This window comes from Lentzea sp. NPDC058436, assembly GCF_042721515.1.
Classification (GTDB): domain Bacteria; phylum Actinomycetota; class Actinomycetes; order Mycobacteriales; family Pseudonocardiaceae; genus Lentzea.
In genome coordinates, this window is sequence record NZ_JBHXLF010000003.1 from 562,892 (window position 1) to 674,964 (window position 112,073).

Genomic DNA, 112,073 nt, shown 5'->3' on the forward strand with positions numbered 1-112,073 from the left:
TCCTCCTCGGACGTGCGCCACCGCGGCGCCATCAGCATGCCCTGCACGGGCTCGGTCAGCGCCTTCTCAACGATGGGCCGTTCGGCGCCCCTGACCTGCGGCGCGATGTGCAGGACCACCCGCATGCCGGCCTCTTCGAGCGTCTTGCGCGCGCCGTTCATCGTCTCGTACAGGTACGTGTGGCGCTCCGGCACGACCAGCGCGATCGACCCGTTGGTGGCCTGTCTCGGCTCCGGCTGCTCGACCGGGGTGAGCGACCGCGCGACCCCGTGCCCGCGGCGCAGCCTGCCGAGCCGCGCGAGCTCCTCGACGTCGCGGCGGATCGTGACGATCGAAACGTCCAGTTCCTCGGCCAGATCGCTCACCTTGACCGTGCCCCGCGACGCCGTGACGGCCAGGATCCGCTGCCGCCGTGCCTCGCTGGACTCCCGCATGACCGACCGCCTGTTCGTTTGAGCGTTTTGGCGCGAGCATAGCTGACACGACTCTCAGCGACCGGGGACTAGCTTCGGCCGCGAGGGGGACACCGACATGAAGATCGTGATTCCAGGCGGGACCGGGCAGGTCGGCGGCGTGCTGGCCCGTGCGCTCAGGGCGGCGGGCCACGACGTGGTGATCATCAGCCGCAGCGCGGGCGTCCGCTGGGACGGCCACACGCTCGGTGCGTGGGCCGACGAGATCAACGGCGCCGACGTCGTCATCAACCTGGCCGGACGCAGCGTCAGCTGCCGCTACAACGCCGAGAACCTCCAGCAGATGATGCGGTCGCGGGTCGACTCTGCACGCGTCGTCGGCGAGGCCATCGCGAAGGCGGACGACCCGCCCGCCGTCTGGCTGCAGATGAGCACGGCGACGATCTACGCGCACCGGTTCGACGCGCCGAACGACGAGGCGACCGGCGTGATCGGCGGTCGCGAACCGGACGTGCCCGGCTACTGGGCGTACAGCGTCGAGATCGCCAAGCGCTGGGAGGCCGAGCTGGAGGAGGCCGACACACCGGCGACCCGCAAGGTCGCGCTGCGGTCGGCGATGGTGATGAGCCCGGACCGCGGCGGCGTGTTCGACTACCTGTCGTGGATGGCGCGGCTCGGCCTGGGCGGCCCGGTGGCGGGCGGCGGGCAGTACGTCTCGTGGATCCACGACGACGACTTCGTGCGAGCGGTCGCGCTGCTGATCAGGGAACCGATCGCCGGCGCGGTCAACCTCGCCGCGCCGGACCCGTTGCCGCAGAGGAAGTTCATGCGCGAGCTCCGGAAGGCCTGGAAGATGCCCGTCGGCCTGCCCGCGACGAGCTGGATGGCCGAGATCGGGGCGTTCGCGCTGCGCACCGACACCGAGCTGCTGCTCAAGAGCCGCCGGGTCATGCCGGGCAGGCTCCTGGAGGCGGGATTCGAGTTCCACTTCCCGAAGTGGCGGGAGGCGGCGCAGAATCTTGCCGAGCGCAGGAGGTGAGATGCCGAGGACCAACGACGTCGGCGGCCTGGACGGCTTCGGCCCGGTCGTGGAGGAGCTGGACGAACCGCCCTTCCACCACGACTGGGAGGCGCACGTGATGGCGATGAACCGCGGGCTGATCGTGCGGAAGGTCTACAACCTCGACGAGTTCCGCGACGCCGTCGAACGGACCATGTCGCACGAGTCCAGCTACTACGAGAACTGGTTCCGCGCCATCCGGACGCTCCTGAAGGAGAAGGGCGTTGTCTGAGCGCTACCACGCGGGCGACCGGGTGCGGACGTCCACAGTGGACCCGGACCACCACACGCGGCTGCCGCACTACGCGCGCGGCCACGTCGGCACGGTCGTCGGCAGCGACGGCGTCCACCCGTTCGCGGACCTGAGCGCACAGGGAATCCAGCAGCGCCAACAGGTCTACCTGGTGCGGTTCTCCGCCCGCGAGCTCTTCGGCCACGGCGACCACAGCGTGACGCTGTCCCTCTGGGAGGACTACCTCAGCGATGAGTGACGACCACGACGACTCCGCGATCGCCGCGCAGGTCCGCGACCTGGAAGCCGTGCTGGAGGAGAAGGGCCTGCTGGACGCCCAGGAGCTCGACCAGGTGCTGGAGGTGTTCGCGCACAAGGCCCTGCCCGCCAACGGTTTCCGCGTGGTCGCACGTGCCTGGACCGACCCCGGCTTCCGGACGCGCCTGCTGGACGACGCGAACGAGGCGTTGCCCGAGCTCGGCCTGTCGATGGGCGGCGGCCTGCAACCGCAGGTGCTGCACGTCGTCGAGAACACCGCGGAGGTGCACAACGTCATCGTGTGCACGCTCTGCAGCTGCTACCCGCTGTCCCTGCTCGGCGCCTCCCCCACCTGGTACAAGAGCCCGGCCTACCGCTCGAAGGTGGTCAGCCACCCGCGCGAGGTGCTGGAGCAGTTCGGCCTCGTGCTGCCCGAGTCCACGAGGATCGAGGTGTGGGACGCGAACGCCGAGTCGCGGTACATGGTGCTGCCGCGCCGGCCCGACGGCACGCAGGACCTCGCCGAGGCCGAACTGGCGGCACTGGTGACGCGCAACGGGTTGATCGGCACGGCGGCCGTGTAGGTCACCTCACCGGCACGGGGTCGTTCGTCAACGTCCGCACGGACGGGGAGGCGAGCATGCCCGCGGTCGCCAGCAGGCAGAGCGCGGCACACCCGAGCAATGCGGCGGACGTGCCGAACGCGTGTGTCACCGGCCCGACCGCGAGCTGGGCCAGCGGGATCGCCACGAACGACCCGAGCATGTCGTAGGAGTAGACCCTGGCGAGCCGGTCGGCAGGAACGTGCTGCTGCAGCGCCGTCTCCCACGCCACCGCGAACTGCTCCAGGCCCACCCCGGACACGAACGCGGTGACGAGCAGCAGCCACGGCGCCGGGTGCGCGACCATGACCACCGGCAACACCGCGAAACCCGCCACGAGCGCTACGCCGAGCAGCATCGGCCTGCGCACCTTGAGCCGCAGCACGACGAACGCGCCGACGACCATGCCCGCGGTCTGCGCGGCCAGGATCAGGCCCCACGTCTCACGCCCGAACGTCGTGTCCGCGAGCGCCGGTCCGAGCACCATGACGCCGCCGACGAAGGCCGCGTTGACGAACATGAACCCCACGACGATGACCCAGACCCACTGCCGTGACACGACCTCCGACCAGCCGATCTTCAGCTCGGACAGCACCGACGGCTTGCGTTCGGCGGTCAGGCGGGCGGCGGGTACGCGCACGAACGCGAAGAACACCCCGGCCAGCCCGAACGAGAGCGCGTCCACCGCGAGTCCCCAGCCGGGACCGGTGAACGCGATCAGCAGGCCTCCCAGCGCCGCACCGCCGATGCGCGCGCCGTTCACCCCGAGGCGCAGCAAAGCGTTGGCCTGCAGTCGCTCCTCGACCGGCACGGTCTGCGGCACCAGCGCCATGGAGGCCGGGAGCGAGAACGCGCTCGACATCCCGTTGACCACAGACAGCACCACGAACCACGTCACCGACGCCGTCCCGGTCAGCACGAGCGCCGCGATCAGGGCCTGGCTGGCGAAGCTGACCGCGCACGACCCGGCGAGCACGAGCTGACGCGGCAGCCGGTCCGCGACCACACCGCCCCACAACAGGAACACCGCGTTCGCCACCGACCGCGCGGCGACGACGATGCCCAGTGACGTGATCGACGAGGTCAGGTCGAGGACGGCGAAGGCCAGTGCGATCGGTGCCAGCGAGTTGCCGGCGATGGTCGTGACCCTGCCCGCGAGCAGCCATCGGAAAGCCGGATGCGCCAAAGGCGCGAGTGAATCCCCCATGCGAACAACCTAGTGCGGTGACCACAATCCTCACCGGGTTGTGGTCACCGCACTAGGGGTGCGCGGGAGCCGCCCGACCCTCGTGGATCGAGCGGCTCCCGGTCATCGCACCCTCGGGTGCGATGAGGCGATGACCACCGCGGCGGCGACGGTCACCAGGTTCTTCAGGATGTACTGGGCCTCGAACGACGCCCGCAGCGGACCGGCCCACATCTCACCGGGGAACAACACCAGCGGTGTCGACACCAGCACGACGTGGCCGACCAGCAGCACCGCGCACAGGCGTGGCGCGCGGAAGCTCAGCAGAACCAGTGCGATCCCGATCTCGGTGATCGCGGCACTCAATCGGGCCAAATCCCCGTGGACGATCCCGAACGTCAGCGCGGACACCGTGCGTTCGACGAGATCTTCGGCAGGGCTGCCACCGGGAAAGAGCTTCAACACGCCGAACCAGAGGTACACGACCCCCAGGCCGATGCGCAGCAACGGAATTCCCGACTCCCGCGCAAAACGAGTCAGGCGTTCCCGCGCGTTTTCGCGGCGTGTGGTTTCTGGACTCGGCATCTGATCTCCCTCTCCTGTCTGACTGCCACCATCCGGTCAGACAGGAGGAGCGAGGGAGATCAGTCGCCCAGCGGGTTCAGCAGGTCCGCCTTGCCCTCGAAGGCGAACAGCAGCAGGTCGACCATGCGGAACGTGCTGGAGTCCGGTCCGAGCGTCGGCCGCCAGTACGGCGAGCGCACGATCGAGATCCGGCTGCCCTCCATCGCGCGGTGGAAGACCTCCGCGGTGATCCGGCCGCCGACCGGGCCCAGCAGGCCGCCCCCGACCTCCGCCTCGCGCAGGACGTAGAACCACAGCGGGGTCGCCTCGACCAGTCGCGCCCGCTGCTCCTCCGACAGGCCCTCGACGACCGCGCCGCCGTCGCCCACCAGGATCTGCTCGGCGGTGAGCGGTTCGGCGCAGAACAGCTCGGCGATCTGCTGACCGGTGGCGAGCTCCATCATCGAGGCCCTGGTCAGGTTCCGGAACGCGAGGTTGCGCTCGATCTCCCGGAACTGGGTGCCGCGCCCGCCGAACGTGCCGGCCGGGAGCCGCGTCAGCGGGTCGACCAGCAGCGTGTCGATCCGCTTGGTGACGTTGCCGCCGGTCTCCGCGGGCGGCACCAGGTCGTCCCGCTCGGCCTCGGTGAAGTCGTACAGCCGCCGGAAGTCCGCGATCCAGTTGCTGGGCAACGTGAAGAGCGGGCCGCGGTTCACGTCGTCGAGGTCACCCGGCGTGCGGGAGCCAGGATCGAAGTTGCCGGCCACGCCGGTGAAGGTGAACAGCGCGAACAACGTCGCGATGCCACCCGGTCCCGCCGCGTTGAACACGCGGTTCCACTGGTACTCGTCGCGGACCTGGCTGTGCCCGAAGCGGTACGAGGCGACCGAGAACTCGACGGGCATGGTCGGCGAGTCGTCCCGGTACCGGCCCGGCACCTCGAAGAACCTGCGGCCGTGGGTGAAGACGTCGTCCACGATCGCCTGGTCGATGATCCGCGGCAGGAAGTCGGTCCTGAGCATCCACTGGTAGTGCCGCACCACGAGTTCCTTGGCGGCGCGGAACAACCGCGTGCCCGTGAGGCCGGTGAGCGCGAGCTCGTCGACCACGCGGTTGTGGAAGCGGATGAACGCGAGGTGCGTCTGCGCCACCACGAGGTTCTCGTCGTTGCGGGCGTCCGGGATCAGCGGCAGCCGCCGGTCCGCCGCCGTGCCTGCCGTACCGCCGCGGCGCGGCAGGTCGAAGCCCTCGAACGGGACGTTGGTGCCCTCGTCCGGGAACGGCACCGGCGTCGTGGTGCCGACCTTGAGCTTCACGCCGTCCTGGGCGTAGAAGACCTGGTCGTCCTTGTCGCGCGGGCCGCGGCCGTAGACCGAGTCGAGGTCCAGCGCCGGCGAGCGGCCCTGCACCAGCTCGTCGAGGTTGACGTCCTGCCCCAGCTGCGACTCGGTGCGGTCCATCGTCAGGTCGTGGTCGACGAACTGGCCGAGGTAGGTGAACCCCGCCGGAACGGCCGGTTCCACCGAGTCGGGCTGCGGGACGTTCGCGGTGATCGCGGTCGCGAGGGCGGTCCGCGTCTCCTCGTCCGTGCGCGGCCCCTTCGGCCCCAGTCGCGAGAACCGGAACCTGCGCAACTCCTCCGCCGTGGAGGGCTGACGCGTGGTGGCCTCACCTTTGTCGTCGAATTCCAGCACACCTTCGCCCACGACGAAGAAACTGTCGCGCACGTGCCTCTTCATGTTTCCCCCTGTGTCCCCTCTGCCAGGCAACCTGTTCTCCCCAACAAGCACCTGCCCCACCGCCAGTCTCCGTACGGACGAAAATACCGTCGAAGCTTTTGCTCAAAACCAAAATGTGGTCGCACACCGGATACGAGGCCCCCGAGAATATTCCTGAGAATCAACGAATCGTCGATCTTGCGAATTCGGATCTTGGATTCATTCGCCGCCGCCGCGAACCACCGCACGGGCGACGAGCCTCGGGGTGGTTTCGGCCGGCCGCGCAGCGGGTACAGCTGCGAAATGCTCGAAGTCACGGTGACCGAGTCGTCGCCTGCCTCCACCCTCATCACCGTCTCCGGTGAACTCGCCGGTCACGGCGCGGAACGGCTTCTCTCCCGCCTCGACCGGCTCCTCGACAACGGCCACCGCTACGTGGTGCTCGACCTGTCGGGCGTGCGGTTCTGCGACTCCAGCGGCGTGAGCGCCCTGGTCCGCGGACACGCCCGCGCGTCGGCCGCGGCGGGCGGCCTGAAGGTCTCGGCGGCGTCCGACCAGGTGACACGGGTGCTCGACCTGACAGGCCTCGCGCGGATGCTGGGCCTGCAGTCCACAGTGGAGGCTTAGGGGCGGACCGCCTCACGATCTCCGGAAGTGCCATGATGGCGGGGTGGAGTCCACGCGCATCGACCGCTGGCTGTGGGCGGTCAGGCTGACGAAGACCCGCCCGGACGCCGCTCAGGCGTGCAGGGGCGGCCACGTGCGCATCAACGACAAGCCCGCCAAGCCCTCCGCGACCGTCGTGCCCGGCGACCAGGTCCGCGCCCGCGTCGGCGACAAGACCAAGGTCGTCGAGGTCGTCCGCGTGATCCAGAAGCGGGTCGGCGCGGAGGCCGCGGCGACGTGCTTCATCGACCGCACTCCCAAGCCGCCGCCCGAGATCCCGATCGCACGGCGTGACCGGGGCGCCGGCCGTCCGACGAAGCGCGAACGCCGGGTGCTGGACCAGTTCCGGTCACAGAACTAGTTCTGCGAGCTCCGTCAGCGACGCACCGAGCGGCAGGTCGACGCGGTGCGACGCGTGCGGGTCGCCGCGCGTCTCACCCCGGTTGATGATCACGACGGGAATCCCGGCCGCGGACGCGCGGCGCACGAACCGCAGCCCGGACATGACCGTCAGCGAGGAGCCGAGGACGAGCAGGGACCGCGCGCCGTCGACAAGCGAGTAGCACTGCTCGACGCGTGGGCGCGGCACGTTCTCGCCGAAGAACACGACGTCCGGCTTGAGCACGCCGCCGCACTCCGCGCACGGCACGACCTCGAAGCCGCGCACCTGCTCCTCCGGCAGGAACACGTCGCCGTCCGGGTTGATCTCGTCCGTCGTCGCGTGGAAGTCCGGGTTGGCCTCTCGCAGGCGGCGGTCGAGGTCGAGACGCGGCGAGAGCAGCCTGCAGTCGAGGCAGATCACGCGGTCGAGGCCGCCGTGCAGTTCGACGACGTCCGACGAGCCCGCGGCCTGGTGCAGGCCGTCGACGTTCTGGGTGATGACGCCGGCGAGCTTGCCCGAGAGCCTGCTGACGGCGTGGTGGCCCGCGTTCGGGTGCGCGCGGGCGATGGTGCGCCAGCCGACGTGGCTGCGCGCCCAGTACCGCTGCCGGCCGGCCTGGCTGGAGGTGAACTCCTCGTAGGTCATCGGGGTGTGCTTGCGCAGCGACCCGCCCTCGCCGCGGTAGTCCGGGATGCCGGACTCCGTCGAGAGGCCCGCGCCGCTGAGCACCAGCACCCCGCCCCGCGCGACGATCGGCACGACGTCGGCGAGGGTGGAGGTGCGCGGCAGCGACGGGCCGGGGTTCGACCAGGTCAGAGTGGGCCTCGTTCGCACTTCACCAGCTTACGTACCACTGTCGAATCTCTGCCTCCGCTGCGGCGACGTTGCCGTTCGACGGGGCCGTGACCAGCGCGAACTGGCGTCCGGGACCTCCGTTGAGCAGGAGCTTGTCGCCCTGGACGCTGGACGCCGCCGAGCTGATCACCAACGGCGAGCGCAGCGACCCCGGGAGGTGGAGTTCGGTCGGCGCGGAGCCTCCGTCCGAGTCCCAGACGATCACCGCGAACGGCGCCGAGCCCACCAGCGCGCGGACGTTCGGCAGCGGGATCTGCTGCCAGGTCTGGTAGGCGCGGTCCTCGTAGGTGAACGCGAGCGTGGAACCCGCGACGGCCTGCGGGTAGACGCGGTCGACCAGGGCGCGGTCGACGTTGAGCACCGCGTTGCCGGCCGCGTCGAGCTTGACGGCCGAGAAGTGCTCGTCGTTCATCGCGTCGCCGTCGGTCTTGACCTTGTCCGGGTTGTCGTTCATCAGCTCGCGGTGCCGGCCGTAGTTGGTGTCCCAGTGCCACTGGCTGCCCGAGAGCACGCTGCCGCGCGGCGCCGACCACCAGCGCGCGCCCGGTGCCGTCGAGTCGAGGCCCTGGTAGATCGCCTTGAGCACGGACGGCGTCTTGTCGGAGGTGAAGCCGGAGACCGGGTGGCCGAACTCGGAGACGATCGCGGTGGTGCCGAGCGCCCTCGCGCGGTCGCGGATCGTGCCGAACGCCTGGGTGTACTGGCCGTCGCCCGCCTTGCCCGGCATGAGGATCCCCGACTGCGCCTTGCCGTCGTAGAAGTGCGCGTTGAACACGAACCTCTCGCCGAGCGACGGGACCAGGGTCAGCCCGCCGGGTTCGGCGAAGAAGTCCACGTTCTGATTCCAGAACACGAGCGGCTCCACGAACGCGGGCTTGTGCGTCCACCCCGCCTGGTCCATCTTCGCGCGGAACCGCTGGTAGAACGGCATCAGGAGGTCGCGCTCCCACGTCTGCGAGGTCTGGCCGGCGTCGTACTTGCCGGCGTACGGCTCGTTCAGCGGGTCGACGCCGACGACGAGCTTGAACTCGTTGGCGGGCAACGCTTCCCTGACGTGCGTGAGCGCCGCGCCGGCCGCGTTGACGAACGAGTCCTGCACACCGTTGCGGTTGTGCCAGAAGTCGTAGGTGGCGGCGGTGACGGCGTTGTTGTTCTTCATGTTCTGGCCCCAGTGCACGCAGATCCCGCACGACTCCTTGGGGTACCCGCTCGCCGCCCACGCCGGCGCGCCGTCGCCGGTGTACCAGCTGTCCTTGTTGAACAGGTGGCGCGAGTACAGGTCCTGGTGGAAGTCGAGGTAGACGCGGATCCCCTCGCCAGTGAAGGCGCGGAGCTGCGCCGTCACGCCGTCGAGGTAGGTGTGGTCGATCTGACCGCGCTGCGGCTCGATCCACGCCCACGTCAGCAGGAACCGCACGGCGTTCGCGCCGGTCAGCTGCTTCATCGCCAGCGCGGACCTGCGCGCGTCGGCCGTGTTCGCGAACGGGAGCCCGCGGTACTCCGCGAGTTTCGCCGTGCCGGAGACGTTGAAGCCGCGCAACACCACCTCACGGCCGTGTTCGTCGCGGAAGACCCCGCCGGACACGCGCAGCTCCGAGCCGTCGAAGTCGGCGCGTGCCGGGGTGACCACCAGGGAGAGGAGGAAGAGGACTACCAGGAGAACCGCTCGCCGCATCGCCGCCGCCTTTGGGAACGTGAACGAGATTCGCATTGCACCGTAGCGGGTGGAACGGCGTGACGGCTAGTGTCGCGGCGGTGCGCAACGACGTGATCAGTCGCGACGACGTGCCCGTGCTGGAGCACACGGTCGCCGACGAGCTCACCGCGATGGCCGAGGCGTGGGACTGGTTCGAGAACCTCGTGGGTCTCCAGGGGCGCAGGATGTTCGCCCGCGTGGACGAGTCCGCGGGCACCTACACCGTCTGCACGCCGCTCAAGCCCGGCGACTCCTTCGACCTGGCGGTCGGCGTGCTGCCGGGCGGGCGGTACCGGCGCGCGGTGCTGGAAGGCGAGCCGCCCGAGTTGTACGGGCGGATCGGCGCGGCCATGGAGGAGCTCAAGGCCCTGGGGCCCTGGGACTCCTCCCGGCCGCTCGTCGAGTTCTACCGGCGGCACACCGCGATCGAGCTGTGGGTGCCGGTCAGCTGAACGACGCCGCCACCAGTTCGGCGGTCTTGGCCAGCAGCGGTTCGTCGGCGCCGCCGGTCGGCTCGTCCTTGCGCGTCGAGAGCACGGCGATCACGATCGGCGCGCGGCCGACCGGGAACGCGATGCCGACGTCGTTGGTGGTGCCGTAGCTGCCGGTGCCGGTCTTGTCGCCCCAGCGCCACGCGGCCGGCAGGCCGGCGCGGATGCGGTTGCCGCCGGTCGTGTTGGCCAGCAACCACTTCGTGAGCTGCTCGGAGTCGTTGGAGTTGAGGGCGTGGCCCAGCGTCAGGCGGGCGTAGCTCTGGCCGATGGCGCGCGGCGACGTCGTGTCGGTGACGCGACCCGGTTCCGCGGAGTTCAGCTCCGGCTCCCAGCGGTCGAGGCGCGTGACGGGGTCGCCGATCGAACGGCTGAAGCGGCTGATCGCCGTGGGGCCGCCGAGTTCCCTGAGCAGCAGGTTCGCCGCGCAGTTGTCGCTGAAGGTGATGGTCGCCTCGCACAGGGCCGAGACGGTCATGCCATTGGCGAGGTTCTCGGGCTTCCCCGTGACCGGTCCGTAGCCCGACTTGTCCACATCGGACTGGGTGTAGGTGATCACCTTGCCCAGCAACGTCCCGTCGCGGTCCTTGCGCAGGATCGCCGCCGCCGCGATGGTCTTGAAGGTCGAGCACATCGGAAAGAGCTCGTCGGCCCGGTGCAGCACCGTGCGACCGGTGCCGGTGTCCGTCGCGAACACGCCGAGCCGCGCGTTGTGCTGCTTCTCGAGCTCGCGCAGCCTGCCGGTGATCGTGGAGGCCTGCGCCTGGGCCGGAACCGCCACGGCCAGCGCCGCTCCCGCACCCAAGGTCAGCACCGCACGTCGGTTGAAGCTCAACGTCCTGTCCCCTTCTCCCGAAACCTCTCCACAGGACAGGACGCGCGGGAGATCAACTGGTTGTCACCCGATCCGGCGCCAGCACGCGAGGTAGGTGAGCGCGGCGATCAGCGACCCGGCCGACGCGAACGTCCCGGCGCCCAGGTAGATCACCCACTCGTCGGCGTTCAACCCCTCGTTGGCCAGCGAGAACCCCCACAGGATCCCGCCGAGCGCGAGCGTGGCGACTGCGACGAGGGACCAGAACACGACCAGCACGACCCTGCCGACGCGCCGCGGTCCGGTGTAGGGCTGGAGGGATCCCTTGCGCTGCAACCACCACGCGGCGAGCGCCGCGATCGCGAGCGCGATGCCGTCGGCGGCGAGGGTGTCGCTGAGGCGGTGCCACTTCGCGGTCAGCGTGTACTGGCCGATCGCCGTCGCCCACGGCAGCACGAAGAACAACAGGACACCGCGCCACTTCCACGGCACCACGATGATCGCCGCGAACAGCACCGTCATCGCGATCGTCGTGTGTCCACTCGGGAGGCTGTTGTGCGCGTAGTCGCCGGTGACCTCGACCAGCGCCGGACGCGGCAGGATGAACCGCTTGAGCGCCTGCACCACGACCTGCCCGGCGACGATCACGCCGACCGCCGCGATCGTGAGGTCCCAGCGCTTTCTCAGCACGCCGACGAGCGCCACAGCCACGACCGCGGCGGCCAGCGAGTAGACGGTGATCTGACCGAGCGCCTGCCAGGCGGCGTCCGTCTCGGACACGTTGTCCTGGTCGGCGCCGCGCAGGGCCGCGTTCTCGATGGTCTGGCCGGCGCGCGTCAGCACCGCGAGCACGTACACGACCGCCGCGAAGACGAATCCCGCCGCCGCGACCACGGGCCACCGTCGAAGGTTCACGCTTGCCCACTCTGCCGCCGTTCGGCCCAGCGCGCCGGATGAAGATCACCGGCCGGGCGGCCTCGACGGCTGACCGATCCTGTCGAGCACGGCCGTGATCGCGAGGTCCACGGTGTGCTCGAACTCGGCGTCGCGGTCGAACTCCGCCAGGTGCGGCGCCGTCCTGACCACCGCCGGCAGCCCGGAGGTCTCCAGCGCCCGGCGGCGTTCCCCGTCGTCGCCCCCGAACGCCGGCGCGGCCGACAGTTCGCGCAGCAACGTGCCGATCAGCGTGGCCAGCAACATCCGCAGCAGGTGCACGGACTGCTCCGGTGTGGCGCCCGCGGCCAGCAAGACGGCGAGCACCGCGTCGACCGGCGCGAGCCCCTCCAGCGACGACAGCTGGCGGGTGAGCACGAGCGGCGCGGCACCGGGGTGGGCCAGTGCGCGCGAGCGGAACGCGGTCGCGATGGCGTGGAGGTCGTGACGCGCGTCGCCGGTCGGTTCGGGCAGCACCAGACCACCCAGCAACTGCTCGGCGACGGCGTCGAGCAACCCGTCCTTGCCGTCGACGTGGTTGTAGAGGCTCTTCGCGTCGACCCCGAGCGCCCGCGCGACCGAGCGCATGCCCACGCCCGCCACGCCCTCGGCGTCGATGACCTGCAGCGTCGCCGCGACGATCGACTCGCGGGACAGCAGCGGCGTCCGCGGACGGCCTCGGCGGGTTCCAGTCATCCGGCCATTGTGCCTTGCGAATGCCCACACCGTGGGTTTAACCTTCGAATTAACCCACGGTGTGGGTATTGGAGGGGTGATGGGTTTCAGCAGGATCGACACGCTCGACGGCATGGACGTCGACGGCGGCCCCGGCGCGCGCCTGCGTGTCGTGCGCGAGCGCGGCGAGGCGTTCCGGCGGGAGTTCGCCACCACCGGCACACCTGCCAGCATCGTCACGCGCGACCTGGTGACGCTGCCGTACCCGACGCGGTTCGGGCTGTTCAGGGCGTCGCGGGCGATCGCGCCGTTCCTGTCGATCACGAACCGCATGCTGGTGATCCGCTGGGACGACGGCGGCCGTGAGCGGATCCTGCTGTTCGAGCCGAGCGACCACGAGTACGGCCGCTACACGCCGTACTTCGAGGACCTGTCGGAGCGCACGCCCGACGTGGTGGAACGGCGCGTGGTCAAGGTCCACGGCACCGTGCCCGGCCACCTCGACCAGCTGGGCATCAGGCCTGAGGACGTCGACTACCTGATGTTCGACCACCTGCACACCCAGGACCTGCGGCGCTGGATCGGCGCCACGCCGTACTTCCCGAACGCCAAGGTGATCGTGCAGCGCGACGAGCTGGCGGCACTGACCGACCTGCACCCGTTGCAGAAGCCCTGGTACCAGCCAGCGACCTACCGCGACCTGCCGCAGGACGCGTTCCTGCCGATCGACGGCTCGGTCGTGCTGGGTCCGGGCGTCGCGGTGATCAAGACCCCCGGCCACGTCTTCGGCAACCAGAGCCTCGTCGTCAACACGTCGACCGGCATCTGGGTGAGCAGCGAGAACGTCATCGCCGCCGAGGCCCTGACGCCCGAGCACTCGAAGCTGCCGGGCCTCGCGGCCTGGTCACGGCGGTGGCAGCAGGAGGTCGTGCTCAACGCCAACAGCATCGAGAGCACCGCCGACCAGTACAACTCCATCGTCCTGGAGAAGACGCTCGCCGACCGCAGCCAGTCCGACCCGCGGTTCCTGCAGTTCTTCCCCTCCAGCGAACTCACCGGCGCCTGGACGAACCCCGGCACCAAGCCGACGTTCAGCCACGGCCAGATCGTCCACTGAGGAGCTTCCGACATGTCCGACCGCTTCACCTTCCCGTCCAAGGAAGTACTGCAGGCACGCGAAAAGCTCGTGCTCGACCACTTCCGCGACGAGGTGGCGCACGACTGGGACGCCACGCTCTCGACGTTCCCGCACCCCCACTACGAGGTCATCGCCCAGATGGTCGTCCACGACGGCGACGACGCGGTGCGGCAGTACTACACCGACACGCGCGTGGCGTTCCCCGACCAGCACCACGAGCTGATCTCGTTCCGGCACAGCGTCGACGCCGTGATCGTCGAGTTCTGGCTGCTGGGCACACACCTGGGGCCGCTGGGCAAGATCCCGGCGACCGGCGGCAAGCACCGCACGCGGATGAACGCGTACTTCATCTTCGACGAGAACGAGAACCTGGTCACCGAGCGGATCTACTTCGACCAGCTCTCGGTGCTGAAGCAGGTGATCGGCGGGATCGACCGGCGCAAGCCCAGCGGTCTGGGCAAGTTGTTGCAGGTGTTGCGCGGAATGCTCGCGATGTCGGGCAGCCAGCCGGACGAGCGGCTCACCCGGACGACGCCGCCGTCGCTCGACTAGATCCGGATCAGCTTGCGCTCCACGGCGGTCGTCACGGCCGCCGTCCGCGTCTCCACCCCGAGTTTCGTGAAGATCCGCACCAGGTGGGTCTTCACGGTGGCCTGACTGATGAACAGCTCCTTCGCTATGTCCTTGTTGGCGAGGCCCCTGGCGAGGCACTCGAGGATCTGGATCTCGCGCTTGCTGACCTTCGGCGCGGGATCGCGGACCTGACCCAGCAGCCGTTGCGCGATGTCCGGGGAGAGCACGGTCTGGCCGGTCGACGCCGTGTGCACGGCCTGCTTCAGGTCCTGGGGGTCGCAGCCCTTGAGCAGGTAGCCGATCGCGCCCGCCTCGACCGCGCGCACGATGTCGGCGTCCGAGTCGTAGGTCGTCAGGATCACGACCTGCGGACCGTTCTCCATCGCGCGGATCCGCCTGGTGGCCTCCACGCCGTCGATCCCCTTGCCCAGCTGGAGATCCATCAGCACGACGTCCACCGTGGGCGCCTTGGTCAGCGACTCCTCGCCGGTGGCGGCCTCGATCACCTCGAAGTCGCGCGACAGCAGCCCCGACAGCCCGAACCGGACCACCGGGTGGTCGTCGACCACCAGCACCCTCACGGCGTCGGCACCGTCACGGCCACCGCGGTTCCCTCCCCCGGCGCGCTCTCCACCGACACCGTGCCGCCGAGCTCGGTGATGCGGCCGCGGATGGACGCCAGCCCGTAACCGCGGCCCTCCTCCGGTTCCACCTCCTCCGGGTCGAAGCCGCGGCCGTCGTCGACGACGTCCATCGACACCGCGTCGCCCAGGTACGACAGCGTGATCGCCACCCTGCCGGCCCCCGAGTGCTCGAAGACGTTGGCCACGGCGCCCTGCGCGACCCGCAGCAACGCCACCTCCGTCTGCACGCTCAGCGCGTACGGATCGCCGTCGATCTCCACGTGCGGGACCAGCCGGTGCAGCGCTTCGACCAGCGTGCCGTGGATCGGCGTGAGGTCACGCACGAACCGGCGTGCCTCGCCCAGGTTCTCCCGCGCGACCTCGGCCGCCTTCTCCGTCTCCCCTAACGAGAGCATCAGGTCGATGCTGGAGAAGCCCTGCGCGAGGGTGTCGTGGATCTCGCGCGCGAGGCGTTGGCGTTCCTGCAGCACACCGGCCTCGTGCAACAGACGCGCGCGATCGAAGAACACCGCCGCCGTCAGCACCGCCACCCCGACCGGGCCGAGCACCAGCGACCAGTCGAACGTCGCCGCCAGCCTGACCTGGGCCAGCACCACGGCGGCCGTCAGCACACCCGCGACCGGCAACGCCACCCGCGGCCTGAGCTGGCGCAGGCACTGGAAGAACAGGGGGATCGCGCACCAGCCGAAGCTCGGCGCGAGCCACACGAGCACCAGCCACACGGCCAGCACGACCGGCAACGTCCGCGGCCACCGCACGCTCGCGGGGTAGGCCAGCCCCAGCGCGGCGGCCAGCCCGAGCACGACGAGACCGGCGCCGTGGTACGCGACGTACCGCGCCGCCGACGCCGTCAGCAGCACGTAGAAACCCGCGTGCATCGCCCTGTGCAGCCACACACCGGCGACACTAGGCGACCCGGAGGGCACCACGGGTCAACCGATGGGTTGAACCCCGGTTCAACCATCACCACCATGGCAACCGCCCCAGCCCAGGCCAGTGTTGTGGCCATGGACCTCAAGAAGATCGCGATCGCCACCCTCGTCGTGCTGAGCATCGGCGGCGGCTACGCGGCGGCAGACCAGCGCACCACCACCCGCACCGAGAAGGTGCTGACCATCGACGCGGCCGTCAAGGCGGCCCAGGCCACGCTCGACGCGGCGGAGAAGGAGAACCAGCGCGTCACGGTCGCCGTCGTCGACCGCAGCGGCGACCTCGTGGTGCTCCTCGCCGGAGACGGCGCGGGCCCGCAGACCGAGGAGTCGGCCCGCCGCAAGGCGTTCACCGCGGTGTCGTTCAACGCCCCGACCTCGGAACTCGCCGGCCGCGTCACGGGCCAGGGCGCGACGCTGCGGGACATCCCCGGCACGTTGTTCCTGGCCGGCGGGGTGCCGGTGGCGGTCGACGGCACGTCCGTCGCGGGCATCGGCGTCGGCGGGGCGCCGAGCGGCGACCTGGACGAGAAGTTCGCCAAGGCGGGCCTCGCGACCCTGCGGTGAGGCGGAGGCCTGCGGTGCGGCAGAGGTCTGCCGTGCCGGTCAACGGCCCTGGCGCGTCGCGCTGGTCGGGCAGGGGTGCGGGGGTGCGGCGAAGGCCTGCCGCGCTACAAAACGGGCCCCAATGCGTCGTGCCGGTCATGCGGCGGTGCGGCGGCGAGGCGGAGTCCTGCCGCGCCGGTCAGCGGCCCCGATGCGTCGTGCCGGTCATGCGGCGGTGCGGCGGCGAGGCGGAGTCCTGCCGCGCCGGTCAACGACCCCGGTGCGTCGTACCGGTCAACAGCCCCGGTACGACGGTGCGGCAGCCAGCCGCACCGGTCAACAGCTCCGGCGAGGCGCGCCGGTCAACGGCGCCGGTCGGTCGTCCCCCACCCGGGGTGCGCGATCCGGTCGGTCGCCTCGGGGTCGATCGCGTGCCGCGCCACGTGCCGGCCGGGCTTCGGCTTCTTGCCCATCAGCATGAGCCCGACGGCCACGAGCAGGCCGATCGTGGCGAGACCGGCGGCGACGGCGCGGGCCGCCGGGTGTTCCAGGACCAGCGTGCTGACGGTCAGGGCGAGCACGACGGCGGCGATCGGGCCGATGACGGCGATGTCGGAGCGGTCCTCCTGCTCCTCGGCGGACTGCGGCACCGGCTGCGATACCGGCTGCTGGAACGACTGCGAGAACGACTGTGAGACGGGCTGCGGGACGGGCGGCACCTGCGTGACCGGCGCGTAGACCTCGATCGTCTCGAAGTTCCCGCGCGGCTGTTCGTAGGGCGGCTGCCGTAAGCCGGGAGGGACCGTCACCTGAGCCATGCTGCCCGAGGAAGGCGCGCCGCCGCAAACCTCCCATTCCGGTCTGCTACGTGTTCCCATGTAGCGCTGGGTATTAGGAGGTCCGTCATGTGCCGGTGGCTCGCGTATTCCGGTTCGCCGGTGTTGCTGGAGGAGTTGCTCTACGCGCCGGAGAACTCGCTCGTCATGCAGTCGAAGCACGCCCGGCTGGGTGCGACGGCGGTGAACGGTGACGGGTTCGGCATCGGCTGGTACGGCAGCACGAGCACTCCGGGGCTCTTCCTGAGCACCGAGCCGGCGTGGAACGACCGCAACCTGCGGGAACTGTCCGCGCAGATCACGGCCGACCGGGTGTTCGCGCACGTGCGGGCGTCCACGGGCGGCGCGGTGCAGCGGTCGAACTGCCACCCGTTCCGGCACGGCAGCTGGTTGTGGATGCACAACGGGCTGATCGCGAAGTTCCCGCTGGTGCGGCGCGAGCTGATGCTGGCGATCGACCCCGTGCTGTTCCCGCTGATCGAGGGGTCGACGGACTCGGAGATCATGTTCTACCTGGCCGTCAGCTTCGGCCTGGAGCAGGACCCGCCGGCCGGGGTGGCGCGCATGGTCGAGTTCGTCGAGGACGTCGGGCGGCGCGCGGGGGTCGAGTACCCGGTCCAGATGACGGTCGCCGTCACGGACGGCTCCACGACCTGGGCGTTCCGGTACTCGAGCCGCGGCAAGTCGCGGTCGTTGTTCCACAGCACCGACGTGTCGACGCTGCGCCGCCAGTACCCCGACAACCCGGCGCTGCACCACCTCAACGACGACTCGCGGCTCATCGTGTCCGAGCCGCTGGCCGACCTGGTCGGGGCCTGGCAGGAGGTGCCGGAGTCGACGTGCGTGGTGGTGCGGACCGGCGTCGAGGAGGAACTGCTCCCCTTCAAGCCCTGACCCTCCGCAGGGCCAGCACCAGCAAGGCGCCGATCGCGATCCACGTGTAGGCGTCGCCGTAGACGTGCTGCCATCCGGTCCACAGCATCTCCCTGTCGCCGGTGCTCGGCAGCCACGAGAAGGGGTGGACCAGGAAGACCAGCACCGCCCCGAGCGCCCAGAACCGGAACGCGAACCCCAGCGCCAGGAACGCCGGAACGCACCACACCCAGTGGTGCGACCACGAGACGGGCGACACGAGCAGGCCCGCCGTCGCGATCGCGGTCAGCGCCACCACGTCGGTGCGCGCCTTGGACGCCGCCACGACCGCGAGCGTCACGACCACCAGCGACAACCCCAGCCACAGCAACGACTCCGCCTGCTCGCCGGGGTTGATCCGGTGCAGCACACCGCGCAGCGACTGGTTCGTCGCGTACGCGAGGCCGCCCGCGCGGCTCGTGTCGAAGATCGCGTGGAACCAGAACTCGGCGGAGTCCTTGGCGGCGAACAGGAATCCCGGCACCGCCATGCCCGCGAAGGCCAGCACCGACATCGCCGCCGCACGCCATTCCCTGCGCACCAGGAAGTACAGGAGGAAGATCAACGGAGTCAGCTTGATCGCGGCGGCCACGCCGACCAGCACGCCCCGCAACCGCGGGTCGCGCACGGTCAGGCAGTCCACCACCACGAGCGCCATCAGCACCAGGTTGATCTGTCCGAAGAGGAACGTCGAGATCACCGGTTCCAGCGCCACAGCCCCCAGGGCGACGGCGGGCCCGACGGTCCACACGACCTCCGGACGACGGGTGAGCCGCGCGGTGACCAGGACGCTGACCACCGAGAGGCACAGGAAGTTCAGGACCACCACGAGTGCGTTCGCCGCCCAGGCGGGCACGAACGTGAGCCCGCTGAACAGCACGGCCGCGATCGGCGGGTAGGTGAACGGCAGCTCGGGGCCGTCCAGCGCGCCGGGGAAGCCCACGTAGAGCGCGTGGCCCTGCAGCCAGGCCGTTCCGCCCGTGCGGTAGACCTGCAGGTCGAGGTAGTAGGCGCCCATCGCGGCAAGGGCGAGGGGCAGCACGGCCAGCACCACGAACCACAGCACGCCGGCGTCCCTGCGCGCGGCCACCCAGCGCAGCCGGGTCAGCAGTCGTCTCCGGCCCGCGTCGAACGCGTCGGCGGACATCGGCGGGACCTCACCGGCGAGCCGGTCGATCAGCAGCATCTCGTTCACGTCGGATAGTTGGCCGATTCGCACGCCGCCGTTTCGCCCGCGGCGCTGTGACCGTCCTCATGGGAATGCGGGAGCACCCATCGGCCAATAAGTTGCGTGAGCACCGAGACAGCGCCACCGGCGCGAACAGGAGGGCCGGGGGTGACGAAGTCTCTGGACAGGAACGCCTGGGTCGACCTGTACGACCGGCACGCCCGTGATCTGCACCGCTACCTGGCGCTCCGCGTGGACGCCGCGATCGCGGACGACCTGGTGTCCGAGGCGTTCCTCATCGCCTGGGAACGCCGCGACACCTTCGACCCGGCCCGCGCGAGCGTGAAGGCGTGGCTGTTCGGGATCGGGACGAACCTGCTGCGCCAGCACGTGCGCTCCGAGGGCCGGCGCCTGCGGGCGTGGGCACGTGATCACGGGAGGCGTGCGGTGGCTGACGGCGTCGACGACCGCACGGCGTCGGTGGTGGACGCGAAGTCGCTGGTGAGCGACCTGAGCGAGGCGCTGGCGGACCTGCGTCCTGAGGAACGTGACGTGCTGCTGATGGTGGCGTGGGCCGGTCTGAGCGCGGCCGAGGTCGCCGAGGTGACCGAGACGCCGGTGGCGACGGTGCGGACCCGGTTGTTCCGGGCACGGGCCAGGTTGCGGGCGAGGATCAACGGGCAGGAGGGTGACGGCGATGCGTGACGAGACGCGCCAGGTCGAGGACGAGACGGTCAGGTGGGCGATGTCGGACGTCGCCCCGATGAGCGACGAGGCGTTCGAACGGGGCCGCGCGGCGCTCCTGGCCCGCATCGACGCCGAGGAGTCCGGCGCGGTGGTTCCGCTGGCACGACGCCGGCGGAACCAAGGTGCCGCAGGTCGACGGCGGCGCCGCGTTCCGCTGGCGGCCGCGGCCGCCGCGATGGTCGTCCTCGCGGGCGTCGCCCTCGTCGCGCCGTCGCTGGTGGCACGGGACAGGGGTGCGGGCAGCGCCGCCGCGGCCGAGCTGCTCAACCAGGCTGCCGGCGTCGTCGGTGACGCCTTCCTGCAGCCCGGCCAGTACCTCTACGTGCGGCAGGACGGGCGCTGGTCGACCAAGGACTACCACTACGCGTGGATGTTCCTGGCGGACGAGACCTCGGAGACCTGGATCCCGGCGGACCGGCGCGGCACATGGCTGCACCGGCAGCGCAACGTCGGCGAGAAGCAGTGGCTGATCGGCTCGGCGAAGGACCTCCCCGACGATTTGGAGGACCGCGGCGAGGGCGAGTGGAGGGTCGAGGGCGGCCGCTGGCTCGGCGACAAGATCCCGGTGAGCTTCACGGACCCGACCACCGACTACATCGCCTCGCTCCCCCGCGATCCACGCGATCTCTACGACGTGCTGCGCAAGGAGGCCGGCACCAGGAACCTGCTGCTGATGGTCACCAGCGGCCTCGACACCGGCATGTACCCGGCTGACGTGCGGGCGGCGGTCTTCCAGGCCTTGACGCACCTGCCCGGTCTGGAGGTCGTCGACCGTGCCGCGGTGCTGGACGACCGCACGGGCACCGCGCTCGGCCTGACCGAGCACGGCATCACCGAGCAGATCGTGATCAGGCCGGACACCGGCGAGTACCTGGGGTCCCGGTCGGTGCAGGCCGAGGCCGCGCACGGGATCAAGGCGGGCACGGTCATCGGCACCTCCTCGCTCACCGCGAAGGTCGTGTCCGGCATGGGCCAGACCTCCTAGCTAGGCGAAGGCCCGGTGCAGGACCACCCAGACCTCACCGGGCCGTTCGACCGCGCCGGGGAACCACCTCGGCGCGATGGCCTCGGTCAGTTCGTCCACGCGGTCGAGCAGCGTGCTGACCGCCGGTTCGCCGACGACGACCACGGCGGACCAGTCGACGTGCGCCAGCAGGAAGTCCTGTGTGACACCGAAGCGCTGCTCCAGCACCACCATCAGCTCGTGGCCGGTGTCCGGTCCCGCCTCCACCTCGCTGACGTCCGGCACCTCGGCCTCGCGCTGCGGCTGTTCCTCGTGCTGCTCGGACCAGACGTGCTTGCTGAGCGAGTGGATGCTCGACGTGAGGTCGTTCGACTGGTCCTCGGTGAGGATCAACGTCACCGACCGGCCGTCCGTGAGCGTGAATTTCAGCTCGGCCTCCGGCACCCCGCCTGAACCGGGCATCGCGTCCACGGACCCCGCCACCTCACCGGTCAGCACGTGGTCCGCGTGCGTCTCGGCGCCCATCCGGAACGACGGCAGGTTCGCGGACATGTCGACGACGAGCCGCGCGGCGGTGAAGAACGCCTCCTTGTCGTGGAACTCCTTGCGGCTGCTGGTGAGCGTGCGTCCGATGCCGGCGGGCTCGACGTACGCCTCGACCGTGCCGGTGCCGTCCCATCTCGCGTGGACCGTGACACCGTTGGCCAAGCGCTTGCGGTAGTGCTCCTGGTCGCCGTGGCGGGACAGCTCCCAGCCGGCGATCTCCTCTGGCAACGGTCTTCCTCTCGGCGGGGAAACCTGGACGCTGTCACAAATCGGCGGGCCGCATGGTCTTTTCGGTATGAGCCACGAACACACGCACCAGCTGGACAACCCGGACAAGAGCGGTCCACCGCCGAAGATCGACGTCATCGGCACCGTGCCGGGAGCGCCGCAGATCCCGGACGGCGCCGAGGCCATGACGATCCTCGTGACGCTGCCGCCGTCGAGCCCGGGAGCGCCGCCCCACCGGCACTCCGGGCCCGCGTACGGCTACGTCGTGAAGGGCGCCATCGTCTTCGAGCTCGAAGGCGAGCCGGAACGGGTCGTGCGCGCGGGTGAGACGTTCTGGGAGCCGGGTGGCGACGTCATCCACTACCAGGACGGCAACCACCTGGCGGACGAGGAGTCCGCGTTCGTCGTCACGATGTTCTGCGCGCCCGGACAGCCGATGCTGACGATCGTGGAACCGGACGAGCTGGAGGCGCGCAGGCACCTCAGGGCACCGCGGCCGTGACGAGCGCGAGGGGCGGGATCGCTCCCGCCCCTCGCTCTTCTCACTCGACCAGCTTGCCGGCCGTGTCGACGTCCCTCATCAGGGCCGTGATCTCGGCGGGCACCGGAGGGATCTCTTCCCTGTCAACCTGTCCCGGCCCCGCCCAGACGAGGTTCACCTGCTGCGCGGGGTCCAGTTCCGGGTAGTCCGACCGGTTGTGGCAGCCGCGGGTCTCACGGCGTTCGAGGGCGCACTCCAGGGTGGCGCGGGCGGAGAGCGCCGAGGACAGCAGGTCGAACGCGTGCGCGAGGTCCTGGAACCCGGCCAGGTCGGGGTGCACGCCGACGTTGCGGATGCGCTCCTCCAGCTGGTCCAGCTCCGCGAGTCCCTTGCGCAGCCCGGCTTCGTCGCGGACGACGCCCGCGTGCTCGGTCATCGTGTTGCGCAGCGCGCGTTGCAGGGCGCGGACGTTCTCCGGTCCGTCCGCGGCCAGCAGTCCGTCCACTTCGGACCTCGCCTCGTCGAGCGCCTCGCGCGAACGTCGTTGCGCGTCCAGTGAAGCCGAGTACTCCGCCGCCGCCTCACCGACGATCCGCCCGTACACCAGCAGCTCGATGAGAGAGTTGCCGCCGAGCCGGTTCGCGCCGTGCAGGCCGCTGGAGGCCTCCCCGATCGCGTAGAGGCCGTCCACGCCCGTCGAGTGGTCGGCGGGCGACACCCACACGCCGCCCATGGAGTAGTGCGCGGTGGGAGCGATCTCCACGGGCTCCTGCGTGATGTCCTTCATCTGCAGTTCGAGCAGCGTCTGGTACACCCTGGGCAGGCGCTGCATGATCTGCTCGCGCGGCAGGTGCGACACGTCGAGCCACACGCCGCCGTTCGGCGTGCCGCGGCCTTCCTTGATCTCGGTGTACGCGGCCAGCGCCACCCTGTCGCGAGTGGACAGTTCCCTGCGCTGCGGGTCGTAGCGGTCCATGAACCGCTCACCCGAGGCGTTCGTCAGGATGCCGCCCTCACCGCGCGCGGCCTCCGAGACGAGCGTGCCGGCGGCGTTCTCCGGTTCGATCAGGCCGGACGGGTGGAACTGCACGAGCTCGGGGTCGCGGATCCGGCCGCCCGCGAGCACGGCCAGGCGGAACGAGTCGCCGGTGTTCTCGTCGCGGCGGCTCGACGTGCGGCGCCAGATCCGGGTGTGCCCGCCCGCGGCGAGGATCACGGCGTCGGCGTGGAACACGTACCGCGTGCCGGTGTTCAGGTCGAACCCGTACGCGCCGAAGACCACGTTGTCCCGCACCAGGATCCGCGTGATGTAACAGGAGTCGAGGATCGGGACGTCGAGCTGCGCGGCCCGGTTCACGAGCGTGCGCTGGATCTCCAGCCCGGTGTAGTCGCCGGCGAACGACGTGCGGCGGAACGTGTGCGCGCCGAAGAACCGCTGCGAGATGCGCCCGTCGGCCTCCCGCGCGAACGGCATGCCCCAGCGTTCGAGGTCCTCGATGCCGCGCGCGGCCTGCTCGGCCACAACCTGCACGATCTCGGGGTTGGCGAGGTGGTAGCTCTCCTTGATGGTGTCCGCCGCGTGCTGCTGCCACGTGTCGGCGGGGTCCATCGTCGCCAGCGCCGCGTTGATGCCGCCGGCGGCGAGCGCGGTGTGCGCGTCGGCCTTGGGGCGCTTGCCGACGACCGTCACGTCGACGCCGCGCTCGGCGAGTTCGATCGCGGCGCGCAGACCCGCGCCGCCGGTGCCGATCACCAGGACCGAAGTGGCTACTTGATGTTCAGAGTGGTTCATCGCGGCCTCCGTTGCCCGTGTCTTCCATTAAGTAGGACCGCGCAACGTCAGGAGGTGTGACTGTTAGCCGCGTGACAGTGCGTCCGTCGCCACATCACTAGGATCGGTCATGTGTTCGTGAAGCTGTGTGGCCTGCGCACCGAGTCCGATGTCGCCGTCGCCGTGGAGACCGGCGCCGACGCGGTGGGTTTCGTGCTGACCGCGAGCCCCCGCCAGATCGACATCGACCTGGCGAGCAGGCTCGTGGCGGAGGTGCCCGCGAACGTCCTCACCGTCGCCGTCGTGCGCGGCATCACGGCCGCCGAGGCCGGCGAACTGGCGTTGAAGACGGGCGTGCGCGCGTTGCAGCTGCACGGCGACTATCCGCGCGAAGCCTTCGACGAGCTGGCGGACCTGCCGTTCGGTCTGGTCAGGGCCACGGCGCTCGGGCAGGAGACCGACGTGCGCACCGGGGCGTTCGGCGAGGAGCTGTTGCTGATCGACTCCCCGGTCGCCGGGTCGGGCGAGCAGTGGGACATCACGCGGCTCGCCGAGAACCCGCCCACAGGCAGGTGGGTGCTGGCGGGCGGGCTGTCGCCGGAGACCGTGGCGGGCGCCATCGGCGTCGCGAAGCCTTGGGGCGTGGACGTGTCCAGCGGGATCGAGTCGAGCCGCGGCGTGAAGGACCACGGCCGCATGCGCGCGTTCGTCGCCGCCGCTCGCGGCTAGGCGGCGCGGTAGCCAGGGACGTCCTCCACCCGGTGGTACACCGGCAGGCCGCGTTCCCGCGCGATCCGCACGTCCTCGTCCGCGCCGGTCGACTCCCCCGGCAGGCGCAGCACGGCCTCGCAGTGCCGGAGCAGGCGTTCCGCGGTCGGGTAGAGGATCTCCGACGCGATCGGGTCGGCCGGCGAGCTCCCTCCCGCGCCGCGCAGCACCGGCAGTGCCACCCACTCGCCGATCATCGGCACGTGCCCGCTGCGGAAGAGCGGCCACGCGGCCTCCTCCAGCCGTTCGAGGTTGCGCGCCATCAGTTCGGGGTCGTCCCCGGTGCCCGAGCGGTAGGGACCTGCGATCAGAATCAGCATGCCCCCGACCATAATGTGCAAGAATCGGCAAAAACAAGGAGAAACGTGCATGCTGGCTGCCCAACGCCGTGACCTGCTGCTCGAACGACTGCGCACCGACGGCCGGATCGTCGCCAAGGACCTCGCCGCCGAGGTCGGCCTCTCGGAGGACACGATCCGCCGCGACCTGCGTGACATGGCGGCGGCGGGCCTCTGCCAACGCGTGTACGGCGGCGCACTGCCCGTATCTCCTGCTATCGCGGACTATGCAACGCGTCAGGGCGTGCAGGTCGATGGCAAGCAACGGGTCGCACGGGCGGCGGCCGCGTTGGTCGAACCGGGCAGCACCGTGATCCTCGACGGCGGCACGACCACCCTCGCCGTCGTGCGCGCCCTACCGCTCGATCTGCACGCCACGGTCGTCACGCACAGTCCGACGATCGCGAGCGCGTTGGAGGAGCATCGGGACGTGGAGGTCTACGTGATCGGAGGGCGGCTCTTCAAGCACTCGATGGTCGCATGCGGTGCCGCTGCCGTGGAGGCCGCACGAGGTGTGCACGCCGACCTCTTCTTCCTCGGCGTCACGGGCGTGCACCCCGATGCGGGCCTCACGACGGGCGACGCGGACGAGGCCGCCATGAAGCGCGCGCTCGCCCACCAGGCCGCGGACACCTACGTGCTGGCCAGTTCGGAGAAGATCGGCACGGCGTCGCGGTTCACCGTGCTGCCGTTCGGCGAGGTGGCGGGGGTGATCACGGACGCCGACAACGAGACCGTGCGCGCGCTTGAGGTGCCGGTGATCAGCTGCTGACCCGCAGGAAACCTTTGGGAGAGCCGTAGGTCCGGCCGCACTGGGTCAGCGCGAGCACGCCGTGGCCCTCGGTGTCGCCCTCGAAGTAGCGCGGGTTGACCGACAGCTCCTCGGCCACGTCGGTGGCGTAGATGTCGTCCAGGTCGTCGTTCTCGTCGCTGAGGTCGTGCGGCAGGCACCACCCGTCCTCGACGTCGAGCTCGCCGATCTGCTCGTCCTCCTTGAACGCGTCGTAGTAGCGGACGATCTCGCCGTCCTTCGCGACGCACCACGCCGTCCAGCCGTCACCACAGCTCTCGCCGTAGTAGTGCGTCTCGCCGAAGACCGCGCTGAGCACCGCGCAGATCTCCTGCACCGAACGGGTTCCGTGCTCGAACGGCTCGCCGAACACGAGCGTCCAGCCGTCCCACGCGCCCGTCACGTACACCCTGGCGCACCGGACGTGCTCGTCGTCCTTCGACCACGCGTGGTGGTCGTTGTTCCACGCGTCGGCGCCCAGGACCTTGGTCACCGGAACCGGGTCGTGCAGCCCGCAGACGCCGAGCACGGCCGCCTGGTCGTCGGTCTTGATCGCGTACCAGCCGCCGCACAGGTGCATCTCGTCGATGCTGTACATGTCGTCTTCGAGCTTGTACCGGATGAACCGGTCGACCACCGCTCGGTCCTCCGGCACGAAGGCGTCGGGTCCGCCCACCTCGACGATGCCGATCAGGGCACCCCTGCGCAGCGCGCCTTTGGCCGTGCGGCGGGTTTCCTGCAGCAGTGGCAGCACTTCGGGGCCCATGGTCCCGAACGCCCAAAGCGCTTCCCTTTGCGCGTAATGGTCTTCGTCGGCGAGAAGAGGCAGCAGCTCGCGGGAGTAGCGCAGCGCCGTCTCGCCGCGGAACATGCTCGCGGCCGCCCGGCGGATGCCGTGGTGCGGGTGGCCCAGCAGGCCGAGGTAGACCTCGTCGTCCGCGCTCACCAGGGAGAACACCCGGTACCCCTGCCGCAGGACGGCGCTGTCCTCGCTGCTGGTGAGCAGTTCCACCAACCGGCCGAACGTCGTGATCCCCTGCTCGCGCGCGAAGTCCTCGACCTCGGTCTTCCAGCCGTCGTGGTCCATGCGGTCGAGCAGCGCCCGGATCTCCATGGCGCGGCACCCTATCGCGTCGTCCCAAGTGGACTCTCACATCGCCCGGATGGACGAGGCCTTGACTCCCGGCGGCCCACTGGGCACGCTGCGAACCGTGACGAGCCTGGCTGAGCAGCACGTCAAACCGGCGGTGCGCTGGAGCATCGGCCACGCCCTGCCGCGTGCCGTGCTGCGCCTGGCCGCCCGCCGCGGCGACCTCCAGGGCCGCATCACCGTCGAGGCCTCCACCGGCGCCGACCTGACGGGCCTGTTCGACGAGATCCGCGCACGGGGACCGCTGGCCGCCACGCGCATCGGCCACACCACGACGCGACACGAGGTCGTCAAGGCGCTCCTGGCCGACGACGCGTTCGTGACGGCCCGCCCGCGCTTCGGCGCCGGCCTCCTCGGCAAGCTCGCCGCGTGGTCGTCCACCGAGGTCGTGCACCCGGTCCAGCCGCCGTCGCTGCTGGCCGTGGAACCACCCGCGCACACCCGCTACCGCAAGCTCGTCACCCGCGTCTTCACCGCCCGCGCCGTCGAACAGCTGCGCGTCCGCACGCAGGAGATCGCCGACGAACTGCTCGACGGCCTCGACCCCGCCGGCCCCGTGGACCTGATCGAGTCCTACTGCGGCCTGCTGCCGGTCACCGTGATCAGCGAGATCCTCGGTGTGCCACCGCAGGAGCGCTCGACCGTCCTGGCCCTCGGCGCGGCCGCGGCTCCGTCGCTGGACCTCGGCCTGTCCTGGCGCGTGTTCCGCGACGTCGAGACGGGCCTGAACTCGTTCGACGACTGGCTCACCCGCCATCTCAACGCCCTGCGCGCCAACCCGGGCGACAACCTCCTGAGTCGCCTGATCACCGCCCGCGAGGACGGCGAAGGCCTCACCGACCGCGAGCTGAAGGCCACCGCGGGCCTCGTGCTGGCCGCCGGTTTCGAGACCACCGTCAACCTGCTGGGCAACGGGATCTCTTTGCTCACCAGGCATCCCGCCCAACTCGACGTGCTCCGTTCGGACCCTTCGCTGTGGAGCAACGCCGTCGACGAGGTGCTCCGCCACGACCCGCCGGTCCTGCTGACGGGCCGCATGTGCGCCCGCGACACCACGGTCGCAGGGGTGCCGGTGCGGCGAGGCCAGCTCGTCACGACCGTGCTCGCCGGAGCGAACCGCGACCCGTCCGTCTTCGAGAACCCGTCGGCGTTCGACGTGACCCGCCCGAACTCCCGCGACCACGTCTCGTTCGGCGCGGGCCGCCACTACTGCCTCGGCGCCCAGCTCGCGCGGATGGAGGGCGAGATCGGCCTGCGCACGATCTTCGACCGCTTCCCGGACCTCGTGACGCTGCCGGGCGCGCGCCGCCGCCCGACTCGCATCCTGCGCGGCTTCGAACGCCTGCCCGCGGCCCTCACTAAGCTCGGCGGGTGAGCACAGACTCGGCCGGACGCATCCTCGACGCCGTCCTCACCCTGTTGTCCGAACACGGCATCGGCGGCGTCAGCATGCGCGCCGTCGCCAGGGAAGCCGGCGTCGCGCTCGGCCTCGTCAACTACCACTTCGACGACAAGACCAGCCTGATCTGCGCGGCCCTGCGCCGCATCGAGGACCAGGACATCGCCCTGGTGGAACCGGATCCCACCCTGTCACCCGAGGAACGGCTGCGCGCGGCGTTGCGGCGCGTGGCCGATCCGGAGTTCCTGACGACCGAGTACCTGTCGCTGCGGTTGCAGCTCTGGTCGTTCGCGCAGGCGGGCGAGGAGTTCGAGCGCATCAACACCGAGGCGCAGGGCCGGTACCGCGCGGGCCTGGCCCGGCTGATCCGCGCGGCACGGCCGGAGCTGTCCCGCTACGAGTGCGCGAAGCGTGCGGCGGACGTCGACGTGATCCAGAACGGCATGTGGCTCACCGCGTTGCTCGGTCTCGACCGCGCCTCGCTGCGCCGGGCCGTCAGGCTGTGCGAGGACATCGCGCTCTCTTGAACGATCGTTCAATCCGTTCTACCTTGGGACGTATGAAGGTCACGGCGGAGGACGTTCATCGCATCGCCACCGGCTACCACCCCGACCCCGCGCGGTCGATGTCCCTGCGCGCCGAGGCCTACGTCGAACCGCTCTGGTCCGCCTTCGAGGACCGCGCCGTCTTCTCCCGCACGTGGCAATGGGTCTGCCACGTCCCGCAACTGCGCGAACCGGGCAGCTACGTCGCGTCCGCGGTCGCCGGCATGCCGATCGTGGTCGTACGTGACCGTGCAGGTGCCCTCCGCGCGTTCTACAACGTCTGCAAGCACCGCGCGCACGAACTCCTCACGGGCTCTGGCGTCACCCGCAACATCGTCTGCCCGTACCACGCATGGACGTATGCGCTGGACGGCAAGCTGAAAGCCGCACGCCGCGCCGACCGCATGGAGACGTTCGACAAGTCGTCCGTCTGCCTGGACCAGGTGCGGGTCGAGGAGTTCGGCGGCTTCGTCTACGTCAACCTCGACCCCGCGTCCGAGAAGCTCTCCGTCCAGGCACCGGACCTGGCCGCGGAGATCGACCTCTGGGCACCGGACGTGGCGTCGCTCCGGCACGCGCGCAGGCTCACGTACACGATCGACTCCAACTGGAAGAACGTCGTCGACAACTTCCTGGAGTGCTACCACTGCCACATCGCGCATCCGGAGTTCGTCGACCTCGTCGACATGGGCACCTACGACGTGAAGACGCACGGCATCTGGTCGAGCCACTTCGCCGAGGCGGGCAAGCAGGCCAACAGCGCGTACGACGTCTCGGGCGCGACGGTCAACCAGCACGCCGTGTGGTGGCTCTGGCCCAACACGTGCCTGCTGCGCTACCCGGGCCGGTCCAACTTCATGGTGCTGCAGATCCTCCCGGACGGCCCGGAACGCACGCGCGAGACGTGGGACTTCTACTTCGAGACCACCGACCTGACCGCCGCCGAACTGGACGGCGTGCGGTACATCGACGAGGTGTTGCAGCAGCAGGACATCGGCATCGTGGAGAGCGTCCAGCGCGGGATGCGGACGCCGGCGTTCGACCAGGGGCGGATCGTCTACGACCCGGCGGGGACCGGGCTGTCCGAGCACGGCGTGCACCACTTCCACGGCCTGCTGCTGAAGGCCTACGAAGCCGCGCTGTGACGGACCGGCCAGGAATGGCCGGTCTCCTGGCCTGGCCCTCTCACCTGGCAGGACGTCAAGGTCGGAGCATGATTCGCACACTTGCCGCGATGACCCTCGTGATCGCGTCCAGCCCACAGGCCCAGGCCGCGGAGCCGCCACCGAGGTTCGCGGACGGCTTCGGCCTCACCGTCACGAGCCAGCCGAGGTGGGTCGACGACACCCACCGCACCTTCGTCTTCAGCGTGTCGACGAACGAGGTCCCCACGCCGACGCTGCTCGAAGGCCAGGAACCCGGCAGGCACGCCATCGTCGTCACCCTGCCCGAGACCTACGACGACACGTCCCGCCACCCGGTCCAGTACTACCTGCACGGCCACCCCGACCGCCCGGACGCCGTCTGGAACCAGCGGGTCGTCGAGAGGGCTACGGCCGGCACGGACCTGATCACCGTGCAGCCCAACGGGAGCGGGCGCGGCTGGTACTCGAACTGGGTCAACCCCGGCTCCGCGGGGCCGCAGAACTGGGAGACGTTCCACCTCGACCAGGTGATCCCGTTCGTGGACGCCAACCTGCGCACGAAGGCCACCAGGGCGGACCGGGCGATCGTCGGGCACTCGATGGGCGGGTTCGGGGCGTTGCACTACGCCGAGCACCGGCCCGACCTGTTCGGTCACGTCGGCAGCTTCTCCGGTGGCCTCGACCTGCGGAACTCCGAGGTGCGCGCGGCCGTGACCACCACCCTGGTCAACCCGGCGAGCGGCACGCCGACCGTCAACGCCGACGCCGTGTTCGGGTCGCCGTTCTGGCCGTTCGACGGCGTGTGGAACGCGCAGAGCCCCGCGCACAACGTGGAGAGGCTGCGCGGCATGGGCATCGCGCTGTACACGGGCAACGGCGGCGATCTGACGGTCAACCCGATCCAGGCCGTGCTGGAGAACCGGGCCAGGGAGACGGCGCTGGTGACGGCCGCGAACCTGAAAATTAACAACATCGGCTTCCACTTCTCCGACTACGGCGACGGCAGCGGGTGGGCGCCGGGCTGCACGGGCAAGCACGCCGAGGAGGCGTGCGTGCAGGCCGACATGAACCACTTCGTCGGACTGCTCACGCGGCACGCCTGACGTGCGACGTTCGTAGTGAGCCGAACGGGGCATTTCTGGAACCGGGCGTCCCGATTCCCGCCTGACCTCCTCTAATGACTCTGACGGGCCCCTGCACCCGCGCGACGTGCGCGGGCGACGCCCGCTTAGGAGTTGGAGGAATCGTGTTCCTGGGTTCACGATCACGCCTGCGCGCCGCGGTCATCGCCGCGGCCGTGGGCGCCGGTGTGCTGGCGGCGGCCATCCCTGCCGCCGCCGCGCCCGCCGCAGGTACGCGTAGTTATCTGGTCATCACGGCGCCCGGCGACACCGCCGGTGCCAAGACGGCCGTGAGCAGCAACGGCGGGACGGTGTGGTCGAGCTACGACGCCATCGGTGTCGTCGTCGCGCACTCGGGCGCGGCGGACTTCGCCACCAGGATGCGCACCGTCACCGGTGTGCAGAAGGTCGGCGCGACCCGCACGAGCGACGTTCCCGCCGAGGCGGCGAACCCGCCGGTGCCCACCTCGCCGTCGCAGGCCACTCCGGCGACCGGTGAGCCGGTGCGCACGGACATGAGCCAGATCGGCGCCGACAGAGCGTGGGCGGTCAACACCGGGTCGTCCAGCGTCACGGTCGGTGTGCTCGACACGGGTGTCGACGACCAGCACGCGGATCTCGCGCCGAACTTCGACTCCGCCAACTCCGCCTCCTGCGCCTACGGCAAACTCGACACGCGCACTGGTTCGTGGCGTGACACGGGCTCGCACGGCACGCACGTCGCGGGCACCATCGCGGCCGCCAAGAACGGCCGTGGCATGGTCGGTGTCGCTCCCGGCGTGAAGGTCGCGTCGGTGCGCATCGCCGAGAAGCCGAGCGGGCTGTTCTTCCCCGAGAACACCATCTGCGCCATGGTCTTCTCCGGTGACCGCGGCTTCGAGGTGACCAACAACAGCTACTACACGGACCCGTGGCTGTTCAACTGCCCGGACAACGCCGACCAGGACGCGATCCTCGAAGGTGTGAAGCGCGCGGTGGCCTACGCCGAGGGCAAGGGCGTGCTCAACGTCGCCGCGGCGGGCAACGAGAACTACAACCTCGCGAACAAGTCGAGCGACAGCAGCAGCCCCAACGACTCGACCCCGTCGAGCCGCACCGTCACCAACGCCTGCCTGAGCGTGCCGACCGAGGTCTCCGGCGTGGTGAGCGTGGCGTCGATCAACTCCAGCAACACCAAGTCGTCGTTCTCGAACTTCGGCACCGACAAGATCCACGTCGCGGCGCCCGGCGACAGCGTCTACTCGACGATCCCCGGCGGCCGCTACACCACCATGTCCGGCACCTCGATGGCCTCCCCGCACGTCGCGGGCGTCGCCGCGCTGCTCAAGTCGACCAACCCCACCGCCACCCCGGCGCAGCTGCGCGCGCTGCTCGCGAACCAGGCGGACGACCTGGGCTGCACCGACAGCCGGTGCAGCGGTACGTCGGCGAAGAACAACTTCTTCGGTGAGGGACGCGTCGACGCGTTCGCCGCGGTCGACACCGGCACGCCTCCCGGCGGCGGCGCGTTCGAGAACACCACCGACGTGGCCATCCCGGACGCGGGCGCGGCCGTGACCAGCTCCATCGCGGTCACCGGCGTCTCCGGCAACGCCCCGGCGACGTTGAAGGTCGACGTCAACATCGTGCACACCTACCGCGGTGACCTGGTCGTCGACCTGATCGCCCCGGACGGCACGGCGTACCGGCTGAAGGCCTCCAACAACGACTCCGCCGACAACGTCGTGGCGACCTACACGGTCAACGCGTCCAGCGAGGTCGCGAACGGCACGTGGAAGCTGCAGGTCCAGGACGTCGCGCGGCAGGACACCGGCTACATCAACTCCTGGAAGCTCACCTTCTGAAAAGCATTCGGAGGAACCTCGGCCGCCACGGCTAACTCTGGTCCCCACCCGCAGCGATAGCAGTGACGTGGAACCCGATCTGTGGTCGTCGGCCGCCGAGGCCCTCGACGAGCACGAACACGCCCTCGTGACGGCACGGCTCGCGGGCGCCATCCTCGGCCCCGGCCAGACCGAACGCCTCGCCCGCGGTGAGCGCGACGTCGTGTTCCTGCTGCCGGACCGCCTCCTGTTCGTGCGGCCAGAGCCGTTCTGGGCCGGGTCGTACGACCGGGAGCAGGTGGTCCGCATCATGCTGGCCGCCGGTCACGTCCAGTTCGACGTGACCGGCGGTGACAGCCTCGAGTTCTGGATCGACACCGACCTCTCCCCCGCCGAGCCGTTCGTGGAGGAGGCGGAGGCCTGGCTGGCGCCGCGCAAGAGCTCCAACAACGGCGCGGTCGTCGGGTTCGGGCTCGCGATCATCATCGCCCTGCTCTTCGTCCTGGGACCCGCGGACGGCTCGTCGCCGGACAGCGGGCTGACCGTCCGGTCGAGTTGCAGCGACTTTCTGCGGGCCGGTCTGGACGAGCAGATCGAGCTGCTCCGGCGGATCTTCGCGCAGGTGGGCATGGCCGACGAGGCGGAGAAGCCGACGACGCTCGAGACGACCCGGCGGCACTGCGAGAGCAACGGCGGCACGCTCGACTCGCTGCTGTCCGGGAAGTGAGCCTTACGCTGCGGGGATGTTCGACACCCGCCAGCTAGAGGTCTTCGCGACGGTGGCCAGGACCGGATCGTTCAGCGCCGCCGCACGGCTGCTGCACTGCACGCAGCCCGCCGTCAGCCAGCAGATGCGCGCGCTGGAACGGCAGGTCGGCGGGCCGCTGTTCGTGCGGACGGGCCGGGGGCTGCACCTCACGGAGGCCGGCCGGATCCTGGCGGAACGCGGGTCGGACCTGCTGGACCGGCTGGCGACGACGCACCAGCAGGTCAGCGCGATAGCGACGCACGACATCGGCACGATCCGGATCTGCGCGTTCCCCAGCGCCAACGTCTCGCTGGTGCCCGCGGCGGCGGCGATCCTGGCCGAGGAACGGCCTGCGTTGCGGCTCGAACTGGTCGAGGAGGAGCCGCCGGACTCGTTCGCGCTGCTCCGGCGCGGTGAGGTCGACCTGGTGCTGAGCTTCAGCTACCTCGACGAACCGCAGGACGAGGCCACCGTCAACGGCATGCTGAGCGTGCCGTTGCTGCGAGAGCCGCTCGCGTTGCTCGTGCCCGCGGGTCATCGGCTCGCCGGACGGGAGCGGGTGTCGTTGACCGAGGCGGCGGAGGAACGCTGGATCGCCGGTTGCGTGCGGTGCCAGCGCGCGTTGCACCAGGCGTGCGACAAGGCGGGGTTCGTCCCGGACATCACCTGCTCGACCGACGACAACCTGGCCATTCAGAGCCTCGTCACCGCAGGTCTGGGCGTCGCGCTGGTGCCGAGGCTGCTGCTGTCGTTCCTGCAGCACCCCGGTCTGGTGGCTGTGGAGGTGGAGTCGGCGGCGCAACGGCTGACCGCGCTGTACACGTGGCCGGACCTCATCAAGCTGCCGATCATGCGCGCCACGGTGGACGCGCTGATCTCCGCGTCGGCGCGGGCATAAGCGCGCCTTATAGGCCCCCAACAAATGGCCATCTACTGCGCATAGCCCGTGCTCGCCATCGTGGGTGGCATGGGCATCGTCAGGACGACTCCGCGCACGGCAGACTCGGTCCTGCCCGGCCTCGCCCTGGTCGCAGCCGGTGTCGCGGTCGCGATGGTCGTGTCCTGGCTCTTCCCCTCGGTCAGCGCGCTCACGGTCGCCGTGCTGCTCGGCGCGGTCGTCGCCAACGTCGTGACTCTACCGCAGTCGGTCACTCCGGGCATGAAGGTCGCCGGACGGCGTCTGCTGCGGCTCGGCGTGGTGTTGCTCGGCCTGAAGCTGGTCTTCCAGGACGTGCTGAAGCTCGGCTACGAGATCCTGGTCCTCGCGGTCGTCGCCGTGGTCGTGACGTTCGTCGTGACGCGGTGGCTCGGGCGGGTGCTCGGGGTGAGCGAGGGCCTATCGTTGCTGATCGCGACCGGGTTCTCGATCTGCGGCGCCTCCGCGGTGGCCGCGATGAACAGCGTGCGGCAGCAGGACGAGGAGGACGTGGCGAAAGCGCTCGGCCTGGTCACGCTCTTCGGCACCGTCGCGATGTTCGGCCTGCCCGCGCTCTTCCCCCTGACCGGCCTCACGTCCTCGCAGTACGGGGTGTGGGCGGGCGGCAGCGTGCACGAGGTCGCGCAGGTCGTGGCCGCCGCCGGACCGGTGAGCGGCGCACTGGCCATCGCCGTCGCGGTGAAGCTGACGCGGGTCGTGCTGCTCGCGCCGATGCTCGCCGCCGTGAGCTTCGCCGAACGTCTCAAGTACCCGACCTCGGGCCAGCGTCCGCCGATCGTGCCGTTGTTCGTGCTCGGTTTCCTCGCCATGGCGGCGATCCGGGCGACCGGTCTGCTGCCCGACGCCGTGCTGTCGGCGGCGACGTTCGTCGACAACGTGCTGCTGGCGGCGGGCATGTTCGCCCTCGGCACGGCGGTGCGCCTGCGCTCCCTGATCCGCTCCGGCCCTGCCGTGCTGCTGCTGGGCCTGCTCTCGACCACGGTGATCGTCGTGCTGGTGCTCACGGGCACGGTGTTGATCGGCTGATCTCCCCTTCCCGAAGGAGGACCCGCTCATGACGCACAGCCTGCTCTCCCCCACGGCCACGCTTCTGGTGGGCTCGCTCCGGGGCGCGGTCCAGGGCGGTGGTGACGACCGAACCGTTGCCGCACGGGTGTCCCGCACGCTGGAAGGTCACCTCACCGACCCGTTCCTGCTGAGCGCGGCGCAGCGCGAACCCGACCCGGACGCGTACCGCCAGCACGTCCTGCACGTCGAACCGGACGGCAGCTTCTCCGTCGTCGCGCTGGTCTGGTTACCAGGCCAGGAAACGTGCATCCACGACCACGTGTCGTGGTGCGTCGTCGGCACCTACGTCGGCGAGGAGGAGGAAACCACCTACCGGCTGCGCGGCGATCGGCTGATCCCGTTGCGCGTCAACAAGACCCCGGAGGGCGTGGCGGCCTACCTCGTGCCGCCGGGCGACATCCACAAGGTGTGCAACAACTCCAGCTCCGTCGCGATCTCGATCCACGTCTACGGGGCCGACGTCAGCATCCTCGGCACGAGCATCCGGCGCCGCTACGACCAGCCCGTCAGCGGGCGATGATCCCCCGCTCGATCGCACCGGTGGCGAACGCGACCAGCTGAGCCGGCCTGACCCGGTTGATCCGCGCGCCCTGCAGCAGGAGGTCGTCCGCGAGGCCGATCAACGAGTCCCAGACCCAGTGCGGCAGCGCGGGATCGTCGATCAGCTCCTGCCCACTCGCCTCGGCCGTCTCCTTCAACGCCTTGGCGAGGGCCTTGAGCGTCTTGCGGTAGTCCTGGGCCGAGCTCGTGACCTCCTTGCCCCGCCGGCCACCGGAGAGCACCTTGGCCTCCCACTGCGCGGCCGACCGCCCGAACCGCCGCCAGAACTCGGTTATCTGCGGCTCGATCTCCCTGAGCACACCCGAGATCCCGAGGCCGCGGTCGACGGACGCGAGGGTGCGTTGCAGCTCGTCCAGGCGGCGTTCCATCAACGCCGCGAAGACGTCCTCCTTGCCGGAGAAGTACTGGTAGACGGTGCCGGAGCTGACGCCGGCGCCGACCGCGATCGCGCGCATGGTCAGGCCCGCGTAGCCCTGCCCGTCGAGGATCAGCTCGGCGGACGCCAGGATGTCGCGCCGCCTGCCTTCGGCGTCTCCCCAGGCCGTCTGCTCGGTGCTCACGCCGTTCAGCCTAACTTGAACAACGTTCAGAACGCATATTGAACGTTGTTCGTTTTGCTCGCTACCCTCGGGTGCATGGCGGAGACCGATGGGGAGCTGGCCAGGAGACTGGCCGTCGAGACCGGCCGGTTGCTGGTCAGCGTGAGACCGGGCGACGGTGACCACGTCGCGCAGCTCTTCCTCGCGGCACAGCTGGAAGAGCACCGCCCGGACGACGCGGTGCTGTCCGAGGAGGCACCGGACGACCCGCGCAGGCTCACCGCCGACCGGGTGTGGATCATCGACCCGCTGGACGGCAGCCGCGAGTACGCCGAACCAGGCCGCACCGACTGGGCCGTGCACGTGGCGCTGTGGGAACGCGGCGACCTCGTCGCGGGAGCGGTCGCGGTGCCCGCGTTGCTCGCCACCCCGCGGACCTCGCACCGCCGGGTCCGGATCGTCGTCAGCCGCACGCGACCGCCCGCGTTCGCGCAGCGGGTCGCCGAGGCGCTGGGCGGCGTGCTGGTGCCGATGGGCAGCGCGGGCGCGAAGACGATGGCCGTGGTGCGCGGCGACGCCGACGCGTACCTGCACGAGGGCGGCATGTACGAGTGGGACTCGGCCGCACCCGTCTACGTCGCCCGGCGGGCCGGGCTGCACGCCTCGCGTGTCGACGGACGGCCGCTCGTCTACAACCAGCCCGACCCGTGGCTGCCCGACCTGCTGATCTGCCGTCCCGAACTCGCGGGGGTGCTCGTGTGAACCACCTCGACCAGCTGGAAGCCGACAGCATCGACATCTTCCGCGAGGCCGTGGCGGAGAGCGAACGGCCGGTGCTGCTGTACTCGATCGGCAAGGACAGCTCGGTGCTGCTCCACCTGGCGCGCAAGGCCTTCCACCCGTCGAAGCCGCCGTTCCCGCTGCTGCACGTGGACACCACGTGGAAGTTCCGGGAGATGATCGCGTTCCGGGACTCCACGGTCGCCTCCCTCGGCCTGGAACTGATCGTGCACCGCAACCCGGACTGCGTCGCGGCGGGCATCAACCCGTTCGACCACGGTTCCGCCGTGCACACCGACCTGTGGAAGACGCAGGGTCTGCGGCAGGCGCTGGACGAGCACCGCTTCGATGTCGCGTTCGGCGGCGCACGACGGGACGAGGAAGCTTCACGCGCCAAGGAAAGGGTGTTCTCGTTCCGCACCGCGCAGCACCAGTGGGACCCGAAGAACCAGCGCCCCGAACTGTGGCGGCTCTACAACACGCGGGTCGCGCCCGGCGAGAGCATCAGGGTGTTCCCGCTGTCGAACTGGACCGAGCTCGACGTGTGGCGCTACGTCGAACGCGAGCGGATTCCCGTGGTGCCGCTGTACTTCGCGGCCTCGCGCCCGGTGGTCGACCGCGACGGCGCGCTGATCATGGTCGACGACGACCGGATGCCGTTGCACTCCGAACCGCGCCACGAGCTGGTCCGGTTCCGCACGCTCGGCTGCTACCCGCTGACCGGCGCGGTGCGCAGCGAGGCCCGCACGGTCGCGGAGATCGTCGAGGAGATGCGCGCCGCGACGACGTCGGAGCGGCAGGGCCGGGTGATCGACCACGACCGGAGCGGGTCGATGGAGCGCAAGAAGCGGGAGGGCTACTTCTGATGGAGCTTCTGCGGTTCATCACCTGCGGCAGCGTCGACGACGGCAAGAGCACGCTGATCGGGCGCCTGCTCTACGAGTCGAAACTGCTGTACGCCGACCACCTCGCGGCGCTGGAGGCCGACTCACGGCGGGTCGGCACGCGCGGCGGCGACCTGGACTTCGCGCTTCTCGTGGACGGTCTGGCGGCGGAACGCGAGCAGGGCATCACGATCGACGTCGCCTACCGGTTCTTCGCCACGGAGGCGCGGCGGTTCATCGTCGCGGACACCCCGGGACACGAGCAGTACACGCGCAACATGGTCACCGGCGCTTCCACGGCCGATGCGGCTGTGCTGCTGCTCGACGCGCGCAAGGGCGTGCTCAGCCAGACGCGCCGGCACGCGCGCATCGTGTCGTTGCTGGGCATCCGGCACGTGGCCGTGGCGGTGAACAAGCTCGACCTGCTGGGGTACTCGCAGGACGCGTTCGAGCAGGTCAGGGCCGAGTTCCTGGAGTTCTCGGCGGGGCTGGACCTCGACGGGATCACCTGCGTGCCGATGTCGGCGACCGAGGGCGTCAACGTGGTCGGGCGCAGCGATCTGACCCCCTGGTACGACGGCCCGACCCTGCTGCGGTGGCTGGAGACGGTGGCACCTCCAACGAGACGAGACGGTCCGTCTCGTTTTCTCGTGCAGTGGGTGAACAGGCCGGACGCGACGTTCCGGGGGCTGTCGGGGCGCGTGCTGGACGGGACGCTGAAACGAGACGAGACGGTCCGTCTCGTTCCGGGTGGCGGGACCACCACCGTGGCGCGGATCGTCACGATGGACGGCGATCTGGAGGAGGCGCCGACCGGGTCGTCGGTCACCGTCGTGCTGGCGGACGACGTGGACGCGAGCCGCGGTGACGTGCTGGGCGCGGCCGGGGACCCGCCCGGCGCGGCCGACTCGTTCCAGGCGAGGCTGGTCTGGCTGCACGAGACAGGACTGCTGCCCGGCCGGCAGTACCTGGCCAAGATCGGCGCGCGCACGGTCGGGTTCACCGCGACCAAGGCGTTGGGGCTCAACGAGATCGGCGTCGACACCGTGCACTTCGACGCACCCGTGCCGTTCGAGGGCTACCGCGCCAACCGCGATCTCGGGTCGTTCATCGTGCTCGACCGGCTGTCGAACGCCACGGTCGGCGCCGGGATGATCGACTTCGCGCTGAGCCCGGTGAACGTGCGCTGGCAGGCGCTCACCGTCGACAAGCGGGCGCGGATCGCGCGCAACGGGCACCGGCCGTGCGTCGTGTGGCTGACCGGGCTGTCCGGCGCGGGCAAGTCCACGATCGCGGACCTGGTCGAGAGGACGCTGCACGCCGAGGGCAGGCACACGTTCCTGCTCGACGGCGACAACGTCCGGCACGGGCTCAACTCCGACCTCGGGTTCACCGACGCCGACCGGGTCGAGAACATCCGGCGCATCGCCGAGGTCGCCGCGCTGATGGTCGACGCGGGACTGGTCGTGCTCGTCTCGTTCATCTCGCCGTTCCGGGCCGAGCGGGCGCTCGCACGGGAGCTGGTCGACGAGAACGAGTTCTGCGAGGTCTTCGTCGACACCCCGCTCGAAGTCGCCGAGCAACGCGACCCGAAAGGCCTGTACCGCAAGGCGCGCAGGGGTGAGCTGGCGAACTTCACCGGCATCGACTCCCCCTACGAACCGCCGCTGCAACCCGAGGTGCGGCTCGACACGACGATGCTGAGCCCGCAGGCCGCGGCCGACGCCGTGGTGGCGCGGCTTCGCACGCTCGGCGCCTGTTGAACGTTGTCCAAAATCGTGTAGGTTCAGCTAGAACACGTTCTAACTTCGGGAGGCATCCTGTGCCGGACGAGGCGTGGTCGCAGTTCTGCCGGGCGCTGGAGAAGGCCGGTGACGTCGTGCTCTCCGACGGGGCGCCGGACACCCCGCTGGACCGCGCGGAGGGCTACCGGTACCTCGCCCGGCTGACGCGCGAGATGCTCTACTCCTGCCTGGACAACGCCGATCCGGACTTCCCGCGCTTCCACGAGCTCGACCTCGTGAAGATCGGCGCGGACAACCCGGACAACGTCTACCTGTCCGCGAACGTCCGCGGCGACCGCACGTACCGGATCACCGGGACCCGCGGCACCATCGCGTACTTCAGCATCGGCTCCAAGGCCAACCGGTACGCCAAGGACGGCACGATGGCGTCGACAGGCGAGCTGTCCGACGCCGACCTCACGATCGCGCCGGACGGCACGGTGGAGATCATCGCGAGCGCCACCGAACAGGCCGGCAACTGGCTCCCGCTCGCGCCGGACTCCACCGGTCTGGTGGTGCGCCAGACCTACCTCGACCGCACCACCGAGGTCCCCGGTCAGTGGCAGATCGAACAGATCGGTGGGCCCGCCGAACCCGCCGCACTGACGCCCGAGTTCCTGGCGAAGGCGTTGCAGCGGGCGGCTTTGTCGGTGCACGGCACCGCGGCGACGTTCGCGCACTGGACCCGCACGTTCATGGCGCGCCCCAACGAACTGCCCGACTTCGGCCAGGCGATGTTCCAGCGGGCTGGCGGCGATCCCGAGATCTTCTACCTGCACGGGTACTGGGTGCTGAAACCCGGTGAGGCGTGGGTGATCGAGACCGACGTGCCGGACTGCCCGTACTGGAACTTCCAGCTCGACAACTGGTGGATGGAGTCGCTCGACCACCGTCGCCGGATCACCGTCAACAAGCACACGGCGTCGCTCGCGAACGGCCGGCTGACGATCGTGGTGGCCGCCGAGGATCCGGGCGTGGGCAACTGGATCGACACCTGCGGCCACACGTCCGGCACCGCGTTGCTGCGCTGGCTCGGCGCGTCCGAGCACCCCGTCCCGAAGTGCCGCGTGGTGCCGCTGGAGGAGGTTCGATGACCGTCACGGCCGAGCTGAACGTGCCGGAGCTGCTGGAGAAGGCCTCAGCGAAGACCGGGCTCGCGGACTTCGGCGACGACTGGTTCCGCGAGCCGCTGGACGTGCTCGTGCACAGCCTCAACACCGAGGCCGCGTTGTCCCCGCTGGGTTTCGAGCTGACCAGGCACCGCCTCACCGCGCTGCTGTCCGACCGGCTGCGGTTGCGCGCGTTGCAGCGCTCGAACCCCGAGGTGCTGGACGTGGAAGTCCGCGTGGCCGCGGAGATCTGCGGCCTGCCGCGCACCGGATCGACGCTGCTGCACCGGCTTCTGTCCGCCTCACCTCAGGTGACGTCCACGCTGTCGTGGGAGGTCGCCTACCCGCTGCCGTTCCCCGGCGAGAGCCCCGACGCCGAGCAGCGCAAAGCCCGCGCACGGGAACGCATGCAGGTGTTCTCGCAGCTCTCCCCCGACTTCGGCGACCTGCACACCGTGGTGTGGGACGGGCCGGAGGAGGACGTGATCCTGCTGGACCGCACGTTCGTGTCGATGAGCTTCGACTCGTTCTACTGGGTACCCGCGTACGGCGACTGGCTGCGGTCCGCCGACCAGCGCCCCGCCTACCGCGAACTGCGCGAGTGGCTGCAGGTGTTGCAGTGGCAGAACACCTCCCGCTCCCTGCCGTGGGTGCTCAAGTCGCCACACCACCTGACCGCCGTCGACACGGTGCTGGACGAGTTCCCGGACTGCAGGATCGTGATGACGCACCGCTCCCCGGTCAACGCCGTACCGTCCTACGCGTCGATGGTGCGCGCGATGTCCTCGCAGTACAGCGACAGCGCCGATCCGGTCCACATCGGACGGTACTGGTCGCGCAGGTTCACGAGGACCCTGGAAGGCTTCGCCGCGGCCCGCTCGGCCCGCCCGGACCGCTTCGTGGACGTGCGGTTCGCCGACACCGTCAGCAAGCCGCTGGAGGTCGCGCGCGAGGTCCTGAACGCACTGGGCCTCCCGCCAGGACCGGCCGACGACGCCGCGTTCGAGGCCTACCTGGAGCAGAACCGCACCGAACGGCACGGCTCGCACTCCTACGCGCCAGAGGACTTCGGGCTCTCCGAAGACCAGCTGCGCCGCGACTTCGCCTTCTACTCGGAGGTCTACCTGTGATGCTGCAAGACGAGGTCGTGCTGATCACCGGCGTCGGCCCCGGCCTGGGCTCGAAGCTGGCCGTCCGTGCCGCCGCCGAGGGCGCCAAGGTCGTCATGGCCGCCCGCTCGGCCGACGTCATGAAGCAGGCGGAGAAGGACATCACCGCGGCTGGAGGCGAAGCGGTCAGCGTGCAGTGCGACGTCCGCCGCCCCGACGAGGTGGCGCACCTGGTCGAGACGGCCGTCTCGCGCTTCGGCGCCGTCACCGGCCTGGTGAACTCGGCCTTCGGCCACCCCGGCTGGTTCGACCTGCTGGACACGCCGGAGAAGGCGATCCGCCGCTCGATCGACATCATCCTCTTCGGCGCGCTGAACGTGACGCGCGCGGTCGTGCCGCACATGAAGGCCGCCGGACGGGGCTCGATCGTCAACGTGGGCACCATGACCACCCGCAAACCGATGCGCGGCGAAGGCGGCTACGCCGTGGCGAAGGCCGCGATGGCGACCGCGACCCAGTTCCTGGCGCTGGAACTCGGGGAACACGGCATCCGCGCCAACCAGGCCGTGATGGGCTGGCTCGACGGACCGGGTGTGCGCTTCTACCTCAAGTTCACCGCCGAGGCGCGCGGCATCTCGGAGCAGGACGTCTACGACGAGATCGCCGCCCGCAACCCGCTCGGTCGCATCCCTACCGACGACGCCTGCGCGGGCGCCGTGCTCTTCCTGTTGTCCCGCCACGCTTCCGAGGTCACCGGAGCCGTGCTGGACGTCAACGGCGGGGAGTACATGCCGGCATGAGCCACCTCATCGAGTCCGTGACCGTCGAGATCGACGCGCCCGCCGCGTTCGTGTGGGACGTGCTGCTCGACTACCCGAACTATCCACAGTGGAATCCCTACACGCTGGCGGTGTCCACGACCCTGGCCGTGGGCTCGCCGATCGACCTGACGCTGCCGCGCCCGGACGGTACCGAGGGCACGTTCGTCAGCCGCGAGTACGTCCGCGCGGTCGAGCCTCCCCGGCTGCTGCGCTACGACACCGGGGACACGTTCCCCGGCCTGCTCGGCACGCGCGACCAGGTGATCACGCCGCTGTCCGCGGACCGGTGCAGCTACCGGACGTTCGAGACGTTCACCGGCAAGTACGCCGACGCGGTCTTCGCCGCTCAGGGCGCGTACGTGCGGAACGGTTTCAACTCGGTGGCGCACGCGTTGCAGGAACGGGTCGCCACACTGGTCCGCGCTGAGTAGTTCCACCGATGCCGTCCCGGGCCAGGGGCGGCACCCTCGACGTGTGACCGAAATCGACCGTGGCCGCCTCGCCGCACTGGCCGGGTTCGCCATCACCGCCGTCCTGCTCGTGCTGACCGTCGTCGCCTTCCAGACCGGGGCCATGGAGTCCTTCGGCTGGCAGGGCGGCGAGTACGCCTACTCGTTCATCTGGATCGCCCTCGGCTCGGCGGTCGCGGGCGGCGTGGTGAAGATGGCGGCGCCCGCCCCGTGGCGTTCCGCCGGCACGGGCCTGCTGCTCGCGGGCGTCGTCGGCGTGTTCGTCGTGATCGCGCTGATCGTGACGTTCGTGGTGGCCCTGTCCAACCTGAACCTCTAGAGCATCAGCGAGAGCCCGCGCAGGGCCGCCGCGATCTGCTCGCGGTGGCCCTCCAGCGTCTCCCTCGTGACGCCACCGGCCGCCGCGCGGGCGACGTCGTCGGTGGCGACCTTGAGCACCGCGCTCATGGCCGCGGCCTGCACGCGCACCTCGATGGCGTCCAGGGGCATGGAGGTGCGTTCGGCGAGCACCTCGGCCAGCGCGTCCTCGGCCCGTTCGCGCAGCATCAGGTAGGCGGCGCGCAACGCCCGTTCGCCCTGGGTCAGCCGGACGACCGAGAGGACCGCCTCGATGTCCTCGTCGGACGCCGCGTCCAGCAACGGGCTGTAGGCCTCGCGCAGGTGGTCGATGAGCTCGACCTCGCGCGGCCAGGCCCGCACGACCGCGCAGAACGCGTCCACCATCTTGGTGAGCAGCGGTTCGACGCAGCTCTCCTTCTGCGGGAAGTAGCGCCAGAAGGTGCGTTCGGAGACGCCGGCGGCCTGCGCGATCTGCTCGCCCGACGTCGCGGCGACGCCCTGCTCGGCGAACAGCCTGACCGCGTGGCGCGAGAGGTCGAGCCGCTGCCGCTGACGCTGCTCGTCGCTCACCGGTGGCCGTCCGCGGCGAGGCTTTTCTGTCGCAACGTCCGTCATCGGGCGATTTAAGCACGTCACCCGCCCGAGAACATTTATTGGCACCATCTGCCATTAAGCGCTACGGTCGGTGCATGAGCATTGACGCAGAGCGCCTGACGCTGCCGCTGCCCAGGCCGAACGTCCTCGAACTCGCTCCGCTCTACGAGGTGTTGCGACGCGAGGCGCCGATCGCGCCCGTGACGACACCGGCGGGTGATCCCGCCTGGCTCGTGACCCGGTACGAGGAGGTCCGCCTCCTGCTGGGTGACAAGCGCTTCGGCCGGTCCCACCCCGAACCGGAGAAGGCGTCCCGCATCTCGACCTCGGCCGTGCAGGACGGCCCGAGCGGCGAGTACGCGACCGAGGAGGCCGACCACACGCGCATGCGCCGCCTGCTGACGCCGGCGTTCTCCGCCAAGCGGATGCGGATGCTGGGCGACAACATGGAGGAGCTGGTCGACGCCTGCCTCGACCAGCTGATCGCCGAGCACGAGCAGACCGGTGTCGTCGACCTGCACCACGGGCTCGCGTTCCCGTTGCCCGTGGCCATGATCTGCCGGCTGCTCGGCGTGCCGCAGGAGGACAACGAGAAGTTCGCCTCGCTGTCCGAGCGCATGGCCGGCACCGAGATCGGCGAGGACGCCCACAAGGCCCGCGAGGAGTTCTTCGGCTACATGGTCGGGCTCGTCGAGGGCAAGCGCGGCGCGCTCGGCGAGGACGTGATCTCCGACCTCGTGCGCGCCCAGGCCGACGACGCGGCGTTCGACTACGTGCAGATGGTCCGGCTCTGCGTCGGCCTGCTGTTCGCGGGCCACGAGACCACGGTCAACCGCATCGGTCTCGGCGTGCTGTTCCTGCTCACCGAACGCTCGCGCTGGGACGCCCTCGTCGCCGACCCGGACGGGCGCGTCGACGCGGTGGTCGAGGAGGTCATGCGCCTCGGCGCGCCCGGTGACCTCGGCCTGCTGCGGTACGCGCGGGAGGACGTCGACATCGCGGGCGTGACGATCAACGCCGGTGACGCCGTGGTGCTCTCGATCAACGCCGCCAACCGCGACGTGACGGTGTACTCCGACGCCGAGGAGTTCAACCCCGACCGTCCGGAGAGGACGCACCTCGGCTTCGGCCACGGCGCCCACTTCTGCATCGGCGCCTCGCTGGCCCGCACGGAGCTGCGCGTCGTGTTCGCCGCGCTGGCCAAGCGCCTCCCGGAGATGCGGCTCGCCAAGGAGCTCGACCAGCTGCAGGTCCGCGCGACGCTCACCGGCGGTGTGGCGGAGCTGCCCGTCACCTGGAGGTCGGCGTGAACATCGTGGTGGACCAGGGGAAGTGCGTCGGAGCCGGGCAGTGCGTGCTGGCCGCGGACGACGTGTTCAACCAGCGCGACGACGACGGCCTGGTGGACCTGCTCGACGCGAGCCCGCCGTCCGAGCGCCTCGCGGACGTGAAGCACGCGGCCGCCGTCTGCCCGGCGTCGGCGATCGCCGTCTCGGAGTAGTCCTGCGGTGCCGGACCGGTTCGCCGGTCCGGCATTACCCAGGTCAGACGAAGTACGAGTCGTGTTTGACCCGGAACGCGGTGAGGTCGTCCTTCGCGATCTCGCCGAGCTTCTCGAAGTACTCCTCGCGCGGTGCACCGGGCGTGAACAGCAGCAGCATCTCGGCCGGGGCGTCGGAGTCGTTGCGGAAGGCGTGCAACCCGCCCTGCGGCACGTGCAGGAAGTCGCCCTGCCCCGCCTCGATCCACTTGTCGCCGTTGTAGAGGCGCACGACGCCGTTGAGGACGAAGAACGACTCGGAGATCGTCCGGTGGAAGTGCGTCGCCGGGCCGCCCGCCTTCGGCTTCATCATCACCCGGTACAGCCCGAACTCGCCGTTCGTGGTCTCGGTGGTCGCGAGGTAGTGGATGCCGTCGCCCTCGCTGCCCTTGTCCGGCGGGGTGCTCGCGGGGCGGTAGTTCGCGTTGACCTCACCGGTCTGTCCGAAGTAGACCTCTTCGGGATACGACAAGTCCCCTCCTAGCTCTTCATCAACGGCTCCACCAGCTTCGTCCCGTCCGCCTTGCCCACGAAGCAGTGGATCAGCCGGTCCGAGCTGCGGTAGCCGTTCTCCGTCTTCACCTTCCACGCCTCCGCGGTCGGGATGATCACCCAGTACCGCAGGGTCTTCTCCTTGTCCTGGCCGTTCACCTTGTCCGACAGGAACGTCCGCGTGCAACCGGTGCCGCCGATCTTCTTCAGCTCCTCGGCGCCGGGGTACGGCACGTCCTTCTCGATCTCGGTGTTGGCCAGGACGGTGTCGAGCACCTCGACGTCGTGCTCGGCGTAGCAGCCGACGCGGTCCTTGGACTCGATCTTGCGGACGTCCTTGGCGGGCACCCAGGTGAGGCAGGAGTTGCGGAACGCCATCGACACCACGCCGTCCGCGATGTCGCCGCCGGGACCGATCGTCAGGACGGGTTGCATCGCGGCGGTGCTCGCCGGGCCGTCCACCACGCCCAGGCCCCAGCTCGTGAACATCGGCTTGAACACGGTGATGTACAAGGAGATCAGCGCGCCGATGATGAACAACGGCACGAGCGTGGCCGAGAGGATCAGGCCGACGGGCTTCTTGCGGCGCGGCGGGACGGGGAAGACCGGGGCGGGAGCGAACTGGCCGATCGCCACCGGGCCGGAGGTGGGCACGGCGGTCGCGAGCGTCGGGCCTGCCGTCGTCGGCCTGCCGTCCACCACCGGGCCGGTCAGCAGGGGCGGCCTGGTCGGGTGGAGCTCAGCGACGACGAGCGCGCGTTCGATCAGCCGATGTGCTTGCGCGACACCGAGTCTGCGGGCGGGGTCGGGTTCCATCAGGCCGGTGATCAGCTCGCCGAGCGGTCCGGTGACGCGGGGCACCGGGCGTTCGCTCATCACCGCGAGGATCGTCGCCGAGGTGGTCGGGCGGTCGAACGCGCCACGGGCCTCCACGGCGAAGAACAGCGTGGCCCCCAACGCCCACAGGTCCCACGCGGGTGAGGCGTCACCGCCCGCGAGGCGTTCCGGCGCCATGTAGGCGGGCGAGCCGATCAACGTGCCGGTCGCCGTCAGCTTGGGGTCGTCGACGGACTGGGCGATGCCGAAGTCGGTGAGCTTCGCGGTGCCCCTGCCGGGCACCATCACGTTGCCGGGCTTGACGTCCCGGTGCACGACACCGGACGCGTGCGCCGCCTCCAGCGCGTTCAGCAGCTGTCCCGCCAGCGTCGCGGCCGCGCGGGTGGTGAGCGGTCCTGAGGTCTCGACCAGCGACTCCAGGGTCGGGGCGTTGATCAGCTCCATGACGATGAACGTCTGGTCGTCCTCGGAGATGAGGTCGTAGACGGTGACGACGGCGGGGTCCTGCAACTGGCTCGCGATGCGCGCCTCGCGCAGCACCCGTTCCTGGTAGACAGCGCGTTCCGCGGCCGGGACGCCTTGGGGCAGCAGCAGTTCCTTCACCGCGACCTCGCGGCCGAGAACGGTGTCCTTCCCCAGCCACACGGCCCCCATGCCGCCCCGCCCCAGCTCGCGGTCCAGCCGGTAGCGTCTGTTGCCCACCTCGCGCATGCGCGGAAGTCTGTCACCCGGTCCAGTGACGTACACCGGCAGCGTCACCTGACGGGCGCGAGGGCCGCGCGGCTCCACCTAGCGTCCCGCGGCGTGAGACGACTGACGAAGCTGTTGGCCACAACGCTGCTCCTGACCGGTCTGGCGCCCCTCGCGCCGGCGTCGGCGAGCACCCCGGACTGCGCGGAGGTCGCGGTCACCGCCCCCGCGGGCGCGAAGATCGAGTCGGTGGACGCCGTGAGCCGGGAGGCGCACTGCGAGATCACCGTGACGCTGACCCACACCGGCGACCACGTGAAGGTCGTCGTCGGCCTGCCCCGGAACTGGACGGGCCGGTTGCAGGGCGTCGGCGGCAGCGCGTACGCCGCGGGTGACACGGGAGCGCCGTTCGCCCAGGCCCTGCAAGAGGGCTTCGCCGCCGTGACGACCGACGCGGGCGTGCTGGGCGGCCTCGACACGAGCTGGGCGGCCGGCGACGTGGACCGGACCCTGCTCACCAACTTCGCCACGCGCTCGGTGCACGAGGCGGCCGTGATCGCGAAGCAGGTCGTGCGCGGGCACTACCAGCGTGCGGTCACCTACTCGTACTGGAACGGCTGCTCGACCGGTGGCCGCCAGGGTTACGCGGAGGCGCAGCACTTCCCGGACGACTACGACGGCGTCCTCGCCAACGCTCCCGCCGTCGACTGGTCGCGGTTCGCCGTCGCGACGCTGTGGCCGCAGGTCGTGCAGAGCAACGACAAGCACGTCGTCGGCAACTGCGTGCTCGACGCGTTCCGCAAGGCGGCGGTGCAGGCGTGCGACGGGAACGACCGCGTCGTGAACGGCATCGTCGACCGCCCGGACCGGTGCGGTTACGACCCTCGTCAGCTCATCGGCGCGAAGATCCTCTGCGAGGGCGCCGAGGTGACCGTGACGAAGGCCGACGCCGACGTCATGCGCAAGATCTGGGACGGCCCCACCGACGAACGCGGCCGCAGCCTGTGGCCGGGTCTGCCGAAGGGCGCCGACCCGGTGTGGCTCGCAGGCACGCTGCCCGGCGCGTCCGGCCCGGGCTTCCCCGTCGCCGCGCTGTGGGTGCAGAGCTTCCTGTTGAAGCAGCCCGGTTTCGACACCTCGAAGCTGACCTACGCGCAGTACCGCGACCTGTTCCGCCAGTCGGTGCGCGAGTACGACGGCGTCATCGGCACCTCGGACCCTGACCTGTCGGCGTTCCGCCGCTCGGGCGGCAAGCTGATCACGTTCGTCGGCACCAACGATCAGCTCATCCCGCCCGGCGGCACCCTGCGGTACCGCGATGCGGTCGAGCGGCGGATGGGGTACGTGAACGACTTCTACCGCCTGTTCACCGCACCCGGCGTCGACCACTGCTTCGGCGGTGCCGGCGCGCAGCCGACGAACGCGTTGGGCCAGCTCGTCGACTGGGTCGAACGCGGCAAGGCTCCGGCCACCCTCACGGCGGCTTCCGGTGACGCGACCCGTGATCTCTGCGCGTATCCGAAGGTGTCGCGGTACGTCCACGGCGACCCGAAGGCGGCTTCCAGCTACCGCTGCCTCTGAGTCCCCTGCTCGGAGAGCACACCCTCCTCGGCGACCACGAGCGAGTCGATCGCGGCGAAGAACGCCTTGACGCCGGGGAGGTTCGGGCCCTTGGCGCTGGAGGCGGCGTAGTCCGCGGAGGTGCGCCACTCGACGATGTCGAGCCACTCGTCGTTCGGCAGCCGCACGAGCCGGGCACCTCGGAAGCCCTCCCGGTCGGCCTCGAAGTCCGCGATCATGGCCGGCCGGGCGGCGAGCAGCGCCTCGACGTTCTCGGGCTTGACGCGGAAGCGGGTCAGTTCCACCGAAGTAGTCATAGGTTGATGATAGTCACGATTTATGACTATATCCAGACCTGACCCGCTGGTGCTCGGTGATGTCCTCCAAGATGCGCTTGAAGTGCGCGTACTCGCCTTCGCCGACCCGTTCGGCGTGCCGGTCCTGGATCGCGGCCATGATGTGGTCCGCGGCCTTCATCTGCGCGAGGCCGCGGCCCGTCGGGCAGACCAGTTTCGCCCGGCGGTCGCTGGGGTCCGGTCTGCGTTCGACGTAGCCGAGCACCTCCAGCTCGTCGACCAGCGTTCCGATGATCTGCTTGTGCTGCCCGGAGAGGTTCGCGAGGTCCGTCGCGCGAACCCCTTCCGGGTCCAGGTAGGCCAGCACCGCGCCGTGGCGGTGCTTCAGGTCGCCGAACCCCAGGTCTGCGAGGCTTTCGAAGAGCTCCCTCTGGACCGCGAACAGGAGGCGGCCCGACAGGACTCCCAGATCCGGGTTGGAGGCGTTGCGTTCCGCACGGGTCACCATCGGATCACCCTAGCGGCGGGGTTCACGCGGACGGGCCGGACTTGCGTGGTTCCCTCACGTTTCCGGCGTCAGGCGCGCTGCAGCGACCTCGGGTACAGCCAGCTGCCGGGCGTGTCCTCCGCCGGGTTCGTGTAGAAGTCCCGCACCGCCGCCACGTACTCCTGCACGCTGATCGCCCCGTCGCCGTCCGTGTCGAGGTGCGAGAACGCGGTCAGGCACTCCTCGGCGGACAGCCCGCGCGCCTTGAGCAGCACCCCGAACTCGGCGGCGTCGACACGGCCGTCGCCGTTCGTGTCCATGAGGGCGAGCAGGGACTGAACGACTTCAAGGAAGTCCAGGTTGATCGGGCCGCCCTCCACGAAGGCCTCGATCATGGCCGCGCGGTACTCCTCCGGGCCGATGCGGCCGTCGCGGTCGGTGTCGCAGTGCTCGGCGAGCATCTCCCAGAACCTGTCGTAGGCCTCCACGAGGTCCCGGCCGCGGTCGGAGGACGCCGGTTCGCCGTACGCCTGGAGCAGGCGGTTGGCCAGTGCGTAGATGTCCGCCAGTTCGATGACGCCGTTGCGGTTCGCGTCGTAGTGGGCGAAGGTCGAGTCGATCCTGTGCTGCAGCACCTGCTTCATGATCAGGCACTGTGGTGACGCGGCTGGGCAGATGCAACGCGCGTCCCCCTCCTGGGTGGTGTTGTTCAGCCGGTTCCGCGAAGCCGGTATAGTTATACCGGCACCCGCTGATGGAGGAACACGTTGATCGAGCTCAAGTCCCCCGCCGAGATCGAGCGCATGCACGTCACCGGCCAGTTCATCGCGGAGGTGCTCGACGAGCTCTCCGCCAAGGCCGCGGTGGGCGTGAACCTTCTCGACCTGGAGCACCACGCACGTCACATGCTGCAGGAACGCGGAGCGGTGTCCTGCTACTGGGACTACTCGCCGTCGTTCGGGCGCGGGCCGTTCCGCAACGTCACGTGTCTCGCCGTCAACGACGCGGTGCTGCACGGGCTGCCCAAGAGCTACGTGCTGGCCGACGGCGACGTGCTGACCATGGACATCGCCGTCCTCATCGACGGGTGGGCGGCCGACTCGGCCATGACCGTGATCGTCGGCACGCCTCGCGAGGAGGACCAGCGACTGATCCGGGCCACCGAGGTGGCGCTGGCGGCCGCGATCGAGGCGGCGCAGGTCGGCAACCGCATCGGTGACATCTCGGCTGCGATCGGCGAGGTCTGCGGCCAGTTCGGGTACACGCCCAACCTGGAGTTCGGCGGGCACGGCATCGGACGGACCATGCACGAGTCACCGCACATCTCGAACAACGGGCGCCGCCGGCACGGCATGAAGCTCAAGCCCGGTCTCACCGTCGCGATCGAGCCGTGGCTCGCCGCCACCACCGACGAGATCATCTACGACGAGGACGGCTGGACGCTGCGGTCCGCCGACGGCTCGCGCACGGCGCACTCCGAGCACACGGTCGCGATCACCGAGGACGGCCCGCTGGTGCTGACGCGCCGCAAGAGCGAGCTCGCGGCGCGGCCGGATTCCACGTCGTCCCAGGCAGGAACACCCCAGGGCTAGCCGCAGGGCCAGTCGCCGCGCCGCCGCCCTCGACATCGCCGGGATCACCGTCCACAACGGACACCAACCGAACGGCGGCGGACCGGCGACCAGCGCCCGTCACGGCCCGACATCACGGCGGCGAGGAAAACCCTTCCGCCAAAAGGCTTCCAATTCGTGTCCAATTCCAGGTCAGCGCACACCGGTTGGTCGTTTCGGCGCAAGGAAACGCAAGGCATCGGTCTACCTGAAGCACTCATTGTTGCGTCATCATGGAATCGCCTGCACTGACCGGTACCCGGCGTGAGGGGAATCGACACCATGAGCTCATCGGGCTTGGAGCCGGACCTGGAATCCGCGCTGATCGACCTCGAAGGCGTCCCCTTCACGAGGCTGCGCGACCTGGACAGCGACGTCCTGCGGCGCTCCCTGCGGCACGTCGTGGAACGAGCCTCGCTCGTCAGCGCGGGCTACAGAAGCTCCAACGAATCGGGCGGTGAGCGAATCGACTGATCATGCCGCAGCCCACCCCTTTCCACCGCATGCCGTGGGCCGATTTCGACGCCTTCGCTCGTCTGAACGGCGACGCGTCCATGATCGGCCGGTTGCGCGGAGCCGAACTCAGCAGACGCAAGCTCCTGGTGCACGCGCTGCTCGAGTCCTCAGCCAAAACGCCAGGAGCGTTCGGGCCGCTGCCGCCACTCGAAGCGGTCTGGGACCTGCTCGCGCGAGTCGAGAACGTGTCACCGGCGGCCCTAGACCGGGTGTTCGCACATCCGTACACCGGAAGCTGGGCCGGGTACTCGACGAGGTTGCTGACCAACGGCGTGGACGGCGTTTGTCCACTGTGGATCCACCTCGGCCACGTGCACGCGCTCGCGGCCGCGGCGGCGATCACAGCCGATCTGGACTTCGAGATCGAGGTGCCGCTGTGGGAGGGCAACGCCTCCCTGCCATCACTGGGGACGGCGCGGTTGCGCACCGCGGATCGCTTCTCCACGGCCGTGGTGAGGGGCGGGCGCGGGCGCTACCAGGTCCGCGACGCGACCAGTGAAGTCCGGCTACCGGCGAGACTCGACGCCGACTCCCCCGGCTGGTGGGCACTGCGCACGTGCCGTGCCGGCGACGCGAAGCACCGACTCTCGGTGACCCTGGACGACCTTGATCCTTATCGCGGGCTGCACGAGCCGATTCCGCCCAACCGGTTGGGGAGCACCGAGACCAGCACGTGGCGACGCCTGCTGAGCGAGGCGTGGGACCTGCTGCGAGGCGCCACACCGGAGCTGGCCGGGATGGTCGCCGCCGGCCTGGACTCGGTGGTGCCCAAGCCGAACGTGCCGTTCCAGAACCCGAGCGCGTCGACCGGTGAGGCCTTCGGCAGCGCCGTGATCGGGCTGCCGGAGGATGCCGCGGACCTGGCAGCCACCCTGGTGCACGAGCACCAGCACATCGTGCTCGGAGGCGTCCTCCACTTGGCGCGGCTGTACGAGAACGACCGCACGGAGAGGATCTACGTGCCCTGGCGGGACGATCCCCGCCCTCTCAGCGGTGCATATCAGGGTGTGTTCGCGTTCTTCGGCGTCACCGCCTTCTGGCGCAGCGCAGCCCGATCCAGCGCATCGCGGCGGGCAACGTTCGAGTTCGCCCACTGGCGCGGCCAGGCCTGGCGGACACTGCTGTCCCTGCGCGGGGACGCGACGCTGACCGAGGCAGGGCGGCGATTCCTCGACGGCATCGCCGAGGTGCTCGAACCGTGGCAGCAGGATCCGGTACCCGCAGACGTCCTGGAACTGACCGAACTGCTCGCCGCCGATCACCGGGCCGGCTGGCTCCTGCGACACCACCGGCCGGATCCCCCGGTCGTCTCCGCGACGGTCGATGCCTGGCTGGCCGGGAGAGCGCGGCCGCCGGTCGTCCCGGCGCCGGCCGATCTCCCGCCGACGCCGGTGCCGGACGGACCGTGGTCGCGAAGCCGCGCGACGTTGCTGCGCCTCGGCCTGAGCCACGAGGGCCGCGAGCACTGGGGGGCGGTGCCCGGTGCCACCGAGGCGGACTTCGCCCTGATCACCGGACGTCACGCCGAGGCCGCCGACGGCTACCGCGCGGAGCTGCGTTCCGACCCCGACCGGCCCGTCTCGCTGGTAGGACTGGGACTCGCCCTGAACGCCGCCGGTCCCAACCCGGCCGCGCGCGCTCTGCTGCACTGCCCGGAAATGGTGCGTGCGGTGCACCGAGAACTCCGGCGCACCGCACGTGACATACCGACGCCGGAGACGCTCGCCCGCTGGTTGGGCCAGCTCGTCTCCGGCTGAGACCACTACATCAGGATCGGGTCGATGTCGCAGTTCGCCCTCATCCCCTTGATCGCGGCGACGGTGCCGGGGTGCCCTTCGCCCAGCACCTTGCGGTACCTGTCCAGCACCGGCTCGTGGTGCGGTGCGGCCTCCTCCGGACGACCCGCTGCCCTGAGGTCGTGTCCGAGGTTCAGCGACGCCGCCAGCAAGGTGGGATGGTTGAGGCCGAGCACCCTGCCGCCACGCTGCACGGCGTCCTGCCCCAGAGCGATCGCCCGGTCGATCTCGCCGAGGGCGGCGAGGTCGCTCGCCAGGTTGATCATGGCGACGATCGCGTAGGGATGGTTCGGGCCGAGACCGCCGCGGAAGATCTCCAGTGCCCGTTCGTCGAGCTCCCTCGCTTCGGCCACCTCCCCCTTGAGCCGCATCGTCACCGCCAGGTCGACGGTCACGAGGACGGCGTGCGGGTGACCTTCGCCCAGAACGCGCCGATACCGCTCGAACGTCTCCTCGCCCAGCGTCTTCGAGGCGCCGAGGTCTCCAGCGTGACGAAGATCGATCGAATGTGCCACGGCACAGGCCAAGCGGGTCAGGTGGTCGGGCCCGTACAGCAGCGTGAACTGGGCGAGTGCCGGGGCGGACAGTTCCAGCGCTCGCCCATGGTCACCGTCCTTGCGCCGCAACACCGACAGGAGGAACAACCGCGTCGACTGGTCGGGATGGTCCGCGGGAAGACGCATCTTGTACGTCTCGACGAACTTCTCCATGTCGATCCGGGCACGCATGTACTCGCCCGCCTCGCGCCTGTCGACGATCTCCGCGGCGTAGCTGCTGACCGTCCTCGGGTGGTCGGGCCCGAGCACCTCGCTGCGGCGGTTGGCGGTGTCCCGGTCGAGCTCGGCGGCCGCCACGTACTCACCGGACAACCGGAGGCTGATGCCGTGCTGGTAAGCGGCTTTGAGCGTCTCCGGATCGTCCTCGCCGAACAGCCGCTTGGACTTGCTGAGGATCTCCTCGCTCAGCTTGGCCGCGGTGGCGAAGTCCCCCTGTGCCCGGAAGTCGGTCACGACGTTGGCCTGGACCGTGAGCACCTCCTCGCTGTCCTCGCCGGTCACCGAGATCTGACGCTGGAGAGTGCGCTGGTTGATCCGCGATGCTTCCTCGTACCTACGCACACCCCACAGGTAGAGGCCGAGACGTGCGGCGACGTACAACGACTGCGGATGAGTGGGACCCAGCTTGCGTTCGAACGCCTCGCTGACCTGCTCGGCCAGACGCGCGGCCTCGTCGTGGTCGCCCCACGCGGAGAGGAAACGCATAACGTTGATGATGAGCTGCCGGGGCCAGTCCTCGTCGCAGTCGACGATGTCGGACGCGTAGGCGTGCGGCAACAGCTCGCGGTAACGCGACCAGTGCTTGCTCGAATCGGGGTCGTTCGGGTCGAGGCTGGCCAGGAGCTGGTGCGCTCCGTGGTTCATCTGCGCGTGCACCTGGGGCGCCATCGTGCGGTTGCGCAGCACCAGCTGGACCAACCGGTGCAGCTGCAGGGTGTTGTTGCCGTGGTCGATCTTCGCCAGACCGTAGCGGTTGATGTCGCGGATGGCCCTGGCGAGTTTGATCGGGTCGCGCAGTGCCGCGTCCAGTTCCGGGGAGATCGACACCCGGCTGACCCCGGTGAACAGGTCGCGCGAGATCGGCTCCGGTGAGTAGAACGCGCAGACGTGCAGGATCTGGTGCGCCGCCGGGTTGCGCTTCTTCAGCTCGTCGAACGACACGTTCCAGGCCGCGGCGACCGACCGCTCGTCCTCCAGGTCGGTCTCGGCGGACGTGCTGAGGATCTCCGCGACAGATTCGTCGAACAGCCTCAGGTACTCGCTGACGGGCATACCGGTGACCGCACGCCAGGCCGCGGCCTGCTCGACGGCCAGTGGAAGGTCTCCGAGCTTCTCCGCGAGCACGTTCGCGTCGGCCTCGTCGATGTGCGGGCCGCGCTTGCCGAGCAGCTCGATGCTCTCGGCGCGGTCGAACACCGCGAGCTCCAGCGGACGTGCCACCCCTGCCCAGTCCGGGTTGCGGGAGGTGATCAGCACCTTGCCGGGACCGTTGGTCGGGAAGAACGGACGGACCTCCTCAGGGCTCTCCGCCGCGTCGAAGACGAGCAGCCAGCGCCGGAACGGCCGCCCGACGCGCAGTGCCTCGCGGACGGCGGGGACGGCGGTGTTCGCCTCGGTGGCGCCGGGGAGGCCGAGCTGACGGGCCAGTTCGGTGAGGGCGGCGCGGATCTGGGTCGGGCGGGCCGCCTCGATCCACCAGATGAGGTCGTAGTCCTGCAGATGGCGGTAGATGTACTCGGTCGCCATGTGCGTCTTGCCGATACCGCCCATGCCGTGCAGCGCGGACGGAAGCACCGCGGTGGCGCCACCGGCGGTCAGGCGTTTGCCCAGCTGGTCCAGCAGTTCTTCGCGGCCGGTGAAGTTCGGATTTCGCGGCGGCACATTTCCCCAGATGACCGGGGGATCATCCGACCTCCGCTCGTGAAACGTCCGCGAGCTCGAAGCGGGAAGAACTGTCATACCGCTCACCTCGGGAAGGTCGACGCCGCGCGACCCGGCGAATTGCGCCACGTCCGATGCGGAATGCGCAGGTGGTTCGGATACCGTCGTCTTGCTGGCGCGCTCGGCCGCATCGGGCATTTCCTTGCTCGCTATCCTAGTCGCACTGGGCTTGATTGATTCAGAAGCTGCGCCGCCGCGTTTCATCGCGTCGCCCAGGCGATCAGCGCGTGAGAGGTAAGGACCCGACAACGCCCCCATCACCGCACGCTGGAGCCCGACTTCAGCGGCTGTCGAAACGGAGGGAACCGGGTCCGGGGCACCATCCGGGTCCACGATGGCGTCACGAAGACGCCTCAGTACCGGAATACGATCCCCGAATACCGCAGCAGCCGTTTGCACGACACCCGCGGTTTCGGACCGCCGGGCACCGTTGAGCAGCAGTTCTCGCACTCTCTCGGGAAACACAAAAGCAGTGGAGTCCCATCCTGGAACACCACCACTCGCGGGAGAATAGTGCACGACTCCACTCAGAAGCAATTCGCTCAGGTGCTCAGTTTTCGCCTCCGGGACGAATCGACGCCGAATGAGTTTGACGACTTCGGGGTGGGCCGGGACTGCCGCCATCAACGTCGCCAGGCGCAGCGCGGGAGGTGAGGCGAGGCTTCTGAACCTGCCCACGTGCTCGTTCGCCGACAGGGCTCCGTCCGGCGCGGCCGTGGCCTCACGGGTGGCCAGCACCACCGTGCCGGCGGCCGGGCCGCGGTGGCCCGCCGTGATCAGGCGCGCCCACCACTTCAGGTAGCGCGGTTGCAGTTCGATCACCGGCACGGGCACGGCGCCGTCGCGCAGGTGCGCCTGCGGGTCCTCTTCCAGCCACGCGTCGGGCAGGTCGCAGGTCCAGCGGCTGTTGGGGCGCATCGCGGCCGGCACGGTGAGGTTGGCGCGGTGCAGCGGCACGGAACCGCGACCCCAAAGCCACTGCGGCAGCAGGTGCAGCACGCTCACGGGCATGGACCGCGCCCACCGCGCGAGCATCGGGTTGAGCAGGCCCGGTCGCCAGACGCCGCCGACGCCGTCCGTCACGAGGAGCATCACCCTGCGGCCGGAGACGTCGAGCACCTCCGCCGGGTCGCGCGCGGGCGCACCGGGCGTACCACCGCGCAACACCGGCACCTCCGTGCCGTCCTCGTTGCGGACGACGTCGACCAAGCGGAACTGGATCGTGCGGAAGGCGCCCAGCCGCGCGAGCATCTCCAGGAACGCGACGACCTTCGGCCGCCACAGCGACATGGACGGACTGTCGTCCAAAACGACGGTCAGATCGAGCCAACGCTCCGGACACGACCGGGTGATGGGCCACCACGTGCCGGTGCTCGCCATGTGCTCTGCGGTCGCCACCTCGTCCAGGACCGTTGAGCCGTAACGGAAAGAAGGCACCTGACGCTTCAGCGGCCGCAACGCTCGGAAGCACTCCAGCATCTCGGTGAGCGCCGGCGTGACCACTGCGGCCAGCGGGAGCTCTCCTCGTTCCTCGTCCTCACCGCTCGGCGGGAGTTCGACCGCCTCCGCCCGTTCCGGGACAGGCGGGGGCTCAGCGACAGACGTGGTCTCCGGTTCGGGCTCGGCTTCGGATTCGGCGGGCGCGGGCGTCTCCTCGCGCTCGACCTCGGCGGGCGGCGGCCTCAGGGGAACGGGTGGATCCGGATCGCCGGGATCGTCCTCCCGGCTTTCGGGCACGCCGCCCATCGCGGCAGCCAGCCACACGACGTCCCCGACGTCGGTCCAGCCCAGACCTCCGAGGCCGTTCACGTCACAGCTCCGTCAGTCTGCGCCACAAGGAATCGAGCAACCGCTGCCACGCCGCGTCGTCCGGCTGGTACGCGCCGGACGTCGCGAGGTAGACGGCGTCCAGCAGGCGGTCGGCTGGCAGCCCGCCCTCCGCGCGGCTCTTCACGATGAACTCGCGCACCAGCCGGACGCGGTGTTCTCCCTGGCCGTCGAGGAGGTGGTTGGCCACCATGGCGGCCAGCTGCTCGGCCGTCGGGTCCTTGATCTCCAGTTGCAGCACGCGGCGCAGGAACGCGGGCGGGAACTCGCGCTCGCCGTTGCTCGTCATGATGACGATCGGGAAGGCGCGGCAGCCGACTCGGCCGTCCACGACCGTCGCCGTCCCGTTGGGGTCGTTCGTGTGAACGGTGACCTCGCGGGTCTGGTTCCGCACGCGGGCCAGTTCCGGAATGACGAACTCGCCGTCCTCGAAAATGCTCAGCAGATCGTTGGGCAGGTCCGACTCCGACTTGTCGAGCTCATCGATCAGCACGACGCGGGGAAGCCTTCGCGGCAGGAATGCGGTGCCCAATGGCCCAAGCCGCACGAATTCACCGATGGGCGCTTCGTCACCGTTGTTCGACTGCGCCCGGCTCGCGGCCGCCTGCACCCGGCCGATGGCGTCGTAGTCGAATAATCCGGAGTTCAAAGTGGTGCGACTCGTGATCGACCACCTGAGCACACGACCCAGACGTAATTCCCGGGAAACGCGCCAGGCGAGAGAGGACTTCCCCACTCCCGGCTTTCCGGTGAGCAACAGAGGCCTGCGCAGGTACAGGGCGGCGTTGACGACGTCCAGTTCGTGCGCGTCGACGTCCGACTCGGCCAGGTTGATCTCCGGCCCGAGCCTGCGATCCGCCTCTCCTTCGTCCCCCGGCGGCACGTCGTTCTCCGGAAGAGGCCCGCCCTGGAAATCGCGCCACGGCGGCGGAGGCGGAAGCAGATCGGCGAGATCGATGTCGTGGATCTCCCTGCCCGTGCCGCGATATATCCACCAGTCCGGCGCGTCGGTTCCCGCACGACGCCCGTCCTGACCGCGTTCGCGCACACTCATTTGCTGCCCCCACTCGACGTCGGCGAAGAAGGTCCGCCGGGAACGATTTTCCGATTCGGGTCGTCGAGCAGCACGACGAGGTTGCGGATGAGGTCGTCCTCGGTCGCGGCCAAGTGGGCGGCGCGGTGGCGGCCGGGCATCCCGGAGATGCCGCCGTCACCGGCGACGAGGCGGCCGACGAGCTCACGCAGGTCCTCGGCGCTCGCACGGGGGTGCCAGACGACCAGGGGCACGCCCGCCCGCAACGCGGCGGTCAGCGCGTCCGGCCCGGCGCTCGGATCCGGCCGCGCGGAGGGCGGCTCGTCCATCACCATTCCAACCCACGTGGATTCACTCAGCACGGCATCGATCGGATTCTCCTTGGTTCCCGCTGATCCGTACGGGTGAATTCTCTGCAACGACGGGTGGTCGTCGACAGCCGAATCCCACCTGATGCGCCAAAGACGGTGCCAGTGAGCGGATCGCATTCGCTCAAGAGACCTGAGCGCCAAAGGATAATCGTAGACCAGCGGTCGCGGGAACCCGGACCCGCGCTCCTTCTGCCAGGCCATGATCGGCATTTGCAGCAACGGGCGGGGCATCACGAATTCCAGAGCGACGGAAATAGCCTGGTCGGACCACGTGCTCTCCGCCTTGACGATCACGTCGTCGATTCGCTGCTCCAGTTCGTCCACCGCCAGCTCCCACACCCCGCCGCGCGGTGGGGGCCACTCCAGCGGGTCGTCCTGACGCCAGAAGGAAAGGACGCAGCGGGTGGGGTCGATGGCGTCCAGCTCTATCACGATCATGAGGTGCAGCTGAGGTTCGGCGGGCAGCGGAATTCTGGAGGCGACCCGTTCCTCCTGCTCCCCGGTGCGCCGCAGGGTGTGAATCTTCTGCGCGACCCAGGACGTCAGCTCTCCCGCGTTGTCGTCGCCGATGTCCGCGGCGAGCAGTTCCAGGAATTCCAGAGCGGGAGGAATTCCATCGGGGCCCGAATTGACGTCGGCGAGGTTGAGAAAGGCGTCCCACGCGGAGCGAAAGCGAGGCACCGGAATCCTCGCGCGCGTGGCGCGGCTGACGATCAGCGACAGGCGATCGGTCTCCACCCCCGACAGGAGGCCCTGCACGACCTTCAGCTCGTCGGCGGGGAACAGCGCCCGCACGACGACGTCGTCGTCGCTGGCCGGTGCGCCTACGAGGGCGGGCGGCGCCGCGGCGGGCTCCCAGCCGTCGCCGTGCAGCCGCAGCCAGGCCTGCCCCTCGAACGACTTCACCGAGACGTCGATGCGGCGGTAGGAACCCGGTGCGCTGGCCGGGTCCTGCCTGATGATCTCCTCGAAGAAGTACGAGCTGGAGATGAACGCGACGAGTCGCCCTGACGTGCTCAACTGCGTCTTCGCCTCCTCCGCGTCGAGGATTCGGCATGCCAGCACCACGGCGTTGCCCACCCAGCCGTTGTCGTTCTTGCGGATGTCCCCGGCGTGTATCCCCACCCGGAGGGTGAACTGCGCACCTCGCGCGTGAGTCGCGTTGTGGCGGCGGATCTCGGCGGCCAGGCGGTCGGGCAGCTTGTCGGCGAGCTCGCTCTTGCTCACCGACGCCGGGATCAGGATGAGCGCGCCATCACCGCGGTCCTCGATGTCGCAGTCGTCCACCACCGCTCCCGCGGCGGTGAGCGCGGCCCGCAACACGCCGTAGAGACCTTTGTGCACCGCGAGCTGGTCCGCGGTGGTGCGGTCCGGGCGGGTGAACTCGGCGACGTCGACGGCGACGATCGTCCGGTGTTCGGTCGGTGGCGAGAGGGGCACGACCGTCCTTCCCACGACATGACGCCGGCGGCTGCCGGCGAGCCGATTCGTCGTGTACCAGACCGACCGGCCGGGCTGCGCGCCGTTTGACGCACAAGGCCCAGTTCCACCCCGTGGGATCTCGCACAGCAGACACTCGTGCGTAACTACAGCAGGATTCCCTTCACACCAACGAGCTGTCGGACCGCCCGATCCGAGATTTCACGCGATAGGACGAGCGGTCCACCGGCACGATCCGCCGGGATCGTCGCCCTGTCGTGGCGCGCCGTTACTCCTGCCTGCTCGAAAGGCCGCCCGATTAGATCGATCGGGGCAGTGACCGCCGTGCTGTTCCGTGAATCATGGAAGCATGGGGATCGGCCGGCCGTTCTGGGGATTGCTCGACGAGCCGGAGCGCGCGGCGGTGCTGGCGGCGGCGATCCGCAGGAGGTTCGACGCGGGAACCGTGATCTGCCACCAGGGGGACGAGACGCGGAACGTGCTGGTCGTGTCACGCGGGCGGGTGCGGGTCAGCCGGTTCGCGCTCGGCGGTGAGGAGACGTTGCTGGCCGTGCGCGGGGCCGGCGACATCATCGGCGAGGTCGCCGCGATCGACGGGCAGGGGCGTTCCGCGACGCTCACCGCGGTGGACGTCGTCGAGGGTGTGCTGATCACCGCTCCCGCGTTCATCAGCCTGTGCGAGAGGCAGCCGCGGATCATGTGGGCCGTGTTGCGGGTGGTGGTGTCGCGCCATCGGGCCGCGGCCGACCAGCAGGACCTGAGGACCGGCCCCTCGTTGCAGCGGGTGGGGGGCATGCTGCTCGGCCTCGCCCACCGGGATGCCAGCGACATGATCGCGACGGTGCCGATCAGCCAGCGCGAGCTCGCCGCCATCGCGGGCATCTCGCGTGAGACGCTGGTGCGGGCGTTGAAGGAGTTGCGCGAGGCCGGGATCATCGCGACCCACCGCACTCGCGTCGAGATCCTCCGCGAGGACGAACTGCGCGCGTTGTGCGGCATTTGACGCAGACGTTTCCGGCCGGCCGCGCTTCCCTTGGGGTGCAGGCAACGAGCAGGCCACCAGGGGAGAGATCATGAAGCGCCACGTTCTGCCGGAACCCGGTTCGCACAAGCAGTTGGCGCGTGCGCGCCGCAAGCACACCGAACGGGTGCTGTTCGCGGTCGTCTTCACGGCCGTGGAACTCTGGGCGGTCGTCGCCGCCGTGGTGCTGCTCGAGGACGACGGCGTGCTCGCCGTCGCCGCGTCGGTGGTGTTGTCGGCGGCGCTCATCGCGGTGTGGGACACGTGGCACGCCGTCATCGCGTCCGGGCGTGCGTTGCGATCACGTTCACAGGACGAGCTTCCCGCAGAGGAGGTCGGCCCGGACCAGCCGATGACGCTGGTGCGGCTCTGAACCAGGTGTGGCCGCGGCGTAGGGGGGCGCGGCCACACCGCCCAGCTCAGCCGGCGACGGACACCGGCTCCCGCAACGGTTCCAGCATCGCGCGCACCGCCGAGGCGATCAGTTCCGAGGGCGAGCCGGTGCCGTACGGCGACGGGATCTCCCGCAGTGCGGCCCGGTGGCCCTCGACGTCGTCCAGCCAGCGCAGCACTTCGGCGCTCACGAGCGGGCCGGGCGGGACGAGGGTGCCGAACGTGCCCTCGATCTCCGGGCGTTCGGTGCTGCGCCGCACGACCACGACGGGCCGCTTCAGCACGCTGACCTCCTCCTGGATGCCGCCGGAGTCCGACACGATCACAGCAGACGCGTGCGCCAGGGCCAGGAAGGGGCGGTACGGCTGGGGTTCGATCACCTGGAGGCCGTGCAGCAGCGTCTCCAGGCCGAACGCGGTGATGCGCTGGGCGGTGCGCGGGTGCAGCGGGAGCACGACGGGGAGCGGGAGCTGCCCCAGCTCGCGCAGGATGGTCTCCAGGTTGGCGGCGTCGTCCACGTTCTCCGGGCGGTGGATCGTCGCCAGGACGTAGCGGTCGTGCTTCAGGCCGAGGTCGCCCAGGACCGCGTCCTCCTCGTCGGCCGACGGCAGCGCGTGGACCAGCGCCTCGACGACGGTGTTGCCGGTGACGGCGATGCGGCTGTCGGCGACGCCTTCGGCCAGGAGGTTGTGGCGGTTCAACGACGTCGGCGCGCAGCAGAGGTCGGACAGGTGGTCGATGAGCACGCGGTTGTGCTCTTCCGGCATGGCGCGGTCGTAGCTGCGCAGACCCGCCTCCACGTGCACCAGCGGCACGTCGCAGGCGTTGGCCGCCAACGCTCCCGCCAGTGCGGAGGTCGTGTCGCCCTGCACGATCACGGCCGCAGGGCGTTCCGAGGCCAGCACCTCGTCCACGGCCGAGACGGCGCGACCCAGCTGGTCGCCGCGGCGCAGGCCGCCGAGCCTCAGTTCGTGGAAGCCGCCCGGTTCCGGCACATCACGGCGGATGAGCGAGTACATCGAGCGGTCGTAGTGCTGGCCGGTGTAGATCATGGTGCACGCGCTGCCGAAGTGCTCCACGAGCGGCGCGAGTTTGATCAGTTCCGGTCTTGTGCCGCAGACGATCGTCACGGTGTTCGTTTCCCGCACCGCGGCAAGGTACTTCATCGATCTTGACGAAACCGGGCAAATCCCGCCCACGTTCACTCGAAAGAGTTGCGTGGGATATCGCTCGAAAGTGTTGCCGCACAAGCGTGTCGTAGTGTCCGCGCTCATGTCCGGTCATCTGGCACTCGCCGTGTCCACTGTCCTCTACGGCCTGGGGATAGTCGCGCAGACCGTCGCCGCGCGGAGGGCCGACGAACGTCCCGGCACCGGGGTGGGGCTGCTCGCCCGCCTCGCATCGGATCGCCTGTACCTGCTGGGTTTCACCGGTCAGGTCGGCGGTTTCCTGTTCGCGTTCCTCGCCCGTGAGGAGCTGCCCCTCTACCTGGTGCAGGCGGGGTCGTCGTCCGCGGTCGGCCTCGCCACCGTGATCGGCGTGCTGCTGCTCGGCTGGCGGATCCGGCGCGTCGAGATCGCGGTGCTGGTGGTGATGGCGTGCGGTCTGCTGTTGCTGACGGGTGCCGCCGCGCCGTCCGAGGCCCGTGAGCTCCCCCTGGTGCCCGCACTGGTCGTGCTGGGCGTTCTGACGCTCTCGGTGCTGCCGCTGGCAAGGATCTTCAAGACCCTGACGCCCGTGCTGGCCGGTGTCGCGTTCGCCGTGGTCGCGGTGGCCGCGCGCAACGTCTCCGGCAAGCCGCTGCTCGACCTGGTGCTGCACCCGCTGACGTGGGTGATGGTGATCGCCGCGTTCGTCGGGCAGGCGTGCCTCGCGACGGCGTTGCAGCGCGGGTCGGCCACGTCCGCGGTGGCGTCGATGGACGCGACCAGCGTCGTGATCGGCGCGGCCGCCGGGCTCGCGGTGATGGGCGACCAGATCACGCCCGGCCGCGAGTGGTGGGTCGCGCTGGGGATCCTGCTCGTGGTGTCGGGCGTGCTGGTGCTCGGGTCCGTCGCCCGCAAGCCCGCCGGCGAGCTCGTCGCGGCCAGAGGTGAGCTGTGAAGCCCGTCGCGAGCGTGTCGCTCGATCTCGACAACCTGTGGGCGTACCTGCGCACGCACGGCGATTCCCGTTGGGAGAGCAGGCCGAGCTTCCTGCCGTCCGCGGTGCCGAGGCTGCTGGACGTCTTCGGTGAACAGCGTCTGACCACCACGGTCTTCGTGGTCGGCGCGGACGCGGAACGCGACGACGGCGCCGAGGCGGTCTCGTCGATCGTCGCCGCAGGGCACGAGATCGCGAACCACTCGTTCTGGCACCAGCCGTGGCTGCACCGGTTCTCCGACGAGGACGTCGAGAAGGAGGTCATGCGCGCCGAGGAGGCGATCATGGCCGCCGGAGCGCCGCGCCCGGTCGGGTTCCGCGGACCGGGGTACAGCGTCACGCCCGCGCTGCTGGACGTGCTCGCGCGGCGCGGATACGTCTACGACGCCAGCGTGCTGCCGACGTGGATCGGCCCGCTGGCCCGCGCGTACCACAACCGGACGGCGGGATCGACGGACGGCGGCGAGGACCTGTTCGGCGGGTTCGGCAAGGTCAAGGCTCCCAACACCGCGTTCCGCTGGCGGGGCAACGGGGTGGTCGAGCTGCCGGTGACGACCATGCCGTTGCTGCGGGTGCCGATCCACGGCGCCTATCTGTTGCAGCTGCACCAGATCTCGCCCCGGCTGGCTCGTGGCTACTTCCGCACGGCGTTGCGGTTGTGCTTGGCGCGCAACGTCTCTCCGTCGCTGCTGCTGCACCCGACCGACGTGCTCTCGGGTGCCGAGGCGCCCGGGATGGAGTTCTTCCCCGGCATGGCCGTGCCCGGTGCCGAGAAGGTCGAGCTGCTGGGCTGGGTGTTGTCGTTGCTGCGCAGGCACTTCGACGTCGTCGGCACCGGTGAGCACGTCGAGCGGGTCGCCGCTTCCCGTCTGCGTGAACGGGATCCCGTCGCATGTGGCTGACGGTCCTGCTGCGCGTCCTCGCCTGCGGCACGGTCGCGCTGGCCCCGCTGGAGGGGTACCTGCTGCAGGTGCACGGGCAGGCGGCCAAGGTCGCGCCCGCGTTGTTGATCGGCGTGTGGTTCTTTTCCCTTTACCGGCAACGACGACTGCCGACGCCGCACCCGCTGCACCTGATCATCGCGTTGCTCGCGGTGGTGCTGCTGGCGACCTCGGCGGTGCACGAGGCCGAGCCGTTCACGCTGGAGTACCTGGTGCGGTGGCTGCCGTTCCTGGTGATCACGGTGGTCCTCGCCGACGTGGCCGCGCGGGAGGTGCCGGTCCGCGCGCTGCTCGCGGCGACGGTTGCCGGCGCGGTCGTGGCGGCAGCAGGCGGGTTGCTCAGTCTCTTCGGTGGTTCGCTGCGCGCCACCGGGCCGTTGGAGGACCCCAACGACCTGGCGTTCTTCCTCGTGGCGGCGCTGCCGTTGCTGGTCGCGCTGCCCGCCCGCGGCCGCTCGCGGATCGTGTTGCTGGTGCTGGGCGCGGTGCTGGTGGCCGGTGCCGCGGCGACGTTCTCGCGTGGCGGCGGAATCGCGCTGGGATGCGCGCTGGTCTGGTTGATCGTCCGGCGCGGCATTCCGGTGCGCGCGGTGGTCGTCACCGCCGCTGTCACCGGAGTGGCGGCGCTGGTATTCGCGACGGCGGCGCAGGCCGAGCTGTCGCGGGCGTTGCAGGAGAAGAGCCACATCGCGGGCACCAACGCCGACACGAGGATGCTGCGCTGGCAGGCGGCGTCGCGGATGCTGGCCGACAACCCCGTGCTCGGCGTCGGGCCCGGCGGGTTCCGCCAGGAGTACGCGGCGGCCGGGCACAACGCGGAGATCGACGAGCAGACCCCGGTGGCGCACAACATGTTCCTGGAGGTGGCCGCCGAGCTCGGGGTGCCGGGCTTCGTGCTGCTGATCGCGTTCGTCGCCCTGGGGTTCGTGGCGAGCGAACGGGCGTTGCGGCGCGTGGCGGACCGGCGTGAGGCCGTGGCCGTGCAGGCGGCGCTGATCGCCGTGCTGATCGCCTCGATCTTCCTGTCCGAGCAGTACTACCTGCCGCTGTGGTCGCTCGTCGCCCTCGCCGTCGCGATCGAACAGCGTTGCCTGAAGGAGAGTCGATGCGCGTTCTCCACGTGATCAGCGAGATGGGCGCGGGCGGTGCGGAGGCGCTCGTGGCCGGCATGGCGCTCGCGGGCGGTGACGTCGGCTGGGAGTCTGCGGTGGCGAGCGGTCCCGGGTTCCGCCTGGAGTCGCTGCGGGCCGGTGAGGTTCCGGTGTTCGACGTGCCGGTGGCGCGCCGCTCGCCTCTCGGTGTGCTGCGCGCGACTCGGTCCGTGCGGGTGGCCGTGCGCCGCTTCCGCCCCGACGTCGTGCTGGCGCACAACGTCTCCGCATCGCTCGTCGCCCGCCTCGCCGCACCGCGCAGGCCGGTGGTGACGGTGTTCCACGGCGTCGCCGAGGCCGACGTGCCCGGTGCGGTCAAGGTCATGGACCGGGTGTCGACCGTCGTGGTGACCGTCGCCTCGGCCGCGGCCTCGCGACTGCGCGAGGCGGGTCTCGGTTCGGTGGTCGTGATCCCCAACGCCGTGTTCCCCTCAGTTCCCTCGGCCGACCGCGCCACCGTGCGCGCCCGGCTCGGTACACCGCTGGACGTGCCGGTGGCGTTGTGCCCTGCACGCCTGGAACCGCAGAAGCGGCACGACGTGCTGCTCGACGCGTGGGCGCAGGTCCCCGGCGACGCCGAGCTGTGGCTCGCGGGCGACGGGAGCCTGCGTTCCGCGTTGGAGGCGCGGGCGGACGGCCGGGTCCGCTTCCTCGGCACCCGGACCGACGTGCGCGACCTGCTGGAGGCGGCGGACGTCACCGTGCTCACGAGCGACTGGGAGGGCATGCCGATCGCGCTCCTGGAGTCGCTCGCGGCGGACCGCCCCGTCGTCGCGTCCGATGTGGACGGTGTGCGCGAGGTGCTGTCCGGCGGCGGCGGGATCCTGGTGCCCCGCCGCGATCCCGCGCGGACCGCGAAGGCGTTGCGCGGCCTGCTCCAGTCCCCCGCGGCGCGTTCGGTGGCGGCCTCCCACGACGGCTCGGCCGACGCGCACACCTTGATGAAGTCCTACGACGAACTGCTTCGTACCGTCCTGGAGGGACGATGAAGGCTCCCAGAGCTGTGGTGGAAGGCGTGCTGGCCGCCGTGCTGGTAGGCGCGGCCGTGCTGCTGGCCGTGGCGACGCGCGACGGCGTGACCGAGGGCAGGCTGACCCTGCTCGCCACGCCCGCGGCGGCGGACAGCGCCCAGTTCGGCGAGGTCACCTCGCTGGCCGCACCCGCAGTCGTGCAACTGGTCCGCAGCCCGTCCGTGCTGGACGTGGCGTCGCGGGCTGCGGGCACGACCCCGGACCGCCTGGCCGACGCGGTCGCCGTCGAACTGGTCCCGGCATCCGGCGTGGCCCGCATCTCGGTGCGCGCGGACTCCGCGGAACACGCCTCGGCGGCCGTCACCGCGGTGGCGAAGGCCGTGATCGAGGCCGACCTGCTCGCCCCCGCCGCCCGCTTCCGGCTCGTCGACCCGGTCGCGGAGACCACACAGGTGTCGCCGGACTGGCGGCTCGCCACCGGACTGGCCCTGGTCGCCGCGGTGATCGCCGGCGTGGCCGTGGTGGCGCTGCGGCGCCTGCGGGGCACCGTGTCCGGTTCCCTGTCCGCGGCGGGGATCACCCACCCGGTCGTGGTGGCCGCCGATGACGATCCCGACCTGACCGAGCGGCTCACGGCGCTGTGCGTGGCGGCGGCGCGACCGGTGCGGGTGCTGCCGGTGAGCCCGTCGCTGGTGGAGCGGGCGGAGGCGCTCGCGCGGGCGTTGCCGGACAAGGCCTCCGAGCCCTCGGACGGCACGGCGGTGATCGCGGTCGCGTCCGGTGACCGGGCTCGGCGCGGGGACCTGGCCACGGCGCTGGCGGTGCTGCCGGCGTCCTCGGTGCTGGTGGCGGTGGTGCTGGCGTGACGATCTCCGCGCGCTGGGAAGCATTCCTGCGCCACGAACGCCTTCCGGCCGTGCTCACCGCGGCCGGGCTCGCGGCGCTGGCCGCTGTCGTGACGCTCGCCTCGGTGGCCGTCGTGGTGGCGGTGGTGCCGGAATGATCACCACGACCGACCGGGCCGGCCTCGCCAGGTCCCTCGGCGTCGCCCTCGTCGCGATCGCCGGTGCCCTCAGCGCCTTCCGCGCCCTCAAGCCGTCGTGGGAGGTTCCGCTCCCCACGGAGCAGAACCTCCCCGAAGAACGCATGCAGGACTTCCGGGACGCGCTCTACTTCCCCATCCGCGAGTTCCTCGGCGGCGGCAACCCGTACGACCCGGCCGTGATGTTCGACCACTGGCCGGTGCGGCAGAACTTCAACCTCTACCAGCCCTACCACCTGGTGCTGCACCTGCCGTTCGCGTTGCCGGAGTACCGGGTGGGCGCGGTGGCGTTCGCGCTGGCGTGCCTCGTGCTGCTCGTCGGGCTCGCGGTCATGGCGGCCAACGGGGCGCGGCTGCCGCTCGTCGCGGGCAGCGTCGTCATCGCCACGCTGCTGGTGACGAGCCAGGTCGGCAAGGCGCAGATGTACATCGGGCAGGTCAACCCGCTGATCGCGGTCAGCGTGGCCGGGGCCTTGCTGTTGCGCACCAGGAGTCCTGGCTGGGCCAGTGCGGCTCTCGCCCTCGCCTGGTTGAAGCCGCAGTTCGGGCTTCCGCTGGCACTGCTGCTGTTCGTGCGCGGTGACCGGAAGGTCGCGCTCCTGGGCACGGCCGGGGCCGCCGTGGCGAGTCTTCCCGTGGCGGCGTTGCTCGTCGTCCGCGGTGGCGGACCGGGTGAGTTCCTCGCCGTCATCGAACGGAACCTCGACTGGGCCAGCAGCACCGGGTACGGCGCGGTCGACTCGATGACGGCTCAGCGCGTCGACCTGCCGGCGGTGTTCTTCCGGACCACCGGGTGGTTGCCGCCCGCCGCGGAACTGCTGGCGCTGTGCGGAGTTCTCGCGGCCACGGCGCTTCTCGCGCGCAGGCTCGACCGCACCGAGAACGGCACGGAAGTGGCGGATCTGCTGGTGTGCCTGGGCATCGTGGTCGCGTTGGTGCACCAGCCCGGTGACGTGCTGATCGCGGTTCCGGCGATGGTGGGGCTGGCGGTCATCGCATGGCGGCACAGGAAAGACGGTCACTGGCGGTGGGCCGGGATAGCGGCGCTGCTGGCGACAGTTCCGTTCGCGCACCTCTACTTCGTCGACACAGCGGTCAAGAACCTGCTCGGTGCTCGGGCGAGCGTCACGCTGGACGGTGCCGCCCTCGTGGCGGCCTGGGCGGTGCTCGCGGTGTTCGCGGTGCGGCACGTCCGGCGCGCCGCATGACAGACGTGGCGGTGCGGGGGTCGCTGTGGCTCTTCGCGGTCAACCTGGTGAGCAAGAGCAGCCAGATCGTCGTGACCCTCGCGCTCGCCCTGTTCCTCACGGAAGCCGACCTCGGCGCGGTGGCGCTGGTCGTGTCGATCGTCAACATCGGCCAGGTGATCCAGGCGATGGGCGTCTACGACATCGTCAGCCGCACCGCCCGTGATCCCCTCACCACAGCCGGAACCGTGCTCACGATGAGCGTCGCGGCGGGCATCGCGCTCGCCGCGGTGCTCATCGCCTCCGCCGACCCGGTCGCCACCGCTCTCGGGGCTCCCGAGGCGGCCGGGATGTTGCGGCTCGCGGCGCTCACCCTGCCGTTCACCGCGGCGGGCGGGGTGCAGATGGCGTTGATGCACCGCAACCTCGACTTCCGCCGCCGCATGCTGCCCGACGCGGGAGGCATGCTCATCGGCGCGGCGGTCACCGTGACGTTGGCGGCGACGGGGACCGGGCCCACGGCGCTGGTGCTGGGCCTGCTCTGCACGGCAGTGGCGCAGCCCGTGCTCGCCGCGGTCGCCGGAGCCCGGATCCGCCCCACCTGGGACCGCGACGCCGCAACGGAAGCGACGAGGTGGCTCGCGGTCGTGGGACCCGGGGCGTTGATCGCCGTGCTGCTGATCAACGTCGACTACCTCGCGATCGGGCACGTGCTCGGGCCGGAGGCGGTCGGCGGGTACAGCCTCGCCTTCCGCATCGCCTGGGTGCCGTACATCATGATCGCGGTCGTGCTGGGCGGCGTGCTGTTCCCGGTCTGCGCCGAGCTGGTCCGAAGTGGACGGAGCGACCAGCTGCCGAACACGCTGCGGCGCTTCACCACCGCGACTCTCGTGATCACCGGCGGCCTGTACACGGCGGTCGCGCTGTCCTCGGACGGGATCGTGGTCCTGGGCGAGCAGTGGGCCGGCGCGGGACGGCTCCTCGCGCTGCTCTGCGGCTACGGACTCGGCCTGGGCCTGCTGCACGTCTGGTACCAGGTGATCAGGGCCGCCGGCCACGCCCGCCAGTACCTCGCCCTCGAAGCCTCGCACCTCGTCCTGCTGCTGACCGCCCTGGTGCTCACCACCGAACGCGGCCCGGAGGCGGTCGCGATCACCCAGGTGAGCGTGGTGTGGCTGCTGGTGCCGGCGACCTGGCTGGTCCTCCGGCGCAACGGCCTCGCGTTCCCCCTGCCGGTCCGCGCGATCTCCAGCGTCGCCAGCGCGGCGGCGGTGTGCTGGGCCATCAGTGCTCTTCTGCCCAGCAGCACCACCCTCGTGGGCCTCATCACCACCGGGCTCGTGCTCCTCGCGACCTACTGCGCGATCACGCTCCCGCTCAACCGCACCGTCCTCATCGGACTGAAGGAGCGCACGTGAAGATCGTCCACGTGACGCAACCGGTCGAGGCCGGCGTCGCCGTCGTGGTCCTGGCCCTCGCGAAGGCACAGCGGGAACGGGGCTGGGACGTCAGCATCGCCTGCCCTGACCGGGGATGGCTGCCGGACCAGGCTCGACGGGCCGCAATCCCGTTGCACAGCTGGCAGGCGACCCGGAGCCCCGGTCCCCGGACCGCGCTGGAACTCCGGTCCCTCCGCAGGATCCTGCGCGGGAGCGCCCCGGACGTCGTCCACCTGCACAGCTCCAAGGCCGGCCTGGCGAGGCTCGTCCTGCGCAACGAGGTCCCCACGATCTTCCAGCCGCACCTCTGGTCGTTCCGCGTCGCCACCGGAGCGCTGAGCCGGGCCTGCCGGTTCTGGGAAGCCCAGGCCTCCCGCTGGACGACCCGGCTCCTCTGCGTCAGCGACGACGAGCTCCAAGCCGGTCGTGACGCCCGGATCACCGCACGAGCCGAGGTCGTCTGCAACGGCGTCGACACCCGGCGCCTGACCCCGCGACCGAAGACCACCGACACCCCCACGGCGGTGTGCGTCGGCAGGCTGGCGCACCAGAAGGGCCAGGACCTCCTGCTCGAAGCCTGGCCCGAGGTGCTCCAGAAGGTCCCGGACGCCGAGCTCCTGATCGTCGGCGACGGCCCGATGGCGGCACAGCTGCAAGCCCGCAACCACCCCAACGTCCGCTGGCACGGGCACAGCGACGAGGTCGGCGCCTTCTACACCGAGGCCGACGTCGTGGTCCTGCCGTCCCGCGCCGAGGGCATGGCGCTGGTGCCGTTGGAAGCCATGGCCTGCGGACGCCCTGTCGTCGCGTTCGACGTCGAAGGTGTCGCGCAGAGCATCGGCGACGCGGGCGAAGTGGTGCCCGCCGGCGACACGAAAGCCCTGGCGCAAGCGATTGCGCTCCGGCTCGCCGACCCCGAACTCGCCGCGGCGGAGGGCAAACGAGGCCGGGAGAGGGCCGAGACCCTGTTCGACCGCGACCGCATGACCGACCAGATCGTGACGCTCACCGAAAGGCTCGTCACCGAGGAAGGACGACGATGACACGGATCGCCTACCTGCTCACCCAGGACAGCGGTGGCCCGGTGGACGTGACGGTGCGCCTGGCCGCCGCGCTGGCCAAGTCGGGTGACGCCGAGGTGCGCGTGTTCGGCCCGCGGCCGAGGCGCGGCGCCGAGCTGATCGACCCGTTCTTCGAGGAGACCCACGTGCTGCGCAAGGGCGACATGGCCGCCGCGCGCCAGGCGAGGGCGTCGATCAAGGCCTGGCGCCCGGACGTCGTGCACGCCCAGGACCGCCGCTCCGGACTGGTCAGCGCTCCCCTCGCCACCACCGGCACGAAGATCGTGCACACCTACCACGGCGTGCCGGACGAGGTGGCAGAGCCGTGGTTCCGCAACGTCCGCGGCGCCACGCCTCCCCCGGCCTACACGAGGGCGGTGCTGGCCGCCGACGCCGCCGTCGCCCGCGTCGTGCACCGCACGGTCGTCCCGGCCAGGGAGATGGGCCGGTTCCTGCGCGAACGCCTTTACGTACCACCGCACCGCATGACGCACATCGACAACTGCGTCGAGGTCGGCGAGGCGAACCCGCCGTCCAGACCGGTGCGCAGGCTGATCTTCGTGGGCCTGCTCGTCGAGCGCAAAGGTCTGCTGGACCTGCTGGACGCGCTGGAGACCACGATGCCGGAGGACGCGACGCTCACGGTCGTCGGCGACGGTCCACAAAGGCTTCAGGCCGAGGGCCGGGTCACGCGCCGGGGTCTCGCGGACAAGGTCGAGTTCCTGGGGTTCCGCAGCGACGTCCCGGAACTGCTGCTCGACCACGACGCCCTGGTGCTGCCGTCCACGATGGAACAGCAGCCGCTCGTCGTCGCGGAGGCCATGGCCGCGGGCAAGCCCGTCGTCGCCACCGACACCGGTGGGGTCGCGGACATGCTGGGCATCCCCGGCGACGACTGCCCGAAGCCCGGTGACGTGCCCGCACTGGCCGCGCGGCTCCAGCAGCTCTTCGCGGACCCCGATCCCGCGAGCACGGGAGACCGGCTCGCCACGAGGGCGCGCGAGCGGTTCACCCCGGAGGTCTGCGCCCGCAGGCACCTCGACCTCTACCGCAGGCTCACCGCCGCGGACCGTTGACCAGCACCACCGCGTCGGCCGCCGGCAGGTCGAGCTGGGCGGGCACCGGTTCGCCGCGCAACGTCACGAGCCCCGGCGGAGGCGTCAGCAGCACGGACGTCTTCGTCGGGTTCACGGCCACCCAGCCGTTCGAGTAGCGGCGGTTCCACACCCCGCTCGGCAGCCGGTTGGCCGTCTCGACCGCCTCACCGAGCCGCGCGTCCTGGTACGTCGACCAGTACGGGTTCTTGTAGTCGGGCTGAGCCCTGGTCCAGCACGTGTGGGGGCTCGCGAGGAGCGCGGCGGAGGCGTACCCGACCCGCTCCTCCTTGTCGGACTTCGTGTGCGTGATCAGCAGCAGCCACGACTCGCCGAGCGCGGCCTGGGCGCGCTGCTCCTTGAACTGGTTGCCCTGGAACGTGATCAGCTCACCGGTGCCGTCGTCGCCCTGCAGGCCGAAGTTCTCCTCCATCGCGCCCGCGTACCGGGAGTGCGCCGACCACCGCCCCGGCGTCAGCTGCGACTCCGAGACGTTGGGGACCAGCATCTTCCCGTTCTTCTCCAGGGCGTCGCCGGTGAGCTGGAGCATGCCGTCGAGGCCGTCGCGCAGCAGCCGGTCCGAGCCCGCGGCGTCGGCGGTGCCCGCGATCACCGACGGCGAGTAGTACTTGAGCGAGCTGAAGTCGTTGTCCGCCAGCACTCCGTCCCAGCCCTCGCGCATCACCTCGCCGACGACCGCGTCCGACCACGCCTTCTGGTAGGCCGGGTCCCACACCGTCATCTGCCAGTGCTTCGGGTAGCCGTTCCACTCGATGCGCTGGCCGAGCGTGCTGATCGCGAACCAGTCCGGCTGCGTCCGCTCCGCCGCGTGGTAGCCGACCCCGGTGGGCAGGTACTCGGCGTCGCGGTCGCCCTCGACCGCGCCGTAGTAGTTGCGGGTGCTGGAGAAGTCCTTGTACACCAGCACCTTGACCTTGGGGTTCAGCTCGTGGAGCTTGCGCATGGCCGCCGTCTCCCACGCGTTGAGCACCACGACGTCGTAGTGCTTCGCGGCGGCCCTGATCTCCCACGCCGAGGGCGAGTCGCCGATGCCGTACCACCAGGCGCAGGGCGCGAGGGCCTTCGGCATCGGCCCCGTGATGATCGGGTCCGACTCGGCGGCGCTGACCGCACATGCACTCGAAAGAAGTACGAGGGCGACAACGGCGAATCGACGAATCAGCGATTTCTCCGACAACACAACTCACCCGCTGTCATCAGTAGAATCCTCAGGTCAAGCCACAACGACCAATTGGCGATGTAGTAGTTGTCGTACCGAGACCTGTCGGCGATGGAAGTGTCACCTCGCAGTCCGTGCACCTGAGCGAGTCCCGTCAAGCCGGTCGGAACGCGATGGCGCGCCCAATATAGCTCGTGAATAGCGGAAAACTCGCGAACGAAACCGGGACGCTCCGGGCGTGGCCCGACGACGCACATGTCGCCGCGCAGCACGTTCCACAACTGGGGCAGCTCGTCGAGCGACGTGCGGCGCAGGAACCGGCCGACCGGACCGACCCTGGAGTCCCCGACGACCGACCACGTCGACTGCGAGTCGTCCGCACCGGTCTGCCGGACGCTGCGGATCTTGTAGAGGGTGAACGTGCGGTCGTCCATGCCGACGCGGACCTGCCGGAAGAACAACGGCCGACCGCTCTCGACCAGCACGGCGAGCGCGCACAGCCCGATCACCGGCGAGAGCACGACCAGCGCGAACGCCGCCAGCAGCAGGTCGGCCGCGCGCTTGATCCACCAGGTCGGCCTGCTGGTCGGGGCGGTGCCGAGGCGCATCAGCGGGTAGCTGCGCAGCCGTTCGATGCCGGGGCCGTCCGGGTGCAGCTCGTACATGCGGGGCACGACGAGCGTCGAGCAGCCGAGCCGGTGCGCGGTGATCGCCGCCTCGACCAGCGGTGAGTCGCGGGTGTGTGAGAACGCGAGCACGACGGTGCCCGCCTTGAGCCGCACGATCGCGTCGGCCAGGTCGTCCTCGATCACCTCCAGCAGCGGCGGGCGGCGGTCGGGATCGGGCCCGGAGTCGGCGAACGCGACGGGCCGCAGGCCGAACTGGGGGTGCTCCAGCATGGTCTTGGCGAGGTTCACGCCGACCTCGCCCGCGCCGACGATGATCGTGCGGTCGCAGCGGTCGAACCTGCGCCGGCACCACCGCCCGAACGCGAAGATCACCCACCTCACGGGCTCGATGACCAGCGCGAACGCGATCATCGCCCACTGCGCGTCCGCGAGCTCACGCGCGTCGGAACCGCTGATCAGGCCGATTCCGGACAGCAGCGCGAACGCCAGCGCGGTGCTCGCCGCCGACCGGGGCAGGTCCTGCAGCCACGACAGCCACAGCCGCCGCCGGTAGAGCCGCCAGGTTCCCCTGATCGTGATCACCGACGCCACGACCGCGGCGCTCCAGCCCCAGCCAAGCCCCCGGTGCGCGCACACCGCGGCGAGCGTCACCGCGTCGGCGAGGACGAGCAGGACAGCGACCGCGTTCACCCGGCTGAGGAGGTCCCTGCCGACCGAGGACGGCTTGAGGGGGCGCTGGCGCGGGGGGTGTCTGTGATCAGCCTCGCGCGCGGGCTGGGGTGCTGCGGGAACGGCAACCGCCGAGAATCGCCTCATGGAAGATCATCCGATCGAAGGAGTTTTGACCGCAAAGGTGCACGAAAGAGTGAATGAACTCTGATGAATCAGCTCTTCGGGTATCAATATTCCCTCTTTGGTGTCCCGCGTGAACGCACTTGGTGAGGTTTCGACGCTGCTTTCGCCCTGAACACACCCAGGGCCCGCCTCAAAGCTTTAGCACGTCGTGTCAATAATTCTCGCCATCAACCACGAGCCACCGAAGAGGGGGCGCCAGAGTGAGAGTCGACGAACACGGCATCCGGCATTCGGCCGGTGAGCCTGTCGCGATCGTGCAGAAGCCGATCCGCACGTGTGGCGACGTGCACGTCGTGCTGCCCGCCTACAACGAGGCCGTGGCGCTGCCGTCGCTGCTGGCGCGCATCGCCGGCACCGACCTCGCCGACCGGATCACGGTGTGGGTGGTCGACGACGGGTCGTCCGACGGCACCGGGGCCTGCACGGCCGACGTGCGCGGGCTCGACGTGCGGCTGGTGACGCACCCGGTCAACCTCGGGCTCGGCCAGGCCGTCCAGTCGGGACTGATGGCCGCGCTGGAGGAGGCGGCGCCCGACGACGTGCTGATCGTCATGGACGCCGACGACACGCACGACCCCGGCGTGTTCCCCGCGATGCTGGCCGAGATCAAGGCCGGCGCGGACGTCGTGATCTGCTCCCGCTTCGTCGCGGGCGGCGACGACTCGACGGCGCCGCAGTGGCGCAGGCTGCTCTCGCGCGGCGCCCGCGTCGTTTTCGGCAAGGTGCTGCACTTCGACGGCGTCCGCGACTTCACGAGCGGCTTCCGCGCGTACCGGGTGAGCCTGCTGCGCCGGGCCGCCGCGCACTGGGGCGAGCGCCTCGTCGAGGAACGCGGCTTCGCCTGCATGGTCGAACTGCTGCTGAAGCTGCGGCACTGCGGGCCGATCGTCAGCGAGATCCCGCTGCACCTGCGCTACGACCGCAAGCCCGGCGCCAGCAAGCTCCGGCTCGGCCGCACCCTCAAGCAGTACCTGCTCCTGCTCACGCGTGACCGCCTCGCGCCCGTACCGTTCCGGAAGCTCTGATGCCCCAACGCGTCGTCGTCATCGGCGGGGGCATCTGCGGCCTCGCCACCGCGCACCGCCTCGCCCGCGAGGGCCTGGCCGTGACGCTCCTGGAGGCCAGTGACCAACTTGGTGGCCTCGGCACGTTCTTCACCTCGCGGGGCCGTTCCGTGGAACGCTTCTACCACTGCGTGATGCCGACCGACGCGGCCCTTCTGGCGCTGCTGGACGAGGTCGGCCTGCGCGAGAGCGTCACCTGGAACCCCACCACGATGGGCATGGTCGTCGAGGGCGAGCACCGCTCGTTCAACTCGGCGCTCGACCTGCTGCGGTTCCGCCCGCTGAGCCTCGTGAACCGGATCCGCTTCGGCGTGGTCTCGTTGCTGCTGCGCCGGTTGGGCAAGGGCAAGGACCTCGACTCGATGCGCACCGAGGACTGGCTGCGCGGCCTGTACGGCGACAAGATCTGGGACCTGCTGCTCGCGCCCCTGTTCGGCGCGAAGTTCGGCTCCGCCTTCGGTGACGTGCCCGCGCTGTACGTGTGGCAGCGCCTGGGCCGTGAGAGCAACGAGGCGGTCCGCGGTTACCCGGCCGGTGGCTACAAGAGCGTCATCGACGCGCTGAGGGCGTCCATCGAGGCCCACGGCGGCGAGGTTCGCGTCTCGGCCCCGGTCGGCAGGCTGGAGGCCTCCGAGGACCGCGTGCTGGTCACGTTGATCGACGGCGAGACGATCGAGGCGGACCACGCGGTCTCCACGGTCCCGCTGCCGGCGCTGCGGGCCATCGCGGACGCGGACCTCGCGCCGCGGCTGCCCGACGTGCGGCTGCCGTACCAGGGCGTCGTCAACACGTTGTTCTTCCTGCGCAAGCCGTTGTCCGGGCACTACTGGGCGCCGGTGATCCGGTCGGGCACGGACTTCGACGGCGTGATCGAGATGACGCCGCTCACCGGCTCCGAGCGCTACGGCGACCGGCACCTCGTGTACGTGATGCACTACACCGACCGCGAGTCCGCGCTGTACCGCGAGGACTCCGACAGCATCGCCCGCCGCTGGACCGAGCAGCTGCTCAGCGTCCACAAGGGACTGACGCCGGACGACGTCGACGAGGTGCGCGTGTTCAAGGCGCCGTTCGTCGAACCGGTGTACCCGCTGGGATACCTCGCGCAGCGCCCGCCCGTCGAGGTGGCAGGCACGCGACTGCGGCTCGCCACCACGGCCCACGTCTACCCCAACGTCACGAGCTGGAACTCGAGCGTCGAGCTCGCCAACTCCGTGACGGACGCCCTCCTGCGCGACGCCAGGAGTCCCTCGAACCAGGAGAGCACCGCATGGTCAGCAGAATCGGCGCGGTGATCGCAGCACTCACGATCACCGCGGTCAACCTGGTCTCCTCCCAGCACGTGCAGGCTGATCCCGCACCGCTGCTCCCCGACCTCCGCCAGGCGCCCATCGGCTGCCCCGGCGGCTACGACGGCGCGCCGCTGCTGTGCCGCGCCTGGGACGTCTGCCTCGTGGAGGACGCCTCGGCGCCGCGCGGCAAGTGCATGAACCGCGGCGGCAGCGCCCAGGCCGTGCGCCTGCGGTTCACCACCTCGATCGACAACGTCGGCGACGGCCCGTTGCTGCTGCACGCGCACCGCGACAGCACCTCCACACCGACGATGAAGGTGCGCCAGGCCGTGCAGTCCGGTGTGGACGGTTCGCTCGCCGGCTCGTACAACGAGGCGCGGCGGGAGACGAAGTCCAGCGCCTACTACGAGCCCGCGCCCACGCACACGCACTGGCACCTGCTCAACTTCGAGTACTTCCAGCTGCGCACGCCCGACGGCGGCGTGGTCGTGACGGACCGCAAGAACGGCTTCTGCATCGGCGACCGCTACACGGTGTCCGACGACCTGGAGCACAGGCCGGCGGACCCGGACAGCCCGGAGGGCAAGCTGGCGCAACGGCTTCGCGGCCACATGTGCGAGCACCACAACCCGTCAGCCCTGGACGTCATGTTCGGGATCTCGGTCGGTTCCGGTGACGACTACAAGCACGAGGTCGACTTCCAGTGGCTGGACCTCACCCGCGTGAAGTCCGGGACCTACGACGTCGTCAACGTCGTGAACGCCGACCGGGCGTTGCTGGAGAAGAACTACGACAACAACGCGGCGTCGATCGCGATCTCCGTGCAGTGGCCCAAGGGCGCGGTGAACCCGCCCGCCACGATCGAGGAGGCACCCTCGGTCCGCATGATCCGCAGTTGTCCCGGCAAAGCGCGTTGCGCGAAGTCGCCCAACTGAGCGATTTCGAATCGAACACCCGAACGGGGGTGATCGCCACGGCGGTCATCCCCGTTTCTTTTGTACCGGCACAAACGGGCTGGAATCGGGCTCGCTTTACCACGTGGAACACCAAAGATACAAACCTTACTCTGCGAAACCGACATCAGTTGCACATAGCACACCCATACGCGCAGGCGCAATTGCGCTCAATGGCAGGCTCAAACACCCCAGTCAATAGACCGAGTGGTGCAATCTTCATCACAGTGGAGAGTGTCGCACGCAACCCCCTTGGCTCTTGACCTGGGCATGTGGCCGCTTGAGAGAATTCACGGTGCGATTCCACCCCGTCAGGGATTGCAAATGACCTGATTCTCCGGCCGATCAGGAGTGCCCCATCTTGAGCGCGCCACCCGTCTCGTTGCACGATTTCGCCATTGGACAACTACACGACCTACTGCGCGCTGTCGGTTTGACGAAGTCAGCCGAAAGCGCGACAAAACTGCTGGGTGAGGCATTAGGCCCCGGTTCCAGGCTTCCCCGGTCCGCAGTTCCCCATTGGCCCTCATTCGTCGCAGACGACCACACCCCGCTCGAATTCTCCGTGGCTTTGGCCCAAAACGAACCGCCCGCCGTGCGCATGATCGTCGAGTCGCTCGCCGAGCAGCCGGGCAGGCAGGCCAACGTCACGGCGGCGTTGCGGGTGCTCGACGACCTGGCCGAACGGCACCAGGTGCGGCTCGCGAAGCTCGACCTGGTCCGCGACCTGTTCCTCCCGGAGGACCCCCAGGGCGCGTTCGCGTTCTGGTACTCGCTGATCGTCCAGCCGGCGACGCCTCCCGCGATCAAGGTCTACCTCAACCCCGACGTGCGCGGCCGTGAGAACGCGACCGCCCTGGTCGGTGAAGCGCTGTCCCGGCTCGGTCTGAGCGCGGCTCTCCCGGCCGTCCAGGAGCACGGGCTGCGCCGAGAAGGGCTCGACCGGTTCTCCTTCTTCGCCCTCGACCTCATGGACGAGAACCAGGCCCGCGTGAAGGCCTACGTCTCGCACGACGACGCCGTGGTCGAGGACGTGGTGAGCGCGGCGGCCGCGGTGCCCGGCGTGGACCCGACGTTCCTGGCGGACGTCTGCGAGCTCGCCTGCGGCGGCACGGGGCCGTTCTCCCGGCGGCCCCTGATGTCGAGCTACACCTTCCTGTCCGGCGACACGGAGCGCCCCAGCGGCTACTCCCTCTACATCCCGGTGCGGGACTACGTGCAGGACGACCTGGAGGCGTGCGAGCGCGTCCTGGCGATCATGGCCAGGTGCGGGCTCGACCCCGCGCCGTTCGTGATGGCGCTGGCGAGCCTCGTCCAGCGCCCGCTCGGGGACGGCGTCGGCCTGATCCCGCACGTGTCGCTGAGGCTGGGCAAGCCGAAGCCCGGTGTCTCGGTCTACCTGTCCTCGGAGGCGTACGACGTCACGCCGCCCCGCACCAAGGCACTATCCGCTTAGCGCTGCACCAGAAAGGCCACCGCCGTGGAGCCTTACCGCATCAAGGTCGTCGAGCCCATTCCGATCACCACCCGCGAGTTCCGGGAACGCCGGTACGCCGAGGCCGGGTACAACCAGTTCAACCTGACGGCCGAGGACGTCACGATCGACCTGCTGAGCGACTCCGGCACGGGCGCGCTGTCCGCGGAGCAGCAGGCGGCCGGCATGCGCGGCGACGAGACGTACGCGGGCGCCCGGTCCTGGTTCCGGTTCCGCGAGGTGGCCTCGGACCTCACGGGCTACGAGCACATCTTCCCCGTGCACCAGGGTCGTGCGGCCGAGCGCATCCTGTTCAGCGCGTTGCTCAAGCCCGGTCAGATCTCGGTCAGCAACACGCACTTCGACACCACCCGCGCGAACGTCGAGCTGGCGGGCGGCGTGGTCCGCGACCTCCCGTCACCGGCCTTCGCCGACCTCGACAGCGACGCGCCGTTCAAGGGTGACATCGATGTCATCGCGCTGGAGGCGTTGCTGGACGGGCCGGAGGACGTCGGCCTGGTGCTCATGACGATCACCAACAACGGCGGCGGCGGGCAGCCGGTGTCGATGGCGAACCTCGAAGCCGTGCGCGCGTTGTGCAGCAAGCACGGCGTGCCGTTCATCCTCGACGCGGCCCGGTTCGCCGAGAACGCGTGGCTCGTGACGCAGCGGGAGGAGCGCTTCCGCGGCCACAGCCCGCGCGAGGTGGCGAAGCTCGCGTTCCGGCTGGCCGACGGGTGCGTGCTGAGCCTGAAGAAGGACGGCATCGTCCACATCGGAGGGATGCTCGCGCTCCAGAACACCGATCTGGCCAAGCAGTGCGAACTCCTGCTGATCGCGACCGAGGGGTTCAGCACGTACGGCGGGCTCTCCGGCCGCGACCTCGACATGTGCGCGCAGGGCCTCGTCGAGGTCACCGACCCGATGTACCTGCGCGAGCGGGCCGACGCCACGGCCTACCTCGCGGACTGCGCGCGTGAGGCCGGTGTGGACAGTGTGCGGCCGACGGGCGTGCACGCCGTCTACCTCAACGCGGCCAGGCTGCTGCCGCACATCCCGCCGAGCCGCTTCACCGGGCACGCGCTCGCCTCCGAGCTGTACCTGGCGGGCGGAATCCGTTGCGCCGAGGTGGGTTCGCTCTACCTCGGGGACATCGACCCGTCCGGCGAGCTGCTCGCGCCCGCGCCGTTCGAGCTGGTGCGGCTCGCGATCCCGCGCCGCGTGTACACCCGAAGCCACCTGGAGTACGTGGCGGAGACGTTGGGGCACATCGCGAAGGACCCCGAGCAGGTGCCCGGCTACCGGCTCACGGAGGTGCCGCCGATCCTGCGGCCGTTCCGGTGCCGGCTGGAGCAGATCAAGGCCTAGAAATGTTTGAAGCCCTTGGCGCACAACGCCAAGGGCTTCGAACTCGCCTGCTTCAGGCCATCACGTCGAGCCGGTTCATCGCGTGCTCGATCACGCGGACCAGCACCGCCTTGCACGACTCGCGGTCGCGGGCGTCGCAGAGCACGAGCGGCACGTTGTCCGCGACGTCCAGCGCCACGCGCATCTCCTCCGCCGTGTAGGAGTGGCTGCCCTGGAAGCAGTTCACCGCCACGACGAACGGGATGCCCCTGCGCTCGAAGAAGTCGATCGCGCCGAAGCCCGCGTCGAGCCTGCGGGTGTCGACCAGGACGACGGCGCCGATCGAGCCGATGGCGAGCTCGTCCCACAGGAACCAGAAGCGGTCCTGGCCCGGCGTGCCGAACAGGTAGAGCACCAGCTCGGGGTTGATCGTGATGCGGCCGAAGTCCAGGGCGACCGTCGTCGTGGTCTTGCCCTCGACGCCGTAGAGGTCGTCGATCTCCTCGCCGGCCTCGGTGAGCAGTTCCTCGGTCCGCAACGGCGTGATCTCGCTGACCGCGCCGACCATCGTGGTCTTGCCGACGCCGAAACCGCCTGCGACGACGATCTTGACGGAGGTGGGGACGGAGAGTTCTTCCCTGCCCTGCTCAGATTGCACGGACACCATCGAGCACCTTCTGGAGTAGGTTCATGTCGACCGGGACCACCTTGGTGGACGGGCCGCTGGTGATCACGTCACCGCGCTGGATGAGGTCGCTCAGAAGCACCTTCACCACGACGAGCGGGGCGTGCAGGTAGGCGGCGACCTCCGCGACGGAAAGCGGTTTCCGGCAGAGTTTGATGATCTCCAGGTGCTCCACCGACAGCGTGCCCTGGTCCGTTGTCGTGCGCAGCGCCCGGACCTGGGTCGTGAGGGTCAGGTCCTCGCCCGCGGGCTTGGGCCTGGTGCGACCGCTCACCATGGCGTAGGGGCGGACCATCGGGCCCGCCGCCTCGTCGTACCACCAGTCGGAGGAGTTGCTCATGACAACCCGAGGGGGTTCGGCATCCTCGGCGAGGCCATTGTTCGCGGCGCCGAGGAGAGGTAGGCGCCTACGCGCTTCACGAGCATGTTCATCTCGTAAGCGATCATGCCCATGTCGGCGTCCTCGTCGCCCACCACCGCGAGACAGGCTCCCTGTCCGGCCGCGGTGACGAACAGGTGTGCGCGCTCCATCTCCACGATGGTCTGGCGGACCTGGCCTCCTCCGAAGTGTCTCCCCGTGCCGCGAGCGAGGCTCTGGAACGCCGACGCCATCGCCGAGAGGTGATCGGAGTCGTCCTTGGAGAGTTCGGGAGAGTGGGCGAGCAGCAGGCCGTCCGCGGAGAGCACCACCGCGTGCCGGGCACCTACCACTCTCGCGACGAGGTCCTCCAGCAGCCAGTTGAGCTCGGGGTGCCCGCTGGTCAGGTCGTCCACGGAAATAGCCCTTTCAGTATTCGTGATCACGGTTCCACGACGTCGTCGGCCTGGCGGGCGTCACGCGTGCCCCGCTGGAAGGCGGACATTCCGTCGCGGGTGCGTTCCGCCCGTTCCTCGGGGTTGAACTCCGCGAGTTCGGGCATCGGCCGGAGGTCGTCGTTGGCCAACTGCGGTACGAGGTGCTGCTGCCGCCTCCGGCGCGGCAGTTCGGGCCTGGCGTTCTGGCGCGTCGTGGCCTCACCTTCCGCCGGGTCGTCGGTCGGCCAGGCGCCTGCCCGGCGGTCGTCCCGGGGCAGCTCGAGCTGCCCGCTGTTGCTGTCCAGATCCCTTTCCGGGTCTGGGGCCGCGCCGTTTCCCACTGCCCTCCCGGCCCAGAACTCGTCCAGGTGGAAGGTCTCCGTGGGCCTCTCGGCGGGCAACGAGTCGTGCGTCAGGTCGCCCTGCATCGGGACCGCGGCCTCCAGGGCCTCCGGCGACCGCGCGGCCTGCTGCATCGTCTGCTGGCGGAACGTCGGCTTCGGCATCTGCACCGAGTCCGCGGGGTCCACCGCGCCCGCCTCGCCGACGATCAGCTCGGTCGGGATCAGGACCAGCGCGATGGTGCCGCCGGACGGGCAGTCGCGCAGCTCGACGTGGATGTGGCGGCGCGCGGCCAGCCGGGCGACGACGAACAGGCCCAGGCGGGACTCGCCGCGCAGCCTCATCGCCTCGAAGTCCGGCGGCGCCTCCAGCATCTTGTTGTGCTGCTCGCGGTCCTCGGTCTTGATGCCGAGGCCGTGGTCCTCGATCTCGATGACGAGACCCTGCGGCACCTCGCTGCTGTGGACCTCGACCTGCGAGCGGGGCGACGAGAACGACGTCGCGTTGTCAACGAGCTCGGCGATCAGGTGGATGGTGTCGGCGACGGCGGCGCCGACCAGCGCGACCTCCGGCACCGGGTTCACCTTCACGCGGGCGTACTGCTCGGTCTCCGCGACGGCGGCGCGGACGACGTCGAGCATGCGCACCGGCTTGCGCCACTGCCTGCCCGGCTGCTCACCGGTGAGGATGATCAGGTTCTCGGCGTTGCGGCGGGCGCGGGTCGCGAGGTGGTCGAGCTGGAAGAACGCGTCGAGGTGGTCGGGGTTCTCCTCCTCGCGCTCCAGCTTGTCGAGGATCTTGAGCTGGCGGTGCACGAGACCCTGGTTGCGGCGCGCGATGTCGAGGAAGACGCGGTTCACGCCCTCACGGGTCTGCGACTCCTTCACGGCCGCGGCGACGGCGGTGTACTGCGCGGCGTTGAACGCGTCGGCCACCTGCCCGATCTCGTCGTTGCCGTAGTCGAGCGCGGGAACCTCGGCGGCGACGTCGACGTGCTTGCCGTCGCGCAGCCGTTCGACGATGCTCGGCAGCCGCTCGTGGGCGAGCTTCAGCGAGTCGCTCTTCAGGCTGATCAGGCGGACGATCAACGCCTTGTTGACCAGCCGGTTCGAGACGCGCACGGCGACGAAGATGCCGGCGATGACCGCGATGAGGGCGATGAGGCTGCCGATGAGGACGGTGGTGAACTTGTCCTTGCCGTTCGCCATGGCGATGTTCACGGCGCCGGTGGACTGCTCCTGCACCAGCGTGGTGATCTCCTGGGACACCGCGCGGGTGGCGTTCTCGTAGTCCCCCAGCGCGACCTGCTGGCCGATCGGCCGTTCCGCGTTCTGCAGCAGGCGGTTCTCGAACGTCACCAGCTGCTGGTACGGCGCGCTGCCGATGATCTGCTTGTAGTGCTCGCGCACCTCGGGCAGCGCGGTCGGCTCGATGACGTTGAGCGTGAAGTGGTACGCGCCGACGAGCTGGACGAAGTCGCGGTGCTCCTCCGGCGTGAACTTGCCCGCCGCGATCGCACCGGCGGCGATGGAGCTGGACCGCGACATGGCGTCGGAGGCCTGGAACGCCTGGAGCGCGCCGAGCGCGCCCTGCACGGTCTCCGCGTCGGGCACGATGCGGGCCTGCGTGCCGAACAGCGACCCACCGGCGTCGAGGACGCTGTTGTAGTAGCGGTAGACCTCGTCCTTGGACGAGTTGCCGGACTCCAGGCGCTCGCGCTGGTCCGGCAGCTGGTCGAGGAGCCCGTTGAGCTTGTTGATGCCGTCGACGATCTCCTGCGGCGCCTGCGAGGCGAGCTCGCCGAAGGCCGCCTTCATCTTCTCGACGTCCTTGTCGGTGTCCTGCTGCTGCTTGAGCAACGCCGACGAGGACCCGCCGGAACGGCTCAGGCTCGTCATGCTGAGCTCGCGTTCCTTCTGCAGCGACGCGAAGGACTGGACGGCGGGGATCGACGCGTCCCGCGCGCCGGAGGCGACCAGCTGGAGGTAGAGACCCTCGAACACCGTGTACGACGAGAACAGCGCCCACATGGCCAGAAGGACGACGCTGGGAACCACCACGACACCAGTGAGCCGAGAACGAATTGTCTTGTAATTCGTCTCAGGCACGTTCTTCAGCTTCACAACGCTCCACGACCACCCGAATTGGCGACGGAAAGATAGCACTGCAAGATCAACACTATCAACAGCGATGATCTTGGAGGGGTGAGAGCAGAGTACTCAGTCAGATGCGCGGCGCAACACCCCCTATCCGAGTTCGACCGCCCTGTCGCGTTGGGGGAACGCACTCCCGCAGCTAGGGGGACCGGCCATGTCCGAGCGGGCGAAAGGGACGCCGAGCTGGACTTTTGTCAGCGAACACTGGGAACGAGCCCCTAATGGGCGGCAGCTTGACACGGGCGCATGGCATCTTCTAAGCAAGAACGCAGCGCGACCGGACGTCGCTTTCCGTCACCAGTGCTTTTTCGGGAATTCACGCGACCCACAGTGATCAACTCCCCTATTCCCCTGTCGCCCCCGAGCAGTTCCCCGTCATCAGGAACGCGTCAATTCCGCTGGTCATGGCCGTGACGAGACGAAACCGGCATCGGTCAGGGCGCGGCACACCCGCCTGCCGCAGTGTCCTGGGCCACACGGCGACCGGGACTACTCCGTCCGGGTAACCCGCGGCCGCGCGCTCAGACACTCTGCGCGTTTTCTGTCCGTTTTCTGCCCGGCAGAACCCCTAGCCAGAAGGATTGGCGTGGAATAGAAATTCTTTCGTCCGGTTCGCGAGTGCCCGCAGGTTCTCCGACAGCGGTGAACGCGAGTCGTTTTCTTGTTCGACCGCGACGATCAGCGGAGATGGGTCGCACGGCGTTCCTCACGCGCCTGCTCGATGCGCACTTCCAGCTCCTCGAACCACTGCCGGCCCTGCGCGCCGCAGCTGTCGCGGATCTCGTGCTTGAGCTCGGACGTGTTGGCGTTCAGGTCGCGGACCATGCCCAGCCCGTGGTCGACCTGCGTGCGCAGTTCGCCCTGCGACCTGGCCAGATGTGCCGCGGCCTCCCGCATCTCGGCGCGGGCCCGCCTGCTCACGGTCAGCTGGAGCGGCGCGCTGCGGGCCCGGCGGACCAGGGAGGACATCGTGCGCAGCGAGATCTGCGCGGAGGAGTACGCGTCGTGTGCCGTGTCGGCGCACTGGTACGACTCGCGGTGGAAGACGCGCAGCGAGTGGAACTCGACGTCGGAGCGTCCCGGGTCGCGGGCCTGGAGCTTCACCAGGCGTGCCTGCACCTGTTCGGCCTGGCGGCGGACCTTGGCGTTCTCGGCGCGGACGCGCTTCAGCGCGCGGTCGGCCTGGGCGGCGGCCTCGCGCACCTCCTCGACGCTGACGCGGCGGGCGCGGCGGTCCCACAGGGACATCACGACGAGCACGCCGGCACCGACGAGCGCGGCCGTGCCGAAGAACGGCAGACCGTCGTCGATGACGTGCTCGCCCGCGGTGGACGGTCCCTTGTGCAGGAAGGCGAAGACGTTGACGGCGGTGAGCAGCACCAGGCCGCGTCCGAAGAGGCCTGACCACCGCTTCAGCGGCGGGGCGCCGCGCACCCGTCCGTCGCGTTTCAACGCGAACCGGACCAACAGGACACTCAGCGGGACGGAGACGGCGGCGCCCCAAAGCCATTCATGCAGGAACGGCTGGTGCTCCGGCACGCCGTCGACGTGGATGCGGGCCGCCATCGCCGGTGAGATCAGCACGATCGCCAGCGGTACCAGGAAGAACACGGCGAAGATCGCGAGCCCGCAGCCGCCGCAGCCGCGGTTGTTCCGGCGGCTCACCGGCGGCGGCGCGGCGTGCGGGTGGGTGCGAGGGCGGCGGCGCCGGACCCGTTGAGGACCTTGTCGATGACGTCGGCGACGCCTCCGGTGAGGTCGGAGTGGTGCTGCACGAGCATCGTGGTGAAGTGCTGGGTCAGGTCGATGTACGCGCGGCGTTCGGCCAGCGCGATGCCCGGCTTGACGGTCGCGCGCTGCATGTTGACCATGCACTCGCGCAACGCCGCCGCGCTCTTGTCGGCACGGCCGAGCTCCTTGCGCATGCTGCGCAGCGTGGAGGAGGACTCGCGGCGGCGCTGGTCCAGCGCCGCCAGCTTGACGTCCCTGTCGTCCACCGCCTTCGCCTCGCTGATCCGGCGGATCTCGGTGGCCAGTGCGTACGTCTCCGCGACGCACCGGCCCGCGTCGCCGAGCGGCTTCAGCTGCTCGGCGACACGCGACAGCGCGTCGGTGAAACCGACATGGCTGCCCTCGACGGTGACCAGGCCCATGGATCGTTCATCACGTCGTTCCGGCCGAGCGTTACAGCCCGAACGAATCCGGCTCAGGGTGTGAGAATCGCGCGGCCCCGCACCCGTCCGCCGTCGAGGTCGTCGATCGCGTCCTGGAACCTGTCCAGCGGGTACTTCTGCGTGTGCAGCGTGACCTTCCCCTGTGCCGCCAGCACCATCAGCTCGCACAGGTCGTTGTAGGAGCCGACGAGGTTGCCGATCAGGTTGATCTCGGTGGAGATGATGTCGATCGTGGGCACGTCGATGTTCTCGCCGTAGCCGACGACGTGGTAGTCGCCCGCCCGCCGCAGCATCGCCACGCCGTCCTTCGTGGCACCGCCCTCGCCCACGAAGTCGATGACGGTCTCGGCGCCGTCGCCGCCGGTGAGGTCGAGGACCGCGGAGACGTGCGAGCCGTCCGCGACGACGCCGTGGTCCGCGCCGATCGTCTCGGCGAGCTTCACCGCGTCCGGGTTGCGGTCCACGACGACGATCTCGGCCGCCGTCAACGCCTTCAGCACCTGCACGCCGATGTGTCCGAGGCCGCCGGCGCCGATCACCACGCACCGGTCCCCCGGCCGCAACCTTCGAGCCGCCTTGGCCGCCGCGTGGTACGCCGTGAGGCCCGCGTCGGCGAGCGCGGCCACGTCGGAGGGTTCCAGCGCGTCGTCGATCTTCACGACGCTGCGGGCGGACGTCTTCAGGTACTCCGCGTACCCGCCGGCGGTGTCGATGCCGGGGAACTGGGAGGCGGCGCAGTGCACGTCGTCGCCGCTGCGGCAGGCACGGCACAGGCCGCACGTGATCAGCGGGTGCACGATCACCTTGTCGCCCACCGCGACGTTCGTGACGGCCGGTCCGACCTCGTGCACCCAGCCCGCGTTCTCGTGGCCGATCGTGTACGGCAGCACCACGCCGGACTTCTCCGCCCACTGCCCTTCGAGGATGTGCAGGTCCGTGCGGCACACGCCCGCGCCGCCGATGCGCACGACCACGTCGAACGGGCCGGTCGCCTTCGGCTGCTCGACCTCGGTGAGCTCCAGCGCCTGGTGGTAGCCGACTACCTGGACGGCCTTCATGCCGATTCCTCCATTGCGTAACGGGTGCGGAGCAGGCCGCGGCAGAAGTGCGCGTTGCCCTCGATGGAAATGCCGACCGAACGGGCGAACCGCAGCCGCAGCGGCAGCTGGCCCGCGGGCAGGGGCACGCCGGTGTCGTCGACGAGCACCGGCGCGTCCGGTGAGGTGTCGAAGCCGAGCGCGCAACGCCTGCGCCGCAACGCCTCCGCCGCCTTGGTCGCCGGGAGGTCTCTGAGCGTCAACGACCTCAGGCGGTCGACCGGCACGTCGCGCACGGCCCGTTCCATGGCCGCCGCGTGGGCCTTGCGCTGGAACGTGAGCCGCAGCTCCTCCAGTTCACGGGAGGCCTCTTCTCCGTACGTGCCGACGAACCCGGAGTCGGCGGCGATGCCCCGGTTGATCACGTCCGAGTCGTGGTGGTCGTCGAGCACCACGACCACGTGCGGCGCCAGGTCGCGCAACGCGTCCTTCGAGTCCGACGCCATGAGGTACGCGAAGTTCGGCGAGCAGAACGCGGTCGGCAGTCGCAAGTGGACGGTCAGGACACCGCCGTCCAGCTCGACCGACCGGACGAACCCGAGCGTCGTGATGGGCTCGTCCAGCTCGGGATCCATCACCTCGTCGAGCGCCTTGAACACGGCCGTCCTGATCATGCGACCGCCACCGCCTCCTGCTCGACCGGCGCGATGTCGAGGCCCTCGGGCACCGGGATGTCGTACATGTGCGCCGCGTTGAGGCCGAGGATCTTCTTCTTCTGGGCCACGGTGAGCGGCGCGTACTCGGTCATGTCCTCGGGGATCTGGAAGTCCACGAACCGCTCGACCAGCCAGCGCGGCGTCCACAGCGCGTAGTCGCTGGAGAACTGGATCCTGTCCTCGTTCAGCCAGTACAGCAGCTCGCCGATGATCTGCGCGAAGTACCGCGGCCGGGTGTGGATGAACGGCATCGCGACCGCGAGCCCGGCGTGCACGTTCGGTTCCTGGGTGGCGATCCAGCAGAAGTCCTCCAGGCGCGGCAGCCCGCAGTGCTCGACCACGAAGTTCAGCTCGGGGAAGTCCGTCGCCACGTGGTCGACGTCGGCCACGTCGAACGCGTCGCGGTCGAGCGGCCGGATCGTGGGCCCCTTGTGCACGTGGATGTTGCGGATGCCTAGCTCCTGCGCGGCCTCCAGGTACTTGTAGCTCCACGGGTCGTCGAGCCGGTAGCCGCGCGAGTCGCCGTACCACTCGGCCGTGTAGAGCTTCACACCCTTGAGCCCGAACCGTTGCGCGTCGCGCTTGAGCTCGTCGAGGCCCTTCTGCTCACGGCGCGGGTCCCAGCAGTGGTTGTAGGTGAGCTTGTCCGGGTGCTGGGAGGTGAGCTCCCACGCCTCCTCGGTCTGTCCGAACCCGTTGTTGTAGAACGCGCCGAGGTGGGCGGGCTGGAAGATCGCGTGGTCCACGTACCCGTCGTCGAAGAGGTCCTTCATCAGGCGGTCGCCACCCTGGTACAGGTACTCCTCGTACGGCCACACCTCCGACTCGGGCGAGAGGTTGCGGTGGTAGTCGTAGAAGCAGTCGATGAACTGCTTGCCGTGGATGTTGCGCTGGTTCTCCGGGCGGGCGTCCCAGAGAGCGACGTGCGCGTCGACGATGAAGTAGGTCTCGCCGTCCTTCGAGTACATGGCCGCCTCCTGTGGTGGTTGTGGCAGACCGTAGGAAGATCGGCGCAGCTCAGGCACCCACCCGGTGTCTCACTTTGAGACAGCGGGCCACACGCCGAACGGACGTGGCGGCCGTACTCTGGGCTTCGAACGCGCGACGAGGAGGTCGACGTGGACGACCGGCAGCTGGCCGCGATCCCGCAGCGACTGCGGGCGTCGTGGCTGCGCAGTGAGCGGTACGGCGTGCCCGAGGACGAGGTGCGGCCGGTCTTCACCGGCACGGTCGACACGTCCTCGCTGTTCTACGAGTGCGGCCACGAGGTGCTGCGCGGCCTGCACGCCACGCTGTCGAACGAGCCCATCAGCCTGATGATCACCGACAGCGACGGACTGGTCCTGACCAGGCTGTGCACCGACCCGTCCATCGTCCGCTCGCTCGACCGCGTCTACCTGGCTCCCGGCTTCTACTTCGCCGAGACCAACGCCGGCACGAACGGCCTGGGCCTCGCGCTCGCCGACCGCACCGCGTCACTGGTCCGCGCCGACGAGCACTACTGCACGGGCCTGCGCGGCTACACGTGCGCGGCCGTACCGGTGGTCGACCCGGTGTCCGGCGCGCTGGCGGGCAGCGTGAACCTCACGACCTGGTCCGACCAGTCGTCCGACCTGCTGCTGGCGCTGGCTCAGGCCGCGGCGGGCAACACGGCGGCGTTGATGCTGGCCCGCGCCTCGGGTCGCAAGGCCCGCCCGACCCCGCGCGGCGAGGTGTTCCGCGTCTACGCCGACCGCGTGGAGCCGCCGAGGCTGTCGTCGGCCTGGACGTCCGCGGTGGCGACGGCGGCCGAGGCGATGCTGGACGGCCGCGTGGTGGCCGTCGTCGGCGAGCCGGGAGCGGGCAAGACCGCGCTGGCCACGTGCGCGCGGCGGTCGGTCCGCCCCCGCGAACGCCTGCTCAACGCCCGTCCGCCCGCCCCGGACGCCGTCGGGGAGTGGCTGCGGCTGTGGACCCCGGAGCTGGGCAAGGCCGACACGTGCGTCGTCGTCTCGGACGTCGACGCGCTGCCCGCGTGGGCGGCGTCGTCGCTGGCACCGCTGCTGACCGGGTTCGTCCTGACCGCGACCGAGGCACTGCCCGAGGCGCTGGCGCCGCTGGTCGACGTCGTGGTGGAGGCACCGGCCCTGCGGTTGCGCCCGGACGACATCCTGCCGCTGGCCCACTACTTCGCGCACCGCGACCGAGGCCGTGAGGTCACGTTCACCTCGGCCGCCGCGCGCGCCCTGCTGTCGTACGAGTGGCCCGAGAACACCAAACAGCTGCGCCACGTCGTGCGCGTCGCCGCCGCCCGTTCGGACGTCGTCGACGTGCAGCACCTGCCCGCCGAGGTGTTCGCCGGAGTCGGCCACCGCCTGAGCAGGCTGCAGGTCCTGGAACGCGACGAGATCGTGCGGTGCCTGACCGCGCCGGGCGCGACGATCGCGCAGGCGTCCGCCGAGCTCGGCATCGGGCGGGCGACGATCTACCGCAAGATGGCGCAGTACGGGATCAAGGCCGACCAGATCAGGAACTAGTCACGGCGTTCGCGATGCGCAGCGTCATCTGCTGCTGACTGGCGTCCCTGACCGTCGGCGTGAACGAGTAGGCGATCCGGCGCTGCTGGTCGCGCGTCGAGAACATGCCCGCCGCATAGCCGTACCACTCCCCCGTCTTGCCCCACACCTCGACGCCGTTGACCGTGAAGGTCTGCAGGCCGGTGGCGTACCTCGCGGGCGTTCCGTCCACCATGGACACCTCGGGCAGGGTGAACATCTTCTCCAGCAACGGCTCCGGCAGCAGCCGGCCGCCGAACAGCGCGTCGGCGAACCGGGTGAGGTCGCCGGTCGTGGAGACCATGTCGCCCTCGCCGTGGGCACGGGACGAGTTGAAGTCGCTGACGTCGACCCTGCCCTGACCCGGCACGTCGAGGTAGCCGTGCACGTGCGCGCCGCGGATCGTGGTCTCGTTCCGTTGCGGCACATAGGTCTTCGTGAGGCCGAGCGGGCGGGTGACGCGCTTCTCCACCTCCCGCGCCAGGTCGTGGCCGGTGATCTTCTCGACGATCATCGTGGCGAGCAGGTAGTTGATGCCGCGGTACTCCTGCTTCGTGCCGGGCGTGAACTTCGGCTCGCTCTCCGGGATCAGGTCCCTGAGCTGCTGCGGCGTCCAGGAGTCGTAACGGTGCGCGATGACCTTGTCCGGTGTGCTCAGGTCCGGGTAGCCGACCTCGTTCGGGATCCCGCTGGTGTGGTTGAGGAGTTGCCCGACCGTCACGGCGTCGAGCGACTCGGGCACGTCCGGGAAGTAGTGGCGGACCTTGGTGTCCAGGCTGAGCCTGCGCTCCGCCACGAGCTGCAGCGCGACGGTCGCCACGAACACCTTGGTGACGCTGCCGATCCGGAACCTGTCGTCCGGGCGGACCTCCCGCTGCCCGTCCGCGAGGCCTTCCGCGCCGTACCAGCGGCCGGCCGGGCCCGCGACCCGCAGCTGCGCCGACGTCACGACCGGGTGCTCCAGGTCGGCGATGGCCGCGTGCAGCAGTTCCGGTTGCAACGGGGGTAGGGGAGTCGCGGCGACGAGTGCCGCGATCAGGAGTGTTTTCATGATCACCACGGTGCCGTGATGATCATGGCGCGGACATGGTGCCGGCCCCCGCTCTCGCGGTAGGGCCGGCACCAGCACCGCTAACGGACCGCGCGCACACCGTTCTCGAAGAACGCCAGCCGCACCTCGCGGTCGATCGCCCGCTCCGGGTGGTCCATGAGCCCGAACGCGAGCCCGTCCGCGCTCGTCACACCGGCGATGTCGTCGAACGACCCGTCCGGGTTCGAGTCCTTCTCGTACCGCAGCGCGACGCGGAAGCCCGCCGTCTCGCTGCCGGGGTCGAAGCGGCCCTCGCCGTGCGCGCACGGGAACGTGAGCGTCTGACCGCCCAGTCCGGTGAGCCACGGGCTGTCGTTGTCGTTCTCGACGACGTGCCGCTGGTTCTCCTCGTTGCGGAACGTGCCGGCGCTGTTGACCTTCAGGCCGACCTTGCCGAAGCAGCCGCCGCGCACCGCGATCTGGAACCCGTTGCAGATGCCGATGAGCGGACGGGAACGGGCCGTCTCGAACTGGTCCGCGAGGTGGCTGCGCAGCAACGCCGCCGCCACCGCGCCACCGCCGAGGTGGTCGCCGAACGAGAACCCTCCAGGAATGCAGAGGATGTCGGCGTCGTCGAGCCGTTCGGTGCCCGCGAGCAGGTCGGCCGCGAACCGCATCCGCGGCTCGGCACCTACCTCGGCGAACGCTCGGACGGTCTCCTCCTGGCAGTTGGTGCCGGGCAGGTACAGGACGTTGACGGTCGGCTTCATGCGATCCTCGCCGTGAACGAGTTGAGCCAGCCGTCGCGCGCGGCCGGTGCGAACAGGTCGATGCCTTCGAGCGCGATCCCGGTGCCCTCCAGCGTGCCTTCCAGCACACCGAGGACGACGGGGTTGAGCTCGGCGGGCAGTGCGTCGACGTCCTCGGGAGCGACCTCGACGACGGCGCCGACGCGGTGCTCGGCGAAGAGCGACTCGGTGCTCCCCGACTCCAGCTTCACGCCGATGCCGCCGGCCAGCGCGCCCTGGGCGAGCGTGGCGGCGACACCACCAGCGCCGATGCGGGCACCGCTGCGCAGCAGGGCACGGCTCGCGGCGAGCGCGGTCAGGTAGCTGTCCACATCGGACAGTTCCAGGTCGTCGAGCGCGCCGGTCGGCAGGCTGAGCTTGCGCGCGGCGACCGTGCCGACGGGGGACGACGTCTCCAGGCCGACGCGCACGAGCACGTTGCCCGCCGTGGTCCACTGCTCGCGCAGCAGGTCGTCGGTGTGCGGCACCTTGCCCAGCGCGGACAGGAACACCGCGGGCGGCACGCTGACGAGGCCCTCGTCGGTCTGCACGGAGCCGGCCGACGAGTCCTTGCCCGAGATGAGCGGCACGCCGAAGTGGCGGACCAGCACGGCGAGCTCGTCGACCATGCCGACCAGCCACTCGCGCCAGTGCGGCGACAGGTGCGGGGTGTAGAAGTTGTCGCACATGCAGATGTCCTTCACGGCGACACCCGCGAGCACCTGGCCCGCGATCGCCGAGCAGAACATCTGACGGGTCGCGGCGACCGGGTCGGCGTCGAACATCCACGGGTTGAACGCGGTGTTGAGCACGGCCGCGGCGGGCGAACCGGTGACCGGCGTGCCCGCCCAGTAGGACGTGCGGACCGACTGCTCGGTGCCGTAGTGCGGGCCGTACCAGGTGTTGCCCTGGACCGTGGAGTCGTACTGCGAGTCTGCGAAGTGCTGCGAGGCGACCTCGGCGTCCGCGACGACCTCCTCCAGCAGCCCGGCGAGCTGCGTGGGCGCGAGCTCCGGCCACTCCACGACGTCCGTCGGACGCGGCGGCGGGCCGACCTCGAACCGTTCGACGTCGAGGTCGAGCAGGTCGTAGGCCACGTCGAAGCCGGTCTCGCCCTGGTGCGCGGGCACGGCGTCGGGGGCGCCCGCGATCAGCGCCTCCTCGGTCAGGTCCGGGGCGTGGAAGACGTGGTAGCGGTTCGTGTCCGCGAACCGGCCGATGACCGTCGACCGGACCATGTGGCGGTCGAGGATCTGCTTCGCCCGCTCCTGGTGCTGCGGCGGGACGGCGAGCAGCATGCGCTCCTGCGACTCGGACAGCAGGATCCGCCACATCGGCAGCGCCGCGGTCTTCAACGGCACCAGCGCCGTGTTGATCCACACGCCGCACGCCTCACCGATCTCACCGACGGCGCTGTTCAGGCCCGCGCCACCGACGTCGGTCAGCGCGCTCATGCAGCCCGCCTCGCGCAGCTCGATCAGCGCCTTGCGGAACTTGACCTGCTCCAGCGGCGCGCCGATCTGCACGGCGGCGGTGTCCATCGTGGCGCCGGCCGAGCTGGCGGACGCGCCGTGGATGCCCTCGTTGCCGGTCAGGCCGCCGATCAGCACGACGAAGTCGCCGGGACGCGGGGTGCCGCGCTGCGCCGCCGACACGGGCAGCAGGCCGATGCTGCCGCCGAGCGCGAACGGCTTGGCGCGGTAGCTGGGGTGGAACGTCATGCGCGACGACATCATCGGCACGCCGAACGTGTTGCCGTACTCCTTGATCGCGCGGATCGTCTCGCCCGCGAGCCTCTTCGCGTCCGGACGGCCCTTGATCGGCGCGGGCGCCTCGGGCTCGCCGACGGCGGTGTACTCGAAGCTGCCGATCGGGTCGGCGGACAGCCCCGTCCCGAGGATGTCGCGCAGCACGCCGCCGAGCTTGGTCAGCTGGCCGAAGTAGCCGGAGATCGCCGACGGGCCGTTGTGCGTCTCGGCCTTGATCGCGATCGCGTGGCCGTCGTAGAAGTCCCAGACGCCCGCGTTGTCGTGGAACATGCTGAGCACGTTCGGGTTGTCGACGTCCTTCGCGGCCTGGACGAGCCTGCCGAGCAGGCTGCCCAGCGACTTCCACGTCGTGTGCGCGCAGTGGTCGCTCCAGCGGGCGTCCAGCGCCTCCAGCAGGACGTCGGTGACGAACTCGTCCCCGAGCGTGCTCTGCACGTGCTGGACGTGCTTCATCTGCACGAGCGAGAGGTTGCGGCCACCGGCGAGACCCAGCTCGGTGAGCGCCGCGTCGTCGAGCCCGCGCAGGTCGAACCGGGCGGCCGACTCGTAGTGGCCCTGCGGCACGAGGGTGTCGTAGTGCGGTTCCTCGTCGTGCAGCTCTTCGATCGTCGCGTTGAACCGCGTGCCGGCGACCAGGTCGCGCAGCGTCGGCGAGGCCGACCGGTAGCTGGTCGCGACCTTGCCCGCGCGCGCCTTCACCCCGAGCAACCCGCACACGGTGATGATCGAGTCGCTCTCGTTGTCGACCACGCCGCGCTTGTAGGCGACCTGCACGGCGCCCGGCTCCAGCGGCTGGTCCAGGGACACCTCGACGTCGAGCTGGTCCCCGAGCACGGCGGCCACCTCGGCCAGCGCGGCGGGATCCGGCGTGCCCTCGAACTCGACGTAGTAGTCGCGCCACACCTCGAGGTCGTCGAGCTCCCACGATCGGCCGAGCTCACGGATGTCGGGCTCCGCGACCCCCGCGGAGCGAACCGAGAACTTGTGGATCAACAATCCTCCTGCAGCTGAACGGTCGGGAGCCATTGTCCCTGGCAGCGACCGCGCTCGTGGAGGCACCCAGGCATCCGGGCGAGGCCGCACCGCGACACGCAGCACCCTAGGCGGTCGGCACTGGCCGACTCGAATCGGCGGAGCGCGACGCGCGTCACTCGGACGCGGGAAGTCACCGGCCGCCCGCACGCGGAATCCTCGTGGGGCGACCAGAGGAGAGTGGATGCCGGACCTGAAGATCCCCGTCGACGGCCTGAGCCACACCGCCCTGTACACCGCCTGGGTGCGGCACAGGGAGGCAGGCGGACCCGACCCGCTGTTCACCGACCCGCTGGCGAGCTTCCTCGTCGCCGCGGCGGGCGACCACCCGGCGCTGGCCGCGTTCATCACCCAGATGGGCATCACGTCCAGCGGCTTCCCGTCGTACCACGTGGTGCGCACCCGCTACTTCGACGACCGCGTCAGGTACGCGCTGGACAACGGCGCGCGGCAGGTCGTGACGCTCGCGGCGGGGGTGGACGGCCGCACGACCCGCCTGCCGTGCCCGCGGGACACCCGCTGGTTCGAGCTCGACCTGCCGGACATGACCGAGTTCAAGACGGCACTCGTCGAGCAGTCCGGCCTGGCGCCGGCCTGCGAGCGGGTCGGGGTGGGCGCCGACCTCAGGACGGACTGGCCCGCCGCCCTGCTCGCCGCCGGGTTCGACCCCGCGGCGCCGACCGCGTGGCTGGTCGAGGGCGTGCTGATGTACCTCACGCTCGACGAGGGTGACGCGCTTCTCGACGCCGTGACCGCGTTGTCGGCCCCCGGCAGCCACCTGCTGCTCGAACACCTCGCGGTCTCGATGCTCGGTGACCAGGGCACTCAGGTCCGCGGCGGGCTGGGCAAGCACGGAGTCGTGTTCACCGCGGCCCGTGACGACCTGGAGGAGTGGCTGGGCGGGGCCGGGTGGCGGGCGGAGGTGCACGCGGGGGTCGATCCCGCGATCGGCCACGGCAGGTCCGTCGCACCGGTGCCCGCCGCCTGGCTCGCGGCCGCCGTCCGTTAGACGTGCAGGCCGTTCTCGGTGAGGTGGTCGGTGACCAGCACCTCGGTCATGACCACCGCCAGCGATCCCGGTTCGAGCTTGCGCAGCAGACCCAGGAGGTGGTCGCCCCGCAGGCCGTAGCGGAACAGGAAGCAGGCGTTGAACCCGGCGGCCCAGTGCGTGACCTCCTGGTCGGCCATCCACCGGAGCCTGGCCTCCTCCGACAGGGCCTCCCACACGTCGACCCTGTCGTCGAACGACAGCGGCAGGAACGCCTTGACGGCCCGTGCGTCGGCGGGATCCGACCGTAGCCCGGCGCGGACCGCGGCGCGGTGCTCCGGGTGGTCGCGGATCAGCCGAGTCCTGACCGCGACGGACGCGGCTGCGGCGACCTTCGCCGGGTCCGGCGAGGCAGTGATCGTCTCCCGGACGGCGCGGCAGTCGTCCCACTCGCGCACCTCCTCGTCGGAGGCGACCAGCCGGAGCCGCTCGTTCGGCGACAGCCCCGCCCACAGCGCGTCCTGCCGAGCCGCGTCCAGTCCCACGAACGTCTGCACCCAGTCGACCAGCGCCTGGTGCGCCGACCGGTCCCGTCTGCCCTGCGGCGCCATCAGGTCCAGGGTCGGAGCCAGGTTCTGCCGCGTGTCGATGCGGCAGGAGAAGATCATCAGGTAGTTCCACTTCGCCCTCGCGGCACGGCCGAACACGCCGTCACAGGTGTGCGGGCCGTCCTTCGGGCAGCTCCGGACGTCCGCGCACAGCCTCAGCGTGTTCGGCGTCTCCGGTGATCCGACGACGATCGTGGGCGCGGGGTTCTCGTTGAGCGCGGTGATCGCCCGGCGCTCGTGCGGCGCGAAGGGGTCGTACCTGTAGTTGGGCACCACCGTCCCCGGCTTCGCGAACCCCATGGGAATCCTGGGGTTGCCGGCCCTGAGCAGTTCGAGGAGGTTGACGATCGCCAGCCCCGTCCCCTCCTCGGTGAAGAAGTGCAGCGTCAGCCCGGCCGGCACCACGACCGTCTCGGTCCCGTCGAACGACCCGTGCCCGATCACAACGCCCACCATCGTGGTCCTCCGAGGAAGTCGCGGTCCCGTCGAGTGATCATCGGCGGCTCCCGGCCGCGCGTGACAGGCAGAACCGACCGGCCCAGCGCGATGTCCGATGGCGGCAGGTCACCAAGCTGCCATCGCGGCGTCCCCTACCTGCCGTTCGATCCGCTGTCGCGCGCCCTCCCGTCAGGCGAGAGTTGAGCCACGGCAGAGCGGAAGGAGGTGGATCAGATGCTCAAGACCCCGGACTTCGGTGACGAGTACGGCGACCAGGACGTGCGCTGCGTCGGCACCGGCGGGTACCACGACCTCGGCGACTACTACGGGATCTGATCCACCGCCGGCGGCCGACACCGCGGAGGGAGGTGCGGGACGTGCGACTGGTGCGAGGCGAGAACGGCTGGTGGTGCATCGGCCGGTCGGCGACGGCGTTGCTGCCGGACGGGCTGGTGCGCGACGGTGACCTGACCTCGGAAGGCCGCGTGCAGCTCGCACGGACGGGCATCGACGCGGTGCCGGAGCCGGACCACTACAGCCTGACCGTCGTGACGTCCACGAGCTGCAACCTCGGGTGCTCCTACTGCTTCCAGAACACCCCGGACGGCAGGCGGCGCATCGCTCCCGCGCGGCTCGACGCGCGCAACGTGGCGCGGTGTGTCGAGTTCGCGGAGAGGAAGATGGCCGAGCTGGGCGTGCGGCGGCTGGAGCTGCTCCTGTTCGGCGGTGAGCCGTTGCTCAACCCCGCCGGGTGTCTGCAGGTGCTGCGGGCGTTCGGTGCGCGGATGCCGGTCACCGCGAGCATGATCAGCAACGGCGTGCTGCTCACCCGGCGCACGGCCACCAGGCTCGACGAGGCCGGGCTCGGGAACGTCCAGGTCACCCTGGACGGCGAGCGCGACCGGCACGACAGGACACGTGTGACGCGCGGGGGCAGGCCGACGTTCGACCTGATCCTGGCGAACGTGGCCGCTGCCCAGCAGCACACGGGGATCCGCTTCACCGTGCGCGTCAACGTGACGCCGGACGTCCTGCCACACCTCTCGACGCTCCTCGACCAGGCGGCAGGCGTTCTCGACGTCCCCAACACGAACCTCGCGATCGCACCCGTGCTCGACTACGGCGCCGGCGTCCCGGCACCGGACGCACGGGCCGCACGAGAAGCGGTGCAAGCCTGCGCGAAGGCGGCGGAGCTGGGCTTCCGGCTCGTCCGCCCGCGCGACGACCACTGCGACTTCTGCTCCGAGACCGGCGGCCGCCTGGGCGCGGTCGTGGCCCCCGACGGCACGTTGTTCAGCTGCTGGGACGCGGTCGGCGAGGAGAGCCTCGCGGTCGGTGAGCTCGACACGGGCTACAACGAGGAATCTCACGAACGGTGGCGCCGCTGCGGCGGCGAACTTCCACGCACACAAGCGTTTTCCGACGCACTCGACGCCGGAGTGCTCGACGTCATCCGCGCGCGCAGGGAGGTGACACGATCATGACCGAACCCGAGCACCACGACGACGAGACGCCCTCGGCGCCGAACTTCATCGAACTGCTCGAGGCCGACGAGGAGCTGACCAGCCCCGGCCTCTGCGTTCCATTCCGATAGAAGACCCCGCACGCGCACCGGAAGGAGACGGCCGTGCACCGACCCCACCAACACCTGGTCCGCACCCGGCTGGCCAACGGGCTGCGGGTGTTGCTCGCACCCGACCGCACCGTTCCGGTTGTCGCCGTGGCGGTGCACTACGACGTCGGCATGCGCTCCGAACCCGAGGGCCGCACCGGGTTCGCGCACCTCTTCGAGCACCTGATGTTCCAGGGTTCGGAGCTGCTGCCGAAGCTCGACCACGCGCACTACGTGCAGGCGTCCGGCGGAATCTTCAACGGCAGCACGCACCTCGACTACACGCAGTACCACAACGTGTTGCCCAGCAACGCTTTGGAACGCGCGCTGTTCCTCGAAGCCGACCGGATGCGGGCGCCGAACCTCAACGCGGAGAACCTGCGCGTGCAGATCGACGTCGTCAAGGAGGAGATCCGCTCCAACGTCACCAACAAGCCGTACGGCTGCTTCCCGTGGGTGACGCTGCCGGGTGTCCTGTTCGACAGCTTCGCGAACTCGCACGACGGCTACGGGTCGTTCGAGGACCTGGACTCCGCGACCGTCGCGGACGCGCGCCAGTTCTTCGACCGCTACTACGCGCCGGCGAACGCCCTGCTGACGTTGTGCGGCGACTTCGAGGCGGACGAGGCGCTCGCGATGGTGGATCGCCACTTCGGGCCGATCCCGTTCCGCCCCAGGCCTTCCCGGCCGGACTTCGCGGAACCGGAGCTGACCGGCGAACGCCGCACGACGAAGTACGACCCGCACGCGCCGCTGCCCGCCGTGGCCGCGGGCTGGCGGGTGCCCGACCCGATCGGCGAGTGGGACGAGTACCTGCCGTACCTGCTGCTCGCCGACGTGATGTCCGACGACGGCCCCGCGTGCCGGCTGCACCGCAGGCTGGTGCGCCAGGACGGTCTCGCGACGAGCCACCGCTGCTACCTCGGCATGCTCGGCGACCCGCTCGACACCGGTCATCCGACGGCGCTGGTGTGCAGTGCGCGGCAGACCCCCGGCACGACCTCGCGGCAGGTGCTCGACGCCATCGCCGAGGAGTTCGCACTGGTGGCGCAGCACGGTCCCGCCGAGCGGGAGCTGACCAGGATCGCGACGCGGCTCAGCACCCGGTTGCTGGTCGAGACGGACGCGGTGCTGGCGCGCACGCAGGCGTTGGCGTCGCTGGAACTGCGCCACGGCCGCGCCGAACTGCTCGGGGAGCTGCCCGCGCTGCTCACCGCGATCACGCCGGAGCAGGTGGCGAAAGCGGCCTCGCGCATCACACCGGACCGCCGGGCCGTGGTCGAGCTGCTGCCCGCCTCGTACCAGGAGAAGGCAGCATGACGGCGAGCGTTGTCCCCGCGTTGCGGCCGTGGCCGGAGCTCACCTCCCCGGACGTCACGGAAGACCGCTGTGCCAACGGGTTGCGGCTCCTCGCGCTGGAACGGCCCGGTGCGCCGCTGGCCGAGATCCGGCTGAGCATCCCGTTCGGCTCGATGACACCGGGCCACCTGGCCCACGCGTGGCTGCTGTCGGAGACGGTGCTGGCCGGCACCGCGACCACGGGCCGGATCGGGCTCGCCGAACGCATCGGTGAGCTGGGGGCGAGCCTGCGCGCCGAGGTCGACCACGACCGGTTGCTGTTCAGCGGCACCGTGCTCGCGGACCGGTTCGAGGACCTGCTGGCCGTGCTCGCGGAGGTCGTGCGGGAGGCGACCTTCCCGGACACGGAGGTGCTGGCCGAACGCAGGCGGCTCGCGTCGCGGCTGACTGCGGCCCGTTCGCAGGCCGCCATCCGGGCGCGGGAGATCCTGCACCGGCACCTGTACGGCGACCACCCGTACGGCGCGAGCATGCCGACCGGCGCCGAGGTCGACGCGATCTCCGCGCAACAACTGCGTGCGCTGCACGCCGAACGGGTCGTGCCCGACCACGCCGTGCTGGTCGTCGTGGGCCTGGTCGACCCGGACAGGGCCGTCACGGCGATGCGCAGGCACTTCGCGGACTGGCGGCCGGGCGGGCTCCCCGTGCCGGACCTGCCGCCGCTGCCGGACGAGGCCCCCGCCGGCGCCTCCCGGCTGTTCCACCGGCCGGGCTCGGTGCAGTCGTCGATCCGGATCGGCGGGCCCGCGCTGCGCCGCGACGACCCGTTGTTCCCCGCGCTGCACCTCGCGAACCTGATCTACGGCGGGTACTTCTCGTCGCGGCTGGTGGCGAACATCCGCGAGGACAAGGGGTACACCTACACGCCGCGCAGCCGGATCATGCACAGCAGCGCGGGGTCGACGCTCGTGATCGAGGCGGACGTCGCCACCGACGTGACCGCACCCGCGTTGCTGGAGATGTGGTACGAGCTGGGCAGGCTGTCGACGTTGCGGCCCAGCGCCCAGGAGCTGCGCGACGTCCGCCAGTTCGCGGCGGGCAACCTCGCGATGTCGATCGCCACCAGGTCGGGTCTCGCCACGACCCTGGTGACGCTGCTGGGGGTCGGCCTGGACCTCGACTGGATCCGGCGCAGCCCCGACCTGCTCGCCGAGGTGACCGCGTCCGACATCTACCACGTCGGCGTGCACCTGCTGGCTCCCAAACTGCTCGCGGCCGTGGTCATCGGGGACGCGACCAAGTGCGAGGAACCGCTGCAGGCGTTCGGTCCCTGGGTGGTCGAGTAACCGTTCTACCTGCGAGAAGCCCGGTCCTGCCCCTGCGGGACCGGGCTTCTGCGTGCTCCGCCCCCACACCTCGGCGCGAATATGGGGACCCACTACCCATGTGACCGCGCAAGTAGGTGGCGCAGAGTCTCCCCAGGCGGTGGAACTGATCGGGGTGGTGGGATGTCGCTGCGTGATCTCGGCTTCGACGCGATCCAGGAGTGCGTCTACCGGAGCCTGCTCGCCGACCCGTTGCGGGACACCGGCACCCTCGCGTCGCTCGCCCTCACCGACGACGGCGTCGTGCGCGACGCGTTGGCAGGCCTGCTCGCCCTCGGCGTGGTGGAGGTGGCCGCCGCCCCGTGCGGGTACGCGGCCGGTGACCCCGAGGTCGTGGTCGGCGACCTGATCGAGCGGCTGGAGCAGGAGACGTTGCGGCGCCAGCAGAAGATCGGTGGCACGCGGGCCGAGCTGGCGGGACTCGCGGCGGGGTTCCGGCACGACGCGCGCACGGTCGAGGTCGAGCACATCACCGAGCCCGAACGGATCCGCGAACGCCTGGCGGAACTGTGCTTCTTCACCCGCTCCAGCGTGTTCGCGGTGCAGCCGGCGCGCGCGTCCAGCGAGGCCGCCCGCGCGGAGGCGTCGCGGCTCGACAACCGCAGCCTGGGACGCGGCGTGACGATGCGGATCATCTACGACGAGCGGTTGCTGCGCGGCGAACGCACCCGCGCCCGGCTCGGCGAGCGCACGGCGTCCGGCGCGCAGATCCGGTTCCTGCAGGGCCCGCTCGCCCGGTTGATCCTGCTGGACGAACGGATCGCGATCGTGCCGTCCGACCCCACCGACGCGAGTTCCGGCGCGCTGGTCGTGCACCAGCCGGGGATCGTGAGCGAGCTGGTGGCGCGGTTCCGGCAGTTGTGGGACGGCGCCAGGGACTTCGCCGCCGAACCCGCGGACGTGCCGTCGGACGAGGACAGGTCCGTGCTGCGGATGCTCGCGTCCGGCCTGACCGACGAGCTCGTCGCGCGGCAGATCGGCGTCTCCGTGCGGCACCTGCGCCGGCGGATCGCGCGGCTGATGGACGAGCTCGGCGCGGACAGCCGGTTCCAGGCGGGAATGGCGGCCGCCCGGCGCGGCTGGATCTGAGACCTTCAATTGCCCTGAAAACAGCAGGTGACACTGTTCAGGAGGAAACATGTTGCGCAAGGCGGGTTCGAACGCGGTCGGCGAGGACGACGACGTGATCGGCGCGTTCGGCTGGGACTGACAGCCGGCGCACGTCAAGGGCGGGTACCTGCGGGTGCCCGCCCTTTTCGTTAGCCCGCAACGGGGTCATCTTGTTGCCCGCGAGCGGTCCGGAAGCTGACGCGCAACGGACTTCCGAACTCGTTGGCAGCGAAGCAGAATTGTTTCCAGAGCAAGGGAAAAGCCCAAGGAAATCCGGAAAGGGGATCGAGGAAATGAGCATCTCACTCGTGCACGCCGATCCGGAATTCTACGCCCCGCTCAGCCGGACCACCCGCCGCGGCACGGAATACGCCGCGACGGACATGCCGGCGGACTGGAGCGAGCACCACCAGGACGTGTGGACCGGATGGTTCCCCGAGCACAGGCTCGGCGGCGTCACCGACGGCTGGAAGATCCACCTGTCGGCCCGCGCCGACCGCGCCCAGCACGTGCTGGACGTCGCCGCGCCGATCTTCGTGGCGCACGGCGTGGGGTTCAAGCACCTCAGCTGCTCGCTGTACTTCGTGGTGACGCACCACAAGCACGCGGAACGCAGCCAGTCCGGCAAGTTCTGCGCCGCCTACCCGCCGGACGCCGCGACCGCCGAGGCGCTCATGCGCGACCTCGCCGCCGCGTTCGACGGTGAGGAAGGCCCTTACGTGCTCAGCGATCGCCGGTTCGGCGACTCGCGGGTCGTGCACTACCGCTACGGCGCGTTCGTCGCCCGGCACAGGCTCACCGCGCAGGGCTGGCGCGAGCTGCTGGTCCTCGACGCCGCCGGCCAGAGCGTGCCGGACGTGCGCGGCACCCGGTTCAGCACGCCGGAGGGCATCACCGACCCGTTCCTCGTGTCCTCTGTGGACGCACCGAAGCGCTCCGGCGCGCCGGAGTTCGGCGGGGTGCGGTTCGACAAGGCGTTGCGCCACAGCAACGGCGGCGGCGCCTACCAGGGCACCGACGTCGCCACCGGGCGCACGGTGTTCGTCAAGGAGAGCCGGGGCCACCACGGCCTGGTGAGCCCTGCCAGCGCGAGCCAGGACCGGCTGCGCAACGAGTACGAGGTGCTGCGGGAGCTGCACCGCCTCGGTTCCGGCTTCGCCCCCGAACCGGTGCGGTACTTCCGCCACCTGGAGAACGAGTTCCTGGTCACCGAGTTCGTCCCCGGCCGTTCGCTGCGCTCGTGGTGGGTCGAGCACAACCCGATCATCTGGTCCACCGCGACCGACGACGACTTCCTGGCCTACTACTCGCGGGCCACGAAAATCCTCGACGAGCTGACCGCGCAGCTGGAACGGTTGCACGGCTTCGGTTACGCGTTCATCGACCTGAGCCCGGACAACGTGCTCGTCGACGAGCACGACCGGATCCGGCTCATCGACTTCGAGACGGCCGCCCGCGTCGGCGGGCCGCTGACGCCGATCGGCACGCCGGGGTTCTTCCCGGCCGACCCGCTGAGGTTCGCCGGCGACCCGGTCCGTTACGACGACTACGCGCTCTCCTCGATCGCGCTGGCGTTGATCGCGCCGATCAACACGACGGCCGACCTGTTCCACGGCGTGCTCGCCCACCTGAAGGCGCAGCTCGACCCGAACGGCCTTGTGCCGCAACGGATGTGGGCGTTGGCGACGCGAGTGCGCGCCGCCGACCCCGTCCCGTCCGCGGACGAGGTCACGTCGAACCCCTGGAACTGCCTGAAGACGTTGCGCGACGGCCTGATCGCCGGCCTGCGCGACACCGGGCATCCCGACGGCGTCGTGCCGCTGGGTCCCCGGTCCTACGCCACCAACAAGCTCGGCTTCGGCCACGGGCTCGCCGGCGTCGTGCACGCCCTGCACGTGGCGGGAGCGCCGTCGGACGAACTGCTGGACCGGCTCTGCACCCGTGCGCTCACGGAGGCCGACGACCTGCCTCCCGGACTCGTCGCGGGACAGGCGGGTGTGGCCAGGGTTCTCGCGGAGCACGGCAGGATCGCCGAGGCCGAGGAACTGCTGGCACGGGCGGACGACCACCCGCTGCTGCGGGGTTCCGCGACGCTCGGCTTCGGTTCCGCCGGCGTCGGGCTCGCCCACCTCGCGCTGCACCGGCACACCGGCGACCGCGCCCACCTGGACCGGGCCGTCCGGCACGCCCACGACATCCCCGACTCACCGTCCGAGCTGCTCGGCTGGAACAACGCCACCGGACTGGTCGACGGGCGGACAGGGCTCGCGCTGTTCCACCACCACCTCGGTCTGCTGACCGGGGACGAGGACCATCTCGCACGAGGACTGCGGTTCCTGCACGAGGAGCTGGACCGCGCCGAACTCTCCGAGGGCGGGCTGCTGTTCCCCGTCTCGGACCGCGACCGCAGGCTGATGCCGTACCTGAGCACCGGCACCGCGGGCGTGCTGATGGTGGCGAGCCGCTACCTGGCCACGACGGGCGACGACCGCGTCGCCGCCGCGATCCCCGGCCTGCTGACAGGACTGAACTGCTCGTTCACCCACTACGGCGGCCTGTTCGACGGCATGGCGGGACTGAGCCTCGCCCTGCACGACCACGGCCGCAGGCACGGCGACCAGGCGAGCCTGGACCGTGCGAAGACCTTGGCACAGCGTCTGTTCCTCTACGCCGTGCCGCACGAGACCGGGACGTACGTCCCCGGTGAGCACGCGCTGCGACTCAGCGGCGACCTGTGGTTCGGGTCGGCCGGAGTGCTGACGGTGCTCGCCGGCGTGCTCGACGACCGCCCGGACCCCCTGTTCTCGCTCGACGTCGTCGAGCGACCGCAAGAAACAGCCTGAGGAGGCACTCATGTCCGACATCAACGAGCTCCAGAACCTCGCCGACGACGAGAAGTCGGAGCCGGGCTACACCGAGCACGGCGTCGTCGCCCCCGACAAGAGCACCGCCAGCATCGTCTGCTGATCTGGCTCCACCCGCTCTTCCTGAAGCACACCAGGCACTTCACCAGACCGAAGGAGATCGTCATGTCTGACATCAACGAGCTGCAGAACCTCGCCGACGACGAGAAGTCGGAGCCGGGCTACACCGAGCACGGCGTCGTCGCGCCGGACAAGAGCACCGCCAGCATCGTCTGCTGATCTGACCCTCACAGGTCACGCCGTGCCACGGGGCGGGGGCGGAGGAACTCCTCCGCTCTCCGCCCCGAAGCTCTTTTCCCGCCAGGACTTCTTCTCCGCTCCGCAGGAGGAACAGCGTGAGCCGCGACTTCCGCCACTACTGGTCGGCCGAGGTGAGCTCCACCTTCGGTTCGACGTTCACCACGATGGCGATCGCCACCCTCGGCGTCATCGTGTTCAACGCGACGCCGAGCGAGCTCGGCTTCGTCAGCGCGGCCGCGATCCTGCCCGCCTGCGTCTTCGGCCTGCTGGCCGGTGTCATCGGCGACCGCCTGCGCAGGCCCCGCCGCGTGCTGATCGGCTGCAACGCCGCGGCCGCCGCGCTGGTGCTGTTCGTGGCGCTCGGCATCGGCACCGGCATCGCGACGATCTGGTGGCTCGCCGGGCTGTGCTTCGTGCTCGGCTGCATCGCGACCGTCGTCGAGACCGTCTACTTCACGCACCTGCGCAGCCTCGTGCCGCCCGACCAGCTGACCGCGGGCCGCGCCCGGCTCCAGACGGGCGAGTACGGCGCCCGCACGGCCGGACAGGCGCTCGCGGGTGTGCTGATCTCCGTGCTGGGTGGCGCCTTCGCGCTCGTGGTCGACGCGATGACGTACCTCGTCAGCCTCGTCCTGCTGACCCGCATCACCGCACCCGACCAGGGCGCACCGCCGTCCGACGCGCCGCGCTCGTTGCACCGCGAGATCGGCGAGGGTTTCCGCCAGGTGGCGAAGTACCCGTTCCTGCGCACGTTCGGCGTCTTCACCGCGGTGCGCTCGATGAGCGTCGGCGCGCTCGCGACCATCGTCGCGCCGTTCCTGTTGCGCGACCTTTCCGTACCGCTGGAGCTGTACGGCGCGTTGTTCGCGGTCAGCGGTCTGGCGGGACTCGCCGGTTCGCTCGCGGCGGGACGGCTGGCCGAGCGGATGAGCCTGCACTCGCTGGCGGTGCTGGGAAGCGCGGGCACGGTCGCCGCCGCGTTCGTGCTCCCGTCCGCGAGCGGCCCGCTGCCCGTCGCCATCACGATCGCCGTGCTGGGACTGGCGCTGCCGACCGTGTTCGGCGCTATCGCCAACGTGGGCCTCAGCGGTGCCCTGACCGAACTCGTGCCGGAGAACGCGCTGGGGCGCGCCATCGCGAGCCTGCGCACCATCGCCACGGCGGCCCAGATCCTCGGCGCGCTGGGCGGCGGCCTGCTCGCCGACGCGCTCGGCCTGCGCCCCACGGCGTGGGTGTGCGCGGGCCTGGCCCTGGTGGGCTGCGTACCTCTGCTGCGCGCGGTGATGGTGACCCGCAAGCCGGCGGAGGCCGAGGAACCGGCGGTGCTCGTATGACCGCCGTGCTGGCGGTCATCGGTGCCGGCCCGCGCGGCACCGGTCTGCTGGAACGCTTGGCCGCCAACGCGTCCCTGCTGCCGTCCGGGTGCGAGATCCACGTGATCGACCCGCACCCGGCGGGAGCGGGCAGGGTGTGGCGGCCCGACCAGTCGCCGCTGATGCTGATGAACTCCCGCGCGGCCGACGTCACGATGTTCACCGACGACAGCGTCCGCTGCACCGGTCCGATCACCCCGGGCCCGACACTCGCCGAGTGGTCCGGCCTGAGCCCCGACGCCTTCCCCACCAGACGACAAGGTGGCGCCTACCTCCGCTGGTGCTTCGACCGGGCGGTCCGCGCTCTTCCTTCCCACGCCAGCGTTGTCGTGCACCGGACCAGCGCCGTGGCGTTGTCCGACGGACCGCGCCAGACCGTCGCGCTGGCCGACGGCACCCGAGTCGTCGCCGACGTGGTCGTGCTGGCGCAGGGGAACGTCGGCGGCCACCGCACGCCGGAACAGCAGGCGCACGAGGACTTCGCGGCCCGCACCGGCGGCACGTACCTGCCGCCGTCCTGCCCCGGCGACGAGGACCTGGACCGGCTGCCCGCGAGCGAACCGGTTCTGGTGTCCGGCATGGGACTGGCGTTCGTCGACCTGGCCGTGCTGCTGACGGAGGGCCGCGGCGGCCGTTTCACCCGCGACCGCGACGGCGCGCTGACCTACCGCCCGAGCGGCCGGGAACCGGTGCTGCACGCGGGATCCCGCCGGGGCGTCCCCTACCTGCCCAAGCCCCTGCTGCCGCCGCTGGCCGATCCCGCTCCTCGTTTCTTCACCCCGGAACTCCTCGACCGGGCCACCACTCCGGGCGAACTGGTCGGTGCCGCGTGCCGCGAACTCGTGTGGGCGCACTACCGCGAGCTGTTCGCCACGCACGCTTCCCGAACCCGCATGCCGTGGGACGCCTTCGCGGCGGAGTTCGCCGCGGTCCCGGTGACCGCCCCCGCCTTCGCGGACCTCGTCACCGCGGCCGTCCCCGATCCGGCCGACCACGCGGCCATGGGCTTCCTCCGCTCGCCGCTCGACCGGTCGTTCGACGGTCAGCCGGCGCTGAACTCGTGGATGTGCACGCACATCGGCCGCGCCGTGGCCCGCGCCACCGATCCACGCCACAGCGCCCACGCGGCGGTGCTGCACGGCCTGCTGACCGTGAGCGAGACGCTGGAAGGCCTTCGAACCCCGAACCCCGCGGCCGCACGCGCCTCACGAGTCCTGTCGACCTTCGCCGCCTACCTGGGCTCGGGCCCTCCCCCGCACCGGCTCGAACAACTCCAGGCCCTGACCCAGGCGGGCGTGCTCCACTTCCTCGGAGCCGGCCTGCGTGTGGAGCACTCGGGCGACTTCTTCAGCGCGCACACGGCTTCCCTGCCCTCGCCGGTGACGGCACGCCACTTCGTGGAGGCGCGCCTCCCGGACCCCGACGCGCGCATGCACCCGTTGCTCACGCCGTTGGCGCACAACAGAACCCGCGTGCCGGTCGACCCCGACACGTTCCAGGTCCTGGGCCAGGAAGGCGACGCACACCCGCACCGCCTGGCACTGGGCCTCTTCGCGGGAGGCGGCGCTTTGGGCGCGTTCTCCCGCCCCGGACGCAACGCGCCGTTCTTCCGCCAGAACGACGACACGGCCCGCCGCGTCCTCACCGAGCTCAGTTCCCCCGCAGGAACTCGATGAGCACGCGGTTCCACTCGTCCGCGTGGCTGACGTTGACGCCGTGCGGACCTCCGGCGATCACGTGCTGCCTGCTCCCGGCGACCGCGAGGTGCGTCCGCGCTCCGGAACCCTCGTACGGCACGGTCGCGTCGCTGTCGCCGTGCAGCACCAGCGCGGGCACGGAGAACTTCGCCAGGTCGTCGCGGAAGTCGGTGGCGCCGAAGATCCCCATGCACGCCAGCGCCGCCTTCTTGTCGGCCTGGTCGCAGAGGTCGCGCGCCTCCTGCCACTGTTCCCGCGTGAC

At 70.2% G+C, this 112,073-nt stretch carries 109 protein-coding genes (2 of these 109 running past the window's edge); 65 read left to right on the forward strand and 44 right to left on the reverse strand.

The window, feature by feature from the left end; all coding sequences use genetic code 11:
• On the reverse strand, window positions 1-434 hold the 5' end (the start) of the coding sequence (locus ACFWN2_RS16410) for a substrate-binding domain-containing protein (protein WP_382428306.1). Its footprint begins 595 nt before the window's first position; 434 of the gene's 1,029 nt are visible here — the first part of the coding sequence; its start codon is at window positions 432-434; the stop codon falls past the left edge of the window.
• Between the two features lie 97 nt (window positions 435-531).
• Between ACFWN2_RS16410 and ACFWN2_RS16415 the strand changes: the two genes are divergently transcribed.
• The 4 genes from ACFWN2_RS16415 to ACFWN2_RS16430 are packed head-to-tail and all read left to right on the forward strand — an operon-like array spanning window position 532 to window position 2,547.
• Complete coding sequence (locus ACFWN2_RS16415) at window positions 532-1,452, forward strand: epimerase (protein WP_382428307.1); 921 nt, start codon at window positions 532-534, stop codon at window positions 1,450-1,452.
• Window position 1,453: 1 nt separating this feature from the next.
• Complete coding sequence (locus ACFWN2_RS16420; protein ID WP_382428308.1) at window positions 1,454-1,705, forward strand: hypothetical protein; 252 nt, start codon at window positions 1,454-1,456, stop codon at window positions 1,703-1,705.
• Window positions 1,698-1,964 (forward strand): SH3-like domain-containing protein, encoded by a 267-nt coding sequence (locus tag ACFWN2_RS16425; protein WP_382428309.1) that lies wholly within the window; start codon window positions 1,698-1,700, stop codon window positions 1,962-1,964. The genes ACFWN2_RS16420 and ACFWN2_RS16425 overlap by 8 nt, the downstream gene beginning before the upstream one ends.
• Window positions 1,957-2,547 (forward strand): nitrile hydratase subunit alpha, encoded by a 591-nt coding sequence (locus ACFWN2_RS16430; RefSeq protein WP_382428310.1) that lies wholly within the window; start codon window positions 1,957-1,959, stop codon window positions 2,545-2,547. The genes ACFWN2_RS16425 and ACFWN2_RS16430 overlap by 8 nt, the downstream gene beginning before the upstream one ends.
• A gap of 1 nt (window position 2,548) precedes the next feature.
• Here the strand turns inward: ACFWN2_RS16430 and ACFWN2_RS16435 are convergent, their stop codons facing one another.
• The 3 genes from ACFWN2_RS16435 to ACFWN2_RS16445 form a co-directional block, all read right to left on the reverse strand.
• Window positions 2,549-3,772, reverse strand: coding sequence for an MFS transporter (locus tag ACFWN2_RS16435; protein WP_382428311.1), 1,224 nt, complete (start codon window positions 3,770-3,772; stop codon window positions 2,549-2,551).
• A gap of 102 nt (window positions 3,773-3,874) precedes the next feature.
• Window positions 3,875-4,336: a hypothetical protein gene (locus ACFWN2_RS16440; RefSeq protein ID WP_382428312.1), complete on the reverse strand. Its 462-nt coding sequence runs from the start codon at window positions 4,334-4,336 to the stop codon at window positions 3,875-3,877.
• Between the two features lie 59 nt (window positions 4,337-4,395).
• Complete coding sequence (locus ACFWN2_RS16445) at window positions 4,396-6,054, reverse strand: heme peroxidase family protein (RefSeq protein WP_382428313.1); 1,659 nt, start codon at window positions 6,052-6,054, stop codon at window positions 4,396-4,398.
• Between the two features lie 282 nt (window positions 6,055-6,336).
• On the opposite strand from ACFWN2_RS16445, the gene ACFWN2_RS16450 reads away from it, so the two are divergent.
• Window positions 6,337-6,660 (forward strand): STAS domain-containing protein, encoded by a 324-nt coding sequence (locus ACFWN2_RS16450; RefSeq protein ID WP_382428314.1) that lies wholly within the window; start codon window positions 6,337-6,339, stop codon window positions 6,658-6,660.
• Between the two features lie 43 nt (window positions 6,661-6,703).
• Window positions 6,704-7,060, forward strand: a complete 357-nt coding sequence (locus tag ACFWN2_RS16455; protein ID WP_382428315.1) for an RNA-binding S4 domain-containing protein — start codon at window positions 6,704-6,706, stop codon at window positions 7,058-7,060.
• Here ACFWN2_RS16455 and ACFWN2_RS16460 read toward each other — a convergent pair.
• Complete coding sequence (locus tag ACFWN2_RS16460; protein ID WP_382428316.1) at window positions 7,049-7,915, reverse strand: NAD-dependent protein deacetylase; 867 nt, start codon at window positions 7,913-7,915, stop codon at window positions 7,049-7,051. The genes ACFWN2_RS16455 and ACFWN2_RS16460 overlap by 12 nt on opposite strands.
• Before the next feature lies 1 nt (window position 7,916).
• Window positions 7,917-9,611: a cellulase family glycosylhydrolase gene (locus ACFWN2_RS16465; RefSeq protein ID WP_382428317.1), complete on the reverse strand. Its 1,695-nt coding sequence runs from the start codon at window positions 9,609-9,611 to the stop codon at window positions 7,917-7,919.
• A gap of 59 nt (window positions 9,612-9,670) precedes the next feature.
• On the opposite strand from ACFWN2_RS16465, the gene ACFWN2_RS16470 reads away from it, so the two are divergent.
• Entirely contained in the window at window positions 9,671-10,084 is a 414-nt protein-coding gene (locus ACFWN2_RS16470) for a GyrI-like domain-containing protein (protein WP_382428318.1), read from the forward strand.
• On the opposite strand, the gene bla is transcribed toward ACFWN2_RS16470, so the two are convergent.
• The 3 genes from bla to ACFWN2_RS16485 all read right to left on the reverse strand — a co-directional run bounded on the left by bla (window position 10,077) and on the right by ACFWN2_RS16485 (window position 12,566).
• Complete coding sequence (gene bla / locus ACFWN2_RS16475) at window positions 10,077-10,958, reverse strand: class A beta-lactamase (protein ID WP_382428319.1); 882 nt, start codon at window positions 10,956-10,958, stop codon at window positions 10,077-10,079. The genes ACFWN2_RS16470 and bla overlap by 8 nt on opposite strands.
• 63 nt (window positions 10,959-11,021) lie before the next feature.
• A complete protein-coding gene (locus ACFWN2_RS16480; RefSeq protein WP_382428320.1) occupies window positions 11,022-11,852 on the reverse strand; it encodes a phosphatase PAP2 family protein in 831 nt (276 codons plus the stop codon).
• A gap of 45 nt (window positions 11,853-11,897) precedes the next feature.
• Window positions 11,898-12,566: a TetR/AcrR family transcriptional regulator gene (locus ACFWN2_RS16485; protein WP_382428321.1), complete on the reverse strand. Its 669-nt coding sequence runs from the start codon at window positions 12,564-12,566 to the stop codon at window positions 11,898-11,900.
• 79 nt (window positions 12,567-12,645) lie between these two features.
• On the opposite strand from ACFWN2_RS16485, the gene ACFWN2_RS16490 reads away from it, so the two are divergent.
• The gene (locus tag ACFWN2_RS16490) at window positions 12,646-13,662 is read left to right on the forward strand and encodes a hypothetical protein (RefSeq protein ID WP_382428322.1); all 1,017 of its coding nucleotides are present in this window, start codon (window positions 12,646-12,648) and stop codon (window positions 13,660-13,662) included.
• Between the two features lie 12 nt (window positions 13,663-13,674).
• A complete protein-coding gene (locus ACFWN2_RS16495; RefSeq protein ID WP_382428323.1) occupies window positions 13,675-14,235 on the forward strand; it encodes an ester cyclase in 561 nt (186 codons plus the stop codon).
• Here the strand turns inward: ACFWN2_RS16495 and ACFWN2_RS16500 are convergent.
• Both ACFWN2_RS16500 and ACFWN2_RS16505 read right to left on the reverse strand, forming a co-directional pair.
• Window positions 14,232-14,837, reverse strand: a complete 606-nt coding sequence (locus ACFWN2_RS16500) for a response regulator (RefSeq protein ID WP_382428324.1) — start codon at window positions 14,835-14,837, stop codon at window positions 14,232-14,234. The two genes, ACFWN2_RS16495 and ACFWN2_RS16500, sit on opposite strands and share 4 nt — an antisense overlap.
• Window positions 14,834-15,796, reverse strand: a complete 963-nt coding sequence (locus ACFWN2_RS16505; protein WP_382428325.1) for a sensor histidine kinase — start codon at window positions 15,794-15,796, stop codon at window positions 14,834-14,836. Before ACFWN2_RS16505 ends, ACFWN2_RS16500 begins: the two co-directional genes overlap by 4 nt.
• 75 nt (window positions 15,797-15,871) lie before the next feature.
• Here ACFWN2_RS16505 and ACFWN2_RS16510 point away from each other — a divergent pair, with 75 nt between their 5' ends.
• A complete protein-coding gene (locus tag ACFWN2_RS16510) occupies window positions 15,872-16,396 on the forward strand; it encodes a heme-binding protein (RefSeq protein WP_382428326.1) in 525 nt (174 codons plus the stop codon).
• A gap of 341 nt (window positions 16,397-16,737) precedes the next feature.
• Here the strand turns inward: ACFWN2_RS16510 and ACFWN2_RS16515 are convergent, their stop codons facing one another.
• A complete protein-coding gene (locus ACFWN2_RS16515) occupies window positions 16,738-17,184 on the reverse strand; it encodes a hypothetical protein (RefSeq protein WP_382428327.1) in 447 nt (148 codons plus the stop codon).
• A 96-nt stretch (window positions 17,185-17,280) separates the two neighbouring features.
• On the opposite strand from ACFWN2_RS16515, the gene ACFWN2_RS16520 reads away from it, so the two are divergent.
• Window positions 17,281-18,105, forward strand: a complete 825-nt coding sequence (locus ACFWN2_RS16520; protein WP_382428328.1) for a class II glutamine amidotransferase — start codon at window positions 17,281-17,283, stop codon at window positions 18,103-18,105.
• On the opposite strand, the gene ACFWN2_RS16525 is transcribed toward ACFWN2_RS16520, so the two are convergent.
• On the reverse strand, window positions 18,095-19,309 hold the full coding sequence (locus tag ACFWN2_RS16525; protein WP_382428738.1) for a glycosyltransferase 87 family protein: 1,215 nt from the start codon (window positions 19,307-19,309) through the stop codon (window positions 18,095-18,097). The genes ACFWN2_RS16520 and ACFWN2_RS16525 overlap by 11 nt on opposite strands.
• Window positions 19,310-19,459: 150 nt before the next feature.
• Between ACFWN2_RS16525 and ACFWN2_RS16530 the strand changes: the two genes are divergently transcribed.
• On the forward strand, window positions 19,460-19,996 hold the full coding sequence (locus tag ACFWN2_RS16530; protein ID WP_382428329.1) for an RNA polymerase sigma factor: 537 nt from the start codon (window positions 19,460-19,462) through the stop codon (window positions 19,994-19,996).
• Entirely contained in the window at window positions 19,989-21,023 is a 1,035-nt protein-coding gene (locus tag ACFWN2_RS16535; protein ID WP_382428330.1) for a CU044_5270 family protein, read from the forward strand. Before ACFWN2_RS16530 ends, ACFWN2_RS16535 begins: the two co-directional genes overlap by 8 nt.
• On the opposite strand, the gene ACFWN2_RS16540 is transcribed toward ACFWN2_RS16535, so the two are convergent.
• The gene (locus ACFWN2_RS16540) at window positions 21,024-21,776 is read right to left on the reverse strand and encodes a hypothetical protein (RefSeq protein ID WP_382428331.1); all 753 of its coding nucleotides are present in this window, start codon (window positions 21,774-21,776) and stop codon (window positions 21,024-21,026) included.
• Window positions 21,777-21,843: 67 nt separating this feature from the next.
• On the opposite strand from ACFWN2_RS16540, the gene ACFWN2_RS16545 reads away from it, so the two are divergent.
• Window positions 21,844-22,278: a cupin domain-containing protein gene (locus tag ACFWN2_RS16545; protein WP_382428332.1), complete on the forward strand. Its 435-nt coding sequence runs from the start codon at window positions 21,844-21,846 to the stop codon at window positions 22,276-22,278.
• A gap of 40 nt (window positions 22,279-22,318) precedes the next feature.
• Here ACFWN2_RS16545 and ACFWN2_RS16550 read toward each other — a convergent pair whose 3' ends face one another.
• Entirely contained in the window at window positions 22,319-24,049 is a 1,731-nt protein-coding gene (locus ACFWN2_RS16550) for an L-aspartate oxidase (RefSeq protein WP_382428333.1), read from the reverse strand.
• Window positions 24,050-24,160: 111 nt separating this feature from the next.
• On the opposite strand from ACFWN2_RS16550, the gene ACFWN2_RS16555 reads away from it, so the two are divergent.
• Window positions 24,161-24,757, forward strand: a complete 597-nt coding sequence (locus tag ACFWN2_RS16555; RefSeq protein WP_382428334.1) for a phosphoribosylanthranilate isomerase — start codon at window positions 24,161-24,163, stop codon at window positions 24,755-24,757.
• Here the strand turns inward: ACFWN2_RS16555 and ACFWN2_RS16560 are convergent.
• Window positions 24,754-25,116, reverse strand: coding sequence for a DUF4406 domain-containing protein (locus ACFWN2_RS16560; protein ID WP_382428335.1), 363 nt, complete (start codon window positions 25,114-25,116; stop codon window positions 24,754-24,756). The two genes, ACFWN2_RS16555 and ACFWN2_RS16560, sit on opposite strands and share 4 nt — an antisense overlap.
• A gap of 49 nt (window positions 25,117-25,165) precedes the next feature.
• Between ACFWN2_RS16560 and ACFWN2_RS16565 the strand changes: the two genes are divergently transcribed.
• Window positions 25,166-25,906, forward strand: a complete 741-nt coding sequence (locus tag ACFWN2_RS16565; protein WP_382428336.1) for a DeoR/GlpR family DNA-binding transcription regulator — start codon at window positions 25,166-25,168, stop codon at window positions 25,904-25,906.
• Here the strand turns inward: ACFWN2_RS16565 and ACFWN2_RS16570 are convergent.
• A complete protein-coding gene (locus tag ACFWN2_RS16570) occupies window positions 25,896-27,038 on the reverse strand; it encodes a HEAT repeat domain-containing protein (protein WP_382428337.1) in 1,143 nt (380 codons plus the stop codon). The two genes, ACFWN2_RS16565 and ACFWN2_RS16570, sit on opposite strands and share 11 nt — an antisense overlap.
• 49 nt (window positions 27,039-27,087) lie before the next feature.
• Here ACFWN2_RS16570 and ACFWN2_RS16575 point away from each other — a divergent pair, with 49 nt between their 5' ends.
• From ACFWN2_RS16575 to ACFWN2_RS16615, 9 genes are all read left to right on the forward strand, one after another.
• Complete coding sequence (locus ACFWN2_RS16575) at window positions 27,088-28,449, forward strand: cytochrome P450 (RefSeq protein ID WP_382428338.1); 1,362 nt, start codon at window positions 27,088-27,090, stop codon at window positions 28,447-28,449.
• On the forward strand, window positions 28,446-29,000 hold the full coding sequence (locus ACFWN2_RS16580) for a TetR/AcrR family transcriptional regulator (protein WP_382428339.1): 555 nt from the start codon (window positions 28,446-28,448) through the stop codon (window positions 28,998-29,000). The genes ACFWN2_RS16575 and ACFWN2_RS16580 overlap by 4 nt, the downstream gene beginning before the upstream one ends.
• Window positions 29,001-29,032: 32 nt before the next feature.
• Window positions 29,033-30,163 (forward strand): SRPBCC family protein, encoded by a 1,131-nt coding sequence (locus ACFWN2_RS16585; protein WP_382428340.1) that lies wholly within the window; start codon window positions 29,033-29,035, stop codon window positions 30,161-30,163.
• A gap of 68 nt (window positions 30,164-30,231) precedes the next feature.
• On the forward strand, window positions 30,232-31,266 hold the full coding sequence (locus ACFWN2_RS16590) for an alpha/beta hydrolase (protein ID WP_382428341.1): 1,035 nt from the start codon (window positions 30,232-30,234) through the stop codon (window positions 31,264-31,266).
• 143 nt (window positions 31,267-31,409) lie between these two features.
• On the forward strand, window positions 31,410-33,128 hold the full coding sequence (locus ACFWN2_RS16595; protein WP_382428342.1) for a S8 family serine peptidase: 1,719 nt from the start codon (window positions 31,410-31,412) through the stop codon (window positions 33,126-33,128).
• A gap of 67 nt (window positions 33,129-33,195) precedes the next feature.
• Entirely contained in the window at window positions 33,196-33,834 is a 639-nt protein-coding gene (locus ACFWN2_RS16600) for a hypothetical protein (protein ID WP_382428343.1), read from the forward strand.
• 16 nt (window positions 33,835-33,850) lie between these two features.
• Window positions 33,851-34,753 (forward strand): LysR family transcriptional regulator, encoded by a 903-nt coding sequence (locus ACFWN2_RS16605; RefSeq protein WP_382428344.1) that lies wholly within the window; start codon window positions 33,851-33,853, stop codon window positions 34,751-34,753.
• 69 nt (window positions 34,754-34,822) lie between these two features.
• Window positions 34,823-35,818: a YeiH family protein gene (locus ACFWN2_RS16610; RefSeq protein ID WP_382428345.1), complete on the forward strand. Its 996-nt coding sequence runs from the start codon at window positions 34,823-34,825 to the stop codon at window positions 35,816-35,818.
• Between the two features lie 28 nt (window positions 35,819-35,846).
• Window positions 35,847-36,380, forward strand: a complete 534-nt coding sequence (locus ACFWN2_RS16615; RefSeq protein ID WP_382428346.1) for a hypothetical protein — start codon at window positions 35,847-35,849, stop codon at window positions 36,378-36,380.
• Here ACFWN2_RS16615 and ACFWN2_RS16620 read toward each other — a convergent pair.
• Window positions 36,367-36,981 carry a TetR/AcrR family transcriptional regulator gene (locus ACFWN2_RS16620; RefSeq protein ID WP_382428347.1) on the reverse strand — a complete coding sequence of 205 codons (615 nt, stop codon included), beginning with the start codon at window positions 36,979-36,981 and terminating at the stop codon, window positions 36,367-36,369. The genes ACFWN2_RS16615 and ACFWN2_RS16620 overlap by 14 nt on opposite strands.
• Before the next feature lie 75 nt (window positions 36,982-37,056).
• Between ACFWN2_RS16620 and ACFWN2_RS16625 the strand changes: the two genes are divergently transcribed.
• From ACFWN2_RS16625 to ACFWN2_RS16660, 8 genes are read left to right on the forward strand one after another with little or no spacing between them, the layout of a single operon-like run.
• Window positions 37,057-37,722 (forward strand): 3'(2'),5'-bisphosphate nucleotidase CysQ, encoded by a 666-nt coding sequence (locus ACFWN2_RS16625; protein WP_382428348.1) that lies wholly within the window; start codon window positions 37,057-37,059, stop codon window positions 37,720-37,722.
• A complete protein-coding gene (cysD, locus tag ACFWN2_RS16630; RefSeq protein ID WP_382428739.1) occupies window positions 37,689-38,606 on the forward strand; it encodes a sulfate adenylyltransferase subunit CysD in 918 nt (305 codons plus the stop codon). Before ACFWN2_RS16625 ends, cysD begins: the two co-directional genes overlap by 34 nt.
• On the forward strand, window positions 38,606-40,387 hold the full coding sequence (cysC, locus tag ACFWN2_RS16635) for an adenylyl-sulfate kinase (protein WP_382428349.1): 1,782 nt from the start codon (window positions 38,606-38,608) through the stop codon (window positions 40,385-40,387). The genes cysD and cysC overlap by 1 nt, the downstream gene beginning before the upstream one ends.
• A gap of 59 nt (window positions 40,388-40,446) precedes the next feature.
• The gene (locus ACFWN2_RS16640) at window positions 40,447-41,502 is read left to right on the forward strand and encodes a DUF1214 domain-containing protein (RefSeq protein WP_382428350.1); all 1,056 of its coding nucleotides are present in this window, start codon (window positions 40,447-40,449) and stop codon (window positions 41,500-41,502) included.
• Window positions 41,499-42,647: a sulfotransferase gene (locus ACFWN2_RS16645; RefSeq protein ID WP_382428351.1), complete on the forward strand. Its 1,149-nt coding sequence runs from the start codon at window positions 41,499-41,501 to the stop codon at window positions 42,645-42,647. The genes ACFWN2_RS16640 and ACFWN2_RS16645 overlap by 4 nt, the downstream gene beginning before the upstream one ends.
• Window positions 42,647-43,426: an SDR family oxidoreductase gene (locus ACFWN2_RS16650; RefSeq protein ID WP_382428352.1), complete on the forward strand. Its 780-nt coding sequence runs from the start codon at window positions 42,647-42,649 to the stop codon at window positions 43,424-43,426. The genes ACFWN2_RS16645 and ACFWN2_RS16650 overlap by 1 nt, the downstream gene beginning before the upstream one ends.
• Window positions 43,423-43,878 (forward strand): SRPBCC family protein, encoded by a 456-nt coding sequence (locus ACFWN2_RS16655; protein WP_382428353.1) that lies wholly within the window; start codon window positions 43,423-43,425, stop codon window positions 43,876-43,878. The genes ACFWN2_RS16650 and ACFWN2_RS16655 overlap by 4 nt, the downstream gene beginning before the upstream one ends.
• 43 nt (window positions 43,879-43,921) lie before the next feature.
• Window positions 43,922-44,236 (forward strand): hypothetical protein, encoded by a 315-nt coding sequence (locus ACFWN2_RS16660; RefSeq protein WP_382428354.1) that lies wholly within the window; start codon window positions 43,922-43,924, stop codon window positions 44,234-44,236.
• Here ACFWN2_RS16660 and ACFWN2_RS16665 read toward each other — a convergent pair.
• Window positions 44,233-44,826, reverse strand: coding sequence for a TetR family transcriptional regulator (locus ACFWN2_RS16665; protein ID WP_382428355.1), 594 nt, complete (start codon window positions 44,824-44,826; stop codon window positions 44,233-44,235). The genes ACFWN2_RS16660 and ACFWN2_RS16665 overlap by 4 nt on opposite strands.
• A gap of 119 nt (window positions 44,827-44,945) precedes the next feature.
• Between ACFWN2_RS16665 and ACFWN2_RS16670 the strand changes: the two genes are divergently transcribed.
• Both ACFWN2_RS16670 and ACFWN2_RS16675 read left to right on the forward strand, forming a co-directional pair.
• Window positions 44,946-46,160, forward strand: coding sequence for a cytochrome P450 (locus ACFWN2_RS16670; RefSeq protein ID WP_382428356.1), 1,215 nt, complete (start codon window positions 44,946-44,948; stop codon window positions 46,158-46,160).
• Window positions 46,157-46,351: a ferredoxin gene (locus ACFWN2_RS16675; protein WP_382428357.1), complete on the forward strand. Its 195-nt coding sequence runs from the start codon at window positions 46,157-46,159 to the stop codon at window positions 46,349-46,351. Before ACFWN2_RS16670 ends, ACFWN2_RS16675 begins: the two co-directional genes overlap by 4 nt.
• A 43-nt stretch (window positions 46,352-46,394) precedes the next feature.
• Here the strand turns inward: ACFWN2_RS16675 and ACFWN2_RS16680 are convergent, their stop codons facing one another.
• Window positions 46,395-46,862: a cupin domain-containing protein gene (locus tag ACFWN2_RS16680; RefSeq protein WP_382428358.1), complete on the reverse strand. Its 468-nt coding sequence runs from the start codon at window positions 46,860-46,862 to the stop codon at window positions 46,395-46,397.
• 8 nt (window positions 46,863-46,870) lie between these two features.
• Window positions 46,871-48,430, reverse strand: coding sequence for a serine/threonine-protein kinase (locus ACFWN2_RS16685; RefSeq protein ID WP_382428359.1), 1,560 nt, complete (start codon window positions 48,428-48,430; stop codon window positions 46,871-46,873).
• A 93-nt stretch (window positions 48,431-48,523) separates the two neighbouring features.
• On the opposite strand from ACFWN2_RS16685, the gene ACFWN2_RS16690 reads away from it, so the two are divergent.
• Window positions 48,524-49,990 (forward strand): tannase/feruloyl esterase family alpha/beta hydrolase, encoded by a 1,467-nt coding sequence (locus ACFWN2_RS16690; RefSeq protein ID WP_382428360.1) that lies wholly within the window; start codon window positions 48,524-48,526, stop codon window positions 49,988-49,990.
• Here the strand turns inward: ACFWN2_RS16690 and ACFWN2_RS16695 are convergent.
• The 3 genes from ACFWN2_RS16695 to ACFWN2_RS16705 all read right to left on the reverse strand — a co-directional run bounded on the left by ACFWN2_RS16695 (window position 49,975) and on the right by ACFWN2_RS16705 (window position 51,396).
• The gene (locus ACFWN2_RS16695) at window positions 49,975-50,286 is read right to left on the reverse strand and encodes an antibiotic biosynthesis monooxygenase (protein ID WP_382428361.1); all 312 of its coding nucleotides are present in this window, start codon (window positions 50,284-50,286) and stop codon (window positions 49,975-49,977) included. The genes ACFWN2_RS16690 and ACFWN2_RS16695 overlap by 16 nt on opposite strands.
• Window positions 50,287-50,299: 13 nt before the next feature.
• On the reverse strand, window positions 50,300-50,773 hold the full coding sequence (locus ACFWN2_RS16700) for a MarR family winged helix-turn-helix transcriptional regulator (RefSeq protein WP_382428362.1): 474 nt from the start codon (window positions 50,771-50,773) through the stop codon (window positions 50,300-50,302).
• Between the two features lie 68 nt (window positions 50,774-50,841).
• Window positions 50,842-51,396 (reverse strand): EF-hand domain-containing protein, encoded by a 555-nt coding sequence (locus tag ACFWN2_RS16705; protein WP_382428363.1) that lies wholly within the window; start codon window positions 51,394-51,396, stop codon window positions 50,842-50,844.
• A gap of 123 nt (window positions 51,397-51,519) precedes the next feature.
• Between ACFWN2_RS16705 and map the strand changes: the two genes are divergently transcribed.
• From map to ACFWN2_RS16720, 3 genes are all read left to right on the forward strand, one after another.
• Complete coding sequence (gene map, locus ACFWN2_RS16710) at window positions 51,520-52,344, forward strand: type I methionyl aminopeptidase (protein ID WP_382428364.1); 825 nt, start codon at window positions 51,520-51,522, stop codon at window positions 52,342-52,344.
• Between the two features lie 300 nt (window positions 52,345-52,644).
• Complete coding sequence (locus ACFWN2_RS16715; RefSeq protein WP_382428365.1) at window positions 52,645-52,836, forward strand: hypothetical protein; 192 nt, start codon at window positions 52,645-52,647, stop codon at window positions 52,834-52,836.
• 2 nt (window positions 52,837-52,838) lie between these two features.
• The gene (locus ACFWN2_RS16720) at window positions 52,839-54,635 is read left to right on the forward strand and encodes an aKG-HExxH-type peptide beta-hydroxylase (protein WP_382428366.1); all 1,797 of its coding nucleotides are present in this window, start codon (window positions 52,839-52,841) and stop codon (window positions 54,633-54,635) included.
• A 5-nt stretch (window positions 54,636-54,640) separates the two neighbouring features.
• Here the strand turns inward: ACFWN2_RS16720 and fxsT are convergent, their stop codons facing one another.
• The 3 genes from fxsT to ACFWN2_RS16735 are packed head-to-tail and all read right to left on the reverse strand — an operon-like array spanning window position 54,641 to window position 61,843.
• On the reverse strand, window positions 54,641-58,981 hold the full coding sequence (fxsT, locus tag ACFWN2_RS16725) for an FxSxx-COOH system tetratricopeptide repeat protein (RefSeq protein WP_382428367.1): 4,341 nt from the start codon (window positions 58,979-58,981) through the stop codon (window positions 54,641-54,643).
• 1 nt (window position 58,982) lies between these two features.
• The gene (locus ACFWN2_RS16730) at window positions 58,983-60,053 is read right to left on the reverse strand and encodes an AAA family ATPase (protein WP_382428368.1); all 1,071 of its coding nucleotides are present in this window, start codon (window positions 60,051-60,053) and stop codon (window positions 58,983-58,985) included.
• Window positions 60,050-61,843, reverse strand: coding sequence for a hypothetical protein (locus ACFWN2_RS16735; RefSeq protein ID WP_382428369.1), 1,794 nt, complete (start codon window positions 61,841-61,843; stop codon window positions 60,050-60,052). The genes ACFWN2_RS16730 and ACFWN2_RS16735 overlap by 4 nt, the downstream gene beginning before the upstream one ends.
• 349 nt (window positions 61,844-62,192) lie before the next feature.
• Between ACFWN2_RS16735 and ACFWN2_RS16740 the strand changes: the two genes are divergently transcribed.
• Window positions 62,193-62,846 carry a Crp/Fnr family transcriptional regulator gene (locus tag ACFWN2_RS16740; protein ID WP_382428370.1) on the forward strand — a complete coding sequence of 218 codons (654 nt, stop codon included), beginning with the start codon at window positions 62,193-62,195 and terminating at the stop codon, window positions 62,844-62,846.
• A 70-nt stretch (window positions 62,847-62,916) separates the two neighbouring features.
• Window positions 62,917-63,237, forward strand: coding sequence for a hypothetical protein (locus ACFWN2_RS16745; protein ID WP_382428371.1), 321 nt, complete (start codon window positions 62,917-62,919; stop codon window positions 63,235-63,237).
• A 46-nt stretch (window positions 63,238-63,283) separates the two neighbouring features.
• Here the strand turns inward: ACFWN2_RS16745 and wecB are convergent, their stop codons facing one another.
• Window positions 63,284-64,423 (reverse strand): non-hydrolyzing UDP-N-acetylglucosamine 2-epimerase, encoded by a 1,140-nt coding sequence (gene wecB, locus ACFWN2_RS16750; protein ID WP_382428372.1) that lies wholly within the window; start codon window positions 64,421-64,423, stop codon window positions 63,284-63,286.
• Window positions 64,424-64,529: 106 nt separating this feature from the next.
• On the opposite strand from wecB, the gene ACFWN2_RS16755 reads away from it, so the two are divergent.
• From ACFWN2_RS16755 to ACFWN2_RS16800, 10 genes are read left to right on the forward strand one after another with little or no spacing between them, the layout of a single operon-like run.
• Window positions 64,530-65,360 (forward strand): hypothetical protein, encoded by an 831-nt coding sequence (locus ACFWN2_RS16755; protein WP_382428373.1) that lies wholly within the window; start codon window positions 64,530-64,532, stop codon window positions 65,358-65,360.
• Window positions 65,357-66,301, forward strand: a complete 945-nt coding sequence (locus ACFWN2_RS16760) for a polysaccharide deacetylase family protein (RefSeq protein ID WP_382428374.1) — start codon at window positions 65,357-65,359, stop codon at window positions 66,299-66,301. Before ACFWN2_RS16755 ends, ACFWN2_RS16760 begins: the two co-directional genes overlap by 4 nt.
• On the forward strand, window positions 66,292-67,464 hold the full coding sequence (locus ACFWN2_RS16765; protein WP_382428375.1) for an O-antigen ligase family protein: 1,173 nt from the start codon (window positions 66,292-66,294) through the stop codon (window positions 67,462-67,464). Before ACFWN2_RS16760 ends, ACFWN2_RS16765 begins: the two co-directional genes overlap by 10 nt.
• A complete protein-coding gene (locus ACFWN2_RS16770) occupies window positions 67,446-68,480 on the forward strand; it encodes a glycosyltransferase (protein WP_382428376.1) in 1,035 nt (344 codons plus the stop codon). The genes ACFWN2_RS16765 and ACFWN2_RS16770 overlap by 19 nt, the downstream gene beginning before the upstream one ends.
• The gene (locus tag ACFWN2_RS16775; protein ID WP_382428377.1) at window positions 68,477-69,328 is read left to right on the forward strand and encodes a hypothetical protein; all 852 of its coding nucleotides are present in this window, start codon (window positions 68,477-68,479) and stop codon (window positions 69,326-69,328) included. The genes ACFWN2_RS16770 and ACFWN2_RS16775 overlap by 4 nt, the downstream gene beginning before the upstream one ends.
• Window positions 69,325-69,465, forward strand: coding sequence for a hypothetical protein (locus tag ACFWN2_RS16780; RefSeq protein ID WP_382428378.1), 141 nt, complete (start codon window positions 69,325-69,327; stop codon window positions 69,463-69,465). Before ACFWN2_RS16775 ends, ACFWN2_RS16780 begins: the two co-directional genes overlap by 4 nt.
• Complete coding sequence (locus ACFWN2_RS16785) at window positions 69,462-70,712, forward strand: glycosyltransferase family 87 protein (RefSeq protein ID WP_382428379.1); 1,251 nt, start codon at window positions 69,462-69,464, stop codon at window positions 70,710-70,712. Before ACFWN2_RS16780 ends, ACFWN2_RS16785 begins: the two co-directional genes overlap by 4 nt.
• A complete protein-coding gene (locus ACFWN2_RS16790) occupies window positions 70,709-72,109 on the forward strand; it encodes an oligosaccharide flippase family protein (RefSeq protein ID WP_382428380.1) in 1,401 nt (466 codons plus the stop codon). The genes ACFWN2_RS16785 and ACFWN2_RS16790 overlap by 4 nt, the downstream gene beginning before the upstream one ends.
• A complete protein-coding gene (locus tag ACFWN2_RS16795; RefSeq protein WP_382428381.1) occupies window positions 72,106-73,173 on the forward strand; it encodes a glycosyltransferase in 1,068 nt (355 codons plus the stop codon). Before ACFWN2_RS16790 ends, ACFWN2_RS16795 begins: the two co-directional genes overlap by 4 nt.
• Complete coding sequence (locus ACFWN2_RS16800) at window positions 73,170-74,267, forward strand: glycosyltransferase family 4 protein (RefSeq protein WP_382428382.1); 1,098 nt, start codon at window positions 73,170-73,172, stop codon at window positions 74,265-74,267. Before ACFWN2_RS16795 ends, ACFWN2_RS16800 begins: the two co-directional genes overlap by 4 nt.
• Here ACFWN2_RS16800 and ACFWN2_RS16805 read toward each other — a convergent pair.
• Both ACFWN2_RS16805 and ACFWN2_RS16810 read right to left on the reverse strand, forming a co-directional pair.
• The gene (locus ACFWN2_RS16805) at window positions 74,248-75,375 is read right to left on the reverse strand and encodes a putative glycoside hydrolase family 15 protein (protein WP_382428383.1); all 1,128 of its coding nucleotides are present in this window, start codon (window positions 75,373-75,375) and stop codon (window positions 74,248-74,250) included. The two genes, ACFWN2_RS16800 and ACFWN2_RS16805, sit on opposite strands and share 20 nt — an antisense overlap.
• Window positions 75,376-75,464: 89 nt before the next feature.
• On the reverse strand, window positions 75,465-76,784 hold the full coding sequence (locus ACFWN2_RS16810) for a sugar transferase (protein WP_382428384.1): 1,320 nt from the start codon (window positions 76,782-76,784) through the stop codon (window positions 75,465-75,467).
• 365 nt (window positions 76,785-77,149) lie between these two features.
• On the opposite strand from ACFWN2_RS16810, the gene ACFWN2_RS16815 reads away from it, so the two are divergent.
• The 5 genes from ACFWN2_RS16815 (at window position 77,150) to ACFWN2_RS16835 (ending at window position 83,100) form a co-directional block, all read left to right on the forward strand.
• A complete protein-coding gene (locus tag ACFWN2_RS16815) occupies window positions 77,150-77,974 on the forward strand; it encodes a glycosyltransferase (protein ID WP_382428385.1) in 825 nt (274 codons plus the stop codon).
• On the forward strand, window positions 77,974-79,308 hold the full coding sequence (locus ACFWN2_RS16820; RefSeq protein ID WP_382428386.1) for an NAD(P)/FAD-dependent oxidoreductase: 1,335 nt from the start codon (window positions 77,974-77,976) through the stop codon (window positions 79,306-79,308). Before ACFWN2_RS16815 ends, ACFWN2_RS16820 begins: the two co-directional genes overlap by 1 nt.
• Complete coding sequence (locus ACFWN2_RS16825) at window positions 79,284-80,240, forward strand: lysyl oxidase family protein (RefSeq protein ID WP_382428387.1); 957 nt, start codon at window positions 79,284-79,286, stop codon at window positions 80,238-80,240. The genes ACFWN2_RS16820 and ACFWN2_RS16825 overlap by 25 nt, the downstream gene beginning before the upstream one ends.
• Before the next feature lie 451 nt (window positions 80,241-80,691).
• Window positions 80,692-81,714: a tryptophan dimethylallyltransferase family protein gene (locus tag ACFWN2_RS16830; RefSeq protein WP_382428388.1), complete on the forward strand. Its 1,023-nt coding sequence runs from the start codon at window positions 80,692-80,694 to the stop codon at window positions 81,712-81,714.
• Between the two features lie 24 nt (window positions 81,715-81,738).
• The gene (locus ACFWN2_RS16835; RefSeq protein WP_382428389.1) at window positions 81,739-83,100 is read left to right on the forward strand and encodes a tryptophanase; all 1,362 of its coding nucleotides are present in this window, start codon (window positions 81,739-81,741) and stop codon (window positions 83,098-83,100) included.
• Window positions 83,101-83,152: 52 nt separating this feature from the next.
• On the opposite strand, the gene ACFWN2_RS16840 is transcribed toward ACFWN2_RS16835, so the two are convergent.
• From ACFWN2_RS16840 to ACFWN2_RS16880, 9 genes are all read right to left on the reverse strand, one after another.
• Window positions 83,153-83,746, reverse strand: a complete 594-nt coding sequence (locus ACFWN2_RS16840; RefSeq protein WP_382428390.1) for an ATP/GTP-binding protein — start codon at window positions 83,744-83,746, stop codon at window positions 83,153-83,155.
• Window positions 83,727-84,104, reverse strand: a complete 378-nt coding sequence (locus ACFWN2_RS16845) for a DUF742 domain-containing protein (RefSeq protein WP_382428391.1) — start codon at window positions 84,102-84,104, stop codon at window positions 83,727-83,729. The genes ACFWN2_RS16840 and ACFWN2_RS16845 overlap by 20 nt, the downstream gene beginning before the upstream one ends.
• Entirely contained in the window at window positions 84,101-84,538 is a 438-nt protein-coding gene (locus ACFWN2_RS16850) for a roadblock/LC7 domain-containing protein (protein ID WP_253327446.1), read from the reverse strand. The genes ACFWN2_RS16845 and ACFWN2_RS16850 overlap by 4 nt, the downstream gene beginning before the upstream one ends.
• A gap of 26 nt (window positions 84,539-84,564) precedes the next feature.
• Complete coding sequence (locus ACFWN2_RS16855) at window positions 84,565-86,961, reverse strand: nitrate- and nitrite sensing domain-containing protein (protein WP_382428392.1); 2,397 nt, start codon at window positions 86,959-86,961, stop codon at window positions 84,565-84,567.
• Between the two features lie 774 nt (window positions 86,962-87,735).
• Complete coding sequence (locus ACFWN2_RS16860) at window positions 87,736-88,722, reverse strand: hypothetical protein (protein WP_382428393.1); 987 nt, start codon at window positions 88,720-88,722, stop codon at window positions 87,736-87,738.
• Entirely contained in the window at window positions 88,719-89,210 is a 492-nt protein-coding gene (locus ACFWN2_RS16865; RefSeq protein WP_382428394.1) for a hypothetical protein, read from the reverse strand. The genes ACFWN2_RS16860 and ACFWN2_RS16865 overlap by 4 nt, the downstream gene beginning before the upstream one ends.
• A gap of 53 nt (window positions 89,211-89,263) precedes the next feature.
• Entirely contained in the window at window positions 89,264-90,289 is a 1,026-nt protein-coding gene (locus ACFWN2_RS16870) for an NAD(P)-dependent alcohol dehydrogenase (RefSeq protein ID WP_382428395.1), read from the reverse strand.
• Window positions 90,286-90,942 carry an iron-sulfur cluster assembly protein gene (locus tag ACFWN2_RS16875; protein WP_382428396.1) on the reverse strand — a complete coding sequence of 219 codons (657 nt, stop codon included), beginning with the start codon at window positions 90,940-90,942 and terminating at the stop codon, window positions 90,286-90,288. Before ACFWN2_RS16875 ends, ACFWN2_RS16870 begins: the two co-directional genes overlap by 4 nt.
• Window positions 90,939-91,952 (reverse strand): amidohydrolase family protein, encoded by a 1,014-nt coding sequence (locus ACFWN2_RS16880; RefSeq protein WP_382428397.1) that lies wholly within the window; start codon window positions 91,950-91,952, stop codon window positions 90,939-90,941. Before ACFWN2_RS16880 ends, ACFWN2_RS16875 begins: the two co-directional genes overlap by 4 nt.
• Before the next feature lie 150 nt (window positions 91,953-92,102).
• Between ACFWN2_RS16880 and ACFWN2_RS16885 the strand changes: the two genes are divergently transcribed.
• Entirely contained in the window at window positions 92,103-93,500 is a 1,398-nt protein-coding gene (locus ACFWN2_RS16885) for a helix-turn-helix domain-containing protein (RefSeq protein ID WP_382428398.1), read from the forward strand.
• Here the strand turns inward: ACFWN2_RS16885 and ACFWN2_RS16890 are convergent.
• The 3 genes from ACFWN2_RS16890 to ACFWN2_RS16900 form a co-directional block, all read right to left on the reverse strand.
• Window positions 93,490-94,569: a serine hydrolase domain-containing protein gene (locus ACFWN2_RS16890; RefSeq protein ID WP_382428399.1), complete on the reverse strand. Its 1,080-nt coding sequence runs from the start codon at window positions 94,567-94,569 to the stop codon at window positions 93,490-93,492. The genes ACFWN2_RS16885 and ACFWN2_RS16890 overlap by 11 nt on opposite strands.
• 80 nt (window positions 94,570-94,649) lie before the next feature.
• Window positions 94,650-95,318: a phosphoribosylformylglycinamidine synthase subunit PurQ gene (locus tag ACFWN2_RS16895; protein WP_382428400.1), complete on the reverse strand. Its 669-nt coding sequence runs from the start codon at window positions 95,316-95,318 to the stop codon at window positions 94,650-94,652.
• Window positions 95,315-98,098, reverse strand: a complete 2,784-nt coding sequence (locus ACFWN2_RS16900) for an AIR synthase-related protein (RefSeq protein ID WP_382428401.1) — start codon at window positions 98,096-98,098, stop codon at window positions 95,315-95,317. Before ACFWN2_RS16900 ends, ACFWN2_RS16895 begins: the two co-directional genes overlap by 4 nt.
• Before the next feature lie 223 nt (window positions 98,099-98,321).
• Here ACFWN2_RS16900 and ACFWN2_RS16905 point away from each other — a divergent pair, with 223 nt between their 5' ends.
• A complete protein-coding gene (locus ACFWN2_RS16905) occupies window positions 98,322-99,146 on the forward strand; it encodes an SAM-dependent methyltransferase (RefSeq protein ID WP_382428402.1) in 825 nt (274 codons plus the stop codon).
• On the opposite strand, the gene ACFWN2_RS16910 is transcribed toward ACFWN2_RS16905, so the two are convergent.
• Window positions 99,143-100,189 carry a putative adhesin gene (locus ACFWN2_RS16910; protein WP_382428403.1) on the reverse strand — a complete coding sequence of 349 codons (1,047 nt, stop codon included), beginning with the start codon at window positions 100,187-100,189 and terminating at the stop codon, window positions 99,143-99,145. The genes ACFWN2_RS16905 and ACFWN2_RS16910 overlap by 4 nt on opposite strands.
• Window positions 100,190-100,548: 359 nt before the next feature.
• Here ACFWN2_RS16910 and ACFWN2_RS16915 point away from each other — a divergent pair, with 359 nt between their 5' ends.
• The 7 genes from ACFWN2_RS16915 (at window position 100,549) to ACFWN2_RS16945 (ending at window position 111,790) form a co-directional block, all read left to right on the forward strand.
• Entirely contained in the window at window positions 100,549-101,655 is a 1,107-nt protein-coding gene (locus tag ACFWN2_RS16915; protein ID WP_382428404.1) for a radical SAM protein, read from the forward strand.
• A gap of 143 nt (window positions 101,656-101,798) precedes the next feature.
• Complete coding sequence (locus ACFWN2_RS16920) at window positions 101,799-103,103, forward strand: M16 family metallopeptidase (RefSeq protein ID WP_382428405.1); 1,305 nt, start codon at window positions 101,799-101,801, stop codon at window positions 103,101-103,103.
• Entirely contained in the window at window positions 103,100-104,428 is a 1,329-nt protein-coding gene (locus tag ACFWN2_RS16925) for a M16 family metallopeptidase (protein WP_382428406.1), read from the forward strand. Before ACFWN2_RS16920 ends, ACFWN2_RS16925 begins: the two co-directional genes overlap by 4 nt.
• A gap of 162 nt (window positions 104,429-104,590) precedes the next feature.
• Window positions 104,591-105,556: a hypothetical protein gene (locus ACFWN2_RS16930; RefSeq protein ID WP_382428407.1), complete on the forward strand. Its 966-nt coding sequence runs from the start codon at window positions 104,591-104,593 to the stop codon at window positions 105,554-105,556.
• Between the two features lie 314 nt (window positions 105,557-105,870).
• A complete protein-coding gene (gene lanKC, locus ACFWN2_RS16935) occupies window positions 105,871-108,420 on the forward strand; it encodes a class III lanthionine synthetase LanKC (protein ID WP_382428408.1) in 2,550 nt (849 codons plus the stop codon).
• A gap of 416 nt (window positions 108,421-108,836) precedes the next feature.
• On the forward strand, window positions 108,837-110,075 hold the full coding sequence (locus ACFWN2_RS16940) for an MFS transporter (protein WP_382428409.1): 1,239 nt from the start codon (window positions 108,837-108,839) through the stop codon (window positions 110,073-110,075).
• Window positions 110,072-111,790 carry an FAD/NAD(P)-binding protein gene (locus ACFWN2_RS16945; RefSeq protein WP_382428410.1) on the forward strand — a complete coding sequence of 573 codons (1,719 nt, stop codon included), beginning with the start codon at window positions 110,072-110,074 and terminating at the stop codon, window positions 111,788-111,790. Before ACFWN2_RS16940 ends, ACFWN2_RS16945 begins: the two co-directional genes overlap by 4 nt.
• On the opposite strand, the gene ACFWN2_RS16950 is transcribed toward ACFWN2_RS16945, so the two are convergent.
• Window positions 111,765-112,073, reverse strand: partial view of an alpha/beta fold hydrolase gene (locus ACFWN2_RS16950; RefSeq protein ID WP_382428411.1) — the end only. 531 nt of this gene lie beyond the right edge of the window; 309 of the gene's 840 nt are visible here — the last part of the coding sequence; the start codon falls outside the window, past its right edge; the stop codon is at window positions 111,765-111,767. The genes ACFWN2_RS16945 and ACFWN2_RS16950 overlap by 26 nt on opposite strands.

What these genes read in the sequence shown, in the direction of transcription:
- ACFWN2_RS16415 (WP_382428307.1), top strand. Translation starts at nt 532, where the DNA reads ATGAAGATCGTGATTCCAGGCGGGACCGGGCAGGTCGGCGGCGTGCTG.
- ACFWN2_RS16420 (WP_382428308.1), top strand. Translation starts at nt 1,454, where the DNA reads ATGCCGAGGACCAACGACGTCGGCGGCCTGGACGGCTTCGGCCCGGTC.
- ACFWN2_RS16430 (WP_382428310.1), top strand. Translation starts at nt 1,957, where the DNA reads ATGAGTGACGACCACGACGACTCCGCGATCGCCGCGCAGGTCCGCGAC.
- ACFWN2_RS16435 (WP_382428311.1), bottom strand. Translation starts at nt 3,772, where the DNA reads ATGGGGGATTCACTCGCGCCTTTGGCGCATCCGGCTTTCCGATGGCTG.
- ACFWN2_RS16440 (WP_382428312.1), bottom strand. Translation starts at nt 4,336, where the DNA reads ATGCCGAGTCCAGAAACCACACGCCGCGAAAACGCGCGGGAACGCCTG.
- ACFWN2_RS16445 (WP_382428313.1), bottom strand. Translation starts at nt 6,054, where the DNA reads ATGAAGAGGCACGTGCGCGACAGTTTCTTCGTCGTGGGCGAAGGTGTG.
- ACFWN2_RS16450 (WP_382428314.1), top strand. Translation starts at nt 6,337, where the DNA reads ATGCTCGAAGTCACGGTGACCGAGTCGTCGCCTGCCTCCACCCTCATC.
- ACFWN2_RS16465 (WP_382428317.1), bottom strand. Translation starts at nt 9,611, where the DNA reads ATGCGGCGAGCGGTTCTCCTGGTAGTCCTCTTCCTCCTCTCCCTGGTG.
- ACFWN2_RS16485 (WP_382428321.1), bottom strand. Translation starts at nt 12,566, where the DNA reads ATGACTGGAACCCGCCGAGGCCGTCCGCGGACGCCGCTGCTGTCCCGC.
- ACFWN2_RS16490 (WP_382428322.1), top strand. Translation starts at nt 12,646, where the DNA reads ATGGGTTTCAGCAGGATCGACACGCTCGACGGCATGGACGTCGACGGC.
- ACFWN2_RS16495 (WP_382428323.1), top strand. Translation starts at nt 13,675, where the DNA reads ATGTCCGACCGCTTCACCTTCCCGTCCAAGGAAGTACTGCAGGCACGC.
- ACFWN2_RS16510 (WP_382428326.1), top strand. Translation starts at nt 15,872, where the DNA reads ATGGCAACCGCCCCAGCCCAGGCCAGTGTTGTGGCCATGGACCTCAAG.
- ACFWN2_RS16520 (WP_382428328.1), top strand. Translation starts at nt 17,281, where the DNA reads ATGTGCCGGTGGCTCGCGTATTCCGGTTCGCCGGTGTTGCTGGAGGAG.
- ACFWN2_RS16525 (WP_382428738.1), bottom strand. Translation starts at nt 19,309, where the DNA reads ATGCTGCTGATCGACCGGCTCGCCGGTGAGGTCCCGCCGATGTCCGCC.
- ACFWN2_RS16535 (WP_382428330.1), top strand. Translation starts at nt 19,989, where the DNA reads ATGCGTGACGAGACGCGCCAGGTCGAGGACGAGACGGTCAGGTGGGCG.
- ACFWN2_RS16545 (WP_382428332.1), top strand. Translation starts at nt 21,844, where the DNA reads ATGAGCCACGAACACACGCACCAGCTGGACAACCCGGACAAGAGCGGT.
- ACFWN2_RS16550 (WP_382428333.1), bottom strand. Translation starts at nt 24,049, where the DNA reads ATGAACCACTCTGAACATCAAGTAGCCACTTCGGTCCTGGTGATCGGC.
- ACFWN2_RS16560 (WP_382428335.1), bottom strand. Translation starts at nt 25,116, where the DNA reads ATGCTGATTCTGATCGCAGGTCCCTACCGCTCGGGCACCGGGGACGAC.
- ACFWN2_RS16565 (WP_382428336.1), top strand. Translation starts at nt 25,166, where the DNA reads ATGCTGGCTGCCCAACGCCGTGACCTGCTGCTCGAACGACTGCGCACC.
- ACFWN2_RS16570 (WP_382428337.1), bottom strand. Translation starts at nt 27,038, where the DNA reads ATGGAGATCCGGGCGCTGCTCGACCGCATGGACCACGACGGCTGGAAG.
- ACFWN2_RS16575 (WP_382428338.1), top strand. Translation starts at nt 27,088, where the DNA reads ATGGACGAGGCCTTGACTCCCGGCGGCCCACTGGGCACGCTGCGAACC.
- ACFWN2_RS16585 (WP_382428340.1), top strand. Translation starts at nt 29,033, where the DNA reads ATGAAGGTCACGGCGGAGGACGTTCATCGCATCGCCACCGGCTACCAC.
- ACFWN2_RS16590 (WP_382428341.1), top strand. Translation starts at nt 30,232, where the DNA reads ATGATTCGCACACTTGCCGCGATGACCCTCGTGATCGCGTCCAGCCCA.
- ACFWN2_RS16605 (WP_382428344.1), top strand. Translation starts at nt 33,851, where the DNA reads ATGTTCGACACCCGCCAGCTAGAGGTCTTCGCGACGGTGGCCAGGACC.
- ACFWN2_RS16610 (WP_382428345.1), top strand. Translation starts at nt 34,823, where the DNA reads ATGGGCATCGTCAGGACGACTCCGCGCACGGCAGACTCGGTCCTGCCC.
- ACFWN2_RS16615 (WP_382428346.1), top strand. Translation starts at nt 35,847, where the DNA reads ATGACGCACAGCCTGCTCTCCCCCACGGCCACGCTTCTGGTGGGCTCG.
- ACFWN2_RS16625 (WP_382428348.1), top strand. Translation starts at nt 37,057, where the DNA reads ATGGCGGAGACCGATGGGGAGCTGGCCAGGAGACTGGCCGTCGAGACC.
- cysC (WP_382428349.1), top strand. Translation starts at nt 38,606, where the DNA reads ATGGAGCTTCTGCGGTTCATCACCTGCGGCAGCGTCGACGACGGCAAG.
- ACFWN2_RS16645 (WP_382428351.1), top strand. Translation starts at nt 41,499, where the DNA reads ATGACCGTCACGGCCGAGCTGAACGTGCCGGAGCTGCTGGAGAAGGCC.
- ACFWN2_RS16650 (WP_382428352.1), top strand. Translation starts at nt 42,647, where the DNA reads ATGCTGCAAGACGAGGTCGTGCTGATCACCGGCGTCGGCCCCGGCCTG.
- ACFWN2_RS16655 (WP_382428353.1), top strand. Translation starts at nt 43,423, where the DNA reads ATGAGCCACCTCATCGAGTCCGTGACCGTCGAGATCGACGCGCCCGCC.
- ACFWN2_RS16670 (WP_382428356.1), top strand. Translation starts at nt 44,946, where the DNA reads ATGAGCATTGACGCAGAGCGCCTGACGCTGCCGCTGCCCAGGCCGAAC.
- ACFWN2_RS16685 (WP_382428359.1), bottom strand. Translation starts at nt 48,430, where the DNA reads ATGCGCGAGGTGGGCAACAGACGCTACCGGCTGGACCGCGAGCTGGGG.
- ACFWN2_RS16695 (WP_382428361.1), bottom strand. Translation starts at nt 50,286, where the DNA reads ATGACTACTTCGGTGGAACTGACCCGCTTCCGCGTCAAGCCCGAGAAC.
- ACFWN2_RS16700 (WP_382428362.1), bottom strand. Translation starts at nt 50,773, where the DNA reads ATGGTGACCCGTGCGGAACGCAACGCCTCCAACCCGGATCTGGGAGTC.
- ACFWN2_RS16705 (WP_382428363.1), bottom strand. Translation starts at nt 51,396, where the DNA reads ATGAAGCAGGTGCTGCAGCACAGGATCGACTCGACCTTCGCCCACTAC.
- ACFWN2_RS16715 (WP_382428365.1), top strand. Translation starts at nt 52,645, where the DNA reads ATGAGCTCATCGGGCTTGGAGCCGGACCTGGAATCCGCGCTGATCGAC.
- ACFWN2_RS16720 (WP_382428366.1), top strand. Translation starts at nt 52,839, where the DNA reads ATGCCGCAGCCCACCCCTTTCCACCGCATGCCGTGGGCCGATTTCGAC.
- ACFWN2_RS16730 (WP_382428368.1), bottom strand. Translation starts at nt 60,053, where the DNA reads ATGAGTGTGCGCGAACGCGGTCAGGACGGGCGTCGTGCGGGAACCGAC.
- ACFWN2_RS16740 (WP_382428370.1), top strand. Translation starts at nt 62,193, where the DNA reads ATGGGGATCGGCCGGCCGTTCTGGGGATTGCTCGACGAGCCGGAGCGC.
- ACFWN2_RS16745 (WP_382428371.1), top strand. Translation starts at nt 62,917, where the DNA reads ATGAAGCGCCACGTTCTGCCGGAACCCGGTTCGCACAAGCAGTTGGCG.
- wecB (WP_382428372.1), bottom strand. Translation starts at nt 64,423, where the DNA reads ATGAAGTACCTTGCCGCGGTGCGGGAAACGAACACCGTGACGATCGTC.
- ACFWN2_RS16755 (WP_382428373.1), top strand. Translation starts at nt 64,530, where the DNA reads ATGTCCGGTCATCTGGCACTCGCCGTGTCCACTGTCCTCTACGGCCTG.
- ACFWN2_RS16765 (WP_382428375.1), top strand. Translation starts at nt 66,292, where the DNA reads ATGTGGCTGACGGTCCTGCTGCGCGTCCTCGCCTGCGGCACGGTCGCG.
- ACFWN2_RS16770 (WP_382428376.1), top strand. Translation starts at nt 67,446, where the DNA reads ATGCGCGTTCTCCACGTGATCAGCGAGATGGGCGCGGGCGGTGCGGAG.
- ACFWN2_RS16775 (WP_382428377.1), top strand. Translation starts at nt 68,477, where the DNA reads ATGAAGGCTCCCAGAGCTGTGGTGGAAGGCGTGCTGGCCGCCGTGCTG.
- ACFWN2_RS16785 (WP_382428379.1), top strand. Translation starts at nt 69,462, where the DNA reads ATGATCACCACGACCGACCGGGCCGGCCTCGCCAGGTCCCTCGGCGTC.
- ACFWN2_RS16790 (WP_382428380.1), top strand. Translation starts at nt 70,709, where the DNA reads ATGACAGACGTGGCGGTGCGGGGGTCGCTGTGGCTCTTCGCGGTCAAC.
- ACFWN2_RS16800 (WP_382428382.1), top strand. Translation starts at nt 73,170, where the DNA reads ATGACACGGATCGCCTACCTGCTCACCCAGGACAGCGGTGGCCCGGTG.
- ACFWN2_RS16805 (WP_382428383.1), bottom strand. Translation starts at nt 75,375, where the DNA reads ATGCCGAAGGCCCTCGCGCCCTGCGCCTGGTGGTACGGCATCGGCGAC.
- ACFWN2_RS16820 (WP_382428386.1), top strand. Translation starts at nt 77,974, where the DNA reads ATGCCCCAACGCGTCGTCGTCATCGGCGGGGGCATCTGCGGCCTCGCC.
- ACFWN2_RS16825 (WP_382428387.1), top strand. Translation starts at nt 79,284, where the DNA reads ATGGTCAGCAGAATCGGCGCGGTGATCGCAGCACTCACGATCACCGCG.
- ACFWN2_RS16840 (WP_382428390.1), bottom strand. Translation starts at nt 83,746, where the DNA reads ATGGTGTCCGTGCAATCTGAGCAGGGCAGGGAAGAACTCTCCGTCCCC.
- ACFWN2_RS16845 (WP_382428391.1), bottom strand. Translation starts at nt 84,104, where the DNA reads ATGAGCAACTCCTCCGACTGGTGGTACGACGAGGCGGCGGGCCCGATG.
- ACFWN2_RS16865 (WP_382428394.1), bottom strand. Translation starts at nt 89,210, where the DNA reads ATGGGCCTGGTCACCGTCGAGGGCAGCCATGTCGGTTTCACCGACGCG.
- ACFWN2_RS16870 (WP_382428395.1), bottom strand. Translation starts at nt 90,289, where the DNA reads ATGAAGGCCGTCCAGGTAGTCGGCTACCACCAGGCGCTGGAGCTCACC.
- ACFWN2_RS16875 (WP_382428396.1), bottom strand. Translation starts at nt 90,942, where the DNA reads ATGATCAGGACGGCCGTGTTCAAGGCGCTCGACGAGGTGATGGATCCC.
- ACFWN2_RS16880 (WP_382428397.1), bottom strand. Translation starts at nt 91,952, where the DNA reads ATGTACTCGAAGGACGGCGAGACCTACTTCATCGTCGACGCGCACGTC.
- ACFWN2_RS16890 (WP_382428399.1), bottom strand. Translation starts at nt 94,569, where the DNA reads ATGAAAACACTCCTGATCGCGGCACTCGTCGCCGCGACTCCCCTACCC.
- ACFWN2_RS16895 (WP_382428400.1), bottom strand. Translation starts at nt 95,318, where the DNA reads ATGAAGCCGACCGTCAACGTCCTGTACCTGCCCGGCACCAACTGCCAG.
- ACFWN2_RS16905 (WP_382428402.1), top strand. Translation starts at nt 98,322, where the DNA reads ATGCCGGACCTGAAGATCCCCGTCGACGGCCTGAGCCACACCGCCCTG.
- ACFWN2_RS16910 (WP_382428403.1), bottom strand. Translation starts at nt 100,189, where the DNA reads ATGGTGGGCGTTGTGATCGGGCACGGGTCGTTCGACGGGACCGAGACG.
- ACFWN2_RS16925 (WP_382428406.1), top strand. Translation starts at nt 103,100, where the DNA reads ATGACGGCGAGCGTTGTCCCCGCGTTGCGGCCGTGGCCGGAGCTCACC.
- ACFWN2_RS16930 (WP_382428407.1), top strand. Translation starts at nt 104,591, where the DNA reads ATGTCGCTGCGTGATCTCGGCTTCGACGCGATCCAGGAGTGCGTCTAC.
- lanKC (WP_382428408.1), top strand. Translation starts at nt 105,871, where the DNA reads ATGAGCATCTCACTCGTGCACGCCGATCCGGAATTCTACGCCCCGCTC.
- ACFWN2_RS16945 (WP_382428410.1), top strand. Translation starts at nt 110,072, where the DNA reads ATGACCGCCGTGCTGGCGGTCATCGGTGCCGGCCCGCGCGGCACCGGT.